General features: G+C 62.4%; 109 protein-coding genes, 4 tRNA genes and 1 riboswitch (2 of these 114 running past the window's edge). Of the genes, 65 read left to right on the top strand and 48 right to left on the bottom strand.

Annotated elements, in window-relative coordinates:
- The 6 genes from CEW87_RS03425 to CEW87_RS03400 form a co-directional block, all read right to left on the bottom strand.
- Positions 1-1,180, bottom strand: partial view of a TolC family protein gene (locus CEW87_RS03425; RefSeq protein ID WP_108971451.1) — the 5' portion only. Its footprint begins 218 nt before the window's first position; only the first 1,180 of its 1,398 coding nucleotides appear in the window; it begins with the start codon at positions 1,178-1,180; its stop codon lies beyond the left edge, outside the window.
- A gap of 45 nt (positions 1,181-1,225) precedes the next feature.
- Positions 1,226-3,022 (bottom strand): HD domain-containing phosphohydrolase, encoded by a 1,797-nt coding sequence (locus CEW87_RS03420; protein ID WP_108971450.1) that lies wholly within the window; start codon positions 3,020-3,022, stop codon positions 1,226-1,228.
- A 378-nt stretch (positions 3,023-3,400) separates the two neighbouring features.
- Positions 3,401-6,004 carry a TRAP transporter fused permease subunit gene (locus CEW87_RS03415; protein WP_159098069.1) on the bottom strand — a complete coding sequence of 868 codons (2,604 nt, stop codon included), beginning with the start codon at positions 6,002-6,004 and terminating at the stop codon, positions 3,401-3,403.
- A 122-nt stretch (positions 6,005-6,126) separates the two neighbouring features.
- Positions 6,127-6,549, bottom strand: coding sequence for a hypothetical protein (locus tag CEW87_RS03410; protein WP_108971448.1), 423 nt, complete (start codon positions 6,547-6,549; stop codon positions 6,127-6,129).
- Positions 6,550-6,738: 189 nt separating this feature from the next.
- On the bottom strand, positions 6,739-7,533 hold the full coding sequence (locus CEW87_RS03405) for an alpha/beta fold hydrolase (protein WP_108971447.1): 795 nt from the start codon (positions 7,531-7,533) through the stop codon (positions 6,739-6,741).
- Positions 7,534-7,571: 38 nt separating this feature from the next.
- Entirely contained in the window at positions 7,572-8,579 is a 1,008-nt protein-coding gene (locus tag CEW87_RS03400) for a M14 family zinc carboxypeptidase (protein WP_234421653.1), read from the bottom strand.
- A gap of 195 nt (positions 8,580-8,774) precedes the next feature.
- Here CEW87_RS03400 and CEW87_RS22870 point away from each other — a divergent pair, with 195 nt between their 5' ends.
- From CEW87_RS22870 to CEW87_RS03390, 3 genes are all read left to right on the top strand, one after another.
- The gene (locus tag CEW87_RS22870) at positions 8,775-8,903 is read left to right on the top strand and encodes a hypothetical protein (RefSeq protein ID WP_267897186.1); all 129 of its coding nucleotides are present in this window, start codon (positions 8,775-8,777) and stop codon (positions 8,901-8,903) included.
- 221 nt (positions 8,904-9,124) lie between these two features.
- Complete coding sequence (locus tag CEW87_RS03395) at positions 9,125-12,022, top strand: EAL domain-containing protein (RefSeq protein ID WP_108971445.1); 2,898 nt, start codon at positions 9,125-9,127, stop codon at positions 12,020-12,022.
- A 169-nt stretch (positions 12,023-12,191) separates the two neighbouring features.
- Positions 12,192-13,448 (top strand): nitronate monooxygenase, encoded by a 1,257-nt coding sequence (locus CEW87_RS03390; protein WP_108971444.1) that lies wholly within the window; start codon positions 12,192-12,194, stop codon positions 13,446-13,448.
- A 135-nt stretch (positions 13,449-13,583) separates the two neighbouring features.
- Here the strand turns inward: CEW87_RS03390 and CEW87_RS03385 are convergent, their stop codons facing one another.
- Positions 13,584-14,846, bottom strand: a complete 1,263-nt coding sequence (locus CEW87_RS03385) for an Hsp70 family protein (protein WP_108971443.1) — start codon at positions 14,844-14,846, stop codon at positions 13,584-13,586.
- A gap of 254 nt (positions 14,847-15,100) precedes the next feature.
- On the opposite strand from CEW87_RS03385, the gene CEW87_RS03380 reads away from it, so the two are divergent.
- The 4 genes from CEW87_RS03380 to CEW87_RS03365 all read left to right on the top strand — a co-directional run bounded on the left by CEW87_RS03380 (position 15,101) and on the right by CEW87_RS03365 (position 19,145).
- Positions 15,101-16,636, top strand: a complete 1,536-nt coding sequence (locus CEW87_RS03380; protein WP_234421652.1) for a thymidine phosphorylase family protein — start codon at positions 15,101-15,103, stop codon at positions 16,634-16,636.
- Positions 16,637-16,638: 2 nt separating this feature from the next.
- Complete coding sequence (locus CEW87_RS03375) at positions 16,639-17,520, top strand: ribose-phosphate diphosphokinase (RefSeq protein ID WP_108971442.1); 882 nt, start codon at positions 16,639-16,641, stop codon at positions 17,518-17,520.
- Positions 17,517-18,083 carry a DNA-3-methyladenine glycosylase I gene (locus CEW87_RS03370; protein ID WP_108971441.1) on the top strand — a complete coding sequence of 189 codons (567 nt, stop codon included), beginning with the start codon at positions 17,517-17,519 and terminating at the stop codon, positions 18,081-18,083. Before CEW87_RS03375 ends, CEW87_RS03370 begins: the two co-directional genes overlap by 4 nt.
- A gap of 171 nt (positions 18,084-18,254) precedes the next feature.
- The gene (locus CEW87_RS03365; RefSeq protein ID WP_234421651.1) at positions 18,255-19,145 is read left to right on the top strand and encodes an adenylate/guanylate cyclase domain-containing protein; all 891 of its coding nucleotides are present in this window, start codon (positions 18,255-18,257) and stop codon (positions 19,143-19,145) included.
- A 32-nt stretch (positions 19,146-19,177) separates the two neighbouring features.
- Here CEW87_RS03365 and CEW87_RS03360 read toward each other — a convergent pair whose 3' ends face one another.
- The 10 genes from CEW87_RS03360 to CEW87_RS03315 form a co-directional block, all read right to left on the bottom strand.
- Positions 19,178-19,885 (bottom strand): EF-hand domain-containing protein, encoded by a 708-nt coding sequence (locus CEW87_RS03360; RefSeq protein ID WP_159098068.1) that lies wholly within the window; start codon positions 19,883-19,885, stop codon positions 19,178-19,180.
- Between the two features lie 127 nt (positions 19,886-20,012).
- Complete coding sequence (locus CEW87_RS03355; protein ID WP_234421650.1) at positions 20,013-21,071, bottom strand: ATP-binding protein; 1,059 nt, start codon at positions 21,069-21,071, stop codon at positions 20,013-20,015.
- Positions 21,068-21,784 carry a response regulator gene (locus CEW87_RS03350; protein WP_108971437.1) on the bottom strand — a complete coding sequence of 239 codons (717 nt, stop codon included), beginning with the start codon at positions 21,782-21,784 and terminating at the stop codon, positions 21,068-21,070. Before CEW87_RS03350 ends, CEW87_RS03355 begins: the two co-directional genes overlap by 4 nt.
- A 147-nt stretch (positions 21,785-21,931) precedes the next feature.
- Positions 21,932-23,236 carry a TolC family outer membrane protein gene (locus CEW87_RS03345; protein ID WP_108971436.1) on the bottom strand — a complete coding sequence of 435 codons (1,305 nt, stop codon included), beginning with the start codon at positions 23,234-23,236 and terminating at the stop codon, positions 21,932-21,934.
- A 17-nt stretch (positions 23,237-23,253) separates the two neighbouring features.
- Complete coding sequence (locus tag CEW87_RS03340; RefSeq protein WP_108949586.1) at positions 23,254-23,577, bottom strand: rhodanese-like domain-containing protein; 324 nt, start codon at positions 23,575-23,577, stop codon at positions 23,254-23,256.
- 9 nt (positions 23,578-23,586) lie between these two features.
- Positions 23,587-24,240, bottom strand: a complete 654-nt coding sequence (locus tag CEW87_RS03335; RefSeq protein WP_108971435.1) for a protein-L-isoaspartate O-methyltransferase family protein — start codon at positions 24,238-24,240, stop codon at positions 23,587-23,589.
- A gap of 164 nt (positions 24,241-24,404) precedes the next feature.
- Positions 24,405-27,578 carry an efflux RND transporter permease subunit gene (locus CEW87_RS03330; protein WP_108971434.1) on the bottom strand — a complete coding sequence of 1,058 codons (3,174 nt, stop codon included), beginning with the start codon at positions 27,576-27,578 and terminating at the stop codon, positions 24,405-24,407.
- Complete coding sequence (locus CEW87_RS03325) at positions 27,575-28,669, bottom strand: efflux RND transporter periplasmic adaptor subunit (RefSeq protein WP_108971433.1); 1,095 nt, start codon at positions 28,667-28,669, stop codon at positions 27,575-27,577. Before CEW87_RS03325 ends, CEW87_RS03330 begins: the two co-directional genes overlap by 4 nt.
- Entirely contained in the window at positions 28,666-29,319 is a 654-nt protein-coding gene (locus tag CEW87_RS03320; RefSeq protein ID WP_108971432.1) for a TetR/AcrR family transcriptional regulator, read from the bottom strand. The genes CEW87_RS03325 and CEW87_RS03320 overlap by 4 nt, the downstream gene beginning before the upstream one ends.
- Before the next feature lie 165 nt (positions 29,320-29,484).
- A complete protein-coding gene (locus CEW87_RS03315) occupies positions 29,485-29,940 on the bottom strand; it encodes a hypothetical protein (protein WP_108971431.1) in 456 nt (151 codons plus the stop codon).
- 153 nt (positions 29,941-30,093) lie between these two features.
- Between CEW87_RS03315 and CEW87_RS03310 the strand changes: the two genes are divergently transcribed.
- Positions 30,094-31,497, top strand: a complete 1,404-nt coding sequence (locus tag CEW87_RS03310; protein WP_108971430.1) for a PLP-dependent aminotransferase family protein — start codon at positions 30,094-30,096, stop codon at positions 31,495-31,497.
- A 4-nt stretch (positions 31,498-31,501) separates the two neighbouring features.
- On the opposite strand, the gene CEW87_RS03305 is transcribed toward CEW87_RS03310, so the two are convergent.
- Positions 31,502-33,208: a carbonic anhydrase gene (locus tag CEW87_RS03305; RefSeq protein ID WP_108971429.1), complete on the bottom strand. Its 1,707-nt coding sequence runs from the start codon at positions 33,206-33,208 to the stop codon at positions 31,502-31,504.
- A gap of 225 nt (positions 33,209-33,433) precedes the next feature.
- Here CEW87_RS03305 and CEW87_RS03300 point away from each other — a divergent pair, with 225 nt between their 5' ends.
- On the top strand, positions 33,434-35,077 hold the full coding sequence (locus CEW87_RS03300) for a tetratricopeptide repeat protein (protein ID WP_108971428.1): 1,644 nt from the start codon (positions 33,434-33,436) through the stop codon (positions 35,075-35,077).
- A 19-nt stretch (positions 35,078-35,096) separates the two neighbouring features.
- Here the strand turns inward: CEW87_RS03300 and CEW87_RS22915 are convergent, their stop codons facing one another.
- From CEW87_RS22915 to CEW87_RS03230, 14 genes are all read right to left on the bottom strand, one after another.
- On the bottom strand, positions 35,097-35,531 hold the full coding sequence (locus tag CEW87_RS22915) for a pilin (RefSeq protein WP_108971427.1): 435 nt from the start codon (positions 35,529-35,531) through the stop codon (positions 35,097-35,099).
- A gap of 359 nt (positions 35,532-35,890) precedes the next feature.
- Positions 35,891-36,610 carry a PEP-CTERM sorting domain-containing protein gene (locus CEW87_RS03290; protein ID WP_108971426.1) on the bottom strand — a complete coding sequence of 240 codons (720 nt, stop codon included), beginning with the start codon at positions 36,608-36,610 and terminating at the stop codon, positions 35,891-35,893.
- 279 nt (positions 36,611-36,889) lie between these two features.
- Complete coding sequence (locus CEW87_RS03285) at positions 36,890-38,179, bottom strand: acetyl-CoA hydrolase/transferase family protein (protein WP_108949575.1); 1,290 nt, start codon at positions 38,177-38,179, stop codon at positions 36,890-36,892.
- A gap of 93 nt (positions 38,180-38,272) precedes the next feature.
- The gene (locus tag CEW87_RS03280; protein ID WP_108971425.1) at positions 38,273-38,653 is read right to left on the bottom strand and encodes a (2Fe-2S) ferredoxin domain-containing protein; all 381 of its coding nucleotides are present in this window, start codon (positions 38,651-38,653) and stop codon (positions 38,273-38,275) included.
- On the bottom strand, positions 38,650-39,633 hold the full coding sequence (gene cobJ, locus CEW87_RS03275) for a precorrin-3B C(17)-methyltransferase (protein WP_108971424.1): 984 nt from the start codon (positions 39,631-39,633) through the stop codon (positions 38,650-38,652). The genes CEW87_RS03280 and cobJ overlap by 4 nt, the downstream gene beginning before the upstream one ends.
- A complete protein-coding gene (locus tag CEW87_RS03270) occupies positions 39,630-40,025 on the bottom strand; it encodes a cobalamin biosynthesis protein (protein WP_108971423.1) in 396 nt (131 codons plus the stop codon). Before CEW87_RS03270 ends, cobJ begins: the two co-directional genes overlap by 4 nt.
- Positions 40,022-40,798 (bottom strand): cobalamin biosynthesis central domain-containing protein, encoded by a 777-nt coding sequence (locus tag CEW87_RS03265; protein ID WP_108971422.1) that lies wholly within the window; start codon positions 40,796-40,798, stop codon positions 40,022-40,024. The genes CEW87_RS03270 and CEW87_RS03265 overlap by 4 nt, the downstream gene beginning before the upstream one ends.
- Before the next feature lie 272 nt (positions 40,799-41,070).
- Positions 41,071-41,910 carry a precorrin-2 C(20)-methyltransferase gene (cobI, locus tag CEW87_RS03260; RefSeq protein ID WP_108971421.1) on the bottom strand — a complete coding sequence of 280 codons (840 nt, stop codon included), beginning with the start codon at positions 41,908-41,910 and terminating at the stop codon, positions 41,071-41,073.
- Positions 41,903-43,312 (bottom strand): precorrin-6y C5,15-methyltransferase (decarboxylating) subunit CbiE, encoded by a 1,410-nt coding sequence (gene cbiE / locus CEW87_RS03255; protein ID WP_108971420.1) that lies wholly within the window; start codon positions 43,310-43,312, stop codon positions 41,903-41,905. The genes cobI and cbiE overlap by 8 nt, the downstream gene beginning before the upstream one ends.
- On the bottom strand, positions 43,305-44,483 hold the full coding sequence (locus tag CEW87_RS03250) for a cobalt-precorrin-5B (C(1))-methyltransferase (protein ID WP_108971419.1): 1,179 nt from the start codon (positions 44,481-44,483) through the stop codon (positions 43,305-43,307). Before CEW87_RS03250 ends, cbiE begins: the two co-directional genes overlap by 8 nt.
- Before the next feature lie 7 nt (positions 44,484-44,490).
- Positions 44,491-45,171, bottom strand: coding sequence for a precorrin-8X methylmutase (locus CEW87_RS03245; protein WP_108971418.1), 681 nt, complete (start codon positions 45,169-45,171; stop codon positions 44,491-44,493).
- A 22-nt stretch (positions 45,172-45,193) separates the two neighbouring features.
- Complete coding sequence (locus CEW87_RS03240; RefSeq protein WP_108971417.1) at positions 45,194-46,087, bottom strand: sirohydrochlorin chelatase; 894 nt, start codon at positions 46,085-46,087, stop codon at positions 45,194-45,196.
- The gene (gene cobM / locus CEW87_RS03235) at positions 46,084-46,905 is read right to left on the bottom strand and encodes a precorrin-4 C(11)-methyltransferase (RefSeq protein WP_108971416.1); all 822 of its coding nucleotides are present in this window, start codon (positions 46,903-46,905) and stop codon (positions 46,084-46,086) included. Before cobM ends, CEW87_RS03240 begins: the two co-directional genes overlap by 4 nt.
- Positions 46,906-46,909: 4 nt before the next feature.
- Positions 46,910-47,536: an energy-coupling factor ABC transporter permease gene (locus CEW87_RS03230; protein ID WP_108971415.1), complete on the bottom strand. Its 627-nt coding sequence runs from the start codon at positions 47,534-47,536 to the stop codon at positions 46,910-46,912.
- Between the two features lie 189 nt (positions 47,537-47,725).
- A riboswitch (cobalamin riboswitch) is annotated at positions 47,726-47,952 on the bottom strand.
- Positions 47,953-48,067: 115 nt separating this feature from the next.
- Between CEW87_RS03230 and bluB the strand changes: the two genes are divergently transcribed.
- Complete coding sequence (bluB, locus tag CEW87_RS03225; RefSeq protein ID WP_108949564.1) at positions 48,068-48,733, top strand: 5,6-dimethylbenzimidazole synthase; 666 nt, start codon at positions 48,068-48,070, stop codon at positions 48,731-48,733.
- Positions 48,734-48,805: 72 nt separating this feature from the next.
- Here bluB and CEW87_RS03220 read toward each other — a convergent pair whose 3' ends face one another.
- Positions 48,806-50,365 (bottom strand): DEAD/DEAH box helicase, encoded by a 1,560-nt coding sequence (locus CEW87_RS03220; RefSeq protein ID WP_108971414.1) that lies wholly within the window; start codon positions 50,363-50,365, stop codon positions 48,806-48,808.
- Between the two features lie 289 nt (positions 50,366-50,654).
- On the opposite strand from CEW87_RS03220, the gene CEW87_RS03215 reads away from it, so the two are divergent.
- Both CEW87_RS03215 and CEW87_RS03210 read left to right on the top strand, forming a co-directional pair.
- Positions 50,655-51,800, top strand: a complete 1,146-nt coding sequence (locus CEW87_RS03215) for a M48 family metallopeptidase (protein WP_108971413.1) — start codon at positions 50,655-50,657, stop codon at positions 51,798-51,800.
- Positions 51,801-52,025: 225 nt separating this feature from the next.
- Positions 52,026-53,321: an N-acyl amino acid synthase FeeM domain-containing protein gene (locus tag CEW87_RS03210; protein ID WP_108971412.1), complete on the top strand. Its 1,296-nt coding sequence runs from the start codon at positions 52,026-52,028 to the stop codon at positions 53,319-53,321.
- Here the strand turns inward: CEW87_RS03210 and CEW87_RS03205 are convergent.
- The 8 genes from CEW87_RS03205 to CEW87_RS03170 all read right to left on the bottom strand — a co-directional run bounded on the left by CEW87_RS03205 (position 53,314) and on the right by CEW87_RS03170 (position 62,129).
- Complete coding sequence (locus CEW87_RS03205; protein WP_108971411.1) at positions 53,314-54,216, bottom strand: cobalamin-binding protein; 903 nt, start codon at positions 54,214-54,216, stop codon at positions 53,314-53,316. The two genes, CEW87_RS03210 and CEW87_RS03205, sit on opposite strands and share 8 nt — an antisense overlap.
- Complete coding sequence (cobD, locus tag CEW87_RS03200; RefSeq protein WP_108971410.1) at positions 54,213-55,211, bottom strand: threonine-phosphate decarboxylase CobD; 999 nt, start codon at positions 55,209-55,211, stop codon at positions 54,213-54,215. The genes CEW87_RS03205 and cobD overlap by 4 nt, the downstream gene beginning before the upstream one ends.
- On the bottom strand, positions 55,204-56,136 hold the full coding sequence (cbiB, locus tag CEW87_RS03195; RefSeq protein ID WP_108971409.1) for an adenosylcobinamide-phosphate synthase CbiB: 933 nt from the start codon (positions 56,134-56,136) through the stop codon (positions 55,204-55,206). Before cbiB ends, cobD begins: the two co-directional genes overlap by 8 nt.
- 264 nt (positions 56,137-56,400) lie before the next feature.
- Positions 56,401-57,681: a sulfate adenylyltransferase subunit CysN gene (gene cysN / locus CEW87_RS03190; protein WP_108976897.1), complete on the bottom strand. Its 1,281-nt coding sequence runs from the start codon at positions 57,679-57,681 to the stop codon at positions 56,401-56,403.
- Positions 57,682-58,106: 425 nt separating this feature from the next.
- Entirely contained in the window at positions 58,107-59,021 is a 915-nt protein-coding gene (cysD, locus tag CEW87_RS03185) for a sulfate adenylyltransferase subunit CysD (RefSeq protein WP_108949557.1), read from the bottom strand.
- A 117-nt stretch (positions 59,022-59,138) separates the two neighbouring features.
- Positions 59,139-59,921 (bottom strand): phosphoadenylyl-sulfate reductase, encoded by a 783-nt coding sequence (locus CEW87_RS03180; protein ID WP_108971408.1) that lies wholly within the window; start codon positions 59,919-59,921, stop codon positions 59,139-59,141.
- On the bottom strand, positions 59,918-60,457 hold the full coding sequence (locus CEW87_RS03175; RefSeq protein ID WP_108971407.1) for a DUF934 domain-containing protein: 540 nt from the start codon (positions 60,455-60,457) through the stop codon (positions 59,918-59,920). The genes CEW87_RS03180 and CEW87_RS03175 overlap by 4 nt, the downstream gene beginning before the upstream one ends.
- Positions 60,450-62,129, bottom strand: a complete 1,680-nt coding sequence (locus CEW87_RS03170; RefSeq protein WP_108971406.1) for a nitrite/sulfite reductase — start codon at positions 62,127-62,129, stop codon at positions 60,450-60,452. Before CEW87_RS03170 ends, CEW87_RS03175 begins: the two co-directional genes overlap by 8 nt.
- Before the next feature lie 183 nt (positions 62,130-62,312).
- On the opposite strand from CEW87_RS03170, the gene cysB reads away from it, so the two are divergent.
- Positions 62,313-63,254, top strand: coding sequence for an HTH-type transcriptional regulator CysB (gene cysB, locus CEW87_RS03165; protein WP_108949554.1), 942 nt, complete (start codon positions 62,313-62,315; stop codon positions 63,252-63,254).
- Here cysB and CEW87_RS03160 read toward each other — a convergent pair.
- From CEW87_RS03160 to CEW87_RS03150, 3 genes are all read right to left on the bottom strand, one after another.
- Positions 63,251-64,225: an asparaginase gene (locus CEW87_RS03160; RefSeq protein WP_108971405.1), complete on the bottom strand. Its 975-nt coding sequence runs from the start codon at positions 64,223-64,225 to the stop codon at positions 63,251-63,253. The two genes, cysB and CEW87_RS03160, sit on opposite strands and share 4 nt — an antisense overlap.
- On the bottom strand, positions 64,222-65,112 hold the full coding sequence (locus tag CEW87_RS03155; protein ID WP_108971404.1) for a transporter substrate-binding domain-containing protein: 891 nt from the start codon (positions 65,110-65,112) through the stop codon (positions 64,222-64,224). Before CEW87_RS03155 ends, CEW87_RS03160 begins: the two co-directional genes overlap by 4 nt.
- A gap of 68 nt (positions 65,113-65,180) precedes the next feature.
- Positions 65,181-66,920 (bottom strand): cation:proton antiporter, encoded by a 1,740-nt coding sequence (locus CEW87_RS03150; protein ID WP_108971403.1) that lies wholly within the window; start codon positions 66,918-66,920, stop codon positions 65,181-65,183.
- Positions 66,921-67,190: 270 nt separating this feature from the next.
- On the opposite strand from CEW87_RS03150, the gene prsT reads away from it, so the two are divergent.
- Together prsT and xdp1 are read left to right on the top strand one after the other, a co-directional pair.
- Positions 67,191-69,998, top strand: coding sequence for an XrtA/PEP-CTERM system TPR-repeat protein PrsT (gene prsT / locus CEW87_RS03145; protein WP_159098067.1), 2,808 nt, complete (start codon positions 67,191-67,193; stop codon positions 69,996-69,998).
- Positions 69,999-70,138: 140 nt separating this feature from the next.
- Positions 70,139-70,906, top strand: a complete 768-nt coding sequence (xdp1, locus tag CEW87_RS03140; protein WP_108971401.1) for an exosortase-dependent surface protein XDP1 — start codon at positions 70,139-70,141, stop codon at positions 70,904-70,906.
- Between the two features lie 54 nt (positions 70,907-70,960).
- Here xdp1 and CEW87_RS03135 read toward each other — a convergent pair whose 3' ends face one another.
- Together CEW87_RS03135 and CEW87_RS03130 are read right to left on the bottom strand one after the other, a co-directional pair.
- Positions 70,961-72,772, bottom strand: coding sequence for an ABCB family ABC transporter ATP-binding protein/permease (locus tag CEW87_RS03135; RefSeq protein ID WP_108971400.1), 1,812 nt, complete (start codon positions 72,770-72,772; stop codon positions 70,961-70,963).
- A 39-nt stretch (positions 72,773-72,811) separates the two neighbouring features.
- Positions 72,812-73,450: a LysE family translocator gene (locus tag CEW87_RS03130; RefSeq protein ID WP_108971399.1), complete on the bottom strand. Its 639-nt coding sequence runs from the start codon at positions 73,448-73,450 to the stop codon at positions 72,812-72,814.
- Positions 73,451-73,624: 174 nt separating this feature from the next.
- Between CEW87_RS03130 and CEW87_RS03125 the strand changes: the two genes are divergently transcribed.
- From CEW87_RS03125 to galE, 46 genes are all read left to right on the top strand, one after another.
- Positions 73,625-73,709, top strand: a tRNA-Tyr gene (locus CEW87_RS03125).
- 74 nt (positions 73,710-73,783) lie between these two features.
- Positions 73,784-73,857 (top strand) — tRNA-Gly (locus CEW87_RS03120).
- Positions 73,858-73,884: 27 nt separating this feature from the next.
- Positions 73,885-73,959, top strand: a tRNA-Thr gene (locus tag CEW87_RS03115).
- Positions 73,960-74,037: 78 nt separating this feature from the next.
- Complete coding sequence (tuf, locus tag CEW87_RS03110; RefSeq protein ID WP_108971395.1) at positions 74,038-75,228, top strand: elongation factor Tu; 1,191 nt, start codon at positions 74,038-74,040, stop codon at positions 75,226-75,228.
- Positions 75,229-75,291: 63 nt separating this feature from the next.
- Positions 75,292-75,367, top strand: a tRNA-Trp gene (locus tag CEW87_RS03105).
- A gap of 26 nt (positions 75,368-75,393) precedes the next feature.
- A complete protein-coding gene (gene secE, locus CEW87_RS03100; protein WP_108949547.1) occupies positions 75,394-75,741 on the top strand; it encodes a preprotein translocase subunit SecE in 348 nt (115 codons plus the stop codon).
- 2 nt (positions 75,742-75,743) lie between these two features.
- On the top strand, positions 75,744-76,277 hold the full coding sequence (nusG, locus tag CEW87_RS03095) for a transcription termination/antitermination protein NusG (protein ID WP_108976895.1): 534 nt from the start codon (positions 75,744-75,746) through the stop codon (positions 76,275-76,277).
- Between the two features lie 107 nt (positions 76,278-76,384).
- Entirely contained in the window at positions 76,385-76,816 is a 432-nt protein-coding gene (gene rplK / locus CEW87_RS03090; RefSeq protein WP_108949545.1) for a 50S ribosomal protein L11, read from the top strand.
- 2 nt (positions 76,817-76,818) lie between these two features.
- Positions 76,819-77,514 carry a 50S ribosomal protein L1 gene (rplA, locus tag CEW87_RS03085; RefSeq protein WP_108949544.1) on the top strand — a complete coding sequence of 232 codons (696 nt, stop codon included), beginning with the start codon at positions 76,819-76,821 and terminating at the stop codon, positions 77,512-77,514.
- Positions 77,515-77,746: 232 nt separating this feature from the next.
- Positions 77,747-78,247, top strand: coding sequence for a 50S ribosomal protein L10 (gene rplJ, locus CEW87_RS03080; RefSeq protein WP_108949543.1), 501 nt, complete (start codon positions 77,747-77,749; stop codon positions 78,245-78,247).
- Between the two features lie 37 nt (positions 78,248-78,284).
- A complete protein-coding gene (gene rplL / locus CEW87_RS03075) occupies positions 78,285-78,659 on the top strand; it encodes a 50S ribosomal protein L7/L12 (protein ID WP_108949542.1) in 375 nt (124 codons plus the stop codon).
- A 180-nt stretch (positions 78,660-78,839) separates the two neighbouring features.
- Complete coding sequence (gene rpoB, locus CEW87_RS03070) at positions 78,840-82,973, top strand: DNA-directed RNA polymerase subunit beta (protein WP_108971398.1); 4,134 nt, start codon at positions 78,840-78,842, stop codon at positions 82,971-82,973.
- A gap of 44 nt (positions 82,974-83,017) precedes the next feature.
- The gene (rpoC, locus tag CEW87_RS03065; protein WP_108971397.1) at positions 83,018-87,232 is read left to right on the top strand and encodes a DNA-directed RNA polymerase subunit beta'; all 4,215 of its coding nucleotides are present in this window, start codon (positions 83,018-83,020) and stop codon (positions 87,230-87,232) included.
- Positions 87,233-87,364: 132 nt separating this feature from the next.
- A complete protein-coding gene (gene rpsL, locus CEW87_RS03060) occupies positions 87,365-87,742 on the top strand; it encodes a 30S ribosomal protein S12 (RefSeq protein WP_108949539.1) in 378 nt (125 codons plus the stop codon).
- A gap of 33 nt (positions 87,743-87,775) precedes the next feature.
- Positions 87,776-88,246 (top strand): 30S ribosomal protein S7, encoded by a 471-nt coding sequence (rpsG, locus tag CEW87_RS03055; RefSeq protein WP_108949538.1) that lies wholly within the window; start codon positions 87,776-87,778, stop codon positions 88,244-88,246.
- 106 nt (positions 88,247-88,352) lie between these two features.
- Positions 88,353-90,449, top strand: a complete 2,097-nt coding sequence (gene fusA / locus CEW87_RS03050; protein ID WP_108971396.1) for an elongation factor G — start codon at positions 88,353-88,355, stop codon at positions 90,447-90,449.
- 27 nt (positions 90,450-90,476) lie between these two features.
- Positions 90,477-91,667, top strand: a complete 1,191-nt coding sequence (tuf, locus tag CEW87_RS03045; RefSeq protein WP_108971395.1) for an elongation factor Tu — start codon at positions 90,477-90,479, stop codon at positions 91,665-91,667.
- 57 nt (positions 91,668-91,724) lie between these two features.
- On the top strand, positions 91,725-92,036 hold the full coding sequence (gene rpsJ / locus CEW87_RS03040) for a 30S ribosomal protein S10 (RefSeq protein WP_108949535.1): 312 nt from the start codon (positions 91,725-91,727) through the stop codon (positions 92,034-92,036).
- Positions 92,037-92,150: 114 nt separating this feature from the next.
- Complete coding sequence (gene rplC / locus CEW87_RS03035; RefSeq protein WP_108949534.1) at positions 92,151-92,789, top strand: 50S ribosomal protein L3; 639 nt, start codon at positions 92,151-92,153, stop codon at positions 92,787-92,789.
- Positions 92,790-92,803: 14 nt separating this feature from the next.
- Positions 92,804-93,424, top strand: coding sequence for a 50S ribosomal protein L4 (rplD, locus tag CEW87_RS03030; RefSeq protein WP_108949533.1), 621 nt, complete (start codon positions 92,804-92,806; stop codon positions 93,422-93,424).
- Between the two features lie 5 nt (positions 93,425-93,429).
- Positions 93,430-93,726: a 50S ribosomal protein L23 gene (gene rplW, locus CEW87_RS03025; RefSeq protein WP_269807787.1), complete on the top strand. Its 297-nt coding sequence runs from the start codon at positions 93,430-93,432 to the stop codon at positions 93,724-93,726.
- A gap of 6 nt (positions 93,727-93,732) precedes the next feature.
- Positions 93,733-94,560 carry a 50S ribosomal protein L2 gene (rplB, locus tag CEW87_RS03020; RefSeq protein WP_108971394.1) on the top strand — a complete coding sequence of 276 codons (828 nt, stop codon included), beginning with the start codon at positions 93,733-93,735 and terminating at the stop codon, positions 94,558-94,560.
- Between the two features lie 10 nt (positions 94,561-94,570).
- Complete coding sequence (rpsS, locus tag CEW87_RS03015) at positions 94,571-94,846, top strand: 30S ribosomal protein S19 (protein ID WP_108949530.1); 276 nt, start codon at positions 94,571-94,573, stop codon at positions 94,844-94,846.
- A gap of 2 nt (positions 94,847-94,848) precedes the next feature.
- Positions 94,849-95,178 (top strand): 50S ribosomal protein L22, encoded by a 330-nt coding sequence (gene rplV / locus CEW87_RS03010; RefSeq protein WP_108949529.1) that lies wholly within the window; start codon positions 94,849-94,851, stop codon positions 95,176-95,178.
- 9 nt (positions 95,179-95,187) lie between these two features.
- On the top strand, positions 95,188-95,943 hold the full coding sequence (gene rpsC / locus CEW87_RS03005) for a 30S ribosomal protein S3 (RefSeq protein WP_108949528.1): 756 nt from the start codon (positions 95,188-95,190) through the stop codon (positions 95,941-95,943).
- The gene (gene rplP, locus CEW87_RS03000; protein WP_108951371.1) at positions 95,943-96,362 is read left to right on the top strand and encodes a 50S ribosomal protein L16; all 420 of its coding nucleotides are present in this window, start codon (positions 95,943-95,945) and stop codon (positions 96,360-96,362) included. Before rpsC ends, rplP begins: the two co-directional genes overlap by 1 nt.
- Entirely contained in the window at positions 96,359-96,550 is a 192-nt protein-coding gene (gene rpmC, locus CEW87_RS02995; protein ID WP_108949527.1) for a 50S ribosomal protein L29, read from the top strand. The genes rplP and rpmC overlap by 4 nt, the downstream gene beginning before the upstream one ends.
- On the top strand, positions 96,550-96,819 hold the full coding sequence (gene rpsQ, locus CEW87_RS02990) for a 30S ribosomal protein S17 (protein ID WP_108949526.1): 270 nt from the start codon (positions 96,550-96,552) through the stop codon (positions 96,817-96,819). The genes rpmC and rpsQ overlap by 1 nt, the downstream gene beginning before the upstream one ends.
- Before the next feature lie 150 nt (positions 96,820-96,969).
- The gene (rplN, locus tag CEW87_RS02985; protein WP_108949525.1) at positions 96,970-97,338 is read left to right on the top strand and encodes a 50S ribosomal protein L14; all 369 of its coding nucleotides are present in this window, start codon (positions 96,970-96,972) and stop codon (positions 97,336-97,338) included.
- Positions 97,339-97,350: 12 nt separating this feature from the next.
- Positions 97,351-97,668: a 50S ribosomal protein L24 gene (rplX, locus tag CEW87_RS02980; protein WP_108949524.1), complete on the top strand. Its 318-nt coding sequence runs from the start codon at positions 97,351-97,353 to the stop codon at positions 97,666-97,668.
- A gap of 9 nt (positions 97,669-97,677) precedes the next feature.
- The gene (gene rplE / locus CEW87_RS02975; RefSeq protein ID WP_108949523.1) at positions 97,678-98,217 is read left to right on the top strand and encodes a 50S ribosomal protein L5; all 540 of its coding nucleotides are present in this window, start codon (positions 97,678-97,680) and stop codon (positions 98,215-98,217) included.
- A gap of 7 nt (positions 98,218-98,224) precedes the next feature.
- Positions 98,225-98,530, top strand: coding sequence for a 30S ribosomal protein S14 (gene rpsN / locus CEW87_RS02970; RefSeq protein ID WP_108971393.1), 306 nt, complete (start codon positions 98,225-98,227; stop codon positions 98,528-98,530).
- A 12-nt stretch (positions 98,531-98,542) separates the two neighbouring features.
- Positions 98,543-98,938 (top strand): 30S ribosomal protein S8, encoded by a 396-nt coding sequence (gene rpsH, locus CEW87_RS02965; protein ID WP_108949521.1) that lies wholly within the window; start codon positions 98,543-98,545, stop codon positions 98,936-98,938.
- Positions 98,939-98,949: 11 nt separating this feature from the next.
- Positions 98,950-99,483: a 50S ribosomal protein L6 gene (rplF, locus tag CEW87_RS02960; protein WP_108949520.1), complete on the top strand. Its 534-nt coding sequence runs from the start codon at positions 98,950-98,952 to the stop codon at positions 99,481-99,483.
- A gap of 11 nt (positions 99,484-99,494) precedes the next feature.
- Complete coding sequence (rplR, locus tag CEW87_RS02955) at positions 99,495-99,848, top strand: 50S ribosomal protein L18 (protein WP_108971392.1); 354 nt, start codon at positions 99,495-99,497, stop codon at positions 99,846-99,848.
- A 12-nt stretch (positions 99,849-99,860) separates the two neighbouring features.
- The gene (gene rpsE / locus CEW87_RS02950) at positions 99,861-100,385 is read left to right on the top strand and encodes a 30S ribosomal protein S5 (protein ID WP_108949518.1); all 525 of its coding nucleotides are present in this window, start codon (positions 99,861-99,863) and stop codon (positions 100,383-100,385) included.
- A gap of 3 nt (positions 100,386-100,388) precedes the next feature.
- Entirely contained in the window at positions 100,389-100,571 is a 183-nt protein-coding gene (gene rpmD, locus CEW87_RS02945) for a 50S ribosomal protein L30 (protein ID WP_108949517.1), read from the top strand.
- Position 100,572: 1 nt separating this feature from the next.
- Entirely contained in the window at positions 100,573-101,010 is a 438-nt protein-coding gene (gene rplO / locus CEW87_RS02940) for a 50S ribosomal protein L15 (protein WP_108971391.1), read from the top strand.
- Positions 101,011-101,024: 14 nt separating this feature from the next.
- On the top strand, positions 101,025-102,350 hold the full coding sequence (gene secY / locus CEW87_RS02935; RefSeq protein WP_108971390.1) for a preprotein translocase subunit SecY: 1,326 nt from the start codon (positions 101,025-101,027) through the stop codon (positions 102,348-102,350).
- Between the two features lie 245 nt (positions 102,351-102,595).
- Positions 102,596-102,709, top strand: coding sequence for a 50S ribosomal protein L36 (gene rpmJ, locus CEW87_RS02930; RefSeq protein ID WP_011767118.1), 114 nt, complete (start codon positions 102,596-102,598; stop codon positions 102,707-102,709).
- Between the two features lie 53 nt (positions 102,710-102,762).
- Positions 102,763-103,125, top strand: coding sequence for a 30S ribosomal protein S13 (rpsM, locus tag CEW87_RS02925; protein ID WP_108949514.1), 363 nt, complete (start codon positions 102,763-102,765; stop codon positions 103,123-103,125).
- A 12-nt stretch (positions 103,126-103,137) separates the two neighbouring features.
- Positions 103,138-103,527 (top strand): 30S ribosomal protein S11, encoded by a 390-nt coding sequence (gene rpsK / locus CEW87_RS02920; protein WP_108949513.1) that lies wholly within the window; start codon positions 103,138-103,140, stop codon positions 103,525-103,527.
- 11 nt (positions 103,528-103,538) lie between these two features.
- Positions 103,539-104,168: a 30S ribosomal protein S4 gene (gene rpsD / locus CEW87_RS02915; protein WP_108949512.1), complete on the top strand. Its 630-nt coding sequence runs from the start codon at positions 103,539-103,541 to the stop codon at positions 104,166-104,168.
- A 29-nt stretch (positions 104,169-104,197) separates the two neighbouring features.
- Complete coding sequence (locus tag CEW87_RS02910) at positions 104,198-105,184, top strand: DNA-directed RNA polymerase subunit alpha (protein WP_234421648.1); 987 nt, start codon at positions 104,198-104,200, stop codon at positions 105,182-105,184.
- Between the two features lie 27 nt (positions 105,185-105,211).
- A complete protein-coding gene (rplQ, locus tag CEW87_RS02905; protein WP_108949511.1) occupies positions 105,212-105,610 on the top strand; it encodes a 50S ribosomal protein L17 in 399 nt (132 codons plus the stop codon).
- A 90-nt stretch (positions 105,611-105,700) separates the two neighbouring features.
- Positions 105,701-106,723: a UDP-glucose 4-epimerase GalE gene (gene galE, locus CEW87_RS02900; protein WP_108971388.1), complete on the top strand. Its 1,023-nt coding sequence runs from the start codon at positions 105,701-105,703 to the stop codon at positions 106,721-106,723.
- A 15-nt stretch (positions 106,724-106,738) separates the two neighbouring features.
- Here the strand turns inward: galE and CEW87_RS02895 are convergent, their stop codons facing one another.
- Positions 106,739-107,038 carry a hypothetical protein gene (locus tag CEW87_RS02895; RefSeq protein ID WP_108971387.1) on the bottom strand — a complete coding sequence of 100 codons (300 nt, stop codon included), beginning with the start codon at positions 107,036-107,038 and terminating at the stop codon, positions 106,739-106,741.
- Between the two features lie 102 nt (positions 107,039-107,140).
- The gene (gene uvrA, locus CEW87_RS02890) at positions 107,141-109,963 is read right to left on the bottom strand and encodes an excinuclease ABC subunit UvrA (RefSeq protein ID WP_108971386.1); all 2,823 of its coding nucleotides are present in this window, start codon (positions 109,961-109,963) and stop codon (positions 107,141-107,143) included.
- Between the two features lie 92 nt (positions 109,964-110,055).
- Here uvrA and CEW87_RS02885 point away from each other — a divergent pair, with 92 nt between their 5' ends.
- The 4 genes from CEW87_RS02885 to CEW87_RS02870 all read left to right on the top strand — a co-directional run.
- The gene (locus CEW87_RS02885; protein ID WP_234421647.1) at positions 110,056-111,264 is read left to right on the top strand and encodes an MFS transporter; all 1,209 of its coding nucleotides are present in this window, start codon (positions 110,056-110,058) and stop codon (positions 111,262-111,264) included.
- 23 nt (positions 111,265-111,287) lie between these two features.
- On the top strand, positions 111,288-111,770 hold the full coding sequence (gene ssb / locus CEW87_RS02880) for a single-stranded DNA-binding protein (RefSeq protein ID WP_108971384.1): 483 nt from the start codon (positions 111,288-111,290) through the stop codon (positions 111,768-111,770).
- A 68-nt stretch (positions 111,771-111,838) separates the two neighbouring features.
- Positions 111,839-112,801: an ABC transporter substrate-binding protein gene (locus tag CEW87_RS02875; protein ID WP_159098066.1), complete on the top strand. Its 963-nt coding sequence runs from the start codon at positions 111,839-111,841 to the stop codon at positions 112,799-112,801.
- A gap of 1 nt (position 112,802) precedes the next feature.
- A protein-coding gene (locus tag CEW87_RS02870) for a sensor histidine kinase (protein WP_108971382.1) crosses the window boundary here: on the top strand, positions 112,803-113,161 show its 5' end (the start). The gene runs 1,876 nt beyond the window's last position; the window shows 359 of its 2,235 coding nt (coding positions 1-359); its start codon is at positions 112,803-112,805; the stop codon falls past the right edge of the window.

The raw sequence follows: 113,161 nt of genomic DNA, 5'->3' as shown, positions 1-113,161 counted from the left end.
CCACCTGAACGCGGGAGCGCTGGATGCGCAGGAAATCGTCCTTGATCTGCAGCGCCAGGCCGTTGTCGAGCAGCACCCGTTGTGCTTCGAGCTTGAGCTTGCCCGCCTGGGCTGCGTTGACCTCTGCACGGGTCAGACCGCTGTCGAACAGATCCCATTTGATGCCGATGCCGATGGTCCATCCGTCGCGGTTGTCGTCGTTGAAAAGGCCACGCTGGTAGTCATTCCACACCTTGTACGTACTGGCCTCCAGCCCGATCGTGGGCAGGTAACCGCTTCTGGCTTCGTCGATCTTGAAGGAGGCAGCCTGCACGGCCAGTTCAAGGCGCTGTTTGTCCGGGTTGAACTGCATCGCATCGGCGATCAGATCCTCCAGCCGGGCATCGAAGGGCGGTAGCGGGGTCTCTGCTGCCAGGGTGAGCGGGGTGTTCAGCGGGAGGCCCATCGCATTGACCAGGGCCTCCTTGCTCAGGCGGCTGGCGTAGCGCGCCTCGTGCAGCATGGAGCGCGTCACCGCGGTGGTCGTCTTGGTGCGCAGATAGTCGGTGCGCTTCACGCGCAAGGAGGCATTCTGGTACAGCCGGTCGGTGAGGTCCTCCAGTGCCTCAAAGCGCGCGAGCGTGTCGCTGGCGAGCGCTTCCATGTGCTGGGTGAAGTGGACGCCGTTGTAATACTTGCGTACGTCGCGCACGACCTCCAGCTCGGTTCTGCGCTTCTCCTCGCGGGCAATCTCTGCACCCTTGCGCGCCATGCCCTGCAGGGCCTCTTCCTTGCCGCCGGTGTAGAGCGGATAGGTGAAGTTCAGGGCAGCCTTGGAGACGTCGCGGTCGAAGAGCTTGACGTCAAGGTTCATTGGCAGTGGTTGGCCCTGCACAGGAACCGGCCCAAACGGAGTGGAGATGGACAGGTCTGGAGTCTGTACCGTGCCACTGAAGGAGAAAGTGCGATCTTGGTCTGCCCGCTGGATGCCGGCCTCGAAGCCGAGCTTCGGCCCGAAGGCCGCCATGGCCTGCTGGTACTGTGCTTCTGCCATGTCCAGCGCCGCCTGCGAGGCTCGCAGCGAACGGTGGTTCTCGCGTGCGATCTCGATTGCCCGCTCAAGCGTAAGCTGATCGAGTGGGTCGGCTGCGCTTGCAGACATGCTGACGAGCACGGCAGCGAGTAGGGCGAATGGCTTCAAGAGGACACTCCGGTTGTCGATGCGCCCTTGGCGGCGCAGTGCGGCTCAGTTGTTGCCGTTGCGCAGGGCCATGATCGCGTCCCAGTGCGTTAGCAGCAGATCGGTCAGTTCGGGCGAGAACTGCTTGCCGCGTTGCTCGCGGAAGTAATCATATGCGCGCTGTTCGTCCCAGGCCGGTTTGTAGATGCGCGAACTCAGCAGGGCGTCGAGTACGTCAGCGATGCCGACGATGCGCGCTTCCATGCTGATCTCGTCGCCCTTGAGCCCGCGTGGGTAACCCATGCCGTCGTGACGCTCGTGATGCTGGTGGGCGATGTTCGCGGCCACGCCGATCAGCGGGCGGTCGACCTTGCCGAGGATGCTGAAGCCGATGCTGGCATGGGCTTTCATCTCCTCGTATTCGTCCTCGGTGAGCTTGCCGGGCTTCTGCAGAATGGCGTCGCGGATGCCGACCTTGCCCACATCGTGCATCGGTGCAGTGGTTTCGATCATCTCGGCGATGTCGGGGTCGAGGCCCGCCTTGAGTGCGAGGAACTTCGAAACCTGGGCAACGCGCCGGATGTGCTCGCCAGTTTCCTGACTCCTGCTTTCGACCACTTCGCCCAGCATGTAGAGCAGCTCGCGCTGGGTGTCCACGATGTCGCGGCTCAGTCGCATCGATTCGGTGATGTCCTGGCAGATCATGATGATCGATTTCACTGCGCCCGAGAGATCGTGCACGCCGACGAAGCCGACGCTGAACTGCATCGCCTTGCCTTCGTGTCCGACGATGGTGACGACGCGGCTGGTGAAGTGCTCCTGGTTGGCTTGCTGAACCTCGTCCAGACAGCGTTCGTCCTTGAGGTCGGGCATGATCCGGCTCACCGGCTCGCCTTCGAGGTCTGCACTGGGCAGGCCGAGCAGGGTTTCGAACTGGCGGTTGATGCTGACGATGCGGTGAGCCTGGTCGGTGACGCAGACACAGGTGCCAAGCTCAAGCGCGCGTTTGTATTCGCCAACGAAGTGACGCTGCTCTTCCAGCGTGAGGTGGGTGCGGCTCAGGACATCGACAAGATTCTTGTAGGTCTCGTAGAACGGCGTTACGTCGACATCGAGCGCAACGATCTCGGTCACCATGCCATGGTCGTTCACGATGGGTACCAGGCTTCTTTCGACGACATACATCTCGCCATTGTTGCGCCTGTTCTTTACGATCCCGGCCCACTTCCGGCCCGAACGGGCATCCACGAAGGTGGCGTGAGCCCGCTGCGGCAGTTCACTGTCGTGCTGGAGCACGCTCATTTCGCGCCCGATCAGCTCATCTGCGGAAAAGCCGCTGATCTCGCACATCTTGGCGTTGACGTAGGTGATCTTTCCGGTGAGGTCGAGCTTGCACACGATCGCGCTTTCATCGACCAGATGCTTGTACTGCTCGAGCAGTACGAGGTTGAGCCGGCGCTCCTTCATCGCCAGATTGGCGGTGGTGATGTGCACCAGTTTGTCGAGCAGGCGATCTACGTTGAGCGGCTTGGTAATGTACTGGTCGATACCCAGTTCGATTGCGCGGAACAGGTATTCGACATCGTTGTAGGCACTGACGACGATGATGGGCTGTTCCGGCACAAGGCGCCGTATCTCGCTGCTCATGGCGAGTCCGCTGACGCGCGGCATCTGGATGTCGGTGACGACGATGTCCGGGCTTTTCTCCTCGAACAGTCTCAAGCCTTCCTCACCGTCACAGGCGACATGCAGCTCGCCCACCCAGGGCTCGAGAATCATCGCCAGCTCTTCGCGTGTCTCCTTGTCATCCTCCACGTAGAGGAGTGTTACCGACTTAAGAACATCCAGCGCCTTCATGTCCATTTGGATCAATTCCCGTTCGTGCTTTCGCCGCGCGGACTGGCGAGCGTGCCATCCATCCGCGAGATCACCTTATGCAATCACTTTCGTCAGCGCTCGACCCGACTCACGTGCTCCGTCCCTCAATGCATGCGGGCCTGCCGGGTTGTGACACCTGAATCGGCGTAACACGTTATTGATTATTCACGATTTCGCGCCCATGCATGATACATGGGCGGGTCAATTCTGAAGCATGCTGAACGGCTTGATTGTGCGCTGGATCACGGCCGGTGCTCTATGCCCGAAAGCATATTTTTCGCGGAAGTGGCAAAACTGAGACAGACCTCACGCTGCGTCCGCAGGCGAGCGGTCGGAGACTGTTTGCGAACGGGCTCTTGGCGGTCAATTGGCGTCCGCTGTGGTGGGTGCAGCCTCGCGTCGCTGGCGCTGGCGACGCGCGACCCATGCGAGCAGGAGCAGTGCAGGTACGAACATCCACTCCCGTGCGATGCGGTCTCCGGGCACTTCCACCGCAATGATGCGAAAGCCGGCTTCGATGCCAAGCTTGCCCGCCTGACTGCCGAAGTCCACGCGACGGATGTCGAAGCCGTCATCGACGATTGTGGCGTCGATGCCACTGTTGGCGAGGCGCCTGGTGGCCGTGGCTGCAGGGGTGCCAAGCGGCAGCAGAACGCCGCGTTCGACCTGGTCGCCCTCGAGCGTCGTGCCGCTCAGCAGCACGCGCATCTGGGTGCGGTCCGGCGCGTCGAGGATGGCCGCTTCTGCCGCAGTGCCGTTGAGCTGGTGGTAGGGCGTGTTCAGCGGGTCCATGAACAGGCCGGGGTGGAAGAGCATGAAGACTACAAGCAGCATCAGCAGGCGTTCGGTGGTGGTGCTGCGAATCAGCAGCCAGCCCTGATTGACCGAGATGAAGGCGAAGCCGGCCAGCGTCGCGCTGGCGAGGGTGATCAGGGTGTGGCCGATCCCGTCGACACCGATCAGCAGCAGCTTGGGGTTAAGCACGAACATGAAGGGCAGCAGCGCCATGCGCATCGAGTAGCGGAAGGCGATGATGCCGGTACGCATGGGGTTTGCCAGCGCAATGCTGGCAGCGGCATAGGAGGCCAGCCCCACCGGTGGCGTGATGTCGGCCATCAGCCCGAAGTAGAAGACGAACAGGTGGGCGGCGATGAGGGGAACGAAGAGTCCGTTCTGGGCGCCGATGTTGACGATGACCGGTGCCATCAGCGAAGACACCACGATGTAGTTCGCTGTCGTCGGCAGCCCCATGCCGAGCACCAGACAGATCATTGCCACGAGGGCGAGCATGACGATGATGTTGCCCCCCGACAGCGCGGTGACGAGTTCGGTCATGACCAGACCGATGCCGGTGAGGGTCACGGTGCCGACGATGATGCCGGCCGTCGCCGTTGCGATCGCCACCGTGATCATGTTGCGGGCACCGGCGGCCAGGCCGTCGACCAGGTCCTGCATGCCTTCCCAGGCGGCATCGGTGACCTTGCGGTCACCGCGGAACCAGGCCATCAGCGGACGTTGCGTCAGCACGATGAACGCCAGGAAAAGCGTCGCCCAGAAGGCGGCGCGGGTGGGTGAAAGCTGCTCGATGACCAGATTCCAGACCAGTGCGCCGACCGGCAGCAGGAAGTGCATGCCTGAACGCAGGGTCGGGGCGAACTCCGGCAGGCTGGTGATCGGGGCGTCGGCCGGCAGCGCTTCGCCCGCGTGTGGCAGGCTCATGCGCAGCAGCACCACGTAGGCCACCAGCAGCAGGCCAGCCATGACCATGAACGACAGATTCGGCAGCACGGCGTGGACGACGGCACCGATGACGGAAACAACCGCCAGCACCAGCGCGATGCCGAGGAAGCCGAGCGCGAAGTTCTTCAGCGAGCGTTGCCAGTGCGGCGAGTGGCGGCGCGGCAGACCACGCAGATCCGCCTTCACCGCTTCGAGGTGCACGATGTAGAGCAGGCCGAGGTAGGACACCATGGCCGAGATCAGTGCGTGCTTGAGCACCTGCACATAAGGCACGCCGACATATTCGACCATCAGGAAGGCCGCTGCCCCCATGACCGGTGGCATCACCTGACCATTGACCGAGGCTGCGACCTCGATCGCAGCGGCTTTTTCCCCCGGATAGCCGACGCGCTTGATCAGCGGAATGGTGAGCGGGCCGGTCGTGACCACGTTGGTGATCGACGAGCCCGAAATCAGGCCGGTCGCGGCTGAAGCGACGACTGCTGCCTTGGCCGGGCCGCCGCGCATGTGTCCCAGCAGCGCCACCGCACTGCGGATGAAGTAGCTGCCCGCCCCCGCGGTTTCGAGCAGGGCGCCGAAGAGCACGAACAGAAAGATGAGCCCGGCCGACACCCCGAGCGCGACGCCGAATACCCCTTCGGTGGTCAGCCACATGTGACTCATGGTTCTGCCAAAGGAGGCGCCCTTGTGCGCAATCAGGTCGGGCATCCATTGGCCGAGGAAGATGTAGCCGAGCAGGGCCAGGGCCATCATCACCATCGGCAGGCCAAGCACGCGCCGCGCGGCCTCGAGCAACAGGCCCAGGCCGACGGCAGCAGCCGCCACTTCGAAATCCGTGGGGTCACCCGTATGCGCGCTCACCGACGCATAGAACAGCGCGAGGTAGCCCGCGCCCAGCGCAGCGAGCACGGCAAGGACGACGTCGTGGACCGGCACCGTGCCGTAATCCGCACTGCGCCGTGCCGGGTAGGCGAGAAAGGCAAGCAGCACCGCAAAGGCGAGGTGCAGCGAGCGGATACGGGCCTCGTTGAACACCAGTACGCCGAGCAGTTCCGGCAGCGGAGAGGCGACCCATAGCTGAAACGCTGACCATGTCAGCCCGGCTGCGACCAGCAGCGTAGCGACCGGCCCTTGCGGATGGCGCAGCCCCATCGCCATGTTGGCGGTATTCAGGCTGCGCTTGCGCGCGGCATCGGGACCGGAATCCGTATTGCTGGCATCGCTCATGCGCACTCCCCAGGTTCCGTGTGGCGATGGCCGGGTGGCAGTGGCCCCGTCTGCGTCAGGCAGCCCGGTGCCGGCTCGGGTTTCAGTATCTTGTCGCAGCCATTGCCTGGTCAAGGCCGTGTTCAGTCCAGCAGTGACATCCCGCCGAGTGCAAGCACCAGCACCGCGTGCGGAAAGGCCACGGTGGGGCGCAGCGCATTGCGCGCGTATTCGACGATGAGCCCGGCCGTGCTGCCTCGTGCCGCCTCCCATTCGCTGTGCAGCTGGCAGGCGGCCGATGTGTCGGCCCCCTCGCGCACCAGCGCTTCGATGCGCAGGATACGCACCGACAGGCGCGCCTGAAATGTCCGCAGGATCGCTTCCTGACCCCATAGCACGGCGACCAGGAAGGCCATCCAGTGTGCTGCGTTGCCACTGATCAGGGCGATGGCCGAAAGCGTCACCGACAGCAGCTTGAGCCACATCAGGCCGCGCTCATAACGTTCATGGTTGTCCTGCAGGGTGGACCATTCGAGGCTGAGGGCGGGGGCGGCATCGGGCAGCATGATGGGCGAGGGCGCAGGCCGGAGCCTGTGTTTGCATGAGGATGGCCACAGGATACCCGATCGGGCCTGCTGCCCGGGTGTCCGTCCCAACGGTAGTGCGCGTCGGGGCGCTTGCTGATAACGACGGTCCTTGCACGCCCTTGCGCCGGATCCCGCGCCGGCGCAGGTCGGCTGTCATGCCGTGCCGGGTCAGCGGCGGGCGTCGCCTGCCGGAGCGCTCGTGCAGTGGCCCGGGCTGCGTTCGACCCATTGTCGCACTTGCTCCGCCACCCACTCGCCGTCGTCCAGCGGCAGGTCATGTCCGGCGCTGGGGTGGAGCCTCCGTTCGCAATGCCAGGCGGCTGCGAGTGCGCGAGAGCACGCAGCGTTGACCAGGGTGTCGCGGGTGCTGGCGAGCAGCAGCATGGCGGCGGCAGGCTTCTGCGCTGGCGCGCGATAGCGTGCAGCAGCGAGTAGCTGGCGCAGGGCATTGGCGCCGGTAACCGGATGTGCTTCGTGAATGCGGGTCCAGGCCGCCGTCACCGTGTCGCTGTCGGCGCGGAGCTGGCTGGTGAGCCCGAGAATGGCACGTTCATGCTCGCGCGCCTTGCCGCCCGCGACCGCCAGCCGCAGCAGGGGCAGATAGTTGCGCGGACGCAGGCGGTGATGGACGGGGCTGAACGGGCGCATGCTGGTATTGATGAGCACGCAGCTGTCGATGTCTTGCGGATGGGCGCCGGCCCATGCGACGGCTACCATCGCTCCGAGCGACATCGCCAGCACCTTGCACGGCCTCGCGACGTCCAGCGCTTGAAGCGCCGCGTGACAGTGTTCCGCCATCTCCTCGACCCGCACGGGGCTGGCGAGCTGGTTCAGGTCGCCGTTACCGGGCAGGTCGAGTGTGATCACCCGGGCGTCCGGCACCGTGTGCTCAAAGGTGTCGGTGAAGCTGCCCCAGTGGCGACTTTCCCGTGTCAGTCCGCGCAGAAAGATCCAGGTCGTCATGGCTTCGGTGTTCAGTGGGCCGGGTGGTGTGATCGGACTCAGGCCGTGGGGGCCGAGGGATACCAGTGCGCCATCGCCCGCGCATGGTGATCGGAGCGTGCCTCGCCCTGCGGCAGCCATTTGAGGTAGCTGCAGCTCGCACGCGACAGGAAGTCGAGCAGCGACAGATGGCGCCGCAGCACACGCTGCTGCCGGTGCGCGATCAAGGGGTTGAACATGCCGTGGCGGCTCAGCAGCTGGCGGGGATTCTTCTTGATCCATCGCCATGAGCCCATTTCCAGTGTCAGCGGCAGGAAGATGCGCTCGGGCGTTTCGAGGGCGCGCAGATGCAGGAAGTCCCACAGGTCGCCATGGGTCAGATACTGGCTGCTCTGGGGCTCAAAGATGTAGGGATGGTGAAGATGCGTGCGGTAGAAGACATCCTTGAGCGCGTGAATCTCTGCCAGATGGCTGAACGGGGTGCGCGTGTGTGCATACGGAAACCAGAGGCGGTCGCTGACGCCGAAGCCGGAGTGGCAGTCCACCGCGAGGGCGAACTTGCGTGTGAGCAGGTCGGTTGCAACCAGATCGCATACGGCCCGGCTCTCGGTCTCCATGTTGCCGTTGCTCGCGCCGCGATACCACGGCAGGCGTGGGCTGATCCGCTGTCCGCCCACCAGCATCGGCACGCGTTCGTTCGAGTCGAGCGGGGCGTTGCGCATCAGGTCTACGCCATTGGGGTTCGCGCGCGTTCCGAGCAGCATGCCACCTGGATTGATCAGTGGCATGAACACGAAGCGCATGGTCTCGAGTTGCTGATGCAGGGTGACGTCCCATTGCAGGCGTGTCACCAGATACTGCAGATAGGCGATTGCGACCGTGGTGCCAATGCGCTCCAGTCCATGCACGCCGCCGAATATGCCGATGGCGGGTACGTCGGGCGCGGGATTGCCGAGCGCGATGGCGTACAGCGGAAGCGGGGTGCCGGACGCGGTCTCAACGGTCTGTATGATCCGGGTCTCGAGGAGGCTCGCACCTGTCTCGATGACCTGTTCAAGTGCGCTCAATTCGGGAAGCTCGGGATGCGTCACGTTCAGCCGTTCGAAGGACCGGGTTGCCGAGCATACCGCAGCTGCTGCAGCCGCAGCGCCGGAAGTTGCGGGAACACGCAGAGTGCCGCCATGGAGCCGCATTGAAGCGAAACTGTCATGTTTCCTTGCTAGGGTGGAAGGCCTTCAATCGTCTCTTTGCGGGGGGATGTCATGAGCGGACTGATACGCAGGTGTGTGCGCTACCCGGCACTCTCCGTCGCCAGTGCCCTGCTGTGGGGTGTGCTTGAGTTCGTCGCGCTGCAGCGTTCGCGGCGCAGAGGCGATCAGTCGCGCGGTTGAGACGCACCCCCCGGCGCCCTGCTTGCTGCAGGTATTCGAAGGGTGGTCTCCGCGGTCGTGGTGCAGCCACAGCATTCGGAAAAGGCTGCCGTGGGCGGCGGCGAGTCCTGTCTACTTTAGTGATAAATTCCGCATTCTCCGGCATTAGGCAAAGCCGAAACGGCGCCTCCGGATACAATGTCACGATACGTAATTAGTGATATTTCCGACGCGGATTCGACTTGCTGTTTTCTCCTTCAAAGCTCTCCGACAACGAGAACACGGTTCCGCGCCTTTACCTTATCGGCACGCTGGCCATTGTTTTCTTTCTGACGCTCGCGCTGGCGAGCTTCTATTCATGGCGGCATGCAAGCGATCACCGTGCGTCGCTGAGCCGGCTGGAGGAGGTCGTCACCCGGCAGCTCGAAGAACGGCTCACTGCGGAGATGAGCTCGGCGCTCAGCTACCTTGAGTTCACCCGCTCGCGTTCCGAGGAAGCATTGCGGCGGACGGTTGTCGAGCAGGTCGATGCGGCGCTGCAGATTGCAGAGGCAATCCATGCGCAGGAAGCCGGGCGGCGACCGGCCGAAGAGGTCAGGAGGCTGATCGTCGAAGCCCTGCGGCCAGTCCGCTTTTTCGAGGGGCGGGGCTACTACTTCATCGACGACATGAGCGGGCGCTTCATTCTGCTGCCGACATCGCCGCAGCTTGAAGGGCGTCTGCTACCCGACAACAAGGACGATCGCGGGCGCTACATCATGCGCGGCCTGGTCGATGCGGCACGCAAACCTCAGGGCGAGGGATTTCTGGACTATCGCTGGTACCGGCCGGACGATTCCGGGCAGATGGCGGACAAGCTTGCCTATGTCCGCTACTTTGCGCCCTACGACTGGCTGATCGGCGCCGGCGACTACACCTACGAATGGGAGTCCCTGCAGCAGCGCAAGGCGATGGCACGCTTTCGTGCGCTCCGGTTCGGGCAGAGTGGTTACATCGGCGTGCTCGACAATGAAGGGCGCCTGCTCTTGTCGCCCTCCGACCCCGAGCTTGAGGGGCGCCACTTGAACTCCATTCCTGTCATCGAGCGTGATGCGCTGGAGCGCATCCACCGCAAGGCAAAGGAAGGTGGCGGGCTGCTGCGCTATCCGTGGTTCGATGCCCGAACCGGGCGAACGGCCAACAAGGTGGCGCTGGTGCGAAGCTATCAACCGTGGGGCTGGACGCTGGCGGCGACGGTGTTCGAGGATGAGTTGCAGGTCGCGCTCGATGCCGAGCGCCGGGTGCACGAAAGCGGGGGCAAGCAGGCGACTTCGCGCATGCTGCTCAACGTCGCGCTGGCGCTGCTGCTTGCGCTAGCGGCTTCGCTGCTTTTTTCGCGCTGGTCGCGCAAGCTCTTTCGCGCCTATCACGCCGAGAACCTGGCGCAGCGCGAAGCCTTGCGACGTCAGGCCATCGAGTTGCGCGAGAGTGAGGACAAGCTGGGGGTGATTCTCGACAGCGTGGAGGCCTTCATCTATATCAAGGATGCGGACTATCGCTACCAGTATGCCAACAGACAGGTTTGCGAGCTGTTTGGCTGCGACCTGAAGAATGTCGTGGGCAGGGACGATGGCGCTTTCTTCGACGTCGAGACGGCAAACCGCTTGCGCGACAACGACGCACGGGTGATCGAGGCGGGAGAGCGGGTCGCGACGGAGGAGGTGAATAGCCGCCGTGGCGAGGACGGCCAGCGGACCTTCCTGTCGGTGAAGATTCCCTTGCGGCGGGAAGATGGCAGCATCTATGCGCTGTGCGGCATCTCGACGGACATCACCCAGCGCAAGGTGATGGAAGACGAGATCCGGGTGCTGGCCTTCTACGACGCCCTCACCGGATTGCCCAACCGGCGTCTGCTGGTCGATCGCCTGCAGCAGCAACTCGCGGCCAGCGGGCGCAGCAAACGCAGCGGTGCCTTGCTGTTCATCGATCTCGATAATTTCAAGACGCTCAACGACACCCTCGGACACGACAAGGGCGACCTCCTGCTGAAGCGCGTTGCCGGTCGTCTGGTGCACTGTGTGCGGGAAGGGGATACGGTTGCCCGTCTTGGCGGGGACGAGTTCGTGGTAATGCTGGGCAATCTGAGCTGCGACCGGGCAGAAGCTGCCGCGCACTCAAAGGCGGTCGGCGAGAAGATCATCGAGAGCCTTGGCGAACCGTACGACATCGACGGACAGTCGCATGTGAGTACGCCTAGCATCGGGGTCGCACTGTTTTCGGGCAAGGACCACAAGGTCGATGACCTGCTCAGGCAAGCCGATCTCGCGATGTATCAGGCCAAGGCCGACGGGCGCAACACCATGAGCTTCTTCGACCCGGAGATGCAGGCGGCGCTCAACGCACGCGCCGCACTCGAGGCCGATCTGAGGCGTGGCCTGCAGCTCGGGCAGTTCGAGCTGCATTATCAGCCCCAGGTGGACTACACCGGCGCGCTGATTGGCGCCGAGGCGCTGATTCGCTGGAATCACCCGACCCGGGGGCTGGTGCAGCCGAATGCGTTCATTCCGGTTGCGGAAGATACCGGTCTGATTGTGCCGCTCGGTGCCTGGGTGCTCAACAGCGCCTGTGCCCAGTTGCGGGCATGGAGCGAAACACTGGAAACCGCAGCCCTGACCCTGTCGGTGAACGTCAGTGCGCGTCAGTTCCGCCAGGCCGATTTCGTCGATCTGGTGCTGTCGGCGCTCGATCGCAGTGGCGCCAATGCGCAATGCCTGAAGCTTGAGCTGACCGAAAGCCTGCTGCTCGCCGACGTCGAGGAAACCATTTCCCGCATGGCCGCGCTCAAGGTGCACGGTGTCGGCTTCTCGCTGGACGATTTCGGGACAGGTTATTCATCCCTGGCCTATCTAAAGCGTCTCCCCCTCGACCAGCTCAAGATCGACCGATCCTTCGTTCGCGACCTGCTCGCAGATCCCAACGACGCGGCGATTGCGCGCGCCATCATCACCCTCGCAGAAAGTCTTGGCCTGAGCGTGATTGCCGAAGGGGTGGAAACGGTCGAGCAGCGCGACGCGCTGGCCAGGCAGGGGTGCCTGTCCTACCAAGGCTATTATTTCGGGCGGCCGGGGCCGGTCGAGGCCCTCTTCAATCGTCGGGCGTGAGGCGGGGCGGCCTGCGCGCCAGGGGCGAAAGCGCGGCCTGGTTGCAACCTTCGTGGTATTCGCGCCTCATTTCTGTGCATCTTTTGCCGTATGAGCGCACGCAGCGCTGCCATCAATCTCTCAGCTGAGGGATAATGACGGACTGCGTCAAAAAACGGACACTGAAGCAATGAAGCGTGTTGATGATTTTCGCCTGCGGCTCGGCTCGCATGAATTGGTACCGATCATGGTGGGAGGCATGGGCGTCGATATCTCGACGGCCGAGCTTTCACTGGAGGCTGCGCGCCTCGGTGGTATCGGGCACATTTCCGACGCGATGGTGCCGACCGTTTCCGACCGGCGCTTCAACACCAAGTTCGTCAAGAACAAGCTCAAGCAGTACAAGTTCAACGTCGCAAATTCCGACAAGTCGGTGGTGCAGTTCGACCTCGGACTGCTCGCCGAAGCGACGGCCATGCATGTGGGCAAGACCATGGAGGCCAAGCGCGGCCCGGGTCTGGTCTTCATCAACTGCATGGAAAAGCTGACCATGAACGGCCCCAAGGAAACCTTGCGGGTGCGTCTGCAGGCGGCCTTGGATCATGGCATCGACGGCATCACGCTGGCGGCGGGTCTGCACCTGGGCTCGTTTGCGCTGATCCAGGATCATCCGCGTTTCAACGACGTCAAGCTGGGCATCATCGTGTCCTCGCTGCGCGCGCTGCAACTCTTCCTCAAGAAGAACGCACGCACTGGCCGCATGCCCGACTACGTCGTGGTTGAAGGTCCGCTCGCCGGCGGTCACCTCGGGTTCGGCATGGACTGGGCGGCATTCGACCTGGCCTCGATCATGGTCGAGATCCGCGACTGGCTGCAGGCAGAGCAGCTCGATATTCCGCTGATTCCGGCCGGCGGCATCTTTACCGGCAGCGATGCGGTGAATTTCCTCGAAATGGGCGCTGCGGCGGTTCAGGTCGCCACGCGCTTCACCGTCACCGACGAGTGCGGGCTGCCCGAAGACGTGCAGCAGGAGTATTTCAAGGCCAGCGAGGACGACATCGAGGTCAACGGCATTTCGCCGACCGGCTATCCGATGCGCATGCTCAAGAACAGCCCCGCGATCGGCAGCGGCATTCGCCCCAACTGCGAGGCCTTCGGCTATCTGCTCGACGCCAAGGGCAACTGTCAGTACATCGACGCCTACAACCGCGAAGTCGCCGCACATCCCGAGGCCGCCAAGGTCAAGGTGATGGACAAGACCTGCCTGTGCACCCACATGCGCAACTTCGACTGCTGGACCTGTGGCCACTACACCTACCGGCTCAAGGACACCACGCGCAAGAATGAGGATGGCAACTACCAGATCCTCTCGGCCGAGCATGTGTTCAACGACTACCGCTACAGTACCGGCAATACGATCGCCCTGCCGCCGGAAGTCACCGCCTGAAACCGTTCTGAGCGCGCCGGCGTCCCTTCACAGGGGACGCCGGCGTTTTTGTTTGTGTGATCGCTTCGGTTGATCCTGCCGTCCTGTGGCCGCCAGTGCTGCGGCAGGCTGCCTTCGTTGCTGCGGGACTCCTGATCAGCCGTAACGGCGCATGGCCTGCACGGCGAGGCCGGCGCCGATGCTGCCGTACAGATCGCCCTCGACGCTGCGCGCCTGCGGCAACTCTGCCGCGATCTGCTTGCGCAGTTGCGGAACCCCGCTGGCGCCGCCGGTGAAATACACCGTATCCACCTGATCCCGCGCCACGCCTGCCTGATTGAGCAGGGTGCTGACGGTTTCTGCCACGCGCCCCACCAGCGTTCGTGTGGCGAGCGTGAAGGCGTCGCGGGTGATGGTGTGGGTGAGGCCGTGCTCCAGCCGGTCGAGCTCCAGCATCGCCTCGGGCGCCGCCGACAGGTCGATCTTGGCCTGTTCCACCTGCAGTGCCAGCCAGTGGCCTTCCCGACGTGCGATCAGCCGGGAAAGCCGGTCCAGTTCGGTACGGGCGGTGGCGTCACGGTAGATGTGCTGGAGGTCGGAGGTGACCTGGCGGGCGTAGGCAAAATTGATCGTGTGCCAGGTCGCGAGCTGAAAAAAGATGCTCGACGGGATCTCTGCGCCGTTCTTCATTTTTCCGCGGTAGCCGAGCAGGGGCATCACGCATTCGAGGCTCAGCGCACGGTCGAAATCGGTGCCGCCGATATGTACGCCGGCGTTGCCGAGCAGGTCCTCGCGGCGGTCTTCGGCGCGCGCGCGCTCGGGCGAGAGGCGAATCAGGGAAAAGTCCGCGGTGCCGCCACCGATGTCGGCGACAAGGACCAGTTCCTCATGATCGAGCGAGGCCTCGTAGTGCAGCGCCGCGCCGATCGGTTCGAACTCGAAGCTGACGTCCCGGAAGCCGACCTGGCGGGCGACCTCCTCGAGGGTGTCCTGTGCCTTGCGGTCGGCTTCCGCATTGTCGTCCACGAAATGCACCGGGCGGCCGAACACCGCCTGCTCGAAGGGGCGTCCCGCCTGTGCTTCTGCACGTTGCTTCAGCTCGCCGATGAAGCTTGCGAGCAGTTGGCGAAAGGGCAGCGCGCGGCCCAGTACTTCGGTGTGGCCGTCGATCAGGCTGCTGCCGAGCAGACTCTTGAGCGCACGCATCAGGCGCCCCTCGTAACCCTCCAGGTACTCGCCAAGCGCGGCGCGACCGAAGCAGGTGGTGTCTTCGTCGGCGTTGAAGAACACGGCCGAGGGCAGGGTTGGCTTGTCGTCTTCGAGGGGGAGCAAGGTCGGTGCGCCCGGGCGCAGCCAGCCGATGGTGGAGTTTGAGGTGCCGAAGTCGACGCCGCAGGCTCGGGCAGGCGCAAGGCTCATGATGTAGATGCAGACCAACGAAAGAGGGCTGCGATGCTACTCGATGAGGCGGGGAAGAGCGAGATTATTTCCCCTCGCGGCAGACCGTGGCGGTGTGGCGGCAACAGGGGCGGGCGGGGCGTGTACCCCGGATGCGCGCGGGTGTAGGCTTGATGATCATGACGCAACTCAAAAAGTCCAGGCGGGCAGCCAGCCCGCAATCCGCGCCTGCCATAACGCCATGTGCCGATGCTGAGCCTGGCGCCGGGGCCGCATTGAAGCTCGTTCTGCGCCGGGTGGCGATCGATACCTATCGCGAGAATGTGGCCTATCTCCACCGCGATTGTGCGGTGTATCGGGCCGAGGGCTTCCAGGCCTTGTCCAAGGTCGAGGTGAGGGCCAACGGCAAGCGCATTCTGGCCACCCTGAATGTGGTCGACGACGAGCGCATCGTCGGTTGCGCCGAGCTGGGCGTGTCCGAGGATGCCTTCGATCTGCTCGGCGTGGCGGATGGGCATCCGGCGTCGATCTCGCAGGCCGAGCCGGCCTCATCGATCCCGGCGCTGCATCGCAAGATCGCAGGCGAGCGCCTCGACCGGGATGATTTTCGCGCCATCGTGCGCGATATCGCCGAGCACCGGTATTCGAAGATCGAGCTCACGGCATTCGTGGTGGCCTGCAATCAGGGCGAGCTCGACCGCGAGGAGGTCTATTACCTCACCGACGCCATGGTGGCCTCGGGGCGGCGGCTCGACTGGCGCGAGCGTCCGGTGGTGGACAAGCACTGCATCGGGGGCATTCCGGGAAACCGCACCTCGATGCTGGTGGTGCCGATTGTCGCCGCGCACGGCATGCTCTGTCCGAAGACCTCGTCGCGGGCGATTACCTCGCCCGCCGGCACCGCCGACACCATGGAGGTGCTTGCCAATGTCGAGTTGCCAATGGAAGCGCTGGCCGAGATCGTGCGCGAACACCGCGGTTGCGTGGCCTGGGGCGGCACCGCACACCTGTCGCCGGCCGACGATGTGCTGATTTCGGTCGAACGCCCGCTGTCCATCGATTCGCCGGGGCAGATGGTGGCTTCCATCCTGTCGAAGAAGATTGCCGCCGGCTCTTCCCACCTGGTACTCGACATTCCGGTCGGCCCGACTGCAAAAGTCAGGTCCATGCCCGAGGCTCAGCGGCTGCGCAAGCTGTTCGAGTTCGTCGCCGGGCGCATCAATCTGACGCTTGACGTGGTGATTACCGATGGCCGCCAGCCGATCGGCAACGGCATCGGGCCAGTGCTTGAGGCGCGCGATGTAATGCAGGTGCTCGAGAACGACCCCGCTGCCCCCAATGACTTGCGACAGAAGGCCTTGCGGCTTGCCGGCAGGATGCTGGAGTTCGGCCCTGACGTGCGTGGTGGTGAGGGTTTCTCGATCGCGCGCGACATCCTGGATTCGGGCCGGGCGCTGGCGAAGATGCAGGCCATCATCGATGCCCAGGGTGCCAAGCCTTTCCGTCAGGAGGATCCTGACTGTGGCAGCCTGAGTTTCGACGTGCTTGCCGAGACGGATGGTGTGATTACCGGCATCGATAACCTGCAGATCGCACGTATTGCGCGTGTGGCCGGCGCGCCGAAGGTGCAGGGCGCGGGCGTGGATCTGTTCCACAAGCTCGGCGAGCGCGTCACCCGGGGCCAGCCATTGTTCCGCGTGTATGCGGACTTTCCGTCCGATCTGGAGTTTGCGCGCCAGGCCTGCGCGCGCAGTTCGGGTTACACGCTGGGTTCGGCCGACGACGTGCCGCATCGCTTCGTGGAGTTCTGAGCATGATTGATCTGTTGCTGTGCTTCGAAGACGAGCAGCCTCTGGCCGCAAGGCTTGCAGAGGCTGCGGGCGTGCCCTGCGAGCAGGTGGCGCGCCACCGCTTCCCGGACGGCGAGCTGAAGCTGCGCCTGCCGCCGGCACTGCCCCCGCGCGTGGGGGTACTGCGCGGTCTCGACCATCCGAACGAGAAACTGGTCGAACTGCTGCTGTGCGCGCGTGCGGCGCGCACGCTTGGTGCTGGCCAACTGGTGCTCATTGCGCCCTATCTCGGCTACATGCGGCAGGACATCGCGTTTGCGCCCGGTGAAGTGGTCAGCCAGCGCGTGGTCGGCGAGTTTCTGGCTTCGCTGTTCGATGCCGTGCTCACCGTCGACCCGCATCTGCACCGCGTCAGTCGCTTGTCCGAGGCGGTGCCGGTCGCACAGGCGCTGGCCTTGTCTGCCGCACCCTTGCTGGCGGAGTTGATCGCAGCCAGGCGCCCCGGGGCTCTGTTGCTTGGTCCCGATGCAGAGGCCGCTCAGTGGGTGGCTGCTGCGGCACAGTCTCATGCCTTCGATCATGGCGTGTGCAGCAAGCAGCGGCACGGTGATCGCGAGGTGCATGTCACCCTGCCGGACATGGCGTTTGCCGGGCGACAGGTGGTTCTGATCGACGATGTGGCCAGTAGCGGACACACCCTGGCAGTGGCGGCCGCTCAGTTGCTGGCGGCCGGTGCTGCATCGGTCGACGTCGCCGTGACCCATGCCCTGTTTGCGGACAACGCACTGCAGACGGTGCATGCCGCCGGGGTGGGGGCGGTATGGAGTACCGACTGTATCGCGCACCCCAGCAATGCGGTCGGTGTAGCGCCCATGCTGGCGCAGGCTCTGCGGAGTCTGAAATGAACTGCCGCTGCGCCTGGGTGTCCGACGACCCGCTGTATATCGATTATCACGATAATGAATGGGGCGTGCCGCGCCACGATGCAGCCGGGCTGTTCGAGTTCCTGTTGCTGGAGGGCGCGCAGGCCGGGTTGTCCTGGATTACGGTCCTGAAAAAGCGGGCGCATTACCGGGACGTGTTCGATGCTTTTGATCCGGTACGGATTGCGCGCTGGGACGATGACAAGAAGGCTGCGCTGATGGCCGACGCCGGCATCATCCGCAATCGTGCCAAGATCGAGGCGGCTGCGATCAATGCACGGGCCTGGCTGGCCATGCAGGACGAGGGGCTCGATCCGGCTTTGTGGCTGTGGCAGTTTGTCGACGGGAAGCCGCAGGTCAACGCCTTTGCGTCGCTGGCGGAGGTGCCGGCCAGCACGGCAGCGAGCGCAGCAATGAGCAAGGCCTTGCGCAAAAGAGGGTTCAAGTTCGTCGGACCGACCATCTGCTATGCGTTCATGCAGGCGGTGGGCATGGTGAACGATCACACCACCGATTGTTTTCGCTATCCTGCCGCACGGCGTTGATCCGGAGCGGAGCTTGCGCTTCAGATTTGCCGGATGCTTCCATTATCGATGACGAGTACGGCCGGTAATGCTAGGATCACTGGCCCGTCAAGTGAATTTGTCACACGGCGGGCTTGCACAATCATTTCTTGGCAAGTGAGGGGGCGTGTGGAGCAAGCGGGAAAAACTGTTGTGTTTGCCGACCTGACCGGTAGCACCGGCCTGTTCGAGTCGGCTGGCAACGTCGTCGCGACGCATGTCGTGACGCGTTGCACGCAAACGCTTGGCGCGCACTTTGCGCGCGCGGGCGGACACATGGTGAAGTACCTCGGCGACGGCGTGCTGGTGACCTTCGATGACACCGTGGCAGCGGTCGAAGCCTGTATCCGCACCAAGGACATCCTTCACGACATCAATGCCGACCAGTTCCGTCATGCGCCGCTTGGCTTCAAGATCGGGATCGAACACGGCCCGATCATTGAGCAGGATGGCGATTGCTACGGCGATGCGGTCAATGTCGCGTCGCGTCTGAGCGACCGGGCCGAAGCTAACGAGATCCTGATCGGCGAGCCGGTGTTTCGTCGCCTGCCCGAGCATTTGCGCCTGTCGTGCAGCAGCCTCGACCGGATCACGGTCAAGGGAAAGTCGGAGCCGATCAGGGTGTGGCGTATCGACTGGGCCCGCACAGCCGAATCCACGATTACGGTCTCAATCGATACCATTGCTGGTGGATCGCGTGCACAAGTGCTGCAGCGGCTCGATCTGGATCTGCTCGATCAGCACCTGAAGCTGCTGCCCTCGGACGGTCCGCTGGTGATTGGACGCGGTGACGAAGTCGGCATGAACATCAACGACCCGAGGGTGTCACGTCGCCATGCGCGAATCGAATGGGTCAACGGTCAATGCGTGTTGACCGACTTCAGCAGCAATGGCACGTGGGTGAGCTTTGCCGGCGCGGTTTCGCCGGTGATGCTCAAGCGCGACGGCTGCATGCTGCATGGGCGGGGAGAGATCGGGCTTGGGGCCGCGCCCGACGACTTTACTGCACCAACCCTGAGCTTTCAGGTCATTGACGAGGTCTGAAAGGTCGCAGGGTTGGCGTCAGGGTGTTTCGGTCAGGCGCTGGCGCTGAGCAGCGAACCGCTGATCGATGCCGAGGCGTTGCTCCCGTAGGATGCGGCCAGGTCCATGATCTGCTTGAGCAGGCGTGCTTCGCTCGACACCGATTGCCCGCCACTCCCGGCTGAGGCCGAAGTACTGCTGGTCTGCTGGGACTGTCCGTAGGCGCGCGCTTCGCTTGCGCTCACCAGCCCGTCACCGTCCGCATCTGCCGTATCGAAGTTCGTCGCGAGTGCGGAGAACATCGAAGCGAGATTGCTGTTGCTTGCTTCGCTGGCCATGGTCGTGAGCTCGTCCTGACTGAGGCCACTGTCCTCGCCTCCTTGTGGCGGCGGCGGAGGAGGCGGCATGCCCCCCATCGCACCCATGCCACTTTCTGCCATGCGCATCTGCTGAAACTGGCTGTCGAGCTGGTCGCCGAGCTGCTGCAGACGCGAAGACAGTTCGTCTTGCGTGACCTTTCCGTCTTCGTTGCTGTCGAGCGCAGTGAACAGCTCTTCTGCGCTGGCGCTGGTGTCCGACAGGCCGCTCAGCGCGGTTTCAAAATCACTTTGCTCAAGGTAGCCCTGGCTTTTCGTGTCGAGTTTCGAGAACAGGTCTTCCGACATCCGGGACGCGTCGGGGCGACGGGGCATCGCCTGACTACCCTGGGCGCTTGCCCAGTTTGCGTACGACATGCCGCTGCTGCTGATTGCGCTGGTCATGATGTGACTCCTTGTCTGATCGAGGTTGCGGCTGCCGATGGGGCCGCACACTTCCATAATCTATGCGCCGGACGTGGCTGCAGTTTGTCTGCCTGGTATCCGTTCTGATACGAAGCGTGGGGCAGCGTCAGTCCCGGGGCAGGGTAACGCGGGCAATGAGGCCGCCACCGGGGGCATTGCGCAGGCTCAGTTCGCCCCGGTTACGATGTGCCGCATCGCGCGCAATCGACAGCCCCAGCCCGACCCCGCCTGAGTTCCGGTTGCGCGAGTCCTCGATGCGGACGAAGGGTTCCATGACCTGAGCGATGCGGTTCTCCGGAATGCCCGGTCCCTTGTCCCTGACTTCGATGACCAGGCTTGAAGGTCCGTCGGTGAGGCTCAAGGTCGCCGCTTCGCCGTAGCGGACCGCGTTGTCGACGAGGTTGTCGAGGCAACGGCGCAGCGCGTGCGGCAGGCCCTCAATCGGTTCTGCCTGTCCGCTGACGCTGACCTGATAGCCATTCTCCTGCGCGTCCTCGGCGACAGAGTCGACCAGGGACTGGATGTCGATGCGTTGCCAGGCCTCGTCCAGCGCTTCTCCGCGCAGGTAGCTGAGGGTGGCGTCCAGCATCGAGGTCATCTCGCCGATATCGTTGCGCAGCCTTTCGCCGACGCCAGTGTCGGCAAGGGACTCGATGCTCAGTTTCATGCGCGTGAGCGGGGTGCGCAGATCATGCGACACGGCGGCAAGAAAGCGTTCGCGCGTTTCAATCTGCGCGCGGATATTGTCCTGCATGCGGTTGAATACGCGACTTGCGCGGCGAGCTTCCCGCGGGCCCTGTTCTTCGATTGGCGGGCTGCTCAGGTTGTCGCCCAGTCTCTCCGCGGCAGTCGCAAGCTGCTGGATCGGTCGGGCAAGCATGCGCGCTCCGTACCATGCCGCCACGGTGACGGCGATGAACTGGATGAGCAGGCCAATCAGCATGCCGTTCAGGGGTGAGGGTGGCGGCGGACGGCGGGGCGCGTCAGGGGGCTGAGCTCGGTCCGGACGCAGTGCGCTGGACTGGGGCGCGGGGCGCTCCGCAGACGGGCCGCCAGGTGCGAGGTTGATGAATACTGCGAAGACCAGGATGTGGCTTGCAAGGACCGCCAGCACCACCAGCCCGAACAATCGCCCGAACACCGTATCCGGCATGAAGCGTTTCACTGGGAGACCTCGGCGTCGAACAGGTAGCCTTCGCCGCGAACGGTCTTCAGCAGACGTGGCAGCCGCGGATCTTCCTGCAGCTTCTGCCGCAGACGGGACACGAGCAGGTCTATGCTGCGGTCAAAGGCTTCAGCAGCGCGACCCCGGGCCGCGTCGAGCAACTGGTCGCGATTGAGTACGCAGCGCGGCCGCTCGATGAATGCCCACAGCAGTCTGAATTCCGCATTCGACAGCGGAATTGCGAGCTGGGCCGGAGAGGTGAGCAGGCGTGTGAGCGGGTTGAGGTGCCAGCCGTCAAAGCGGACCTCGGCCTTCTTCTGCGGCGAGACGTTGCTGGCTGGTGTCGCAGGGCGCGTGCGACGCAGAATGGTATTGATGCGAGCCACCAGTTCGCGTGGCTCAAAAGGCTTCACGACATAGTCGTCGGCGCCGAGCTCAAGGCCGACAATGCGGTCCGACAGTTCGCCGCGCGCGGTCACCATGATGATGGGGATCTCGCTGTTGGCCCGCAATTGCCGGCACAGGGTGAGTCCGTTCTCTCCGGGTAGCATCAGATCGAGGATGATGACGTCGATTTCGCTGTGTGCGAGGACACGGCGCATCTCTTCGCCGTCTGCGGCCAGTTTGCAGCTGAAGCCGTAGCCATCCAGGAATTCGGACAGCAGTCTTCGGATCTGCGGATCGTCGTCGACGATCAGTATTCGGGCTTGCATTGCGGGTGACTCCGGGTGGCCAAAGAGCCGCGTCAGTGACTGCGGCAAGCCAACATTTTCCCGGAGTCGGGCGGGCTGTGCTTATCGGATTTGTAGCGAAGCAGATACATCACGCTGACGGGATATCGGCGTGATGTGATCGGGGTATCAGCGCTCGGCGAGCAGCGCGTTGATGGCGCGGACGTCTTCTTCGCCAAGCGTGCCGGCGGCGGCTTTCAGGCGCAGCTGGGCCAGGAGGGTGTCGTAGCGGGCACGAGACAGCTTCTGCAGCGTGTCCGCGAGCTGGCTCTGGGCGTTGAGCACGTCGATGTTGATTCGCACGCCGACTTCGTATCCCAGCTTGTTGGCTTCCAGCGCCGAGGTGGAGGACAGTCTGGCTGCTTCGAGCGCACGAACCTGGGCCATGCCGCTGGTCACGCCGAGGTAGGATTGCCGTGCGGCGAGCGCAGCGCTGCGGCGTGCGTCCTCGAGATCGGCGTCCGCCTTGAGCTTGAGTGCGGCAGCTTCACGCTCGCGTGAGGACACGCCGCCGCCCTGATACAGGGGGACATTGAGCTGCAGGCCGACGGTTGTGCTCTCGCTGCGGTCATAGGAAACCGACGGACGATTGTTCAGGCTGTGCGTGGCGACGAGATCGAGCGTCGGCATGTGTCCCGCATTGGCTCGTGATATTTCGCGGGTCGCAATCTCGCGTGCCAGTTGCTGCGCCTGTACGCCAAAGCTGCCTTGCTCGGCGGCGGAGACCCATTCACCGATGTTGTCGGGCTGGGGGCGCTGGAGTTCAACGCCTGTGCGCAGGCCCGCGAGCGGTTCCGGCTCTTTGCCGATGATCTGTGCAAGCGATTCACGACGGACGTCGAGGTCGTTGCGCGCAGCGATCTCCTGTGCCGAGGCGAGGTCGAAGCGCGACTGTGCTTCGTGCACATCGGTGATCGTGACGGTGCCGACCTCGAAGCTGGTCTTGGCAATCTCCAGCTGCTCGGCTGCGGCGGTGCGCAACTGGCTCACGGCCGCGAGGGCGTCCTCGGCATTGAGAACGTTGAAATAGGCCTCGGCAGTACGCAGGATCAGATCCTGACGCGCCTGTCCGTACTGGCTGCCGGCGAGCGCCGTCTGCAGTTCGCCCTGCTTGTATTGCACCCAGTTCTGCCAGCGGAACAGCGGCTGGGTCAGCTGAACGGCGTAGCCATTGCTGTTGTAGGTGTAATCGCTGCTGGCACTCGAAACCCGGTAGCTGACATCGTTCCAGGTTGTGGTCGCAGACGCAGCAACGACGGGGAGCAGCCCCGCGCGACCCTGGACCACCTTTTCCTGGCCGGCCTCGAACTGGGCTCTGGCCGCGGAAAACTTGGCGTCGTTTGCCAGCGCATCGCGGTAGACCTGTGTCAGGTCGGCGGCAAAGGCTGTGCTTGCAAACAGACTCGAAAGGCAAATCGCCAGGGCGCGCTTCATTTGATTCTCCGTGGTTCTCAGTACTGCGGCATCTTCGGATCGACCCGGCCTGCCCACTCGGACACCCCGCCGGCAAGGTTGATGACCTTGCCGAAGCCTTGGCGCTCAAGGAACATCGCAACCTGCGCGCTGCGCCCGCCATGATGGCAGATCACGACGATTTCGCGCTCGCGGTCGAGCTCCTGGCTGCGGGCGGGCACCGAGTTCATCGGCATCGCCTGTGAGCCTTCGATATGACAGAGCTCGAACTCCCACGGCTCGCGCACATCGAGGAGCAGCGGCGATGGCTGCTGCGGATCATTGAGCCATTCGGCCAGTTCAAGGGGTGAAATGTGACGCATGGCAGTCGATCAGAAGCGGAAGGTGTCATGACGCTGCGTGTTACGCAGCATCGGCACCATGGTTTCAAAAACGTCTTCGGTACGGAAGCGGCCTTCGGCTTCGCAGGTGACAAGGCGAGCCTTCATGACCGGTGCCTCGCCAACGAAGGCAAACAGCCGGCCACCAACCTTGAGCTGCGCGAGCAGCGATTGCGGCAGGAAGGGCAGGCCGCCGGACACCACGATCACATCGTAGGGTGCGCGCTCGGCCCAGCCCTGCGCTGCGTCGCCTTCTTCTACGATGACGTTCTCCACGCCATTACGTGCGAGGTTGGCATGTGCGAGCTTGACCAGTTCGGGGTCGATGTCGACGGTGCGCACCCATTCGGTCTTGGCTGCAAGCAGGGCGGCGAAAAAGCCCGAACCGGCGCCGATTTCGAGTACCGAGTCAGAGCGGTGCAGCTGGAGCGATTGCAGAATCTTGCCTTCGATCACTGGCTTGAGCATCACCTGACCCGCGCCGATCGGAATTTCCACGTCGGCAAAGGCCAGCGAGCGGGAGGCCGCAGGCACGAATTCTTCGCGCTTCACGGTCATCAGGAGGTCGAGCACACCCTGATCCAGGACCTCCCAGGGACGGATCTGCTGCTCGACCATGTTGAAGCGCGCTTGTTCGAAGTTCATCAGGTACTCCTGGCTAAATATTAGCACACGCTAATGTGTAGCGTGACCGAATGAGAAACCTTCATATTCTAACGCAGTTGGTGCACCGCACGCTGCGCCCCCTGAACGGCAAAGCCACCGTGTTGGCCGATGTGGGGGGCGGCGGTGCGAGTCGCGCCGGCATATCACGTGGCCTGGGCCTTCGCGGCGGGCTTTACCCGATACCACGCAGCGTAGAGCGCGGGGAGAAAGAGCATGGTGAGCAGGGTTGCGACGGTCAGCCCGCCCATGATGGCCACCGCCATCGGCCCGAAGAAGGCCGAGCGCGACAAGGGGATCATGGCCAGAATGGCCGCCGCGGCAGTGAGCATGATGGGGCGGAAACGGCGCACGGTGGACTCCACGATGGCCTCCCATGGCGGATGACCGGCGTGCGTGTCCTGTTCGATCTGGTCGACGAGGATCACCGAGTTGCGCATGATCATGCCCGACAGTGCGATGGTGCCCAGCATGGCGACGAAGCCGAAGGGTTTGTTGAAGGCGAGGAGGAAGGCGGTGACGCCGATCATGCCCAGCGGCGCCGTCAGCACCACGATAAGGGTGCGCGAAAAGCTCTGCAGTTGCAGCATCAGCACGGTGAGTACGACCAGAATGAAGAGGGGGACGCCGGCTGCAACCGAGCTGCCCCCCTTGCTGCTCTCTTCGACCGAACCGCCGACCTCGAGGCGATAGCCCAGCGGCAGCGTCTTTTCGATGCTGGCGATTTGCCCTGCGAGCTGTCCGACCACGACGGCAGGCTGGACCGTCCCGTACAGACTGGCACGTACGGTCACCGTCGGAACCCTGTTGCGGCGCCAGATCACGCCCTCCTCGAAGCCGTACTCCGCCGTGGCGACCTGCGCCAGCGGCACACTGCGCCCGCCACTGACAGGCAGTGCGAGGTCTGGCAGCAGGCCAAGATGCAGGCGTTCGGAGGCCGAGCCGCGGAGGACGACCGCGATGGTTTCCGTGCCTTCGCGGAACTGGGTGACGGTCGTGCCCTGCAATGAGGTGGCGAGCAGGGTGGAGATGTCCGCGCTCGATACGCCCAGCAGGCGTGCCTTGTCCTGGTCGATCTTCAGCCGGATGGCCTTGGACGGCTCCTCCCAGTCGAGATGCACGTTGGACAGGTGGGGGTTGGATCGCATCGCGTCCGCGACCTGATGGGCGAAGCGTCGCATCTCGTCGGCATCCTGCCCGCTGACCCGGTACTGCACCGGAAATCCCACCGGCGGGCCGTTCTCCAGGCGGTTGACGGTGGCCCGCAGTGGCCATGGCTCGGACTCGAAGAGTTCGATCAGCCGGGTGCGCAGGGCTTCGCGCTCGGCGCTGCCCTTGGTGAGCACCACGAACTGCGCAAAGTTGGTCTGTGCCAGTTGCTGATCGAGCGGAAGGTAGAAGCGCGGGCTGCCGCCGCCGAGCCAGGCGACGTAGTTGTCGATTCCGTCCTGTTGCTCAAGGAAATGCTCGACGCGTTTCACCGCAGCTTCGGTCGCCTGGTGCGAGGCGCCTTCGGTCAGGCGCAGGTCAACCAGCAGTTCAGGGCGGGTTGAGTCCGGGAAGAACTGCTGCGGAACCGCCCGTACGAATACCACCAGCGACAGCACGAAGATAAGCAGGGTGGCAGCGATCACGATCCAGCGGTGACGCACACAGGCGCTGACCAGCGCGCGAAAGCGGTTGTAGAACGGGGTGTGATAGATCGCAAATTCGTCGTGCTGTTCATGGGGTTGGTGCGCGCGCGCGGCCATGCGCGCCCCGAGCTGTGGTGAGACCCGCGCGATCATGCTTGCCAGCAGCGAGGGCTTGCCATTCTTCTTGCGGAAATCCGGCAGCAGGTGAAAGCCGAGGTAGGGCACGAACAGGACCGCTGCGACCCAGGACACCAGCAGCGCGATCACCGTGACCTGAAAGATCGAGCGCGTATATTCGCCGGTAGCCGAGGCGGCGGTGGCAATCGGCAGAAAGCCTGCTGCCGTGATCAGGGTGCCCGAGAGCATCGGCATCGCGGTCGAGGTGTAGGCAAAACTGGCGGCTTTTGCACGCTCCCAGCCCTGTTCCATCTTGGTTGCCATCATCTCGACCGCAATGATGGCGTCGTCTACCAGCAGGCCAAGGGCAATGATCAGCGCACCGAGCGAAATCTTGTGCAGTCCGATATCGAACATGGACATGAACAGAAAGGTGATCGCCAGCACCACCGGGATGATGATCAGCACCACCACGCCAGTGCGGAAACCGAGCGACAGCAGGCTGACCGCCATCACGATCACGACCGCTTCGGCCAGGACCTTGACGAACTCGCCGACCGAATTGCGTACCGCGCGCGGCTGGTCGGCGACGCGCTCGAGCCGGATGCCCAGCGGCAATTGCGACTCGATGCGGGTCACTGCATCGTCAAGGTGGTGACCGAGCGCGACAATGTCGCCGCCGTCGCGCATGGAGACCCCTATGCCGAAGGCGTCCTCGCCCATGAAACGCATGCGCTCGCCCGGCGGGTCGATCAGTCCGCGCTTCACTTCTGCCACGTCACCGAGACGGAAGGCGCGACCCTTGGCCCGAAGCAGGGTGTCGCGGATTGCGTCGAGGTCGTCGAAGCTGCCACTTGGGCGCAACCAGATGCGTTCGTCGGCGGTTTCAAAGTAGCCGGCACCTGTCACCGCGTTCTGGGTGGACAGGGCGCTGGCGATATCGGCGATGTTCAGGCCGAAAGTCGCGAGCTTGGTGTTGGACAGTTCGATGTAGATGCGCTGCGACTGCTCGCCGAAGAAGCTGACCTTGGCCACGTCCTTGACGCGCAGGATCTCGTTGCGGATCGCCTCCGCATGGCGCTTGAGTTCTGCATGGGGGACACCCTCGCCGACGACGGCGAAGACGTTGCCGTAGGTGTCGCCGAACTCGTCGTTGAAATAGGGGCCTTTGACACCGGTCGGCAAGGTGTTCTGCATGTCGCCGATCTTCTTGCGAACCTGGTACCACACGTCCGGAATGTCGCGCGAATGGGTGGAGTCCTTGGCGAGGAAGAACACCAGGGTTTCACCCGGCTTGGAATAGCTGCGCACGACATCGATCTGATCGACTTCCTGGAGCTTCTTCTCGATCTTGTCGGTCACCTGTGCTTCCATCTCGCGCGCACTGGCGCCGGGCCATTCGGCCTTGACCACCATGACCTTGAAGGTGAAGGGCGGATCTTCCGACTGCCCCAGCCGGGTATAGGACAGCATCCCGATCAGGGTCAGTGCCACGAGGAAGTAGAGCACCAGCGAGGGGTGCGCCAGTCCCCATTCGGAGACGTTGAAACGCGAGCGCGCGGCCTTCATCGCTTTACGTCCAGTGCGGGTGTGCTGCCCTCTTCAACGGGGCGTACCGCTGCGCCGGCGACGAGTTTATGTACGCCGGCAACGACTACCCGGCTGCCCTCAGGCAGTCGGTCGCGCAGAACCGCACCGTCTTCGCGAAAGGCGAGGACGTCGACTGCAACCGGGGTGAGCCGGCTTTCGCCGTCGACCAGCCAGATCGAAGCCTGCTCGCCGTTGCGGGTTACCGCGCTCAGCGGCAGGACAAGCCGGCTTGCCTGAGCGCGGGAAAAGGACGCGGTTGCCGTCGCCCCGAGCGGCAGGGCGTCGCCATCGGGCAGGCTGATGCGTACGCCATAGGTCCGTGTGGCACTGTCCGCCACGGGCGACACTTCACGCACGATGCCGGGAGATGGCTGATCCTGCGCGATCCACGGGCGTACTTCGACCGCTTCGCCCGTTTCAATCGAGCCGATCCTGCTCTCGGGAACGTAGATCAGGAGTTCGCGCTCGCCGGGTCGGGCAATGCGAAAAACGGCCTGTCCGGCCGAGACCACCTGGCCCGCTTCGGCGAGCACCTGAGTGATGACGCCCGCGCTGTCGGCATGAAGCTCGGTGTAGGCGGTCTGGTTGCTGGCTGTCGCCGCCTGCGTGCGCGCCTGCTTCAACCTGGCCTCTGCGGCGTCGAGTGTTGCACGCTGTGTGTCGAGCGCGGATGCACTGACAAAGCCTTTTGCGAGCAAGGCCTCGGTGCGCTTGAGCTCGGCGCGCGCCAGTGCGGCGTCCGCTTCGGCCGCGGTAATCTGGCTTCGGGCCGCAGTGGCGGCGAGTTGGGCGTCCTGCGGGTCAAGTCTCGCAAGCAGTTGCCCGCGGGTGACGAGGGCGCCGACATCGACACTGCGTTCGGTCATTTTGCCGCCGACCCGAAACGCGAGTTCGCTTTCAAAGCGCGCGCGGATTTCGCCCGTATAGGTCTGGACCGACGCTGCGTTGGCGGCGCCGTCGAAGCTGCGCACCAGTACGGCCGGGGTGACGGGGGTTTCCGGTGCAGGCGGTGAGCAGGCAGCGAGCGCACCAAGCAGTGGGAGAGCCGACATCAGGCGTAACGGTTTCATGAGTGTTTTTCCTGTTCGTCGTTGCGGACGGTGAGCCCGTGGAGGACGAGGTCGATATGGGCGTCCACATAGGCGAGGGCGTCGACCTTGCCGCCGCAGCAACTGGCAAAGGAGTGCTTCCAGTTCGCGAGATGGATCAGGGGCGCAACCAGCAGGGTGCTGGTCAGTACGGGATCGACGGGGCGGAAAAGGCCCTGGTCGATTCCGCGCTGAACTGCGGTACGCAGCAGTGCAAGACCACGCTGGATCACGACCTCGTCATAATAGCGGGCGAGTTCGGGAAAGTTGCCGGCTTCGGACATCATGAGCTTGGGAATGCCGCCCAGCGGTGTGCTGCCGATCAGCTCCCACCATGACAGAAGGAAGGTGCGCAACAAGGCGACAGGGTCGTCGGGAGACTCCGTGAGCATCGCTTCGCCGGCCTCGATCGTCGGGACGACGCCTTCGGTGATCACGGCCTTGAACAAGGCTTCCTTGCTGTCGAAATACAGGTAAAGCGTGCCTTTCGATACGCCCGCTCGCGCTGCAATCTCGTCAAGTCGGGTGGCCGAGAAGCCCTTTTCGACGAACAGGGCCAGCGCGGCAGCGGTCAACTCCTGTGGGCGCGCTTCCTTGCGCCGGCGGCGCGGCGCAGGCTTCTTAGCAGGCATTTGTCGGCGCCCCGAGACGGTGGGCCGAACTGCCGGTAAGGGGGCGTCCCTGCGCTGGAGGAGTGCTTCGATCCCGGGCTGGGGTGGGCTGCGACGACATGCGGTACTCCGCGTTTAATAACTGACTGGTTAGTCATTAAACGCGGTTTTCAGGCAGGCGGCAAGTCAATTCTCGAGGTCTTTTCCTGCCATGGCCTGAAGGCTTGCAGGCAGCGTTCTGCACGCGGTGCCGGTGCGAAAGATCATGCTGCGCAAGGCGACCCCGGGTGGAACAGGCGAGGGGGTGTCAACGCTGGTATTCCACCTTTGGATCTGCCTGAGCGAGCGCGCGTCGAAGGCTGCGCCTCCCCGATCGCTCCACAGCCACAGGCGGTTGCCCTGTTCATCCAGAGTCATGGCGACCGGGCACAGACCTGAAGGCAAACGGATGCTGCCCAAAGGGGTGACGCCGTTGCGGAATGAATACACATCGACCTGCGTTCGCTCGGGATTCAGGCGATAGACCGACTGCCGTTCCGGCCAGGCAATATCCACTGCTGCGGCTGTCTGTGGCTGACCGCAGGCGGCAAGCATGGTGCAGGCTGCAAACAGTGCGAGGGAAGTGAATGATCTCTGGTTCATGGCTGGCTCCTTGACAGTCGTGCTTCGTGGACCAGACACTACCTGACACTTTGACGTCTGAAACGGACACCTTGCCCGATCAATGCTGGAATCGTACCGGTCGAATGAGCGGTACAGGCTTGTTCGACACCCTTTGCACCCTGGAGTACTGCAATGCTGATGGTCAGTCTCGATAGTTCTCAAGCCACGCCGCTGGTGGAGCAGATCGTCGATGCCGTTCGCACCCAGATCGACGACCGCATCCTGCGCCCCGGCATGAAGCTGCCGCCAATCCGCAAGCTCGCGGAGAGTCAGCTGGTCAGCCGGTTTACCGTGGTGGAGGCCTACGACCGGCTGGTTGCGCTCGGCTACCTGCGCTCGCGCCGCGGTTCGGGCTTCTATGTCGCGCCGCGTCGCGAGCGTGGAGAGGGGCGACAGCAGGCAAGCACCGATCGCGCCGTCGATGTGGCGTGGATGATGCGGCAGGGGCTGGATGACCGCCCCGGTCTGATCAAGGCCAGTGCGGGCTGGTTGCCCTCGGACTGGCTGGACGGAGAAGGCTTGCGACGACATCTGAGGACGCTCTCACGGCGCCCCGACGTTCGCCTGACGAGTTATGGAACGGCGCAGGGCTATCTGCCGCTGCGCCAGCAGTTGCAGGTCAAGCTCGCCGAATTCGGAATCGGGGCTGCACCACATCAGATCGTGCTGACCGAGGGCGCCACCCGTGCGCTCGACATCCTTGCCCGGCACCTGGTCAAACCGGGGGACACCGTGCTCGTGGACGATCCCGGCTACTTCAACTTCTTCGGCAATCTGCGTCTGCAGGGCGCGACGCTGGTGGGGGTGCCGCGAAACATCGATGGTCCGGATGTGGCGCAACTGGAGGCGCTGCTCGCCCATCACAAGCCCAAGGTGTTCTTCACCCACTCGGTGCTGCACAACCCGACCGGGGCGAACCTGTCGCCTGGGGTCGCGTTCCGCATCCTGCAACTGGCCGAGAAACACGACTTTCTGGTGATTGAGGACGATACCTACGCCGACTTTCATCCCCACTCGACCACCCGGCTGGCAAACCTCGATCAGCTCAACCGGGTGATCTTCGTCGGCAGCTTCTCCAAGACCCTGTCGGGGAGTCTGAGGGTGGGCTATCTGGCCGCGCGCCCCGATCTCGCGGCCGAGCTGAATGACGTGAAGACGCTTACCGCCTTGTGTTCGAGCGAGTTCAATGAGCAGCTGGTGTACCAGATGCTGACCGATGGACACTACCGGAAGTATCTCGACCGGCTGCAGGGGCGGCTCGCACAGGCGAGCGATGCGTGTCTGCGCATGCTCGAACGCGTCGGGCTGGAAGTGTATCTGGAGCCCAAAGGCGGCTTGTTCATCTGGGCGAGGCCACCGGGGTTCGAGGATGTGGCGGAAATTGCCTCGCGGGCTGCGGAGCAGGACATCATGCTCGCGCCCGGCAAGGTCTTTCGTCCCCAGATGCAGCCCAGCCCGTGGATGCGTTTCAATGTGGCGTTTGCAACCCAGCCCCGGGTTGAGCGCTTCCTGAGCGACGCGCTCGATACAGCGTGAGCGCTTAGCGCGACTCCAGCACCAGCCTGCCGTTGGTAGGCTGAATCGGTCGCGAGTTGCGCGGGTAGAGCCGGTTGAAAATTGCGAGCTGATCGTCCGACAGTGAAACCGTCTGCTTCATTACCACCCACAGGACCTCTTCGGTGCAGGGCGGCGTGGTCTGCGATCCCATGTAGAGGAAATGCGCTGGCTGCGTTGGCAGAAAGGCCGCAAGGTCTATGGTGACATCGGGCATGTAGGTGTTGCCTTTCTCCAGCGGCAGATTGTTGAGCACGGCCTGCAGCATCGCGTTCGGCTGCTCGCCGCGCTCAAGCAACACGGCCACGATGGCCTGCCTGCCTTCCGCGCTGCGGTGATGGAAGTGCACCGCCATGTCGGAGGCACCACCGCCCACCCGCTCTTCGGACGGACGGTGCAGGGTCAGGTGTTCAAGTTCGTAACGCCTGCCACGCACCTCGATGCTCATGCCTTCGCCGACCGACACTCGCAGCAGGTTGCCGGTGTCGGTGGTACGAAAGCGTGTCGCACGGTAGTCGAACTTCACCGGGTCGAGATCCACCGCAACCCCGTTCTGCAGGTTGATCGGTGACTGGCGCTTGCCTTCGCTGCAGATCTTCCAGTCCGGCCGCAGGCTGCCCCAGCGCTCCGGGCCGGTGTCGCCACCGTAGCTCCAGCCTTCGCCTTTTACCTGCTCGATGGTGAGCGATGGGCTTGGCTTCACTTGCGTCTTACCTTCCGGCGCTGCCTTCGGTTCTTTCTTCACCACAGGTGCCTTCGGCTTTGCGGCCGGCCTCGGCGGGCGGGTGGGTGGTGCAGCTTCCTTCTTCACGGTTTCTGCGACCTTGTCGCGCGGCGGAGGCGGTTCTACCTTGGCTGGCGCGGGCGCAGAGATCCGCATCGCCGGCTTCGGCTCGACGGCCTCGGGCTTTGCCGGCGCATCCTTGACCGCGTCCTTTGCAAGCAGGGGGGCGAGATTCGGACGAATGGACGGGATCGGCATTGCCGCAGGCGTCGGCTCAGGGGCGACCTCCGCGGCCGCCCTCTCCTTGATCAAGGCCTCTGCGGGTGTGTCCTTGACCGGCGGGGCCGCAACTGCAGGCGCTGCCGCCTTTGCAGGTAGCTTCTCGGATGGCTTTGCCACCGGCGGCTGCGGCCGGGGCTCGGCCTTCGCAGTTGCGGCGACGGGCGGTTTGGCCGGCGGCTGGACCAGCGGTGGCACGGCAGCGACGGGCCGGGTTTCAGCACTGGCAGCGGCAGCCGACTGGCTCGCGGCGTCAGCGATCTTTTCCAGGTCTGCGAGTCCGGGCGGTTTGCACACCTCCCGCCACATCCGCTCATCCACGGAGTTCCTTGCCACCACGACGGGCGTCTGATCGGCGACCGACTCTTCCCGCAGCACCCGCTCTGCGGCATCCAGATACACCCGCTTGATGGTGAAGAAGCTGTTGTTGCGACAGTCGTAGCGATTGAGCGCCTTCACCGTGCGATAACCCGCTTGCGCGGCTTCCTCGTTCCCGAGCACCACGCGCCCCCATGACACCTTGGTGCCACGGTCGGAGTCGAAGATGCTCGCGCGGTCGATCTCGATGGTCCGCCCCTTGTCGCTGAGGACCTTCTGCCAGTCGGCGGCATCAACCGGCGCGCTGACGAGCAGAGCCGCCGCGAGCAAGAGATACCGTAGAGAGGAGTGGGGTGGAAAAGGGGTGGTCATCGAAATTCCTTTGCGCTGTAGACAGTTTCGGCAGCGCGCCGAATATCTTTAGACTGTCAGCGCTTTTCTCCGGTAAGGAAGCCGGGAACTCGAAGTCGTATTCTCCCCTGTTTGGGCTGCTTGCCCACGTGAGTGCGTCTTGCGTCCGCAGTGCCTGCCTGGTGCTGTGCTCCATGTCTTGAAGACTTTTGCCGCAGGGATGTCAGGTAATCGGATGATGAAACAATGAACAAGACCCGCTCACTGGTGCTTGGACTCGTCGCAGTCTTCACGGTCGTGCTCTATGCCCCGTTCTTTTCCAACCCACTCGTGTTTGATGACCATAACCTGTTCGCGGGGGGGCGGGTGTTTGATCACGCCCAGAATGTCTTCGATTTCTATGCCAGGACATTTCCGTACTTCACCATCGGGTTCATACAGCTGATCTTCGACAGCATAGAGGTTCAGCGCGCTTTCAACCTCATGCTGCATCTCGCGAATGTCTTCGTGCTGATTGCACTGTGCTCAAGGGTCTCCAGAGTTGATCTTTCAGCGCCACCCAGCGCTGCCGTGTGGGGGGCGATTGCAGCCTGTGCCGTGTTCGCCGTTCATCCGGTCGCGGTCTACGGCGTTGCCTACCTTGTCCAACGAACGGTCTTGTTTGCCTCGCTGTTCTCCTTGCTGTCCTTGCTCTTTTACTGGCGCGCCATTGAAGACGGGCGCTATCGGGATGTTGTCGTTTCGGCCTTGTTCTATGCGATGGCGGTGTTCTCAAAAGAGCATGCGATCCTGCTGCCTGCGGTTGCATGCGCGCTCGGCATCGCTGCCCGCAGACCGGGGGCGTTTCCCCGCACCGTGCTCTATCTGGCCTTGTGCGCATTGCCTGCGCTTCGTGTTTTTCTGTCCTTGAAAGGGCTGGTTGGCGCGGTTGCTGAGCCCGGCGCCCAAGAAGTTGCAATCGACCTGCTTGCTGACGCCAGCGCCGGGAAGGCGGCATCAAGCTGGTCGATCAGTGCGCTGGCGCAGGCGGGGTTCTTCTTCCGCTACTGGTATCTGTGGATCGTTCCCGATACGGGAGCCATGTCCATTGATCTGAGGGCGTATATATCTGGCGGCTCCCCGGGCCTGACCGATGTATTCAAGCTGGTGGCGTTCGTGGCCTGTGGGCTCCTCGGCGCTGCACTCGTCTTTGTGTCAAGACGCTGGAAGCTCGCTGGCGTCGGCATTCTGTATTTCTGGATTTCGTTTCTCGTGGAGTTCTCGTCAGTTCGATTTCAGGAGCCATTTGTCCTCTATCGCAGCTATCTCTGGGCGCCTGGCTTTGTCATGGTGCTTGCCTCATTCCTGAGACTGTTGCCGGTGAAGGGGCTTGTGGTGCTGACAGTGCTGGCCTGCGGCGTGCTGTTTTACCTGTCGGAGGATCGCCTGCAAAGCATGGAAAGTGAATGGTCTGCATGGGACGACGCAGCCAGAAAGCTGCCGGCTGCCGATGTCCGGGGTGCGGACCGGATCTTTTTCAACAGGGGCTTGCAGAGCATCAAGGCGGGGAGGATAGCGGAGGGGGTTGCCGATCTGGACCGGGTCATCGCGCTGAGCCCGGGCGTGCGTCAGGCCTACGAGCAGCGGGCAGAGGCGTACGTGAGGCTGGGGCGCTATCCGGAAGCCGTTGCCGACTTCAGCCACGCAATTGACTTGCACGAGGTGGGGGCTTCGTTCTTCGGCAGAGGTCTTTCTTTCGAGCGCATGGGCTGCCTTCGTGAAGCTGAGCGCGATTATGAGCGGGCCCGGACGCTGGGGGTCTTGTTCGCGGCAATGAAACTGGACGAATTGGCAGAAAAGCGAATGGAAAAAGGGCAGGCTTCAGAGTCTGAAGCCTGCCCTTTGAGGTAGGACGCCTAGCTGGTGAAGCTTAGCAACCGAAGGTCTTGCTCATGTTGGCATGGGTGTAGCCGCAGGTCACAGTCCAGGTCACGGCAGAGTTGCCAACCGCCGGCGTGTAGGTCACGGTCGTGCCATTGTAGTTGGTACCGATATTGCTAAGCGTGGCCACGATAGCGCCACCTGCATTTACGGCGATGGCGGAAACTTCCGTTGTCGCCGTCGGTGCGCCCGCGAGGCCAAGCGACGTCCAAGCGTTAGCGGGGAGCGTGCCGAGGCCGGCGTTTTCCTGAGCGAACATCGCGACAGCGGTCTTGACCGGATCGACGGCGACGTTGACCTTCGAAAGCTTGGCGCGGGTGACGTAGTCCTGGTACTGGGGAATTGCCACAGCAGCCAGAATGCCGATAATCGCGACAACGATCATCAGTTCGATAAGGGTGAAACCTTGTTGGACTTTTTTCATGACTTCTCTCCTTGATGGATCAACGCGGAAGACCCGCTTGACTTAGCTATCGCAAGCGCTGTGCCAGTTCTTCGGTCTGGAGTGGGAAGTTCAGGATATATTTAAGATTGTTATTCAATAACAGTGGTTTGAGTGTTTTCTGCGAATGTCAGGGGCGATCGTGTCGCCAATCGATTTCAATGTCTGGGTTGGAATTGTCACGCGCGGCTGTCAAGCACTGACGTTTTCCGATTATGAATGTCAAATGTTGACGCGGGCTGCAAGAGATTTGCCAATCAGATCTTGCGACAACTCGTCTGATCCCGCTTATCAATGAGAAACGCCCCTCGCGGGGCGTCGGCGTGATGGCGTTTCGGATCCTAGACGGTGGCGCTGCGTCGGCGCGCCAGCGCTGCAACGGCACCAATCCCCAGCAGTGCCAGCACTCCCGGTTCCGGCACGTCCTGAGCACGGCGCGTTACCGTGAGCTGATCCTGCGAGTTTCCTGCGCTCAGCGCGACGAAGTCGTACATCGTGGAGCTGTAGGGCTGGCTCCCGAGTTGGGTGTTCCATGTTGCGAGCTCGGTCAGCCAGGTCGTGGCCATGGTCAAAGCGCCGCCGAAGCTCGATGTCGTGAGGAAGTTGCCGCTGCTCAGGCTCAGGCTGGCACCGTCAGTCACAATCTCCCATAGCGCGAGCTGAAATGCCGGTGCGGCGCCGGCGACGCTGCTTACGGTGTCGTAGTGCAGGTCGTAGAGGCGCGAGATGAGGTTTTGTTGCGGCTGACCGAAGCGGTCTGCGAGGGAGCTGGTGGAGAACAGGGTGTCGCCACGCAGCAGGCTGGTCTTGGGTTCGATGCAGAAGCTGTTGAGCAGATCGTTGTCGTAAGCGCTTGCGCCCGGCGCCTTCTGCTTGAAACTGATCATGCCGGCGCTGACCGTCGAGGTCTTGACGGTGCCGTTGGAGAGGACGCTGATGGAGCCGTTCGATGAGCCGGCGACGACGTTCTGGAAGTTCAGGATAAGGTCTGCATGCGCGAGATTGGCCCCGAGCGCACCGGCGCCAAGTGCGAGTGCGGTAATGAGGGGGCGAATGCGCATGTTGAGGGCTCCTGTTCGATCGGGTTGGGGATATCCCCGGCAATGGATAAATTATCCATTATTGGTTAAAACGCCGAAATCGAATAAAAGTGCTCTATGTGCGTTGCGTCACATCGCTGACGTCTTTAAGGCGTCTTCCCGTTCCATGCAGATGTCTGTTCAGGTGTTGGTGCCCCTGGGTGAGGCGGAAAGCAGATCGGAGACGGGAACGGGGTGTTCCGTTCGCGTCTCCGATCAGATGTTGCGAGTGGGCAGCTGTCACTGCCCACGGTTCAAGCGTCAAGCCAGATTCATCTTGCGCGCCGCCTCACGCAGCTCTTCGCGAAAGTTCGGATGCGCGATGCCGATGAGCGCTTCCGCGCGCTGTCTGGCGGTCTTGCCTCGCAGTTGTGCAACACCGTACTCGGTCACCACGTAGTTGATGTCGTTCTTGCTGGTGGTCACATGGGTGCCCGGGCACAGCACCGGCGCGATGCGCGAGATGGTGTCGTTCTTTGCGGTCGAAGGCAGCACGATGAAGGCCTTGCCGTTTTTCGAGCGATTGGCTGCGCGCACGAAGTCCACCTGCCCGCCGGTGCCCGAGTAGGGCGTGTGGCCGAGGCTTTCCGAACCGCACTGTCCGAGCAGGTCGATCTGCAGCGTGGCGTTGATGCAGCACAGATTGTCGTTGCGGGCTGCGATGTAGGGGTCGTTGGTGAAGTCGACCGGATGCATCTCCAGCATCGGGTTGCGATGCAGGAAGCGATACAGCTTGCGCGAACCGAGCGCGAAGGTGGCCACCATCTTGCCGGGCATGAAGGTCTTGCGGCGGTTGGTCACGGCACCACTTTCGATCAGCGACAGGATGCCGTCGCCGATCATTTCGGTGTGAATGCCGAGGTCGCGCTTGTGCTGCAACTGCATCACGACCGCGTCGGGAATGCCACCATAGCCAATCTGCAATGTGGCGCCATCGTCGATCAGCTCGGCCACGTGCTTGCCGATGGCTTCCTGGATCGGGCCGATGGTCGGCAGGCCGACTTCAAACAGTTCATCGTCGCTTTCGACCAGGCCGGACACCTGCGAGATGTGCACATGGCAGTCGCCATTGGCGTAGGGCACGTTCGGATTGACCTCGAGCAGGATGACGCGCGCCTTGCGCACGGCAGCCATGGTGTAGTCAGGCGCAAGCGAGAGCGAGAAGTAGCCGTACTCGTCCATGGGCGAAGCCATGGTCATGACCACGTCGGCCGGGGTCAGCCCGCGGTCGATCAGCATGGGCAGTTCGGAAAAGTAGGCGGGGACGAAATCGACCCAGCCCGACTGCCCACCTGCGCGGGTGGCGCCGCCGAAGAAATAGGCGTCATGCCGGATGTTGGCATGGGTCTCAGGGTCGAGGTAGGCGAACTTGCGCAGTGGCAAGATCTGGCTGACGGCGACATCGCGCAGCGTGTGGCGACGGTCGGACAGCGCCTGCAGCAGCGCAGGCGGTTCGCCAACGCCGGTCGGGACCACGACGGTGTTGCCGTTGCTGATCATGCCCACGGCGTCGGCCGGGCTCATCCTTTTCTGATCGTAAAGCGTCTGCATGCTCACCCTCTCTCTCCTATCAAATGCTTTTATATGCGTCTGTATAGGGGATTATACGTATATTCCATACCCGTGCGTATGGACTGAGTGGCGTCAGGCGGTAAGGGTGGGGCCCTGGTGAAAGACGAGATCGGTAACCACCTTGCCGCCAACCAGGTGCTGGTCGACGATTCGCTGCATGTTTTCCGGGGTGACGTTGTAGTACCACACGCCATCAGGCTGCACGCACAGGATGGGACCACCCTTGCACGCGGCAAAGCAGGCCACCCGGGTGCGTTTCACGCGCAGCTCGCCCTGGTCCAGCCCGGCGAGCTTGAAGCGCTCGCCCAGGCTGTCGAACACGGCTTGCGCCTCGCTGTTGGCGCTGCAGCGCGGACCGGTGCATACCAGCAGATGGCGCCGGTAGCTGCCGAGTTTCGGCTTTTCGACCAAGGCGCTTGTACCGGGTTTTTCAGTTGAATCGTGATGGTTCATGCGCTGTCTTCCTCGGTGACGGGCTCGGCCTCAGTGTGGGGCAGGTCGGCAAGTGTGGCGACGATGTAATCGAGCGGAAGTTTGTAATGTGCCGCCAGTTGTGCGGGCGTGTCATCGCTTGCACGAAGGGATTCCAGCCAGCCATTGAGGCCGGTGCTGAGCGAGCGCCCGGCCTGTTCGCCACTGCGGGTGGCGCGCTCGCCATCGGCGACGTCGTACTTGTTGCTGTACCCGCGTGGGGTCACCATCAGGCCGTCGCGCACGAAGGTGTTCGAGTTGCCGATGAGGACGGTGGTGAGCATGCCGATGTCGCACTCGCTCATTCTCTCCAGTGTGGTGAACTCGATGCGTTGTTTTGGGCGATAGGCCGACTTGACGATCGCCACCGGGGTATCCGGCCGGCGGTGGCGCAGGAACAGGCGCTGGGCTTCGACGATCTGGCGTGTGCGGCGCCCGCTCTTGGGGTTGTAGAGCGCGACCACGAAATCGGCGTAGGCGACGGCGTCGAGGCGGCGCGCAATGGTGGGCCAGGGCGTGAGCAGATCGGACAGCGAAATGGCGCAGAAGTCGTGCGTGAGCGGGGCGCCGACCAACGCTGCGCAGGTGTTGAGCGCGGATGCGCCGGGGATGATCTCGACCTCGATCTCTGAGTCGGGTGTCCATCCCGCCTGGAACAGCACTTCGAAGGTCGGGCCTGCCATGCCGTACACACCGGCGTCGCCCGACGAGATCAGCGCTACCTTCTTGCCCTGTCGGGCGCGGGCGAGCGATTCGATGGCGCGGTCAAGCTCCTCTGTCATCGACTTCCTGATCACTTCCTTGCCTTCGAGCAGGTCCGCGACGAGCTTGATATAGGTGACGTAGCCGATGATGGTGTCGGCCTCCGCGATGGCGGCGCGCGCACGCGCGGTGAGGTGGTCGTGACTGCCGGGGCCGAGGCCCACGAGCATGATCTTGCCCTTGCCAGTTGTCGTGTTCATTCGGTAATCCTTGCGATGGAGATGGTGGCGTTCCTGCCGTCAGTGCCGCGCACCTTGTGCTTTTCGACCAGCAGCGCGTCCTGGCCTGAATTGGCCGCGAGCAGCGCGGCGGCTTCCGAGACCGAGGGCGTGCCGGTGTAGCGACGCACGGTTTCGGACGGGTTGGGGACTGCGATCGCGGCGAGGCGGGGGGCCGGGTGATAGTCGATACGCCAGCCGTGAACGGCTGCGAGCAGTGCCAGGCCGGGTTCGTCTGCCTTGAGGTCGATGCTGGCTACGGCGCTGACTGCGTCAAGGCCGACGCCGGCGGCCGCCAGCGCTTCATTGACCGCACGGGCGAGGGTTTCGAACGGAGTGCCGCGGTCGCAGCCGAGTCCAAGTGCGACTCTCACTGCACGCTCGCGGCAGTGGGGCGGTAGATGACTTTCTTTCCACTTAAACGCTCGGCAAGCGTGTCAGGCAGGCTGCGGTTGCTGACCCACAGCACGGCGCCGAAGGCATCCGGGTCGATGTCTTCAAGGCGGTCGAAGCGGTGCAGGTTGGCGGGCAGGCTACCGCTGCGACCGTTGGCGTGACGCGACCACCAGTCGGTGCTGCCGGTTTCCTGCACCAGCGCAACCGGTTCGTCGTTCACTACGGCGGCGCTGGCTCGCACGATTTCGTCGTGGCTGGCTTCGAAGGTCCAGCCCAGTTCGCGACCGAGCAGATCGACCGCGAGGGTTTCGCGGGCGTCGGAGGCCGTCGTGAGCACCTGTTGTGCGCCAAGGGTGTGGGCAAGCACGCCGGCCAGTGCGTTGGCGCCGCCCAGGTGCCCGGAGAGTACGGGGACGGCGTAACGCCCGGCTTCGTCGAGCACCACGATGCCGGGATCGCTTTCCTTGTTCTTCAGATGCGGAGCGATGAGTCGAACGACCGCACCGAGCGAAACGATGCAGATGATGCCGTCGAAAGCCGCGAACAGTGCCGGGAACTGGTCACCGGTCTTGCCGGAGAAGCAGGCAAAGGCACCCGGTGCGGCCGCCTCGGCTTCGCGGTGAAATTTCTCCGGCGCGAACAGCGTGGCACCGGGCAGGGCGGCCACCACCTTGCTGGCGAGCGCAATGCCGTGCCGGGTGATCGAGACGACGGCGACTTTGTTATTGGGGAAGGGGAGGTGTTGGGTCATGGCGAATTCTTTCTTCTATATGGATTCTGTTAAGTCGTTGCGTCCAGGTGGGGGTGGCCCGCAGAGGCCGCCACGCGAAGCGCTCGTACCGCTGCGGTCGTCGGTCGGGCAGACGTTCGCGGCCTTCGGCTTCCCGGCTCGTCGAACGTCTGCGGGGCGACGGTGCAAACTCGCTCGCTACGCTCACTCAGACATGCACCGTCTTGTTTCCCCGCGGACGCCCGACGAGCCGGCGCTCTCGACAGCCCGACCGCCAACCACAGCGGCGCGCTTCACGTGGCGGCCTCTGCTGCTGCAGTGATATCCGATCCCTCTGATCTCTTGCGACAGCCGCGGCGCAGTTCTCCGCGCACGCGCTTCGGGTTCTGCACGAGCAGCAGCGACAGGTAATTCACCTTCTCTCCGCGCAGGCTGGCGACGTCGCGCACCACCCGCTCCTCAGGTGAGCCAACCTTCTCGATGAAGCAACTGGTGGCGATCAGCCCGCGTCGTTCGAGCAGGTCCAGTACCTCGTCGAGGAGCGGCTTGACCTTCATCAGCACCAGGGTGTCGAACTCGTCGAGCAGATGGTCGATCACCGGCACGCCGTAGGCGGCGGGGATGACAGCCAGGGTTTCGTCCTCTTCGGCCAGCGCCACATCCGCTCGGGCGGCGGCCGCGGCAAATGAACTGACGCCGGGGATGGTCTCCACGGTGACAGCGGGCGCCAGTTCGCGCACTGCGCGCGCTAGGTGGCGGAAGGTGGAGTAAGTGGAGGCATCGCCCTCGACCAGAAAAGCGACATCGCGTCCGCTCGCCAGCAGCTCGACCGTGCGGCTCGCGGCACGCGCCCACGCCTTGGCCAGCGCGGTGCCGTCGCGCGTCATCGGGAAGACCAGCTCTGCAGCGTCGTCCGGAATCGCCAGTCCGCCGCGGCGGGCGATTCCCAGTGCGTATGAAGTCTCCTCGGCGCGTTTGACCGGATAGGCCCAGCGCGCGCCTGACTGCAGCGCCGCCCACCCGCGGCGGGTGATGAGATCGGGGTCGCCGGGGCCGAGGGAGACGCCGATCAGGCGGCCGAAGCTGCAAAAAGGGGGCGATGCTTGAAGGGCGGTGGTGCGTATGTCATTCATGGGTGTTGCCTCCTGCGGGGTCTGATGGACGGTCTGCAGCCTGCGCGCTGACGATCCAAACCGGGTTCTGGGCAGCGAGGCGGTGCATGTCGAGAATCGGCTGACTGCGCGCGGCTGAGAGCATGGTGACGTCCCAGGTGGCGCCCAACTGCTGAAGCGTCTGGGTGGCGAGGGCAAGGTTTTCCAGGGTGACGAAGTTCATCACCAGGCGCCCGCCGGGCTTGAGCCGGGCAAGCACCAGTCCAATCAGCTCGCCCAGTTCGCCGCCGGAGCCGCCGATGAAGGCCGCGTCGGGAGCAGGCCAGGCATCGAGGCCGGCAGGCGCCTTGCCTTCGAACAGGCTGTAATTGCTCGCGCGCATGCGTCGCGCATTGGCGCGGGCGTTGGCGGCGTCGCCGCTGTTCTTCTCGATAGCCCACACGTGGCCGAGGTGAGCGATGCGGCTGGCCTCAAGTCCGACCGAGCCCGAGCCAGCGCCGATATCCCACACGATGCTGTCGGCGCGCAGGCCAAGGCGGGCGAGCGAAACCGCACGTGCTTCGAGCTTTGTGATCAGCCCCTTCTCGGGCGTGCGTTGTACGTAATCGAGATCGTCGAAGCCGAATACCGGTGCCGTATGTGGAACGCTCGAGACGAGGTCTGGCGGGTAGCGTGTGGGTGCGTGCTCATCGCCGGTCCGCCCGACACGTTCGATGATGACCACGTTGGGGTCAGGAAAGCGGCGGCTGGCTGCGTCGGCAAGGGTGAGGTTGGCAAAGACGGCTTCGTCCGCGTGGCACAGGCATGCGACGACAGACAGTGTGACGCTTTCGTGCGCATCGTCGCCATAGCCGGCGGCGAGCAGTGCGCGGGCGATGCGGTCCGGGCTGTTGTGCGGGCTGGTGAAGGTGGCGACCAGTGGATGGCTGGCGACCGCACGCACCAGTTTGTACAGGCCATGCGCCGGTGTCGGGGCGGGAGTCGATTCGTCAGCGCGCCACTCGCCGGCATCCGGCCCATGACATGAGCTGATGCGTACGTCCTGCCACGGTTTCTTGAGGCGGGCGAAGGCAAGCTGGATGGTGGAGGGCGCGGGCATGACCTCGATCACATCGGTGCCGAGCTTGCCGGTCAGAAAGCGGGCAATGCCGTGACACAGGGGGTCGCCAGTGGCGAGAACGGCCACCGGCGTGCCGGCATCGAGCGCGCTTGCGATCCAGTCCGGTGTGCGCGACAGCGCGCCATCCATGTCGAGACATTCGGTGCCTTCGGGCAGAAAAGGCGCGACGAGGTCGAGGGTGCGTCTGGCCCCGATCACCCGAGCTGCGGCGCGAAGTCGGGTCTGTGCGGCAGCGGGCAGACTGGGCCAGCCGTCATCGATCATGCCGATCACGCTACACAGCGGGACGTGGTTTTCAGGCATGTGCGGATTCCATCAGTTCTTCTTCATTCAGGGTCACGATCGGTATGCCTTCGAAATTGCAGGCAAGCACGGTGAGGCGGTGGGGGCCGGGGTAGCGCTCGCGAAGGCTGCGGATGGCGCGGGCAGCGAGTGCGCGGTGAAAGGCCACGGCAAGGCCGAGTTCGGCCAGACGTTCGGCAGCGAAGCGGGCGGTTTCGGCGGCGCGGATCGCCTCGATCAGGTCGGCTGGCGCGCCGATTTCGGCGGCGGCGCCGGCGATCAGGTCGCGGTCGACCTCCTCGCGCCAGGCGTGGGTGACCGACAGCCCTTGGGCAATCTTGGTCAGCTTGCCCACCATCGCGCCGATGATGATGTGCTGCATGTCGTGTTTGAGCGCGGTGGTGAACGCGGCCTTGACGAAGTCGCCCATCTGCACGAAACAGGCTTCGTCGAGTTGCGGAAACTCGCGCATCGCGCACTTTTCGGTGCGGCCGCCCGTCGTGAACACCACCGAGGTCTGGCCCTGGTTCGCCGCCACATCCACGGCCTGGATGACGCTGGCGCGGAAGGCCGCGGTGGAATACGGACGGACGATGCCGGTGGTGCCGAGAATGCTGATGCCGCCCAGAATGCCGAGCCGGGCATTCAGCGTTTTCTTCGCCATCTCTTCGCCACCCGGCACCGAGATGGTGACTTCAAGACCGTCGCCCGCGGACAGAATGGCTGCGCCTGCGGTGGCGACGTTTTCGGTGATGCTGCGTCGTGGCGCAGGGTTGATCGCGGGGCCGCCGACATCGAGCCCGAGGCCGGGCTTGGTGACGACGCCGACACCGGGCCCGCCCTTGAGGATGACGGCACCGCCCCCGCCAATGATGCGGCGCACGTCGGCGGTGAGGTGGGCGCCATGCGTGGCGTCGGGGTCGTCGCCTGCGTCCTTGATCGAGACTGCATGTGCGCAGTCGCCGTCCGGGCGATGTGTCACGCGGCCGTCGCAGATGTTGAAGCGCACGCGCAGGGTGTTCGGCAGCACGCATTCGACCGCCTCGGGCACCACGCCCTGCGCCAGTCCGAGCGTGGCCGCAGTAGCCGCTGCCGCGGCATTGGCACCGGTCGAGAAGCCGGTGCGATTGCCGCGGTCGCGCTTGGGATCACCCTTGCGGACCTTCTCGGGGAGCGTGTGACCGGCTGCCATGGCGTGTTCAGGCTTGCGCGGGCTGCTGCTGGCGTGCTTCGGCCAGTCCGAGCAGTGCGTGCAGGGCGGCAACAACCAGCGTCGAGCCCCCCTTGCGCCCGCGGATCACGATCCACGGCACCTCGGTGAGCCCGGCCATCAGGTCCTTCGATTCGGCGGCGGAGACAAACCCCACCGGCATGCCGACGACCAGCGCCGGGCGTGCGCCTTCCTCGCGGATCAGGCGCACGATCTCGATCAACGCGGTGGGCGCGTTGCCGATGCCGACCAGCGCACCGTCGAGCAAGCCCTGCCGGTGCGCCTTGCGCATGGCCTGCACCGCACGCGTGGTGTTCTCCGCCTTGGCGAGCTCGATGACATCGGCGTCGGAGATGAACTGGTGGGCGTGCATGCCGAAGTGCGCCAGTCGTGACGCCGACAGGCCGACACAGATCATCTCGACATCGGCCACGAACGCCGCTCCGCCCCGCAGGATGGCGGCCAGCCCGGCCTCGACCGCCGCGGGATGAAAGTCGGTGAGGCCGTTGAAGTCGAAGTCGGCATTGGCGTGAATCATGCGGCGCACGATGGGCCATTGCTCGGGGCGATAGTCGTGCCGGGCGACTTCGGCGTCGATGACGGCAAAGGAGTCATGCTCGATGGCACGACCGGCAGCGGTAAGCTGCTCGGTAACAGTGTTTGCGGTCATGTCCGGGTTCCGTGTGCTGAGCTCATGCAGGTGCATGTTCGTGTTCGTGCGCGTCACCCTGCGAATGCGCGGCATGCACGTGGGTGTGGCTGTGGTCGTGCAGATGTTCGGCTTCAGCGGCGAGGCGGTACTTGCAGCCGTCGCATTCGAGCAGGCCGCCTTCTGCGGCGCCCGACTCGCCGATGCGGCTGTCGAGCAGGTCGAAGATGCCCTTGTCGAAGCCGAAATGGGTGCCGAGGGCAAAGGCAATGTGCGGAAACTGGGCTTGCAGGCGTTCGGTCTGGGCCTTGATGCGGTCCATCAGCACGCCGCTGAAGAGATACACCGGCACGATGCAGATCTGCATCATGCCAAGGCGGATCTGGCGCTGAACAACGGTTTCGAGCCGCGGCCAGGTGATGCTGGTGAAGGCAAGGTCGACCAGGTCGTGGTCGTAGTCTTCGAACACCCAGCGCGTCATGCGGGCGAGCTCGCCATTGGCACCGGCATCGGACGAGCCGCGTCCGAGCAGGATGACGCCGGTGGTGCGCGGGTCCGGGGTGGCGAGCTGGTGCAGCAGGCGGTCGAGCTGGCCCTTGAGTACGGCAAGCATCTCGCGGCCCATGCCCAGATGGCGGGTGCACGCGAAGTCCACTGCAGGATGGCGGGCGCGGGCACGCGACACCGCCGCCGGCAGTTCCATCTTCACATGGCCCGCTGCGTTGAGAATGAAGGGTACGACGGTGACCCGGCGTGCGTTCCGGGCGGCGCGGTCCAGGCCCTCGTCGAGCAGGACTTCCGCATGTTCGATGAAGCAGGCTTCGATGCGCCAGCCCGGGTGACGCGCCTGCCACTGGGTGGCGAACTGCAGGATCTCGCGGTTGCCTTCGCGATTGCGCGAACCATGGCCGATGAGGAGGATGGTGTGATCGTTCATGACGGAATCTCGGTGGTTGCGCTTTCCGTGCCGTCGTCCTGCATCAGGGTGGCCTTGCGGAAACGGTGTGAAAAACCGGGGTCGTAGAGTTTGGAGCGGGCGATATCGGCCCAGTCGCGCGCGCCCAGCGCGGGGCTGGCGATGATCATGGCCTGCGAGGCGATCTTCTCGTCCTGGCAGCGACGCTTGATGTCGGCGAGCGTGCCGCGCACGATCTTTTCCGCACCGGGCCAGCTGGCCTTCTGTACCACGACGATGGGTGCGTCCTCGGACCATCCGGCGCTGCGCAACGCACGCTGGACTTCATGCAGCAGCGTGATCGACAGAAAGATGCACAAGGTGCTGCGATGTGCAGCCAGCGCTTCGAGCTCTTCGCCTGCAGGCATCGGCGTGCGCCCGGCAACGCGGGTGAGAATCACGGTTTGCGTGACTTCAGGCAGGGTCAGGGTTTCGCCTGCCGCAGCCGCGGCGGCCATCGCCGAAGACACGCCCGGCACGACCTTCCACTGCACGCCGGCGGCGTCGAGCGGGCGGGTCATCTCCACCAGCGCCCCATACAGCCCGGGGTCGCCGGTCTGCAGGCGCACCACCGTTGCATGACGGGCGCAGGCGTTGAGCAGCCATGCGCTCATCTCCTCCAGCGTCATGTCCTTGGAGTCGCGAATCTCGCAACCCGGTGGGGCAAAGCGCGTGGCAGCCTGGTCGACCAGCGACCCGGCAAAAAGGATTGCGCCCGCCTCTTCGAGCAGCCCGCGACCCTTGACCGTGATCAGGTCGGGGTCGCCAGGGCCGGCGCCGACGAACCAGATGACGCCCATGTGCTCAACCTGCCCGCAGGGTGGTGCACAGCTTCATCGCCGGGCTGGCGGCATAGGGCTGCAGCAGGCGGATCAGGCTGAAGGTGATCAGCGGTTCGAGAACGACTAGCGGAGCATAGGCAATCGCGAAGGCAGCCCAGTCGGCAAGCGGCGTGGCCACTTCGCCAATGGCGAGCCAGAAGCCGACCATCGACGTCACGCCGGCGTAGAACACGGCGTCGAGCTTCATGATGTTGCGCAGCCTGAGGCTGTCGAAGCGCTTGCCGACGGTGTGGTGCACCAGCATCAGTGGCACCGCGAGCGACAGGGTGTTGATGCCGAGATGGACAAGATCGGCGGGTTCGAAGAACAGCCCCTGCAAGGCCAGACCGATGCCGAAACCAAGCAGCGTGGGCACGAATCCGAGGATCAGGTACATCGGCATCGCGCCGAGGAAATGCAGTTCGGACGGACCGACGGCAAGGTGGAAGCTCTGCATGAACACCGAAAAGAACAGCGCGGCGAGCAGCGAGCGCAGGATCAGTTGCGGTTGCCGCAGCAGCGGCAGGGCGTGACTGGCAAGCAGTCCGGTGGCTGCGATGTTGGCGGCAGCGATTTTGGCGGTGGAAACGTAACCCGGTTCGATATGCATGAAGAACTCCCCTCGTGTGCTTGGCTGGCGACCTGAAGCCGGGGAGGCAGGCGAAAGCGCGCATGGGCAGTCCATGTACGTGCGAACGGCTACGCAAAACGAATATCGAATGCGGCTGGCATGGAGGCGCACGAAGAAAATACGGCCGCGACCAAGCAGTCGGATCGAACCCTCACCCCGGGATTCACATCTCTTTCATCTCGATCGGGCCGGTCTTCTGGCTCACCATCTTCCTCATCCGCCGACCTTCCCGGGGAGAAACCCAGTGGTCATCTGTGTTGCAGCGGATTCGTCAGGCTTACAGCAGCGGGGGCTGCGCCGGAGTGGCTGAGCGCATGTGCGATCAGCGTCACCGGACTTCCCGTTTCACCCGTCATAAGACTTTATGACAAGGCACCCGGATCGAATGTGGGGCGGAGCTTAGTCGAGGTTCATGGGTATTTGCAAGCTGTCCTTACGGCAAGCGGGTGGAAGGAATGTGTGGCCACCGGTGCGCTACACTGCAGCCCTGCTTGCCGGAGTCCTGATTTCATGCCTTCAAACACTGCTTCGCTCGCCTTCTCCAGCGCGGAGATCGCTGCCGTTTATCGCGTGATCGCCGAACGTCGTGACATGCGCCACTTCCTGCCGGATGCAGTCGATCCCGAAGTCCTGCGGCGACTGCTGTGGGCTGCCCACCATGCACCGAGTGTGGGTTACATGCAGCCCTGGCGCTTTATCCGCATCACCGACCCCGCCTTGCGCGAGCGCATGCACGCGCTGGTGGAGGAAGAGCGGATTGCCACTGCCGAGGCGCTTGGCGAGCGTGCGGAAGACTTCATGAAGCTCAAGGTCGAAGGCGTGCTCGACGCCGGCGAGGTACTGGTGGTCGCACTTGCCGAAGGGCGCGAGAAGCATGTGTTCGGGCGCCGGACCTTGCCCGAAATGGACCTGGCCTCGGTGGCCTGTGCGATTCAGAACATGTGGCTGGCGGCGCGCGCAGAAGGGCTTGGCATGGGCTGGGTGTCGATCTTCGATCCGGACAAGTTGGCCACGCTGCTGTCCATGCCCGAAGGGGCCTGCCCGGTTGCGGTGCTGTGTATCGGCCACGTCGAGGCCTTTTACCCGAAGCCGATGCTGGAGATCGAAAAATGGGCCGAGCGCATGCCGATCGAGGACGTATTGTCCGAGAACGTGTGGCCATCTTCGGCTGATTGAGTACTCTTGTGCCAAAAAAGAAGGCCACCTTGCGGTGGCCTTCTTCACGTGTTGTGCAGCGCGGATCAGTGATCAGCGATTGCCGTTCCCCGTTCTGGCGGAGAACAGCGCTGCGCGCGGTGCGGTATTGCGGCGGTCGGACGGCTGCGGCGCGCGATTGCCATTCACTTCACTGCGGCCACGGTTGCCCGCATGGTTGCCGTTGGGTTCGGCGCGACTGGGGGCGGCGCGATTGCCGTCCACTTCACCGGCCTGGCGCGGCGCGGGACGGGCACGATTGCCGTCCGCCTCGGGGCGGGCGCGCTGCGGACCACGGTTACCGGGCTGGCCACCGTTTGCGGGACCACGGCCGCCGGGACGATCGCTGCGTCCGGCGGGCGCGCCGCTTCTACGCGGTTCGTTGTTGTTACGACCGCCACCGCCTCCGCGGCGCTGCATCGGTTCGCGGCGCTGATCTTCGTCATGCGACTGCTCTGCGGTGGCGCTGGGCACGAAGCCTTCGGCTGTTGCGTGCTCGATCTTGCGGTGCATCAGCCGTTCAATGGCGCTCAACAGCTTGAGCTCTTCGCGGTCGACCAGCGAAATTGCGTGGCCGGCAGCGCCGGCACGACCGGTGCGGCCGATGCGGTGCACGTAGTCTTCAGGCACGTTCGGCAGTTCGAAGTTCACCACCTGGGGCAGCTGGTCGATGTCGAGGCCGCGTGCGGCGATATCGGTGGCAACCAATACCGGCAGCGATCCGTCCTTGAACTGTGCCAGCGCACGGGTACGTGCAGCCTGGCTCTTGTTGCCGTGAATCGCCGATGACTCGATGCCGTGCTTGGTCAGGTATTCGGCCAGCTTGTTGGCGCCGTGTTTGGTGCGGGTGAACACGAGCGCCTGGAACCACTGGCGCTCCTTGATCAGCCACGCCAGCAGTTCGCGCTTCTGCTTCTGCCCGATCATGTAGGCAGCCTGCTCGACGCGCTCGGCGGTGGTGTTGCGCGCAGCAACTTCGACGCAGCCGGGCTTGTGCAGCAGGCCGTTGGCCAGCTCACGAATCTCGTCGGAGAAGGTGGCCGAGAACAGCAGGTTCTGGCGCTTCTTCGGCAGCAGTGCGAGCACCTTGCGGATGTCGCGGATGAAGCCCATGTCGAGCATGCGGTCGGCTTCATCCAGGATCAGGATCTCGACGCCGGACAGATCCAGCGTGCGCTGATTGACGTGATCGAGCAGGCGGCCGGGTGTGGCCACCAGGATGTCGACCCGCTTCTTGAGGGCCGAGATCTGCGGATTGATGTTGACACCGCCGAACATCACCATCGAGGTCAGCGGCATGTGCTTGCCGTAAGTCTTGACCGATTCCTCGACCTGGGCAGCCAGTTCGCGGGTGGGGGTGAGGATGAGGCAGCGCGGACGGCCGTTGGGGTGCGGATGTACATGCGTCTGCGACAGCAGGTGCAGCACCGGAAGCGTGAAGCCGGCAGTCTTGCCAGTGCCGGTCTGCGCTGCGGCGAGCAGGTCGCCACCGGCGAGTACCTGCGGAATGGCCTGGGCCTGGATCGGCGTCGGCGTGGTGTAGCCGGCTTCCGAAATGGCGCGCAGCAAGGGTTCTGCCAGTCCGAGACTGGCGAAGTTTGATTCTGTGTTCATGCGAGAAAATGCTCCAGCGACGGCCTGTCGTGCGCAGGGCGTACGACACCAATCGAGGCGGGCGGGATTCGTGACCGGAAAAGGTCGTTGGAAAGTGCTGCGGCCGATTGGTCGGGCACGCAACAGCCGCTCACTATAGATTGTTCAGGCGCGGAAAGCGAGAAATCACTGAAAACAGAGGGTTTCCTCCCTTTGCATGGGGCTTCCTAAGCCTTTCGTTGAATATCTCCCCCTGCTGACAACGTGTATATTCGAGCCCGCCTAACGGCTTTCGCCGGAGTGTGCTCCCATGTACGTGCCTCGTTCCCGCTTGTTCGATTTACGGCCACGCCTTGCGCGTCGGCTCGGGCTGATCGCGTTTGCGGGGCTGTCGGCAGTGGGGGCCGTGATGGTGCTTGCCTTTTGCGCCGTGGTGCTTGCGTTGATGCACAGCTGGCAGACCCTTAACGAGGGTGAGCCACTGGCTACGGTGGCGTCGAGCCTGGCGGCGGTGTGTGCAGCGTACCTGTGCGCCCGCCTGACAACGATCTTCTACGTGCCAGCCCCCGAGCCCGAGGGCATTCTCCTGCCGCCCGATGCGGCCCCCGAGTTTTACTGCCTGATGGACGACATCGGCAGCCATCTTGGTGCTGATCCAATCGATCGTGTGTGGATCACCCGCGACCCGAACGCGACAGTGCTGCAGCGTGCGCGCTGGGGCTGCGTGGGCCGGATCGAGTCCCACCTGCTGTTGGGGCTGCCGCTGGTGCATAGTGTTTCACGCTCGCAGCTTGCGGCGGTCATGGCGCATGAGTTCGCCCACCTCGCCCTGCAGCGCAAAGGGCTCGGAAAGCTCGGCGCGCACGTGCGGGCATGGTGGTTTCGTGTGCTCGACGCAATGTGCGAGAGCATGCCCATCGTAGAAACCCTGGCTGATCGCGTCTTGCGCCGCTTCTACCGCGACATGCTGCGGCTCTCGCGCATCGAAGAGTTCGAGGCTGACGCCATTGCGGCGAAGCTGGTCGGGGCGGGGCTCCTCGGAGAGACCCTGGTCGAAGTGACGCTCAAGGAGCGCTTCCTGCGTCAGGATTACTGGCCCAAGGTCATGGCACAAAGCGAGAGCCGTGCCCGACCGAGCATCCGGCCCTACCGCGAGATGGGGCTGGGTGTGGAGACCGGGTTCCTGCGGCCGGCGTCGGTGCGCGCAGTCACCGCGGTGCTGCTCGAGGACGAGGAAGACATCTCCCTGCCATTTCATCCGTCGCTGCATCAGCGGCTGAGCGCGTTGCGAGTTCCGCTGCGTGCAGCCCAGGTCGACCGCCCGTCGGCCGCGAGACACTACTTTGCGCCCCTACTGCCAACGCTGGCATGGGTGTTCGATCACGCATGGTGGCAGGATGTCCGTTCGGGCTGGCGCAGCCAGTACGCGCGCGCCCGCCAGAGCATCCGCGATTAGGCGTTCGCGTGCTTGTTCAGGCTGTTGAGACCGCCAAGCGGCAGCTAAGGCGGGACGATCTGCGCCGTAGTTGCTCTCCCTCATCGTTCTCCGAATCCACAAGGCTCTGCCAATAACGGTTTTTTTGACCGGGGTCGTCTTTGGGCGCGCGCCGGCGCGTTATGCTTTCAGCCGGAGATAACAGTAGGCCGAAGCCAAGTCCTTCGCCACAGGCGTGCAGCGTCGATGAAAAAACACATGATCGAACTGGGGAAACGGCTGTTTCGGCGGTGCGCTCCCCTGCTGCCGGAGAAGTGGCGTTTCTCGGCATACAGCAAGCTCATTCGCTGCGACGCCGAACTCTCCGACAAGATGGTGTTCAAGCTTGCCGAAACGCGTGAGGAGCTTGAAGCCTGTTTCCATCTGCTGCACGACGCCTATGTCGACGCCGGCTTCATGACGCCTGACCCCTCCGCCATGCGGGTCACGGTGTATCACGCCTTGCCCACGACTTCGACGCTTCTGTGTCGCTATGGCGACCGCGTGGTGGGCACGCTGTCGCTGATTCGCGAGAGCGCATTGGGTTTTCCGATGCAGCGCATCTTCGATCTTGGCGCGGTCAGGCAGGCGGGCGGGAATGTTGCGGAGGTGTCGGCGCTCGCCATCGACCGCCGTTTTCGGTCGGCAAGCGGCAAGATCCTGCTGCCGCTGATGAAGTTCATGTACGAGTATGCGACGCGACAGTTCGATACCCGTCACCTCGTCATTGCAGTGAACCCGCGGCATGTCGGCTTCTACGAGGCGGTGCTGTGTTTTCGCCGCCTGGCTCAGCACACTGTGGCGCATTACGACTTCGTCAATGGCGCGCCGGCGGTGGGTGCGCACCTGGATCTCGCTGCGGCCCCGGCGGTGTATCAACGTCGCTATGGGCGCATGCCGGCGTCCAAAAACCTGTTCCGGTATTTCACCGAAACGACGGTACCCAATATTCATTTTCCCGAGAAGCGTTTCTATACGACGACTGACCCGGTGATGACACCGGAGTTGATCGAACATTTCTTCAACGTCCGCACGCGGGTGTTTGCCGGATTGCGCATGGGGGAACTGCTGCTGCTGCACTCGATTTACGACTTGCCCGAGTACAAGCGCTGTCTGCCGCTGGTGCCCGACGACACCCCGCGCTCGGAAATGCGCAGGCGCACGCACAGGCGGTTTCCGGTCATGTGTCCGGGTGAGTTCAGTGCCGGCCTGCCTGGCCTGCGTCGCCGTTATCCGCTGAAGGTGTTCGAGTGCTCGGTATCCGGTTTTCGGGTGCGATCGGAGCGCAAGCTGCCGGTCGGCGTCAGTGGCGAAGTCTCGATCGAGCTGGGTGCGTCGGACCGCAGCAGGATGAAGGTCACCATTCTTCGTATTGGTTCGCATGACGAGCGCATTGCGCTGATTCGCATCGACCATGCCGACCTGGCCTGGCGCAAGTTTGTCAGCGCCTTGAGCCGCGCGCGAACGCACGACGAGCTCGAAGAGGCGACGCGCTTTATTTGAGCCTGTTCTGGGGGCGGCGCCGGCGCGCCTCGTCGAGCTGCTCGCACAGACGACTGGCGCCGTCCAGGATACGTGGCGTGTGGCGCTGGATGATCGTCGGCGGGATGAAGAACAGATTGTCGCCCGCGACTGCGGAAATGCTCGGCCAGCGGCGCCACTGATCCAGCCACTCGGGACGGGCGTCTCCCATTCCGCTGGCGACGATCGCTTCCGGATTGGCCGCCAGCACCGACTCCGCGTTGACCGTCGGTGCCAGCTGGGGAAGATCGGCAAAGACGTTCTCGCCACCACACAGGCGGATGACGTCGCCAATCAGATGCTCGCCGTTGATCGTCATCAACGGGCGGTCCCAGACCTGATAGAAGGTGCGCACCGGCGGCAGCGTCGAGTAGCGGCTGCGCAGCGATGTCAGGCGCGCACGGAAGCGCGCTGCTGCAGTGCGCGCTTCGGCGGATGTCCCTGCGAGTTCGCCGAAGGTCTCCAGTGCGCGCGCCACGTCGTCAAGGTTGCGCGGTTCGTTGATGAAGAGCGGGATGCCAAGCGCGGACAGACGGTCGAGGTGGGCATTGCGGTTGCCGCTCTTCCATGCCACCACCAGGTCGGGTTTTAGCGCTGCAAGCGCCTCCATGTCGACGTTGGTGTAGCTGCCGACTTGGGGGAGTGCCTTGGCGGCCTCCGGGAAATCGCTGTACGACACCACGCCGACGACCTTGCTTCCGGCGCCTGCGGCAAAAAGCAGTTCGGTGAGATGTGGCGCGAGACTGACGATGCGCTGGGCCGGCTGTTTCAGGTGCAGCGCTGCACCCGTGTCATCGGTGATGCGGAGATCGGCGGCGACGGCAGCAAGACTCGATGTGGCACAGGCAACTGCGATGAGGCGTAGGGCGGTTTTCATCTTGAGAGATCCTTGATGCCCGGCGTGTCCAGGGCGTCGGCGAGTCGCAGCCAGTCGGCTTCGAGCGCAGGGAGTCCGAAGCGCAGGCTCGCCGGCGAATCGAAGTGCCGCACAAGAATGCCATGCGTGGCGAGTCGATGGCGGAGGGTGTCTGCATCGGGGTGTTCGAACCACTGAAACAGGGCTGGGCCGCGGGCGTTGCCGAAACCGGCGGCGTGCAGCAGCGCGCCAAGCCGTCGTCCCTGCGCGAGCAATCGGGTGCGGGCGCTTTCCTGCCATGCGTGGTCGCGCAGTGCAGCCTGTGTGACGATTCGGGCAGGGCCGCTGACGGCCCATGGCCCCAGGCGCTCTGCGAGTGCTGCGCGCAGTTCCCGCGGGCCGAGTACAAAGCCGGTTCTGGCGCCGGCCAGCCCAAAGAACTTTCCGATCGAGCGCAGCACCACGAGGCCCGGGCGCCCTGCCTCGGCGGCGAGACTGTTCGACGGCGCCGTATCGATGAAGGCTTCGTCGATCACCAGCCAGCCGCCACGAGACGCAAGGCGGCGGTGCCACGCCAGCAGTTGCGCACGGTCGTAGTGTTCGCCCGAGGGGTTGTTCGGATTCACCAGCACGAGCACGTCGGTCGCATCGATGGCGGCGTCGATGCTGCCAACGCTCGCGTCGATCCGTTGCAGTGTGGTGCCTCGCCACGCGTGCGGGTGTTCCGCATAGGTCGGGCCGGGGATCGTGACGCGGGCCCCCGGAATCAGGGCCGGGAGCGACTGGATTGCGGCTTGCGAGCCGGCGACGGCAAGGAGTTGGTCCGTGCCGTAATAGTCTGCTGCAGCCGCTTCCAGGCCATCATCGTCTTCCGGCAGCCTGTGCCAGGCGGACAGCGGAATCTCGGGCACAGGCCAGGGCGTGGGGTTGATGCCGGTCGAGAGGTCGAGCCAGTCCTGCAGCGGGATCCCGTAGTCGCTGGCTGCGCGGCGCAGCCGTCCGCCGTGCTCAAGCATGGAGGCGTTCCAGCGTGAGTGCGATCAGGCCGGCGACGGCGAGCCACAGCAGGATGCCGCGACGGACCAGGCTGACGGCCGCGCGGATGGCGCGCGCATCGGGCGCACTGCCTTCGCCGAGTTGAGGGCGAAGCTCTTCCTGTCCGTGGTAAATCGCTGCACCACCGAGCTTGAGATCGAGCGCTCCCGCGCCGGCGGCCATCACCGGTCCTGCGTTGGGGCTATCCCAGGAAGGCGCCTGTCTGCGCCAGCACTCAAGCGCCTGGCGGGTACGGCCAAGCACCGCGTAGGTGAGCGCGGTGAGGCGGGCGGGAAATGCGTTGAGGAGGTCGTCGATGCGGGCGGCGGCCCAGCCGAAACGAAGGTATTGCTGCGTGCGGTAGCCCCACATCGCGTCCAGCGTGTTGGCGAGGCGAAACAGCAGCACGCCGGGCCCGCCGGCGAGCAGAAACCAGAACAGGGCGCCGAAGACGGCGTCGTTACCGTTTTCCAGCACGGATTCGGTGCCCGCACGGGCCACGCCCTCGGCATCGAGTACGCTGGTGTCGCGACTCACGATCCAGCTTGTACGCTGGCGTGCTTCATCCAGGTTGCCTGCCTCAAGCGGCAGGGCGATGGCCTCGGCGTGTTCGGTGAGGCTGCGCCCGCCGAGCGCAAAGTACAGCAAGGCGATGTCGACCGGCCAGTGCGCCAGCGGATGCACGTCGCGCACGAGCAGTACCAGTCCGACCCACGGGCCGACAGCAAGCAGCCACGCCAGCATGCCCGCCAGGCGGGACGCAGACCAGGCTCTGACCCTGGCTTCGACAGCATTCGACCAGCGCCCGAAGCCGACCAGCGGATGGTAGCGGGGCACTTCTCCAAACAACCGGTCCAGAAGCAGGCCGGCGGCGAGTTTGAATACGATCAGCGTGAATACGGACATGGCGGGAGCGCGCCGGATTGCGGGCGCAGCGTATGCGGAAGCGGGGCTGGAGGGTACGACAAGCGGTGGCAGTATGGCAAAGGCTTGTCGTCAGCGCAGCGACTTCGGGGGGCTACGGAGGCTTTCGAGGCGGGGCTTGAGGTGGTCTGACCGCGCAGGCCGTGCTTGGTCCGTGTCCTCAGCGCCAGTGGGGCGGGCGGGAAAGGCGAGTGTGAAATCGTTTCCGGACGGGCATGCATCTGCCCGTCCGGAAAGCAGCGGTGTTCAGCCGATCATACCGGCGCCGACGGTGTTGTTGGTGCTTTCATCGATGATGATGAAGGCGCCGGTTGCACGGTTGGCGGCGTAACGGTCGGCAACGATGGGTTGTGCGAGCTTGAGCGTGAGGCGCGCGATGTCGTTCATGGCCAGGCTGGTGACAGGCTGCTGTTCGAGCGTGTTCACATCAAGGCGGTAGTCGATCTTGGCGATCTTGGCCTTGGCTTCGCGCGTGGTATGACGCACGAGGTAGGTGCGGGCCGGTGACATCGGCGTCTCCGACAGCCAGCACACGGTGGCGTCGATCTGCTTGACCGCCGCCGGTGCTTCGGCCGATTTCACGATCATGTCTCCGCGCGAGATGTCGATTTCGTCCTCGAGCAGCAGGGTGATGGACTGTTCGTGGATGGCGCGCTCAAGCTGTTCGGTGCCAATGCTGATGGCCTTGACCTTGCTGGAGGCGCCCGACGGCAGCACCGTCACCGCATCGCCGACGCGGATCTCGCCGGATTCGACACGGCCCATGAAGCCGCGGTAGTCGTGCAGTTCGGGGTTGGCCGAGTCGTGCGGACGGCAGACGAACTGCACCGGAAGGCGGAAGTCTTCGGCTTTCTCGGTGTGGGCGGCGGGGGCGGCTTCGAGAATCTCGAGCAGGGTGGGGCCCTTGTACCAGTCGAGACGCGCGCCGCGATCGACGATCATGTCGCCGGCGAGTGCCGAGATCGGGATGAAGCGCACGTCCTTGATGCCGAGCTGGGCGGCGAAGGCGAGGTAGTCGGCCTTGATGCGCTCGAAGGTGGCTTCGTCGTAGTCGACGAGGTCCATCTTGTTCACCGCGACCAGCAGGTGGGGGATGCCGACCAGGCTGGCGAGGTATGAATGGCGACGGGTCTGCGTGAGTACGCCCTTGCGTGCATCGATGAGGATGATTGCAAGGTTGGCGGTCGACGCGGCGGTGACCATGTTGCGGGTGTACTGCTCGTGCCCGGGCGCGTCGGCGATGATGTACTTGCGTGTGCCGGTGGTGAAGTAGCGATAGGCGACATCGATGGTGATGCCTTGTTCGCGTTCTGCCTGCAGGCCGTCGGTGAGCAGCGAGAGGTCGACCGCGGTCATGCCGCGCTTGGCCGAGGTCTTCTCGATCGCATTCATGGTGTCGGCGAGGATGGTCTTGGTGTCGAACAGCAGGCGGCCGATCAGGGTGCTCTTGCCGTCGTCGACGCTGCCGCAGGTCAGAAAGCGCAGCAGGCCGTTGTCGATCTCGGGCAGTTGTTCAAGTGCGGACATGGTCATTTTTCCTTCAAGCTTTCCAGAATTCGGTTGGTGCTTTGTTTTGTGCTGGTTTGTGTGTGCTGCTAAGTCGCCGGGGCTGCATGAGGCATTCGTTCTGAAGGCTGCGGAACTCGCCCTGCGGGCTCGGACAGTCCTCGCCTTCGCCACGAATGCCTCACACATCCCCGGCTCTTGTCCGGATGGCTCCGCAGTCAGAAGCGTCCTTTGCAGGGAGGCTGCGGTACGTCGAACCAAGCTTTGCTCTCGCCTCGCTCCCCGCTGCCTTTAACCCGGTTCAGGCACACACGTTCAGGTGGTGTGCTGGGTGTTTGTGCAGAGGGCGAGGACTGTCTGAGCGCAGCGAGTTCCGCAGCCCTCGGAACAAACACCCAGTGCGCCACCCCGGCACAACACGCAACTCACAAAGAACATGCAACAGATCAGAAATACCCTTCCTTCTTGCGCTGCTCCATCGACGCCTCGGAGGTCTGATCGTCCATTCGCGTCGCGCCACGTTCGGTAATCGTCGTGGTTGCGGTCTCGGCAAGAATCTTCTCCACCGTGTCCGCGTCGGACTCAACCGGCGCCGTGCAGGTGATGTCACCCACGGTGCGGAAACGCACGAGCACTTGTTCGATCTTGTCGCCAGGCTTGGCCGGGGTCACGTCGGTCACCGGCTGCATCAGCCCGTTCTTGCGCACGACCGGGCGGGTGTGGGCGAAATAGATCGACGGCAGCTCAAGCTGCTCTCGGGCGATGTATTGCCACACGTCGAGTTCGGTCCAGTTGCTGATCGGGAAGGCGCGGATGTTCTCGCCCTTGTGCGATCGCGCGTTGTACAGGTTCCACAGCTCAGGGCGCTGGTTCTTCGGGTCCCACTGACCGAACTCGTCGCGGAAGCTCATGATCCGCTCCTTCGCCCGGGCCTTCTCCTCGTCGCGGCGGGCGCCACCGATACACGCATCGAAACCGAATTCCTCGATGGCTTCGAGCAGCGTGACCGACTGATGCTTGTTGCGCGACTCATCGGCCGACTTCAGCACCACGGTGCCGCGCGCCATCGAATCCTCGACCGAGCGCACGATCAGGCGCTCGCCCAGTTCGGCGGCGCGCTTGTCACGGAAATCGGTCACTTCCTTGTAGTTGTGGCCGGTGTCGATGTGCATCAGCGGGAAGGGGAAGCGACCCGGGCGGAAGGCCTTCTCGGCGAGGCGCAGCAGGCAGATCGAATCCTTGCCGCCGGAAAACAGCAGCACCGGGTTCGCGCACTGGCCAGCCACTTCGCGCAGGATGTGGATCGCCTCGGCTTCAAGCCAGTCGAGGTGGGAGAGCGTCTGTTTGGTGAGAGTCGACATCGTTGCCTTACCGTTTCGAGAGTTGAGCGCCGTCCGTCATGCGCAGGGCCCGCAGGGCGGCGCGCAGACCTGCACGGACGGCGAGGAAGCGTTGCTTCAGGGTGACGGTGAACATGTTCAGTCCTTTTTCACGTGAAGGCCGCATTCCTTGGAGGTTGGGTCTTCCCACCACCAGCGTCCGGCCCGGACGTCCTCGCCGACGGCAACGCCACGGGTGCAGGGGGCGCAACCGATGCTCGGGAAGAACTGATCGTGCAGGGCGTTATAGGGCACCTCGTTCAGGCGCAGATAGGCCCAGACCTCGGCCTCGGTCCAGTCGGAGAGCGGATTGAGCTTCTCCAGACCATTGCCCGCGTCGAACTCGCGCAGCGGCAGGCCGCTACGGGTTGTGGACTGGGCTGCGCGCTGACCGGTCACCCATGCCTTCTTGCCCGCCAGCGCGCGGCGCAGGGGCTCGACCTTACGCACCTGGCAGCAGGCCTTGCGCAAGTCGACGGAGTCGTAGAATGCGTTGATGCCCTCGGTGCGAACGTAGTGTTCAACCGCGGTAGCATCGGGAAAGAACACCTTGAGGCGAGTGCGATAGCGCTGCTCGACCTCGCCCATCAGCTTGTAGGTTTCGGCGGGCAGGCGTCCGGTGTCGAGCGAGAAGATTTCGACCTGCAGCTTGCGGCTGAGGATGATGTCGGTGAGCACCATGTCTTCGGCGCCAAAACTGTTGGCGAAGGTCACTTCGCCTTCGCTGCCGAGTTCGGCCACCACCGCCTGCAGCAGGTCAACGACCGCAGCGGTCTTGGCTACGACGCTTTCGCGCAGTTCCGGGGTGAGTTCGGGGTGGGTGGCCGGGTTGCGCGGTGCGCCACCGGTGCCGGGGCGCAACATGGAGACGCTTGCGTTCATGCTGCCACCTTGCGCGCTAGCCGGCGGAACAGGGGCTCCGCACGATCCACCGCACCCTGGTAGGGTTCGGCGAAATCCCTGAAGCTCTCCAGTGCGATCTTGAGCTGCTCGGGGGTGTAACGACCGGCGGCCGGCTGCAGCGCGTCGAAACCGCAGCGTGTCAGGAAGAAGAACTGGTCGCGCAACACTTCGCCGACTGCACGCAGCTCGCCGCCATAACCGTGGCGGGCGCGTAGCAGGGTGGCGATGGAGTAGCCGCGACCGTCTGCGAACTTGGGGAAGTCGACCGCGATCAACTGCAGGCGCAGCAGATCGTCGGCAAGAGCCGCCGGGTCTTCGGTGCCGGCGAGCCACACGCCCAGCACGCCGGCTTCAGCCTGCGCGCCAAGCGCTTCGCGGCGGGCGAGCCAGACTGCGAGCGGCACGATCACGCGGCCGGCGGGCAGTTCTGCAGTGGCTGCATCCTCGCCGTCGGCGAGACGGACCACGGTCCAGTCATCCTCATGGATGACGCCGTTCTTGATGATCTCAGACATGGGCTTGTTTCCTTTCTTCGCGGTCTGCATAGACCTGCGTCTTGAACGGTTCTGCGCCGACACGGCGGACGGTATCGATGAAGCGCTCGTCGTCGTGACGGTTGGTGGTATAGGTCTGGACCAGCGAGCTGACGACGTCCGGCATTTCGTCTGCGGCGAAGGACGGGCCGATGACCTTGCCGAGCGAGGTGTCGTTGCCCTGGTCGCCACCGATGCTTACCTGGTACCACTCCTGGCCGTTCTTATCCACGCCGAGCACGCCGATGTGACCGACGTGGTGGTGACCACAGGCATTCATGCAGCCGGAGATGTTGATCTCGATCTCGCCGATGTCGTGCAGGTAGTCGAGGTCGTCGAAGCGGGCCTGGATGGCGTTGGCGATCGGGATCGACTTGGCATTGGCCAAGGCACAGAAATCGCCGCCGGGGCAGGCAATGATGTCGGTCAGCAGGCCGATGTTCGGGGTGGCGAGACCGGCCTTGCGCGCGCCTTCCCAGGCTGCGAACAGGTCTGACTGTCTGACATCGGCCAGCACCAGGTTCTGCTCGTGGGTGACACGGACTTCGCCGAAGCTGAAGGCGTCGGCAAGGGCGGCCACGCTGTCGAGCTGATCGGCGGTGATGTCGCCCGGCGCAATGCCGGGTTTCTTCAGCGACAGCACCACACTGGCGTAGCCAGGCTGCTTGTGGGCGCGCACGTTGCGTCTGGCCCAGGCTGCGAATGCCTTGTTTGCCGCCAGTTGGGCGGTGTAGCCCGCGTCGGATGCCGGCAGCGTCTCGTAGGACGGATCGACGAAGTGGTCGGCGACGCGGTGCACTTCTTCAGCGGTCAGTGTGGCCGGGCCGTCCTTGAGGTGGGCGAACTCCGCCTCGACCTGGCTGCGGAAGGCGTCGATGCCGAGCGCTTTCACCAGGATCTTGATGCGGGCCTTGTAGGCATTGTCGCGGCGACCGTTGAGGTTATAGACACGCAGGATGGCCTCGCAGTAGCTGAGGATGTCCTGCCACGGCACGAAGGACGAGATCTCTTCACCGATGATCGGCGTACGGCCGAGGCCGCCACCCACCAGCACGCGAAAACCGATCTTGCCTTCGGCGTTGCGCTTGAGATCGAGGCCGATGTCGTGCACCTGGATGACCGCGCGGTCTTCCTTCGCTCCGTTGACGGCGATCTTGAACTTGCGCGGCAGAAAGGCGAACTCGGGGTGAAAGGTACTCCATTGACGCACGATCTCGCACCACGGGCGCGGATCGATCTCCTCGTCGGCGGCGACGCCGGCAAAGGGGTCGGAGGTGACGTTGCGGATGCAGTTGCCCGAGGTCTGAATGGCGTGCATCTGCACGGTGGCCAGCTGGGCGAGGATCTCCGGCACATCTTCCAGCTTCGGCCAGTTGAACTGCATGTTCTGGCGCGTAGTGAAGTGGCCGTAACCGCGGTCGTAGGTGCGTGCGATATGGCCGAGCATGCGCACCTGTTCGGCGCGCAGATTGCCGTAAGGCACGGCGATACGCAGCATCGGTGCGTAGCGCTGGATGTAGAGGCCGTTCTGCAGGCGCAGCGGACGGTATTCGTCCTCGCCGAGCTCGCCTGCCAGATAGCGTTGCGTCTGATCGCGGAACTGGGCAACCCGTTCATCCACAATGCGCTGATCGTATTCGTCGTATTGGTACATCACGTCTCTCTGGTTGCGGTCGGCGCCGCCCTAGCGGGGCCAGCCTTGCATCTGCTTTACGAGCGCCTGGCGGATGCAGCCGCAGGGCGATCTCATGTTGCGTTGCATCGTAGTCGGGATGTTTAGGTTCATAAAGAGGGTTTGCGTTAGACTTTAAGAAGAATTGGTTATTTAGAGATTGCCATGAACCTGCAGCAACTGCGTTACATCCATGAAGTGGCCCGGCGTGGTCTCAACGTTTCCGATGCCGCTGATGCCCTGTTTACCTCGCAACCCGGCGTCTCCAAGCAGATCCGCCTGCTCGAGGCCGAACTCGGTATCGAGATCTTTGCGCGTCATGGCAAACGTCTGGTGGCGGTGACCGAGCCTGGTCGGGCCGTGCTGGGCATTGCCGAGCGCATGCTCGCCGACATGGACAACCTGCAGCAGGTCGGCCAGGAGTTCGCCAACGAGCATGCGGGCAGCCTCTCGATTGCGACCACGCACACTCAGGCGCGCTATGCCTTGCCGCGGGTGATCCGTGACTTCATGCGCCGCTACCCGCAGGTCAAGCTCTCGCTGCACCAGGGCAACCCCCGTCAGGTGTGCGAGATGGTGCTCGACGGCACGGCCGACATCGCGCTCGCGACCGAGGCGATCTCGGAGTACGACGAACTGGTGATGCTGCCCTGCCACCAGTGGAACCGCTGTGTGGTCGCCGCGCCCCGGCACCCGATCCTGAAGGAGCAGCCGCTGACGCTGGAGGCGATTGCCCGTTACCCGCTGATCACCTACGACGACGCCTTCACCGGACGTGGCCAGATCAACAAGGCATTTCTCGGGCGTGGTCTCAAGCCCAACCTGGTGCTGACCGCAATCGACTCAGATGTGATCAAGACGTATGTGGCGATGGACCTCGGGATCGGCATTCTCGCGCGCATGGCCTACGACCCCGCAGTGGACCGCGATCTCGGCATGATCGACGCCGCCCACCTGTTCGAATCCAGCACCACCCGCATCGGACTGCGCCGCCGTGCGTGGCTGCGCGGTTATGTGTACGCCTTCATCGAGGGCTTCGCGCCCCACCTCACGCGACGCATGGTCGAAACGGCCTTGAGTGGCACGGCGGACAACTACCAGCTCTAGGAGGCGATCTCCCCGAAGCGCTCCGCTGCCGCGCTCGCCAGACAGAGCATCAGCGCGACACGTGCTTTCGAGGGCGACAGGGTGCCCGCGTGGAGCAGGCCCGCAGGGCCATGCCCCGCGCCGACGCTCCCCTGTGCAACCCGGCTGGCGCGAACCACTGCGCAGCCGCTCGCGATCGCGCGTTCGACGGCCGGCAGCCAGCTGTCGGGCAGGCTGCCGTGGCCTGCACAGGCCAGCACGGCACCGCGCAGCCCGGCGTCGACCGCGGCGTCGAGGAGCATGGGCGAGGCGCCGGCCGTGAGGTAGAAGACTTCCACCGCGAGCGGCCAACGCGCAGCATCGACGGCTGCCAGGGGCAGCACGCCGCGGTCGAAGTCAGCGGATGGGCGGCTCAGACGCGGCGGGTTGGCCCAGCCCAGCGCACCGGTTTCGGGACAGCCGACGCCTTCCACGGCCCGCGTGTGCCACTTGCTCACCTCGCGCGCGGCGAAGACGCGGTCGTTGACGGCGACCAGGGTGCCGAGGCCGCGAAAGCCGGCAGATCCGGCCACGCTGACCGCAGAGAAGAGATTCATCGGTCCGTCCGCAGAGAGTGCGGTGGCCGGACGCATGGCGGCGGTCAGAACCACCGGCTTGTCCGTGCTGAGCGTCAGATGGAGGAAGAAGGCAGTTTCCTCCAGCGTGTCGGTGCCGTGGGTGATGACGATGCCGTCGATGTCGCTCTGCTCGGCGAGACTTTGCACCCGCCGCGCCAGGGCGAGCCAGTGCGCGGGGGTCATGTCCTTGCTGTCGAGCGCGAACAGCGTTTCAGGCTGGATGTCTGCGATCGCTTCGAGGCCGGGAACGGCTTCGAGCAGCGCCGCGACCTTGATCGCGCCGGCCGCATAACCCGTGGTATCGCTTGCTGACGCCGCTGCGCCTGCGATCGTGCCACCGGTGGCGATCAGTGCAATGCTGGGCTTGCGATTCATTCGAGTGGTTCGTCGTTGGGGTTTCTGAACAGCGCCCGCATGGCATCGGACAGCGGAAATTCAAGGTTCAGGCCGTGCGCGGGGATGGGTTGTGTAAACCATTGCGCATAGAGTCTTTCAGCTTCGCCACTGCGCATGCTCGCGATGATTGCCTCATCGACGACACGCTTGAAGGCGAGATCGCCCTTTTTGAGCATGCAGGCGTAGGCCTCGAAGGATTTCGGTTTGCCGGTGACGTGCCAGTCTGCGGGCCTTGCCGCCTTGGCACGGGCACCGTACAGGAGCGCATCGTCCATCATGTAGGCGCTCGCGCGTCCTGCCTCCAGGGTGGCGAAAGCGTCATCGTGGTCGCGTGCCGACAGTATCGTCATTGCGGTCTCGCGTTCGGCATTGAGCCGATACAGCAACTGGTCCGACGTTGTGCCGGCGGTGGTCACCACACGCTGGCCGCCCAGGTCATCGAAATCGTTAATCTTGCTGTTGCTGCGGGTCAGGAGCCGGGTGCCAGCGATGAACAGGGTGTTGGAAAACGTCGCAAGGCGCTCGCGGTCTCGATTGTGCGTCGTCGAGCCGCACTCTAGGTCAATGCGCCCGCTGTCGACCAGCAGGAAGCGATTCTGCGAGGTGATCGGCACCAGCCTTATTTCGATCTTCTTCAGTCCGAGATGGCGCCGCACCGCTTCCACGATTCGAAGCGCAAATTCGTGCGAGTAGCCCTGCACCTTGCCGTTTGCGTCGAGGTAGGAGAATGGCGCGGAGGATGCACGGTAGCCAAGGTGAATGACGCCTTCGGCCTGAATGCGGTCGAGCGTGCCGGGCGCCGCAAGGGATGCCGTAGCGACGAGAAGCGGGCCCAGCAGGAGGGCAAGCCGGAAGAAGCGGTTCATGCGATCGGGTCGGTTCGGGTAGGTCTGCAGTGTAGCCGCTCGCGGACGAAGCTCGAAGTGCGCCCTGCTCAGTCCCGGAACGCGATGATGCGACGTTCGCGTTCCTGCTCAAGCAGGCGGGCGGCGGCATCGGAGGGCACGCCAAGCGTTTCGAGTACCGACCCTGCGAGCTTGAGGCTCGACTCCAGCGTTTCCGGCACCACCGAGCTGGCGCCTGCCTCGCGCAGGGCCAGTGCATGTTTTTCGTCGCGCGCACGGGCGATGATGCGGATGTGCGGCATGGTCTGGCGTACGCCCTTGACCGCATGGATGGCGGCGGCGACATGGTCCATCGTCAGCACCACCGCCTGCGCCCGGTCCAGGCGCAGGCGGCGCAGCAGTTCGGGCCGGCTGGCGTCGCCGTAGATGACAGGCACGCCATCCTTGCGTTGCCGTGCGACGAGTTTGGCATCGCTCTCGATGGCCAGGTGCGGCACGCCCTGTTCAGCCAGCAGTTGCCCGACCATCTGCCCGACGCGACCATAGCCGGCGATGATGACGTGGCCGCGCATCTCACCGAATTCGTCGGTATCGAGCGTTTCGCGCTGAACCTGACGGCGCTCGAAATGGGCGCCGATCATGCTCCCGAGGCGAGCCACGAGCGGGGCTGCAAGCATGCTCAGGCCGACCACGAGAAGCATGAACTGCCCTGTGTCGCGCGGCAGGACGTTGAAGGACAGCGCCAGTCCGATCACGATGAAGGCGAACTCGCTGCCCTGACCGAGCAGCAGTCCGCCCTCGGCCGCACGTCCCCAGGTGAGACCGAACGCGCGCAGCAGAAAGAAGATGATGGCGCCCTTGATCAGGATCAGTCCGACCACGGACAGTGGCGTCCACAGCGGCTCCGCGACCAGCGCGCGGAGGTCGATGCCCATGCCGACCGAGAGGAAGAAGAGGCCCATCAGCAGGCCCTTGAAGGGCTCGATGGTGACCTCGACCTCGTGCCTGAACTCGGTTTCTGCAATGATCAGGCCCGCCAGCAGCGCGCCCAGTGCCATCGACAGTCCTGCGGCCCAGGTGAGCGCTGCAACGCCCAGGGTGGACAGCAGGGTGAGCGCCATGAAGGTGTCAGGCTGGCGGTTTGCCGCAATCTGATGGAATACCGGGCGCACGACCCGGCGTCCGACAAGATAGATCACCCCGACCGTTACCAGCCCCTTGACCGCAGCGGTCCCGAGCAGCACGCCGAAACTGCCGCCGCCGTCGTTGGCGCCAAGGATGCTGATCAGGACAAGCAGCGGCACCACGGCCAGATCCTGCAGCAGCAGGATGGCAAAGGCCGCCTGTCCGAGTGGCGTGCCCAGTTCGCGGCGCTGGATCAGCAACTGCATCACGATGGCGGTTGACGAGAAGGCCAGCGCGAGACCGAGCACGACCGAGGCTTCGGTGCCATGTTCGAACCAGGCTGCCACAACGACGATCACGAGCGCAGTGAGCCCGACCTGAAGGCTGCCAAGACCGAACACCAGCTTGCGCATCGACCACAGGCGATCGATCGACATCTCGAGTCCGATCATGAACATGAGGAAGATCACCCCGAGTTCGGCAAGGGTCTCGACGTCGTCCTGGCGCGAAAAGGTGACGTAACTCAGCCAGGGCGCACTTTCGCTGAAACTCGCCAGTCCGTAAGGGCCAAGGAGTGTCCCTACGGCCAGAAAGCCGAGTACCGGATTGATGCGCAGCCGCGCCAGGAGCGGAATCAGGATTCCCGACAAGGCGAGAAAGAGGATGGTCTCCTTCAGGAACGGGAAGGCGGCGTGTGCTTCCATGAATGTGCTGCGACTTTGTCGTTGGTGTGCCTTGCAGTGTAATGCAAGCCCGCTGTGTGTCGGGGGGCTGCGCTGTGCGGAAACGCATCTCAGGGGGGGCGCGCATCAAAGCTGGCAGCATTGCGGAGTATGACGTTGGTGTCGTTTCTTGTGCCGCGGCACTTGGCTGAATGCGGAATTGCTGCGCCAGAGGGAGGATTTAACGGCTTTTTTAGCGCTTTCTGCATACATTACGTATCTGATCACCTTACTCCGGATGCCCTGCGAGTCATGAACAGCCGATTTTCCCGTTCCATTCGAATTGCGGCTTTGCCGCTGCTTCTGGCGTTGGCGCTTCCGGTTCAGGCGGACACGGTCGAGGCGAGCCGGTACTACGAGGACGGTCTGTCCCGTTTCAGCAAACAGGATCTGCCGGGCGCGATCATTCAGCTCAAGAACGCGTTGCAGCAGGATCGAAACATGCTCGCTGCGCATCTGCTGCTGGCCAAAGCCTATCTCGCAGATGGCGACGTGGGGCCGGCCGAGGTGGCGTTTCGCGAAGCGCTGAAACTGGGAGTGAATCGTGCGGAAGTGGCGGTGCCGCTGGGACGGATCTATCTGATGCAGGGCAGGCCTCAGGCGCTGATCGACGCCATTCCCGCAGACGGCCTGCCTGCTGCGACGCGACTCGAAGTGCTGGTGCTGCGAGGCAAGGCCTACGCTGCGCTGGGCAAGCCTGCCGAGGCCACGAGCGCCTTCGCCGATGCACGTGCGATCGACCCCGCTTCGGTCATGCCGCTGGTGGCCGAAGTGCCGGTTCTGCTCGCTGCGGGAAAGGAGGCGGCTGCCCGGGACATGGCAAGTCGCGCAGTCGAGCTGGCGCCGGGCAGCGCTGAAGTGCTGAATGCGCGTGCCTCGGTTGCACATGCGGCAGGAAAGCTGGCGGATGCACTCAGCGACTACGAACGGGCGATCGCGGTGCAGCCCGACTACCTGGATGCGCGCGTGGCGCGCGCCGGCATCCTGATCGATCTTGGTCGTGATCCGGAGGCCGACAAGGATCTCACCGCGCTCGCGGCGCTCGCGCCGGCGGAGCCCCGTGTAGCGTATCTGCGTGCGCTGCTTGCTGGCCGGCGAGGTGATACGCAGGCCGCGGCTTCGCATCTCGAAAACGTCGCACGGCTGGTCGATGCGCTGCCAGCGGAATGGGTTGCCGGCCAGGAGCAGCTGCTGATGACCGGTGCGCTGGCACATCACGCCGGGCGGCAGTATGAAAAGGCACGCAAGTACCTTGATGTGCTGACGTCGCGCTATCCGCGCAATGTGGGGGCGCGCAAGCTGCTTGCTGCCGTTTATGTCGATACTGCTGATTATCCACGCGCGATAAGCCTGCTGGAGCATGTGCTGCGGGCGCAGCCGGACGATCCCCAGGCGCTGCACCTGCTTGGCCGGGCCTATCTCGGCCAGCAGCGGTATTCCAAGGCTTCCGGCCCGCTCGAACGCGCGCTTGCACTCGGTGGCAGCGATGCGGGTTTGCAGGCATCCCTGGGTTTCAGCCAGTTGGGTGAGGGCAAGTCGGACGCTGCGGCCGGCAATCTGCAGGCCGCGTTCGACAAGGCGCCCGGTGACCTTACGCTCGCAATGCCGCTTGCGAACCTGTACATGCGCCAAGGCGACATCAAGATGGCGCTCACCGTTGCGCAGCGTCTGAATGACGCCCTTCCGCGCAACCCGGCGGCGCTCAACCTGCTGGGGGTCGTGAAAGGAGCGAGCGCAGACCTTGCCGGCGCGCGTCTCGCCTATACGGCGGCCCTGCAGCACGATGCGGGTTTCATGTCCGCACGCCTGAATCTTGCGCGCCTCGATGTTGAGGAGGGGCGTTTCGCCGAAGCCAGGAAAGTGTACGCCGAGATCCTGCGTGCCAACAGGCGCGATGCGACTGCGATGTACGAATCAGCCTTGCTCGAGCGGCGTGCGGGCCGACTCGATGAGGCGCTGCGCTGGAGCGAAAAGGCCGCAGCAGAGCAGCCCAGTGACGCGAAAATCGGCTTGGGTTTAGTCGAACTGCGCTCGGCCACGGGTGACAAGCTGGGCGCCCGGGATGCCGCTCGTGCGCTCTCGGTTCGGCAGCGAGACGATCTGGCCGTGCTTGACGCGCTTGCGCGCACCGAGATCGATGTCGGTGCGCTCAAGGCTGCGCAGCAGGTGCTCAAGGACATGACGCGCCTGGCCGAATACGATCCGGCTGCGCTGGTCAGGGTTGGCTATCTGCAGCTGGCAGCGTCTGACCTCGGCGGCGCAGCCTACAGCGCACAAAAGGCCCTTCAGGGGCGGGCGAAGGATGCTGGCGCGATGATCCTCGCGACCGAGGCGGCCCTGGCGACGAAGGACTTCGACGGAGCCGAAAAGCGGGTCGCCGCGCTGCGCGCCGCACACCCTTCGAACGCAAAGGGACTCCTGCTGGCGGGCGACATCGCCCTCGCGCGCAAGGACTTCAAGGCGGCGGCAGACGCGTATCGGCAGGCATTTGCATTGACACCTTCGACCGAGTCCGTGCTGCGGCAGGTCAATGTCTTCATCGCACAGCGTGATCCGAAAGGCGGGGCCCCCCTGCTCAAGCAGTGGCTCAAGACGCACCCGGACGACGACCTGGCCAGACGGGCGCTGGCCGACCTCCACGCGCAGGCGCGAGACTGGCCCGCAGCGAAGAGCGAGTACATGAAGCTCGTGGCGAAGGACGGTGCCGATGCCAGCGTTTATAACAATCTTGCCAATGTCTTGATCGAGTTGCGCGACCCGGCTGCAATCTCGATGGCCGAGCAGTCGGTCGCCCGTGCGCCGGAAAGCGGAAATGCACGCGATACGCTGGGTTGGGCGCTCGCGCGGGAAAGGCGCTTCGACGAGGCATTGCCTCATTTGCGTGAGGCCCGCTTGCGCATGCCCGACAGCGCAGATATCAAATGGCATCTCGGCTACGTGCTGGCACAAATAGGCAAGCAGGCAGAGGCACGGCGGGAACTCGAATCCGCCCTCGCAAATGGGCGGGTCTTTGACGGTGAGCCGGAGGCGCGCGAACTGCTGCGCAAGGTCAGTCGCTAAGGAAACGCAATAAATGTCGAAAAATTTTACATCGGCACTTTTGTTGTGTTTTGTTGCGAATTTAAGTTGTTGAAAAATATAAGAACCTGAGTTCTGGCGCGAATTTTGCTCGAAATTGCCTAAACGTAGAGGACCCCAAAATGAAAAATTACACTGCAGTTGCGCTTCTTGTGTCGGGGCTTTCGGGCTTCAGTGGGGCTGCGTCGGCCGCCTGGAACTGGGATTTGAGCTGCGGGAGTTTTGCCTGTAGCCAGACGAGCTCCGCTTCGCAAACGAGTAATCCCGTGGGGGGGCCGTCTGTCACCGTCACAGGCTGGAGCGGCACCAATTCGGGCAGTGCGCTTGCTCAGGGCTACATCGAGAGCTGGAATGGGGTCGGCGTTCAGTACAGTGGCGAGTCGTCTGCGAGTCCGAATCATGCGATGGACAATAAGGACAAGTTCGAATCCGTGCTGCTGGATTTCGGCGCGGATGTCCAGCTTGATTCCGTTGGCTTGGGTTGGGTATACAACAACGATAGCAGGCGCTCTGACTTCTTCGTTCTTGCATACACCGGATCAACTGCGTTCAGCGGCGACCTGACGGGCAAGAGTTACTCCGATCTGCTGTCGCTCGGCAGCGGATGGACGCTGGTCGGAAACTATGGCGGTAGCGGTCAGGGAGGCTATACGCTGAGTCCCGGCGCGACCTATTCCAGTTTCTGGCTAATCGGTGCGGGCGCGGTGAGCGGCACCTCGGTCGGGTATGGCAGCAACAACTATTACGACTACATGAAGGTCGCCAGTGTTGGGGGGAGCGCGAAGCCGCCGTCGCATGACAACAAGGTTCCCGAGCCGGGCTCACTCGCGCTGGCAGGGCTCGGTGTGCTGGGCTTGATCGGCATGCGCCGTCGCAAGTCCGAGCGCTGAGCCGAGCAATGCATCATCCAGAACGGCGCCGTTGGGGCGCCGTTTTTCGTTGACTCAGTCTGCGGCCTGCTCGCCTTCCTCCTGCTGTTGCAGCATCCACATCTGCGCGTAGGCACCCGCACGTGCGAGCAGTGCGCCATGCCTGCCGCGCTCCACGATGCAGCCCTGATCAAGCACGATGATCTCGTCGGCGTTCATGACGGTCGAGAGCCGGTGTGCAATGACCAGTGCGGTGCGGCCGCTCGCGGCCAGTTCGATCTGCGCCTGAATGGCTTTTTCCGTTTTCGAGTCGAGGGCTGATGTGGCTTCGTCGAAAATCAGGATCGCGGGATTCTTGAGCAGGGCGCGGGCGATGGCGACGCGCTGCTTCTCGCCGCCCGAGAGCTTCAGTCCGCGCTCGCCCACGCGTGTTTCGTAACCGTCGGGCAGGCGCTGGATGAATTCGGTCAGCTGGGCGGCGCGCGCGGCGGCGTCGACCTCTTCGCGGCTGGCGCTCGGACGGCCATACTGGATGTTGTAGAACAGGGTGTCGTTGAACAGCACGGTGTCCTGCGGAACGATCCCGATCGCCGCGTGAAGGCTGTCCTGGGTGAGCTGCCGCAGGTCATGACCGTTGACCCGGATGGCGCCCGACTGCACGTCGTAGAAGCGGTACAGCAGGCGCGCAAGCGTCGATTTGCCTGACCCCGAGTGTCCGACGATGGCGACCGTGCGCCCGGCGGGTACTTCGAAATCGAGGTCGTGCAGGATGGGGCGCTTGGCATCGTAGGCAAAGCCGACGTGCTCAAAGCGCACGCTCGCCGGCCCGGGCGGCAGGGTGAGTGCATCGGGCGCGTCGGCGATCTCCTGGTGCTCGTGCATGAGCCCGAACATGCGCTCGATGTCGGTGAGTGCCTGACGCAGCTCGCGATACATCATTCCAAGGAAATTGAGCGGGATATAGAGCTGGATCATGAAGGCATTGACCAGCACGATGTCGCCGATGGTCATTGCGCCGCTTGCGACCCGGGTCGCCGCCTGCCACATCATCGCCGTTACCCCGACCGCAATGATCGCGGCCTGCCCGACATTGAGTCCCGAAAGTGAATACTGGTTGGTGATCTGCGCCGACGTCCATTTGGCGAGCTCCTGATCATACCGGGCGGCCTCGTAGGCTTCGTTGTTGAAGTACTTCACCGTTTCGTAGTTGATCAGGCTGTCGATGGCCCGCGCATTGGCGGCCGAGTCGAGCTCATTGGCCTGTCGCCGCAGCGCTGTCCGCCAGTTGGTGACCTTGACCGTGAAGATGATGTAAGCCGTCAGGGTCGCCAGCGTGATGAGCGCAAACACGGCGTCGTACTCCACCAGCAGGATGCCCATGACGAGGCCGATTTCGACTAGCGTGGGCAGAATCGAGTACAGGGTGTAGCTGATCAGGGAGTTGATGGAGCGGGTGCCGCGTTCGATGTCGCGGGTGAGGCCGCCGGTCTGGCGCTCGAGATGGAAGCGCAGGCTGAGGGCGTGCAGATGACGGAACAGTTGCAGGGTGATCTCGCGTACAGCCTGCTGCGTGACCCGTGCAAACACGATCTGCCGCAACTCGGTGAACAGCGACGTGGAAAAGCGCAGCACGCCGTAAGCCAGCAGCACTGCTGCAGGAACCACGATGAGGGCCTGCCCATCGGTCAGTGTCAGTGCGTCGATCAGATGCTTGAAGGTGATCGGAACTGTGACGTTGGCGCCCTTGGCTGCCAGCAGGCACGAAAGGGCAAAGATCACCCGGTACTTGTACGCCCAGATGAAGGGCATGAGATTTTTGATCGTTTGCCAGTCCCTGCGTTCGCCGGTTTCGGGGGCGGGGAGTGCGGTCGCGGAGGCGCGTCTCATTGAATGGGGTGGTCCTGTTGTGTGATCGGGAGGGCGCGACTACAGCGTGTGATCGTCCAGCGCGAGCCTTGCGGCCAGCCCGATGAAGAGCACGCCCGCCATGCGCTCGAGCCAGATGCTCGCCCGTCCATGGCGCGCCAGCGCCCTGCCGAGTGTCCCTGCTGCGTATGCAATCGCACCGAACACGAAGATGGTCTGTAACGCGAAGACCGCGCCGAGCGCGATCATCTGTGCGGTTGCTCCGCCGTCCTCCGCGCGCACGAATTGTGGCAGGAAAGCGAGGAAGAAGAGCGCGACTTTCGGATTGATGGCGTTTGCAATGAAGCCCCTGCGCACCTGGCTCGCCCATGGGGCGGGCGTGCCGTCGCCATTGCGCACGACCTGCGCAACACGTGCGTTGATCAGGGTCTGGATGCCGATCCAGCACAGATAGCCGGCACCCGCCAGTTTGAGGGCGGCAAACACGGTCGGAGACGACGCCAGTGCCGCACTCACGCCAAGCGCTGCCCACAGCGTATGTGTGAAGCACCCCAGCGCGCATCCCACCGCGATGCCGAACCCGGCGGCGCGGCCGCGCGCAAGGCTCTGCCCCAGGACCATGAGGTTGTCTGGCCCGGGAGCGAGCGTAATGAGGACAGAGACGGCGAGAAAGGCGGCAAGGGTGTCAAAGGCGGGCATGGGCTGTTCCTGTTCGATCGGGCCATTCTGTTGGTCGCCGGAGTCCTGCGTCAATCCGGTACGAAGAACGCGTCGGCGAACGGCAGATGTCCGCAGAGCGTCTATTTCAAACTTTTTTTGCAGAATGGTTTGACAAGCCGGGAAACCGCCACTATAGTGCGTGGCTTCGCGCTTGGAGGGGTTCCCGAGCGGTCAAAGGGATCAGACTGTAAATCTGACGGCTCTGCCTTCGAAGGTTCGAATCCTTCCCCCTCCACCAAGCACATTTCGTTGTGCTGTTGTAGATTGCGGCACGCGAAGCGGTTGTAGAGAGTCAGCTGGCGTTTGGCATGTGCGGGTGTAGCTCAATGGTAGAGCAGAAGCCTTCCAAGCTTATGACGAGGGTTCGATTCCCTTCACCCGCTCCAGCAGTTTGTTGTAGTACAGGTTTCGGCGCCCTTGTAGCTCAGTGGTAGAGCACTCCCTTGGTAAGGGAGAGGCCACGTGTTCAATCCACGTCAAGGGCACCACATCTATCTGCCTCGTCAAGCGTGACGGTGTCGGAGTCATCGCTTCGAAATTTCTGATTCTGATTAAAAGGTATCGATATGGCTAAGGGTAAGTTTGAGCGTACGAAGCCGCACGTAAACGTTGGCACCATTGGTCACGTTGACCATGGCAAGACCACGCTGACGGCGGCAATCACGACGATTCTGTCGAAGAAGTTCGGTGGCGAGGCCAAGGACTATGCGTCGATCGACAGCGCGCCTGAAGAAAAGGCACGCGGTATTACGATCAACACCGCACACGTCGAGTACGAAACCGAAAATCGTCACTACGCTCACGTTGACTGCCCGGGTCACGCTGACTATGTGAAGAACATGATTACCGGTGCTGCGCAGATGGACGGCGCGATCCTGGTGTGTTCGGCCGCTGACGGTCCGATGCCCCAGACCCGCGAGCACATCCTGCTGGCGCGTCAGGTTGGTGTTCCGTACATCATCGTGTTCCTGAACAAGTGCGACATGGTCGACGACGAAGAGCTGCTTGAGCTCGTCGAGATGGAAGTGCGCGAACTGTTGTCCAAGTACGACTTCCCGGGCGACGACGTGCCCATCATCAAGGGTTCGGCGCTGAAGGCGCTCGAGGGTGACCAGTCGCCGATCGGCGAGCCGGCCATTTTCGAACTGGCTGCTGCGCTTGACAGCTACATCCCGACGCCTGAGCGTGCAATCGACAAGCCCTTCCTGCTGCCGATCGAAGACGTGTTCTCGATCTCAGGCCGCGGTACCGTGGTGACCGGTCGTGTTGAGCGCGGTGTCGTCAAGGTTGGTGAAGAAATCGAAATCGTGGGTATCAAGGCCACGGTCAAGACCACCTGCACCGGTGTTGAGATGTTCCGCAAGCTGCTCGATCAGGGTCAGGCTGGCGACAATGTTGGCGTGCTGCTGCGCGGCACCAAGCGTGAAGACGTCGAGCGTGGCCAGGTGCTGTGCAAGCCGGGTTCGATCAAGCCGCACACCCACTTCACGGGTGAAGTGTATGTTCTGTCGAAGGAAGAGGGCGGTCGTCACACCCCGTTCTTCGCGAACTACCGTCCGCAGTTCTACTTCCGTACCACGGACGTGACCGGTTCGATCACGCTGCCGGAAGGTACCGAGATGGTCATGCCGGGCGATAACGTGTCGATCACCGTCAAGCTGATCGCCCCGATCGCCATGGAAGAAGGTCTGCGCTTCGCAATCCGCGAAGGTGGCCGTACTGTTGGCGCCGGTGTCGTCGCCAAGATCATCGAGTAATCGCCTCGGCGATTGATCGATCAGGAGCGCGTCCGAAAGGATGCGCTTTGTAGTCTCTGCTGCAGGGGTATAGCTCAACTGGCAGAGCGTCGGTCTCCAAAACCGAAGGTTGGGGGTTCGATTCCCTCTGCCCCTGCCATAATTTTTCCGGAAGTCATTACCTCGATGGCCGATAAGTTGAAGTTCGCGCTGGCTCTGGCATTGGTTGCGGCCGGCGTGGTCGGCTTTTACCTCCTGTCAGAGCAGGCTCTGGTACTCCGTGTCCTGAGTGTTCTTGCAGGTCTGGGCGCTGGTCTGGTCGTTGCCTGGTACTCCGAAGCGGGTCGCCGCTTTGTTGAGTTCGCACGTGAGGCGGTTACCGAAACGAAAAAGGTGGTCTGGCCGAGCCGCAAGGAAACGGTACAGACGACCGGCTTGGTTTTCGCCTTCGTTGTGGTAATGGCACTTTTCCTCTGGCTGACCGACAAGAGTCTGGAGTGGGTTCTGTACGACCTGATTCTGGGCTGGAAATGATCATGACAAAGCGCTGGTATGTTGTGCACGCTTATTCGGGCTTCGAAAAGTCCGTTCAGCGTGCGCTGGTTGACCGCATCACCCGCGCCGGAATGCAGGATGCTTTCGGGCAGATTCTGGTGCCGGTCGAAGAAGTGGTGGAGATGAAGGGCGGTCAGAAGAGCATTACTGAGCGCAAGTTCTTCCCGGGCTACGTGCTCGTGGAAATGGAAATGAACGACGAATCCTGGCATCTGGTCAAGTCGACGCCCAAGGTCACCGGCTTTGTCGGTGGTACGGCGAACAAGCCTTCTCCGATCACCGAGAAGGAAGTCGACAAGATCATGCAGCAGATGCAGGAAGGCGTCGAGAAGCCGCGTCCGAAGGTGTTGTTCGAGGCCGGTGAAGTCGTTCGGGTCAAGGAAGGTCCATTTACGGATTTCCATGGCGCCGTCGAAGACGTGAACTACGAAAAGAGCAAGCTGCGGGTGGCGGTGACCATTTTTGGTCGTTCGACGCCGGTAGAACTGGATTTCGCCCAGGTCGAGAAGACCTGAGCGTTCAAAGGCGGGCGCCATGCGCCCGCCATTGCCCGTTCACGCGGGCAATGCGAGGAGCGTCGGCATCGTCGGCGCGCTAGCACTCATCACAGGAGCAAGCCGCAATGGCAAAGAAGATTATTGGTTACATCAAGCTGCAGGTTCCGGCCGGTAAGGCCAACCCCAGTCCCCCGATCGGTCCGGCGCTGGGTCAGCGCGGTCTGAACATCATGGAATTCTGCAAGGCCTTCAATGCCAAGACTCAAGGCATGGAACCCGGTCTGCCGATTCCGGTGGTGATCACCGCCTTCGCTGACAAGAGCTTCACCTTCATCATGAAGACGCCGCCGGCCACGGTTCTGATCAAGAAGGCCGCCGGTATCCAGAAGGGTTCGCCGAAGCCGCATACCGACAAGGTCGGTTCGGTCACCCGTGCGCAGATCGAGGAAATCGCCACCACCAAGATGGCCGATCTCACCGCTGCAAACATGGAAGCCGCCGTGCGTACGATCGCCGGTTCCGCGCGCAGCATGGGCATCACCGTGGAGGGCCTCTAATCATGGCTAAGATTTCCAAGCGAGTTCAGGCGCTCCGCGCCAAAGTCGACCGCAACAAGGTCTACCCCGTTGCCGAAGCGCTGACGCTGATCAAGGAATGCGCAACCGCGAAGTTCGACGAGTCGATCGACGTGGCTGTTAACCTCGGTGTCGATGCACGCAAGTCGGACCAGGTCGTTCGTGGATCCGTGGTGCTGCCCGCCGGTACCGGCAAGTCGGTTCGCGTGGCTGTGTTCGCCCAGGGCGACAAGGCCGAAGCCGCCCGCGCTGCCGGTGCTGACGTCGTCGGTTTCGACGACCTCGCCGAGCAGGTCAAGGCTGGCAACATCGACTTCGATCTGTGTATCGCGACCCCCGATGCAATGCGCGTCGTCGGTCAGCTGGGTCAGATTCTCGGCCCCCGTGGTCTGATGCCGAACCCGAAGGTTGGCACCGTGACCATGGACGTCACCACTGCAGTCAAGAACGCCAAGGCCGGTCAGGTTCAGTACCGTACCGACAAGGGTGGTCTGGTGCACGCCACCATCGGTCGTGCATCCTTCGGTGTTGAAGCGCTGCAGCAGAACCTCAACGCTTTTGTCGATGCGCTGGTCAAGGCTCGTCCCGCAGCTGCCAAGGGCGTGTATCTGCGCCGTATGGCCCTGTCGAGCACGATGGGCGCCGGTGTGCGCATCGAAACGAATACCTCCGCAAGCTAAGCTGCGGAGTCACTAACTTTGGGCCGTTCCGGTGCTTCGGTGCCGGACGGATCGTCAAAGACCGCAGGTGCGCTTGCCTCGGCAAGCGTCTAATCAGCCCTCGGGCGGCCTGCGCAGACGGTGAACCCAGAACAGGATTTTGGCTGATGCTTCAGTCGTACTCCTGATCCAGGTCGCCGTGGGTGTGAATCGCAGTGCGATTCACGTGTTGACTTGAAAGGAGGAAAGGCCTGTGAGTCTCAATCTCGATGATAAGAAAGCCGTAGTGGCAGAGGTGTCGGCACAAGTAGCCAACGCCCAGACTATCGCGGTGGCCGAGTATCGCGGCATGGAAGTGGGTGACCTCACTGTGCTGCGTTCCAAGGCCCGTGAAGCTGGCGTTTATCTGCGTGTGCTGAAGAATACCCTGGTGCGTCGTGCGATCGCCGAAACCCCGTTTGCCGGGTTGTCGGACCAGCTGGTCGGTCCGTTGATCTATGGCATCTCGGAAGATCCCGTCGCCGCAGCCAAGGTGCTCAACGACTTCGCCAAGACGAATGACAAGCTGGTTCTGAAAGCCGGTTCCTATGCGGGCAACACGCTCGACAAGGCCGCCCTTCAGTCCCTGGCTTCGATTCCGAGCCGCGAAGAGTTGCTCGCCAAGCTGTTGGGCATCATGCAGGCGCCGGTTACCGGCTTTGCATGCACGCTCGCCGCCCTCGCCAAGAAGCGCGAGGAAGAAGCGGCCGCCTGACCGTTTTCTGAAAAGTTTCGATTTTGGAGTGATTTAAATGGCAATCAGCAAAGAAGACATCCTCGAAGCCGTTGGCTCGATGACCGTGATGGACCTGAACGACCTGGTTAAGGCGTTCGAAGAGAAGTTTGGCGTTTCCGCTGCCTCCATGGCCGTGGCTGCACCGGGCGCTGGCGCTGCCGCCGCTGCTGTTGAAGAGCAGACCGAATTTGACGTGATCCTCGTTGCCACCGGCGACAAGAAGGTTGAGGTCATCAAGGTCGTGCGTGCTGCTACCGGCCTCGGCCTGAAGGAAGCCAAGGACGTCGTCGACGGCGCTCCGAAGGCTGTGAAGGAAGGCGTGTCGAAGGCTGACGCCGACGCGCTGAAGAAGCAACTGGAAGATGCAGGCGCGAAGGTCGAGATCAAGTAAGTCTCGCTTTCGCTGCAGGGCTGGCGCTCGTGATGAGCACCAGCCCTTTCGTGCTTTGTACTAAGCACGAAGACAGAACAAAGCGTCCCCGAATTTTCTGCGCGTAAAAGTGTCTATCAAGTCCAGAACGTGGGCGTTGTGTTCTGTCTTCCCGACGTTCGACCTCTAGCCGGAGCATCCATGGCGTATTCCTACACTGAGAAAAAGCGTATCCGCAAGAGCTTCGCCAAGCGCGCGGCCGTGCTCGATGCGCCTTTCCTGCTCGCCACCCAGATCGAGTCGTTTGCTGCATTCCTGCAGGCGGATACCCCGCCCGAGACGCGGCTTAACGATGGCCTGCAGGCGGCCTTCACCTCGATTTTCCCGATTTCAAGCCACAGCGGCAACGCCCGTCTTGAGTTCGTCCAGTACATGCTGGGCGAGCCCGCATTCGACGTGAAGGAATGTCAGCAGCGTGGCCTGACCTTCGCCTCGCCCTTGCGCGCCCGAGTGCGTCTCGTGATCATGGATCGCGAAGCGCCCAAGGAAACCATCAAGGAAGTGAAGGAACAGGAAGTCTACATGGGCGAGATTCCGCTCATGACCGACACCGGTTCTTTTGTGATCAATGGCACCGAGCGTGTCATCGTGTCGCAGCTGCACCGTTCCCCCGGCGTGTTCTTCGAGCACGACCGCGGCAAGACGCATTCGTCCGGCAAGCTGCTGTTCTCGGCACGTATCATCCCCTACCGCGGTTCGTGGCTCGACTTCGAGTACGATCCCAAGGACTACCTGTACTTCCGCGTTGACCGTCGCCGGAAGATGCCGGTAACGATCCTGCTGCGCGCCATTGGACTGACGCCGGAAGAGATCCTTGAGACCTTCCACGATTTCGACGCCTTCCATCTGTCGGCCGACGCGATCCATTTCGATCTCGTGCCCGATCGCCTGCGTGGCGAAGTGGCACGTTTCGACATCGTTTCGCCCGATGGCAAGCTGATCGTTGCGCGTGACAAGCGCATTACCGCCAAGCACATTCGTGAGCTCGACCAGGCTGGCATCAAGACCATCACGGTGCCTGACGACTTCATTCTTGGTCGCATCATCGCCAAGAACGTTGCCGATGCCGAGACCGGCGAACTGGTGGCGCGTGCCAACGACGAGATCACCGAAGAGCTGCTCGAGAAGCTGCGTGACGCTGGCGTGCGTGATCTCCTGACGCTGTATGTGAACGACCTCGATCGTGGCGCCTACATCTCCTCGACCCTGCGCATCGACGAAACCGCCGATCAGTGGGCTGCGAAGGTTGCCATTTACCGCATGATGCGTCCGGGCGAGCCGCCCACCGAGGACGCCGTGCTGGCACTGTTCAACGGCCTGTTCTACGCGCCTGAGCGCTACGACCTGTCGACCGTCGGCCGCATGAAGTTCAACCGTCGTGCCTATCCCGAAAAGATCGACGAGCGCACCCCCGCGTGGCTCAAGCGGTTCTACGACGCAGTCGGCCCGCGTGGTGAAGACGGCAGCGGCGTGCTGGTGAACGAGGACATCCTCGCCGTCATCGGCATCCTGGTCGAGCTTCGCAACGGCCGCGGCGAGATCGACGATATCGATCACCTTGGCAACCGCCGCGTGCGTTCGGTTGGCGAACTGGCCGAGAACCAGTTCCGCGCTGGCCTGGTCCGCGTCGAGCGCGCGGTCAAGGAGCGTCTGTCCCAGGCTGAGTCCGACAACCTGATGCCGCACGATCTGATCAATGCCAAGCCGATTTCGGCCGCGATCAAGGAGTTCTTCGGTTCCAGCCAGTTGTCGCAGTTCATGGACCAGACCAACCCGCTGTCCGAGATCACGCACAAGCGTCGTGTCTCGGCGCTCGGACCTGGCGGTCTGACGCGCGAGCGTGCCGGTTTTGAAGTCCGCGACGTGCACCCGACCCACTATGGTCGTGTGTGCCCGATCGAGACCCCGGAAGGCCCGAACATCGGTCTGATCAACTCGCTGGCCGTGTATGCACGGACCAACCGTCACGGCTTCCTCGAGACCCCGTACCGCAAGGTCGAGAACAGCACCGTCACCGATCAGATCGACTACCTGTCAGCGATCGAGGAAGGTCAGTACGTGATCGCCCAAGCGAACGCCGAGATCAACGAAAGCGGCCTGCTGGTCGGCGATCTCGTATCCTGCCGGCACAAGGGCGAATTCGCTCTGGCCACTGCGGATCAGGTCCAGTACATGGACGTGGCCCCGGGTCAGATCGTATCGGTGGCTGCTTCGCTGATTCCGTTCCTCGAGCACGACGACGCGAACCGCGCACTGATGGGCGCGAACATGCAGCGTCAGGCTGTGCCTTGCCTGCGCCCTGAAAAGCCGCTGGTGGGTACCGGCATCGAGCGTACCGTTGCGGTCGACTCGGGTACCGCAGTCCAGGCCAAGCGTGGCGGTCTCGTCGATTATGTCGATGCCCAGCGTATCGTCGTCCGTGTTAACGACGACGAGGCGCAGGCGGGTGATGTCGGTGTCGACATCTACAACATGATCAAGTACACCCGCTCCAACCAGAACACCAACATCAACCAGCGTCCGGTGGTGAAGGTTGGCGATCGCATCTCGCGCGGCGACGTGATCGCCGACGGCGCATCGACCGACCTGGGCGAGCTTGCGCTCGGCCAGAACATGCTGGTGGCGTTCATGCCGTGGAACGGCTACAACTTCGAAGACTCGATCCTGATCTCGGAGCGTGTGGTTGCCGACGACCGCTTTACCTCGATCCACGTTGAGGAACTGACGGTTGTTGCCCGTGACACCAAGCTCGGACCTGAAGAAATCACCCGTGACATCGCGTCGCTGGGTGAGGCTCAGCTGGGCCGACTCGACGAATCCGGCATCGTGTATATCGGTGCGGAAGTCGAAGCTGGCGACGTACTGGTGGGCAAGGTCACGCCGAAGGGCGAGACCCAGCTCACGCCTGAAGAGAAGCTGCTGCGTGCGATCTTCGGCGAGAAGGCTTCGGACGTTAAGGACACTTCGCTGCGCGTGCCCTCGGGCATGGTCGGTACGGTCATCGACGTTCAGGTGTTCACCCGTGAAGGAATCGAGCGTGACAAGCGCGCCCAGTCGATCATTGATGATCAGCTGCGCGGCTTCAAGACCGACCTTGCCGACCAGATGCGGATTGTGGAGCGCGATGCGTTCGCCCGTATCCAGCGCATGATCGTTGGCCAGAAGGCCAATGGCGGCCCGAAGAAGCTGGCCAAGGGCAGCGAGATCACCGTCGAATACCTCGAATCACTCGAGTTCTATCACTGGTTCGACATCCGCCTCGCGGATGAGGGCCTGGCGACCCAGCTCGAAGCCATTCGCGAAGGTCTCGAGACCACCCGCAAGGACTTCGACTCGGCCTTCGAGATCAAGAAGCGCAAGCTGACCCAGGGCGACGAACTGCCGCCGGGTGTGCAGAAGATGGTCAAGGTCTATCTGGCCGTGAAGCGTCGCCTGCAGCCGGGTGACAAGATGGCCGGTCGTCACGGTAACAAGGGTGTGGTGTCGAAGATCGTTCCGGTCGAAGACATGCCCTACATGGCTGACGGTACGTCAGCCGACATCGTGCTGAACCCGCTGGGCGTGCCTTCGCGGATGAACATCGGTCAGATTCTCGAAACCCACCTCGGCTGGGCCGCGAAGGGTCTTGGTCAGAAGATCGACAAGATGCTGCGTGCCAATGCTGCGGTCAAGGAAGTGCGCGGTTTCCTCGAAGAGATCTATAACGGTAGTGGCAAGCCGGAACAGCTTGACCAGTTCGACGACAAGGAGATCACCGATCTCGCATCGAACCTGGTGAAGGGTGTGCCGTTTGCGACCCCGGTGTTCGACGGTGCCCACGAAGACGAGATCGAGAAGATGCTGGTGCTGGCTGACCTGCCGATCAGCGGTCAGGTCACGCTGTATGACGGTCGTACCGGCGAAGCTTTCGAGCGCAAGGTGACGGTCGGCTACAAGCATGTTCTGAAGCTGCACCACCTGGTCGACGACAAGATGCATGCCCGTTCGACCGGTCCGTACTCGCTCGTGACCCAGCAACCGCTGGGTGGTAAGGCGCAGTTCGGCGGTCAGCGTTTCGGTGAAATGGAAGTGTGGGCACTGGAAGCTTACGGTGCCGCTTACACCCTGCAGGAAATGCTGACGGTCAAGTCGGATGACGTTACCGGCCGGACCAAGGTGTACGAGAGCATCGTCAAGGGCGAGCACAAGATTGATTCCGGCATGCCGGAGTCCTTCAACGTGCTGGTGAAGGAAATTCGTTCCCTGGCGATCGACATCGATCTGGACCGCGGTTGAACCGGAGACATTGCGTACCCCGCATGTCCTGGATGGAGTGATATATGAAGAGCCTGCTCGCTGACCTGTTCAAGCAAACCTTGCCGCATGAGGAAGAGTTCGAAGCCATTACCATTGGTCTCGCCTCGCCCGACAAGATCCGGTCGTGGTCCTACGGTGAAGTCAAGAAGCCCGAGACCATCAACTACCGTACGTTCAAACCCGAACGCGACGGCCTGTTCTGCGCCAAGATTTTCGGACCGGTCAAGGACTACGAGTGTCTGTGCGGCAAATACAAGCGCCTCAAGCATCGTGGCGTGATCTGCGAAAAGTGTGGCGTTGAAGTCACGCTGTCGAAAGTGCGCCGCGAGCGCATGGGCCATATCGAACTGGCCAGCGTCGTTGCACACATCTGGTTCCTGAAGAGCCTGCCGAGCCGTCTCGGCATGGTGCTCGACATGACCCTGCGCGACATCGAGCGCGTGCTTTACTTCGAAGCCTTCGTGGTGGTCGAGCCGGGTATGACCCCGCTGAACCGCGGTCAGCTGCTGACCGAGGACGACTACCTGGCGAAGGTTGAAGAGTACGGCGACGACTTCGATGCCGTGATGGGCGCCGAAGGTATTCGCGAACTGCTGCGGACCCTCGACGTCAGCCTCGAAATCGAGAAGCTGCGTTCAGACCTTGAGACCACCGGCTCCGAAGCCAAGGTGAAGAAGTACTCCAAGCGCCTCAAGGTGCTGGAGGCCTTCCAGCACTCGGGCATCAAGCCTGAGTGGATGATTCTCGAAGTGCTGCCGGTGCTGCCGCCTGACCTGCGCCCGCTGGTGCCGCTGGACGGTGGCCGTTTCGCCACCTCCGACCTGAACGATCTGTATCGTCGCGTCATCAACCGTAACAACCGCCTGAAGCGTCTGCTCGAGCTGAAGGCACCGGACATCATCGTCCGTAACGAAAAGCGCATGCTGCAGGAGTCGGTCGACTCCCTGCTCGACAACGGTCGTCGCGGCAAGGCCATGACGGGCGCCAACAAGCGTCCGCTGAAGTCGCTCGCCGACATGATCAAGGGCAAGGGCGGTCGTTTCCGTCAGAACCTGCTGGGCAAGCGCGTTGACTATTCGGGTCGTTCGGTCATTACCGTTGGTCCGCAGCTCAAGCTGCACCAGTGCGGTCTGCCCAAGCTGATGGCGCTTGAGCTGTTCAAGCCCTTCATCTTCAACAAGCTCGAACTGCTCGGGCTGGCGACCACGATCAAGCAGGCCAAGAAAATGGTCGAGCTGCAGGAGCCGGTGGTGTGGGACATCCTCGAAGATGTCATCCGCGAACATCCGGTGATGCTGAACCGTGCGCCGACCCTGCACCGCCTTGGCATCCAGGCATTCGAGCCGGTGCTGATCGAAGGCAAGGCCATCCAGCTGCATCCGCTGGTCTGCGTGGCGTTCAACGCCGACTTCGACGGCGACCAGATGGCCGTCCACGTTCCGCTGTCGCTGGAAGCGCAGATGGAAGCCCGCACGCTGATGCTGGCTTCGAACAACGTGCTTTCGCCCGCCAACGGCGAGCCGATCATCGTGCCGTCGCAGGATATCGTTCTCGGTCTGTACTACGCCACCCGCGAAGGTGTGAACGTGCCTGGCGAAGGCATGTTCATGGCCGACGTGAGCGAAGTGAAGCGTGCGTACGAGTCGGGTCAGATCTCGCTGCATGCACGTATCACGGTGCGTCTGAAGGAAGCGGACCTGGGGCCTGACGGCGAGCGCATCGAGCGTATCGGCCGTTATGAAACCACGGCCGGGCGTGCGATTCTGTCCGAGATCCTGCCGGCAGGCCTGCCGTTCAGCGTCATTGACAAGCCGCTCAAGAAGAAGGAAATCTCGAAGCTCATCAACGCATCGTTCCGTCGTTGCGGTCTGCGTGCGACGGTGATCTTCGCCGACCAGCTGATGCAGTTCGGTTACCGCCTTGCAACCCGCGCCGGTATCTCGATCGCGGTCAAGGACATGCTGGTACCGAAGCTGAAGGAAGACCTGATTCGCGCAGCCGAAAGCGAAGTCAAGGAAATCGCCCAGCAGTACACATCTGGTCTGGTGACCGACGGCGAGCGCTACAACAAGGTCGTGGATATCTGGGGTCGCTGTGGCGACCAGGTTGCCAAGGCCATGATGGAGCAGCTTGGCTCGGAAGAAGTGGTCGACCGCGAAGGCAAGACGGTCAGGCAGGAAGCGTTCAACTCGATTTACATGATGGCCGACTCGGGCGCGCGGGGTTCCGCGGCTCAGATCCGTCAGCTTGCCGGCATGCGTGGCCTGATGGCCAAGCCGGATGGCTCGATTATCGAGACGCCTATCACGACCAACTTCCGTGAAGGTCTGAACGTTCTGCAGTACTTCATCTCCACGCACGGTGCTCGTAAGGGTCTGGCCGACACGGCGCTGAAGACGGCAAACTCGGGTTATCTGACACGCCGTCTGGTCGACGTGACCCAGGATCTGGTGGTTATCGAGGACGATTGCGGCACGCGTGAAGGCTTCTCGATGAAGGCCCTGATCGAGGGTGGTGAAGTCATCGAGCCGTTGCGCGACCGGATTCTCGGCCGTGTCTGCGTCGATGACGTCGTCAGTCCCGATACGCAGGAGACCGTTATCGAGGCAGGGTCGCTGCTCGACGAAGATGCTGTCGACCTGGTCGAGAGCCTCGGTGTCGATGAGGTCAAGGTGCGTACTCCGCTGACCTGCGAAACGCGCTACGGTCTGTGTGCGCAGTGCTACGGTCGTGACCTTGGACGCGGCATGCGCGTCAACTCGGGTGAGGCTGTCGGTGTGATCGCCGCACAGTCGATCGGTGAGCCGGGTACCCAGCTGACCATGCGTACCTTCCACGTCGGTGGTGCAGCATCGCGGGCAGCATCCGCGAGCGGTGTCGAGGCAAAATCGACCGGTACTATCCGCTTTGCCGGCAACATGCGCTACGTGTCGAGCGCCAAGGGCGAGAAGGTTGTCATCGCGCGTTCGGCAGAGGTTGTGGTTGCCGACGAGATGGGTCGCGAGCGCGAGCGTCACAAGCTCCCGTATGGTGCAATGCTGCTGGTCGACGACGGTGGCGCCGTCAAGGCTGGCGCGCAGCTTGCGACCTGGGACCCGCACACCCGTCCGATCGTTACCGAGTACTCCGGTACGGTGAAGTTCGAGAACGTCGAGGAAGGTGCAACGGTCGCCAAGCAGATCGACGAAGTGACCGGTCTGTCGACCCTGGTGGTCATTGACTCCAAGCGTCGCTCCCCCACGGGTGCGGCGAAGGGCGTCCGGCCGCAGGTCAAGCTGCTTGACGAAAACGGTGAAGAAGTCCGTATCGCCGGTACCGATCACGCAGTGACCATCACCTTCCAGGTCGGTTCGCTGATCACGGTGAAGGATGGCCAGCAGGTCTTCGTGGGCGACGTGCTTGCGCGTATCCCGCAGGAATCGGCCAAGACGCGTGACATTACCGGTGGTCTGCCGCGCGTAGCCGAACTGTTTGAAGCCCGTTCGCCGAAGGACGCTGGCCTGCTTGCCGAGTACACCGGTACGGTGTCCTTTGGTAAGGACACCAAGGGCAAGCAGCGTCTGGTCATCACCGAGCCCGATGGCACGGTGCATGAATTCCTGATCCCGAAGGACAAGCATCTGATGGTCCACGACGGTCAGGTGGTGAACAAGGGTGAGCACATTGTCGACGGTCCGGCAGACCCGCATGACATCCTGCGTCTGCAGGGTATCAATGCGCTGGCTCGCTACATCATCGACGAAGTTCAGGACGTTTATCGTCTCCAGGGCGTGAAGATCAACGACAAACACATTGAAGTGATCGTGCGTCAGATGCTTCGTCGTGTCGTGATCAGTGATTCAGGCGACAGCCGTTTCATCCGCGAGGAACAGGTCGAGCGTTCCGAAGTCCTGGACGAAAACGACCGCCTGGAAGCAGAAGGAAAGCTTCCGGCTCAATACGAGAACGTGCTGCTCGGTATTACCAAGGCTTCGTTGTCGACCGATTCGTTCATCTCCGCTGCTTCCTTCCAGGAAACCACGCGGGTGCTGACCGAAGCGGCGATCATGGGCAAGCGTGACGAGCTGCGCGGCCTGAAGGAAAACGTCATTGTCGGTCGACTGATTCCTGCTGGTACCGGTCTCGCCTACCATCGCAGCCGCAAGGCGCAGGTGGCGGGAGAGGATCTTGGCTCGGGGCATGCCTGGGCACCGGAAGAAGTTGTTGCGGAAGTGCACCAGGATAGTCACACGAGTTGACTTTTATTTAAGTCTCGGACTAAACTCCGGCCTCTTTTTGTGGACCGACCAATCGTAGTCGGTCGCAGCCGGAATAAACCGCCCGAGGCGGCCCTTGGCGGGCTGCCTCGGTTTTTTGGGAATTCTCAAGCTATGCCAACAATCAATCAGCTTGTCCGCAAGCCGCGTCAGCTGGAAGTAATCAAGAGCAAGGTTCCTGCGCTCGAAGCCTGCCCGCAGAAGCGTGGCGTGTGTACGCGCGTCTACACGACAACTCCGAAAAAGCCGAACTCGGCGCTGCGTAAAGTGGCCAAGGTTCGTCTGACCAACGGTTTTGAAGTCATTTCGTACATCGGTGGTGAAGGTCACAACCTCCAGGAGCACTCCGTGGTCCTGATTCGTGGTGGCCGGGTAAAGGATTTGCCGGGTGTGCGTTACCACATCGTTCGCGGCTCCCTCGATCTTCAGGGTGTCAAGGATCGGAAGCAGTCGCGCTCCAAGTACGGCGCGAAGCGTCCGAAGAAAGCCTGATCGGCTTTACCAAAACATTTTTGAGGGTTAGATATGCCGCGTCGTCGCGAAGTACCAAAACGTGAAATTCTGCCGGATCCGAAATTCGCATCCCAGGACGTTTCCAAGTTCATCAACGTGATCATGCAGTCCGGCAAGAAAGCCGTTGCTGAGCGCATCGTCTATGGCGCCTTTGATCACATCTCGACCAAGTCGGGCAAGGATCCGCTTGAGGTTTTCGCCTCCGCGGTTGCCAACGTCAAGCCGGTGGTCGAAGTCAAGAGCCGTCGCGTCGGTGGTGCAAACTACCAGGTGCCGGTCGAGGTTCGTCCTTCCCGCCGTATGGCGCTCTCGATGCGCTGGCTGCGTGAGTCGGCCCGTAAGCGTGCCGAGAAGTCGATGGCCCAGCGTCTTGCTGGCGAGCTGCTCGAGGCTGCTGATGGCCGTGGCGCTGCCATGAAGAAGCGCGAGGAAGTCCACAGGATGGCCGAGGCTAACAAGGCATTCTCACACTACCGCTTCTGATTCTTATTGGTGGCGGTGTTTCGAGCCCTGTATAGGGCTCGATTGTTTTTAACGAAACGAACGGTTCATCGCGCATGCTGCGCGAATAACGTAAGGCAGGTAAAACGTGGCTCGCAAGACTCCTATTGAGCGCTACCGCAACATCGGTATCTCAGCGCACATCGACGCCGGCAAGACGACAACGACCGAGCGCATCCTTTTCTACACCGGTGTCAATCACAAGATTGGTGAGGTGCATGATGGCGCCGCCACCATGGACTGGATGGCGCAAGAGCAGGAGCGCGGGATCACGATTACCTCCGCTGCGACGACCTGCTTCTGGAAGGGCATGGAAATGTCCTATCCCGAGCACCGCTTCAACATCATCGACACCCCGGGACACGTTGACTTCACGATCGAAGTCGAGCGTTCCATGCGTGTGCTCGACGGCGCGTGCATGGTCTACTGCGCTGTGGGTGGTGTTCAGCCGCAGTCGGAAACCGTGTGGCGTCAGGCTACCAAGTACAAGGTTCCTCGTCTGGCCTTCGTGAACAAGATGGACCGCTCCGGCGCCAACTTCTTCAAGGTCGTCGAGCAGATGAAGCAGCGCCTGAAGGCAAATCCCGTGCCGATCGTGATTCCTATCGGTGCCGAAGATACCTTTACCGGTGTTGTCGATCTGGTTCGCATGAAAGCGATCATCTGGGACGAAGCGTCCCAGGGTATGAAGTTCGAGTACAGAGAGATTCCTGCAGAGCTCGTCGAGCTTGCAAACGAGTGGCGCGAACAGATGGTTGAGGCGGCTGCAGAAGCCAACGAAGACCTGATGAATGAGTACCTCGAGAACGGTGATCTGTCGCCTGAGAAGATCAATGCCGGTCTGCGTCAGCGCACGCTGGCTTGCGAAATTCAGCCGATGCTGTGCGGTACCGCATTCAAGAACAAGGGTGTCCAGCGCATGCTCGACGCCGTCATCGAACTGCTGCCTTCGCCGGTGGATATTCCCCCGGTCGTTGGTATTGATGACGACGAGAAGGAAACTTCGCGTAAGGCTGACGACAAGGAAAAGTTCTCGGCGCTGGCATTCAAGCTCATGACCGACCCGTTCGTCGGTCAGCTGACCTTCGTGCGTGTTTACTCCGGCGTGCTGAACTCCGGTGAGACCGTGCTGAACTCGGTGAAGGGCAAGAAAGAGCGTATCGGTCGGATCCTGCAGATGCACGCCAACGAGCGTGAAGAAATCAAGGAAGTGCTGGCTGGCGACATCGCAGCCTGCGTGGGCCTGAAGGAAGTGACCACGGGTGAAACCCTGTGTGATCCGAGCGCACCCATCATTCTTGAGCGCATGATCTTCCCGGATCCGGTGATTCACGTTGCCGTTGAGCCGAAGACCAAGAGCGACCAGGAGCGCATGGGTATTGCGCTGGGTCGTCTGGCTGCAGAAGATCCGTCGTTCCGCGTGCGTACTGACGAAGAATCTGGTCAGACCATCATCTCGGGTATGGGCGAACTGCACCTCGAGATCATCGTCGACCGCATGAAGCGTGAGTTCAACGTCGAAGCAAACGTCGGTGCGCCTCAGGTTGCATACCGCGAGGCAATCCGCAAGGCTGTCGAGCAGGAAGGCAAGTTCGTCAAGCAGTCTGGTGGTCGCGGACAGTACGGTCACGTGTGGATCAAGCTCGAGCCGAACGAAACCGGCAAGGGTTACGAATTCGTCGATGCGATCAAGGGTGGTGTGGTTCCGCGCGAATACATCCCGGCGGTCGACAAGGGTCTGCAGGATACGCTGCCGAACGGCGTGCTCGCCGGCTTCCCGGTCGTGGATGTGAAGGTCACGCTGTTTGACGGTTCCTACCACGATGTCGACTCGAACGAAAACGCGTTCAAGATGGCTGCTTCGATGGCCTTCAAGGATGCAATGCGCAAGGCCAACCCCGTGCTGCTCGAGCCGATGATGGCTGTCGTGGTCGAGACGCCTGAGGACTACATGGGTAACGTGATGGGCGATCTGTCGGGTCGTCGCGGTATCGTTCAGGGCATGGAAGACCTCATCGGTGGTGTGAAAGAGATCAAGGCTGAAGTGCCGCTTGCCGAGATGTTCGGTTATGCGACCCAGCTGCGCTCGCTGTCACAGGGTCGTGCGACCTATTCGATGGAATTCAAGCACTACTCGGAAGCGCCCAAGAGCGTTGCCGAGGCAGTGATCAACAATCGCAAGTAATCAACGATCTAAAGCGAGGATTTAGTAATGGCTAAGGGTAAGTTTGAGCGTACGAAGCCGCACGTAAACGTTGGCACGATTGGCCACGTTGACCATGGCAAGACCACGCTGACGGCGGCAATCACGACGATTCTGTCGAAGAAGTTCGGTGGCGAGGCCAAGGACTATGCGTCGATCGACAGCGCGCCTGAAGAAAAGGCACGCGGTATCACGATCAACACCGCACACGTCGAGTACGAAACCGAAAATCGTCACTACGCTCACGTTGACTGCCCGGGTCACGCTGACTACGTGAAGAACATGATTACCGGTGCTGCGCAGATGGACGGCGCGATCTTGGTGTGTTCGGCCGCTGACGGCCCGATGCCTCAGACTCGCGAGCACATTCTGCTGGCGCGTCAGGTTGGTGTTCCGTACATCATCGTGTTCCTGAACAAGTGCGACATGGTCGACGACGAAGAGCTGCTTGAGCTCGTCGAGATGGAAGTGCGCGAACTGTTGTCCAAGTACGACTTCCCGGGCGACGACGTGCCCATCATCAAGGGTTCGGCGCTGAAGGCGCTCGAGGGTGACCAGTCGCCGATCGGCGAGCCGGCCATTTTCGAACTGGCTGCTGCGCTTGACAGCTACATCCCGACGCCTGAGCGTGCAATCGACAAGCCCTTCCTGCTGCCGATCGAAGACGTGTTCTCGATCTCCGGCCGCGGTACCGTGGTGACCGGTCGTGTTGAGCGCGGTGTCGTCAAGGTCGGTGAAGAAATCGAAATCGTGGGCATCAAGGCCACGGTCAAGACCACCTGCACCGGTGTTGAAATGTTCCGCAAGCTGCTCGATCAGGGTCAGGCTGGCGACAACGTTGGCGTGCTGCTGCGCGGCACCAAGCGTGAAGATGTCGAGCGTGGCCAGGTGCTGTGCAAGCCGGGTTCGATCAAGCCGCACACCCACTTCACGGGTGAAGTGTATGTTCTGTCGAAGGAAGAGGGTGGTCGTCACACCCCGTTCTTCGCGAACTACCGTCCGCAGTTCTACTTCCGTACCACGGACGTGACCGGTTCGATCACGCTGCCGGAAGGCACCGAGATGGTCATGCCGGGCGACAACGTGTCGATCACCGTCAAGCTGATCGCCCCGATCGCCATGGAAGAAGGTCTGCGCTTCGCAATTCGCGAAGGTGGCCGTACTGTTGGCGCCGGTGTCGTCGCCAAGATCATCGAGTAACATAAAAACTGCGCGGGGCCACAGGGCTCCGCGCATTCGCTCTTTGGGAACAAAATCATGCAAAGCCAGAAAATCCGCATCCGCCTGAAAGCTTTCGACTACCGCCTGATCGATCAGTCGGCACTCGAAATCGTTGACACTGCCAAGCGCACCGGTGCTGTCGTCCGTGGTCCCGTGCCGCTGCCGACGCGTATCGAGCGTTTTGACCTGCTGCGCTCGCCGCACGTCAACAAGGCTTCGCGCGACCAGATGGAAATTCGCACTCACCAGCGCCTGATGGATATCGTGGATCCGACCGACAAGACGGTTGATGCACTGATGAAGCTGGATCTGCCGGCTGGTGTGGATGTAGAGATCAAGCTGCAGTAATAATCGCGCTTGCGTTTATTTCGATAGGGCCGGTATAATCCGGCCCTTGTGCCTTTTGGTGCAATTTATTTGTTCGACCCCCGGTCAATCGAAACCGGGAATCAGGAGAAAAAAATGAGTCTAGGCCTTGTAGGGCGCAAGGTCGGCATGACTCGCATCTTTGCTGAGGATGGCAGGACCATCCCGGTGACGGTGCTTGACGTGTCCGACAACCGTGTGTCCCAGATCAAGACGCCTGAAACCGACGGCTATGCCGCGGTCCAGGTCGCTGTAGGTAAGCGTCGCGCCAGTCGCGTCGTCAAATCGCTCGCCGGGCATCTCGCCAAGGCGGGTGTCGAGCCCTGCCGCATTCTGCGCGAGTTCCGCGTTGATGCCGAGCAAGTCTCCGGCTTCAAGGCTGGTGACGCCGTCGGTGCTGATCTGTTCGCTGTTGGCCAGAAGGTCGACGTGACGGGTGTCACCATCGGTAAGGGTTTCTCCGGTGTTCAGAAGCGTCACAACTTCGCATCGAACCGCGCGTCGCACGGTAACTCCGTGTCGCACAATTCGCCGGGCTCGATCGGTATGGCGCAGGACCCGGGTCGTGTGTTTCCTGGTAAGCGCATGGCTGGTCAATACGGCAACGTTCAGCGCACCACGCAAGGTCTCGAGATCGTGCGTGTTGACGTCGAGCGTCAACTGCTCCTGATCAAGGGCGCGGTGCCGGGCTCCAAGGGTGGCGACGTAGTCGTTCGTCCCGCGGTCAAGGCTTGAGGGGCGATTACGCAATGGAACTGAAACTATTGAATGATCAGGGTCAGGCTGCGTCGACGCTGCAGGCGTCTGACGTGCTGTTTGGCCGTGAATACAACGAAGCGCTGATTCACCAGCTCGTGACCGCCTATCAGGCGAATGCACGTTCGGGTAATCGTGCCCAGAAGGGTCGTGCCGAGGTTAACAAATCGACGCGCAAGCCTTTCCGTCAGAAAGGTACGGGTAACGCTCGTGCCGGTATGGCGTCCAGCCCGCTCTGGCGTGGCGGCGGCAAGATCTTCCCGAACTCGCCCGACGAGAACTTCTCGCAGAAGGTCAACCGCAAGATGTATCGCGCCGGTGTTGCCGCGATTCTCTCGCAGCTGGCTCGCGAAGACCGTCTTGCTGTGGTCGAGGATTTCAGCGTTGAGGCGCCGAAGACCCGCATGCTGGTTCAGAAGCTCAAGGGTATGGGTCTGGACTCCGTGCTGGTGATCACCGATGGCCTGGACGAGAACCTGTTCTTGTCCTCGCGCAACCTGAATCAGGTTCTGGTGCTCGACGTTCACGAGGCCGATCCGGTTTCGCTGGTGCGTTTCCCGAAGGTGCTGGTCACCAAGGGTGCGCTGGCAAAGATGGAGGAATCGTGGCAATGAGCGCTATTACTCAGGAACGTCTGCTGCAGGTGTTGCTTGCCCCTCAGATTTCCGAAAAGGCGACCTATGTCGCCGACAAGAACGAGCAGGTGGTGTTCAAGGTCGCGTCCGACGCAACCAAGCCCGAGGTGAAGGCGGCTGTTGAGCTGCTGTTCAAGGTGCAGGTTGAGTCGGTTCAGGTCCTGAACGTCAAGGGCAAGGTCAAGCGTTCGGGCCGCACCGTCGGTCGTCGCAAAGACTGGAAGAAGGCCTTCGTTTGCCTCAAGCCCGGCCAGGAAATCAACTTTGCGGCTGGGGAGTAATCAATTATGGCACTGGTAAAACTCAAGCCTACCTCCGCCGGCCGTCGTTCGATGGTCAAGGTGGTCAACGCCGACCTCTACAAGGGCCGTCCTTTCGACGGTCTGCTCGAGAAGAAGAGCAGCAAGGCCGGTCGTAACAACACGGGTCGCATCACGGTGCGTCACCAGGGTGGTGGTCACAAGCAGCACTACCGCGTCATCGACTTCCGCCGCAACAAGGACGGCGTCGTTGCCAAGGTTGAGCGCATCGAGTACGACCCGAACCGTTCGGCAAACATCGCACTGCTGTGCTATGCCGATGGCGAGCGTCGTTACATCATCGCTCCGCGCGGTGTGGTCGTCGGCCAGCAGGTCGTGAGTGGCGTCGAGGCCCCGATCAAGGCCGGTAACGCGCTGCCGATCCGGAACATTCCGGTCGGTTCCACCATTCACTGTGTGGAAATGATGCCTGGCAAGGGTGCGCAGATGGCGCGCGCTGCCGGTACGTCGGTTCAGCTGCTGGCGCGTGAGGGCGTTTACGCTCAGCTGCGTCTGCGCTCGGGCGAGATTCGTCGTGTTCACGTCGAATGTCGTGCCACGATCGGCGAAGTCGGTAACGAAGAGCACAGCCTGCGCAAGATCGGCAAGGCTGGTGCAAACCGCTGGCGTGGTATCCGCCCGACGGTTCGTGGTGTTGCCATGAACCCGGTGGATCACCCGCATGGTGGTGGTGAAGGTCGTACCGGCGAAGGTCGCGTTTCGGTCAGCCCGTGGGGCACGCCTGCTAAGGGTTACCGTACCCGCAGCAACAAGCGTACCGACACGATGATCGTGCAGCGTCGTCACAAGCGTTAAGGGGTAACAGATGGCACGTTCTATTAAGAAAGGCCCGTTCATCGACGCGCACCTTCTGAAGAAGGTCGACGCCGCACGGGCGAGCAACGACAAGCGTCCGGTCAAGACCTGGTCGCGTCGTTCCACCGTCCTGCCCGACTTTGTCGGCCTGACGATTGCAGTCCATAACGGTCGTCAGCACATCCCGGTCTACGTGTCCGAGAACATGGTCGGCCACAAGCTGGGCGAGTTTGCTCTGACGCGTACCTTCAAGGGCCACGCTGCGAGCAAGAAGGCTAAGAGGTAATCATGGAAACCAAAGCAATTCTCCGTGGTGTGCGCCTCTCAGCGCAGAAAGGCCGCCTCGTGGCCGATCTGGTTCGCGGTCGTTCCGTTGATCAGGCTCTGAATGTCCTGGCTTTTTCGCCGAAAAAGGGCGCAAAGATCATTCGCAAGGTTGTCGAGTCGGCAATCGCGAACGCCGAGCACAATGACGGCGCCGATATCGATGCGCTGAAGGTCAAAACGATTCATGTGGAAGAGGGCACCACCCTCAAGCGCTTCACGGCGCGTGCGAAAGGGCGCGGAAATCGTATTTCCAAGCCTACCTGCCACATTTACGTGACCGTCGGCGAGTAAGGAGGATATATGGGTCAGAAAATACATCCCACCGGATTCCGCCTCGCCGTTACGCGTGACTGGACTTCCCGCTGGTACGCATCGAGCCAGGACTTCTCGAAGATGCTTCAGGAAGATCTGAAGGTTCGTGATTACCTGAAGAAGCGCCTTTCGCACGCGTCGGTTGCGCGTGTGGTCATCGAGCGTCCCGCCAAGAATGCACGCATCACGCTGTACAGCGCGCGTCCGGGTGTGGTCATCGGCAAGAAGGGCGAAGACATCGAAGCGCTCAAGCGCGATCTGCAGCAAATCGTCGGCGTGCCCGTGCATGTGAACATCGAAGAAGTTCGCAAGCCCGAGATCGACGCCAAGCTGATCGCCGATTCGATCGCACAGCAGCTCGAGAAGCGCATCATGTTCCGTCGCGCCATGAAGCGTGCGATGCAGAATGCAATGCGCCTTGGCGCCCAGGGCATCAAGATCATGAGTGCCGGTCGTCTGAACGGCGCCGAGATCGCTCGTACCGAGTGGTACCGTGAAGGTCGTGTGCCGCTGCACACGCTTCGTGCAAACATCGATTACGGTGTTTCCGAAGCCAAGACCACGTACGGCATCATCGGTATCAAGGTCTGGGTTTACAAGGGCGAGATGCTTGGTCGCAACGAGCAGCCGGTGGTCGCCGAGCCCGAAGCCGATAACCGCCGTGGCCGCCGTGGCGCGCCCCGTGATGGTGAAGGCCGTCCGGGTCGTCGTCCCGCTCGCCGCGAAGATAGCAGGAGTGAATGATGCTGCAGCCGTCGAGAAGAAAGTATCGTAAGGAGCAGAAAGGCCGCAACACGGGTGTTGCCACCCGTGGTGCCAAGGTCAGCTTCGGTGACTTCGGTCTGAAGGCAGTCGGGCGCGGACGCCTGACCGCTCGTCAGATTGAAGCGGCACGTCGTGCAATGACGCGTCACATCAAGCGTGGTGGCCGGATCTGGATCCGGATTTTCCCGGACAAGCCGATTTCGCGTAAGCCGGCTGAAGTTCGAATGGGTAACGGTAAGGGCAATCCCGAGTACTGGGTCGCAGAGATCCAGCCGGGCAAGGTGCTCTACGAAATGGATGGTGTTGACGAAGCGCTCGCGCGTGAAGCTTTCCGGCTTGCCGCCGCCAAGCTTCCGCTTGAGACCGTATTTGTGACCCGTCAGTTGGGGCAAGCATGAAAGCGAGTGAACTCCGCGCCAAGAGCGCAGATGAATTGAACCAGGAGTTGCTCGAGCTGTTGAAAGCGCAGTTTTCCCTGCGCATGCAACTTGCAACACAGCAGCTTGGCAACACGAGCCAAATGGGTAAGGTGCGTCGCGACATCGCGCGTGTCCGTACGCTCCTTCGCGAAAAGGCGGGTGCATAATGAGCGAGCAAGCAGAAAAGGTTCGCCGCGCCCTCGTTGGGCGTGTCGTGAGCGACAAGATGGACAAGACGGTAACCGTTCTGGTCGAGCGCCGGGTCAAGCACCCGCTGTACGGCAAGATCATTACCCGTTCTGCCAAGTACCACGCGCATGTTGAAAATGGCGCTGCAACGCAGGGCGACCTCGTCGAAATCGAAGAGTGTCGTCCGATGTCGCGGACCAAAACCTGGCGTGTAACGCAAGTGCTCGAAAAGGCACGTGTGATCTGATCAGGTTGGTTTGCAATTTTTGCAAGAACAGCTTGGCGCTCCGGTGCCAAGCTGTTATACTTTCAAATCTTGCTCCGGGATTCGTCGGGGCATCCTACCCTGACGGGTTCCAATACTGACCGCGCTGCGGGATAAGTTGGAGATAAATTCATGATTCAAATGCAGTCCAGGCTCGATGTAGCCGACAACACTGGCGCGCGCTCGGTGATGTGCATCAAGGTACTCGGCGGTTCAAGACGTCGTTATGCCGGCATCGGTGACATTATCAAGGTCACCGTCAAGGATGCTGCACCCCGTGGGCGTGTCAAGAAGGGTGATGTATACAACGCGGTCGTTGTGCGTACCGCCAAGGGTGTCCGTCGTCCGGATGGCTCTCTGGTTAAGTTCGACAACAATGCTGCTGTGCTTTTGAATAACAAGCTCGAGCCCATCGGCACCCGTATCTTTGGGCCCGTGACGCGTGAGCTGCGCTCCGAGCGGTTCATGAAGATCGTCTCGCTGGCGCCCGAAGTGCTCTGAGGAGTCGATGAGATGAACAAGATCCGCAAGGGTGATGAAGTTGTGGTGCTGACGGGTAAAGACCGTGGGCGCCGTGGCTCGGTGCTCCGTCGTGTAGATGACGAGCGTCTGGTGGTTGAGGGTGTGAATCGGGTGAAGAAGCATGTTCGCCCGAATCCCCTCAAGGGTGAGGTCGGTGGCATTGTCGAGAAAGAGATGCCGATCCATGTTTCGAACATCGCGCTGTTCAATCCCGCGTCGCAGAAAGCTGACCGCGTCGGGATCAAGGTGCTTGAGGACGGCCGCAAGGCACGCTTCTTCAAGTCGAATGGCGAGCTGGTGGATGCGTAAGGAGTGACAATGGCTCGCTTGCAACAAGTTTATAAGGACGCTGTAGTGCCCGAGCTGCTCAAGCAGTTTGGCTACAAGTCCGTCATGGAAGTGCCGCGCATCACCAAGATCACCCTGAACATGGGTGTGGGTGAAGCTGTTGGTGACAAGAAAGTGCTCGAGCACGCAATCGGCGACATGACCAAGATTGCTGGTCAGAAGCCGGTGGCGACGAAAGCTCGCAAATCGATTGCCGGCTTCAAGATTCGTGACGGCTATCCGATTGGCTGCATGGTCACCCTGCGCGGTCCGAAGATGTACGAATTCCTCGATCGACTGGTGACCATCGCGTTGCCGCGCGTTCGTGACTTCCGTGGTATCGCTGCCAAGGGCTTTGATGGCCGTGGCAACTACAACCTCGGTGTCAAAGAGCAGATCATCTTCCCGGAAATCGAGTACGACAAGATCGACGCGCTGCGCGGGATGAACATCAGCATCACGACGACGGCTAAGAATGACCAGGAAGCGCGTGCGCTGCTGGGTGCATTCAAGTTCCCGTTCAAGAATTGAGGGTGATATGGCGAAACTGGCTCTGATCAATCGTGAAGAAAAGCGCCGCAAGACGGTGGAAAAGTACGCCGCCAAGCGTGCTGCGCTCAACGCACAGATCAACGATATGAAGCTGTCGGAAGAAGAGCGCATGTCCGCTCGTCTCGCGCTGCAGCAGCTGCCGCGTAATTCGAGTCCTTCGCGTGGTCGTAACCGCTGCGCTCTGACGGGTCGTCCGCGTGGCGTTTTCCGTAAGTTTGGTCTGTGTCGTAACAAGCTGCGTGAAATTGCTTTCCGCGGTGAAGTGCCCGGCATGACCAAGGCGAGCTGGTAAGGAGAATAGAAGATGAGTATGTCCGATCCGATCGCCGACATGCTGACGCGTATTCGCAATGGGCAGCAAGCCCAGAAAGCGAACGTGAGCATGCCCTCGTCGAAGCTTAAGGTCGCAATCGCCAAGGTTCTTCAGGACGAAGGCTACATCGACGGTTACGTCGTGCATGATGCAGACGGCAAGGCGCAGCTCGAAGTTGCGCTGAAGTATTACGCCGGCCGCCCGGTAATCGAGCGCATTGACCGCGTCAGCCGTCCCGGCCTCCGCGTGTACAAGGGCAGCGAAGATCTGCCGCGCGTGATGAATGGTCTGGGTGTCGCCATCGTGTCGACGCCCCGTGGTGTGATGACTGATCGTGCAGCCCGCTCCAGCAGGGTTGGCGGTGAAGTTATCTGCCTCGTGGCCTAAAGGGGGATTTCATGTCTCGTGTAGCTAAGAATCCGGTCGCAATTCCGAGTGGTGTCGAGGTTACGATCTCGGCAGCCGAAATTGCGGTCAAGGGGCCGCTCGGTGTCATTCGCCAGGCGCTCAGCTCGGCCGTGACGGTCGAGCGCGATGGCGACAACCTCGTGTGCAAGGCGCGCGAAGGTGTTGTCAATGCTGGCGCCATGTCCGGAACCGTGCGTTCGTTGGTGAACAACATGGTGACTGGCGTGACGAAGGGCTTCGAGCGCAAGCTCAACCTGGTCGGCGTTGGTTATCGCGCTCAGGCCCAGGGCGACAAGTTGAATCTCTCGCTGGGTTTCTCCCACCCCGTCGTGCACCAGTTGCCCGCCGGCGTGAAGGCTGAAACTCCCACTCAAACCGAGATCGTGATCAAGGGTATCGACAAGCAGCAAGTCGGTCAGGTCGCGGCCGAGGTGCGGGCATACCGCGCTCCCGAACCCTACAAGGGCAAGGGCGTCCGTTATTCGGACGAAGTGGTTGTGCTCAAGGAAACCAAGAAGAAGTAAGGCGGTTCGTCATGAACAGAAAAGAAACTCGTCTTCGCCGTGCGCGTAAAACTCGCGCCAAGCTTGCGGAGCTCAAGGCGGTGCGCCTCACCGTGTTCCGTTCCAATGCGCACATGTATGCCCAGGTGATTTCCGGCTGCGGCTCCCGCGTTCTCGCGGCTGCTTCCACCGTCGAACCTGCGGTTCGTGCCGAGCTTGCCAATGGCGGCAACAAACAAGCAGCTGCAGTGGTCGGCAAGTTGATTGCCGAGCGCGCCAAGGCTGCCGGGGTCGAGACGGTTGCGTTTGACCGCTCGGGCTTCCTCTATCACGGCCGCGTCAAGACGTTGGCTGAGGCTGCCCGTGAAGGCGGCCTTAAGTTCTAAGCGAGGATTCGAATGGCTAAGCAGCAAACCAAGCGCCCGCAAGCCTCCGAGGAGCGCGACGACGGCATGCGTGAAAAGATGGTCGCGATCAATCGCGTTACCAAGGTTGTGAAGGGTGGCCGTATTCTCGGCTTCGCTGCACTGACCGTGGTGGGCGATGGCGATGGCGGCATCGGTATGGGTAAGGGCAAGTCCCGCGAAGTGCCGGTAGCAGTTCAGAAGGCGATGGACGAAGCCCGTCGCAAGCTGGCTAAGGTGTCGCTCAAGAACGGTACGCTTCAGCATACCGTTATCGGTAAGCACGGCGCCGCCTCGGTGCTCATGCAGCCGGCTCCCGGCGGTACCGGCATCATTGCCGGTGGTCCGATGCGCGCTGTGTTTGAGGTGATGGGCGTTACCGACATCATCTGCAAGTGCATCGGTTCGACCAACCCGTACAACGTGGTCCGTGCCACGATCAACGGGCTGATGGCGATCAACACCCCGTCGGAGATTGCGGCCAAGCGCGGCAAGACCGTCGAAGAGATTCTGGGGTAAGCGATGACCGACAAGAAAATCAAGGTCACGCTTGTGAAAAGCGTGATCGGAACCAAGCAATCACACCGTGCGACGGTTCGTGGTCTGGGCCTTCGTCGCCTGAACCACTGCGTCGAGTTGATCGATACGCCGGAAGTTCGCGGCATGATCAACAAGGTGTCCTATCTGGTTAAGTACGAGGCTTGATATGCGCCTGAATACGATTAAACCGGGCGCTGGCTCGAAGTCTGCCGCCAAGCGCGTAGGTCGTGGTATCGGTAGCGGCCTGGGCAAGACCTGCGGCCGCGGACACAAGGGACAGAAGTCCCGTGCCGGCGGTTTCCACAAGGTTGGCTTCGAGGGCGGTCAGATGCCCCTGCAGCGCCGCCTGCCGAAGCGTGGCTTTGTCTCGCTGACGCGTGCTCGCAACGCAGAAGTCCGCCTGTCCGAACTGGCAGCACTGCCGGTCGACGAAGTGGATCTGTTGGTATTGATGCAGGCTGGTATCGTTCCTGCTGACTCGCTTTCGGCAAAGGTTGTTCTGTCGGGTGAAATCAGCAAGAAAGTGATCCTTCGGGGCGTTGGTGCAACTCGTGGCGCTCGCGCTGCCATCGAGGCTGCCGGCGGTTCCGTCTCGGCTGAGTAAGCAAAGGTACGATTGTGGCCAAACCAGCTGCCGCGGTAGGGAATCCCGGGCGTTTTGGCGATCTCAAGAACCGACTGCTGTTTTTGCTCGGTGCCTTGATTGTTTATCGCCTTGGCGCTCACATTCCCGTTCCCGGAATCGATCCCGAACGGCTTGCGGAGTTGTTCCAGTCGCAAGCCGGCGGAATCCTTGGGGTCTTCAACCTTTTTTCTGGCGGGGCGCTGTCGCGCTTCACGATCTTCGCGCTGGGGATCATGCCTTACATTTCCGCATCCATCATCATGCAGTTGATGACGGTTGCAGTGCCTCAGTTCGAGGCGCTGAAGAAGGAAGGTGAGGCAGGCCGGCGCAAGATCACCCAGTACACGCGTTACGGTACCCTGGTGCTGGCTTTAGCGCAGTCCCTCGGGATTGCAATGGCGCTCGAAGGGCAAGCCGGGCTGGTGCTCGATCCGGGAATGACATTCCGGCTGGTGAGCGTAGCGACTCTGGTCACGGGAACGATGTTCCTGATGTGGCTGGGTGAGCAGATCACTGAGCGTGGCATTGGCAACGGCATTTCCATCATCATCTTTGCCGGTATTGCTGCAGGTTTGCCAAGCGCGATTGGCGGGTTGTTCGAGCTGGTTCGCACCGGCGCGATGCATCCCTTCACTGCGTTGCTGATTTGTGTGCTGGTAGTGGTGGTGACAGGGTTTGTAGTCTTTGTCGAACGAGGACAACGAAAGATCCTGGTGAATTACGCAAAGCGTCAGGTTGGCAACAAGGTGTACGGTGGGCAGAGCTCCCATCTTCCCCTGAAGCTGAACATGTCGGGTGTGATTCCACCGATTTTCGCCTCGAGTATCATCCTGTTCCCGGCTACGCTGGGGCAGTGGTTCGGTGCGTCAGAGGGCATGACGTGGTTGCGTGACATTTCATCTACGCTCGCTCCCGGGCAGCCGATCTATGTCATGTTGTACGCAGTTGCGATCGTGTTTTTCTGCTTTTTCTATACGGCTCTGGTGTTCAACGCCCGCGAAACTGCAGATAACCTGAAGAAGAGCGGTGCTTTTGTCCCTGGAATTCGTCCGGGCGATCAGACGGCGCGCTATATCGACAAGATTCTGATGCGTCTTACGTTGGCCGGTGCGGTGTATATCACGCTGGTCTGCCTGTTGCCGGAGTTTCTGATCCTGAAGTGGAACGTACCGTTCTATTTCGGCGGGACCTCGCTGCTGATCATCGTGGTTGTAACGATGGACTTCATGGCTCAGGTTCAGGCGTACGTCATGTCGCACCAGTACGAAAGCCTGTTGAAAAAGGCGAACTTCAAGGGAGCAGGTCTTCCGATGAGGTGATCGCCGGTGACGGCGATTGGTGTGACCAAGATTCCGGTTGGGCCGCAGTGCCCTCCGGTATGGCGGCCAGAGTCAAGCTCGAATGCGACCCCAGGTTGCGCGAGCGCATCTTCGGAAGCAGCAGGCTCGATTGCCTGCTGTCTTTCGCAAGAACAGGTAGCGGTCCAGCTGACGCCGAATGACCCGGCCAAAGGGTCGGATCGTGTTCCGGACCATGTAGAAGATATTAGAAACAGGAGCAAAGCATGAGAGTTCAGGCTTCAGTAAAGAGGATCTGCCGCAATTGCAAGATCATCCGTCGCAAGGGTGTGGTGCGCGTTATCTGCACCGATCCGCGACACAAGCAGCGCCAGGGTTGATCTTGTCAGTCCTAGGTATTAAAATTTAATGTTTAGCGTTTTGGGGTAAACGAATGGCCCGTATTGCTGGGGTAAACATTCCCAACCACAAGCATGCCGAGATCGCGCTGACCGCTGTCTATGGGATCGGCCGTTCGCGTGCTCAGAAGATTTGCGATGCTGCTGCTATTGCCCGCAACGTTAAGGTCAAAGACCTTACCGAGTCGGACATGGAGAAGCTGCGCGATGAAGTGGCTCGGTTTGTGGTAGAAGGCGACCTGCGTCGCGAAGTCACCATGAACATCAAGCGTCTGATGGACCTGGGTTGCTACCGTGGTGTCCGTCACCGTCGTGGTTTGCCGTGTCGCGGTCAGCGCACCAAGACCAATGCTCGTACCCGCAAGGGCCCGCGCAAGTCGATCGCTGGCAAGAAGTGATAGGATTTAATTATGGCTAAGACTGCAACAAAGGTCCGTAAGAAGATCAAGAAGAACGTCGCTGAAGGTATCGTGCACGTTCACGCGAGCTTCAACAACACGATCATTACGATCACCGACCGTCAAGGCAATGCTCTTTCGTGGGCAACCTCCGGCGGCGCTGGCTTCAAGGGTTCGCGCAAGAGCACGCCGTTTGCTGCTCAGGTCGCAGGCGAAGCGGCCGGCAAAGTGGCGCTGGAATGCGGCATCAAGAATCTTGAAGTGCGCATCAAGGGCCCTGGCCCGGGGCGTGAGTCAGCGGTTCGTGCGTTGAATGCACTGGGGATCAAGATCTCCAGCATTACCGACATCACGCCGATCCCGCATAACGGCTGCCGTCCGCCCAAAAAGCGCCGTATCTAAGGAGTTGAAACGTGGCTCGTAATCTCGACCCGAAGTGCCGTCAGTGCCGTCGCGAGGGTGAAAAACTGTTCCTGAAGGCTGAGAAGTGCTTCACCGATAAATGCGCCATCGAGCGCCGTGCCTATGCGCCCGGCCAGCATGGTCAGCGTTCCGGTCAGCGTCTTTCCGGCTATGGCGTGCAACTTCGCGAAAAGCAGAAGATCCGTCGTCTCTACGGCGTGCTTGAAGCGCAGTTCCGCCGTGTTTATTCCGAAGCCGATCGTCGTCGCGGTCAGACGGGTGAAAACCTGCTGCAACTGCTCGAAGGTCGTCTCGACTCCGTCGCCTATCGCATGGGCTTCGGTGGTTCGCGTGCCGAATCGCGCCAGGTTGTTCGTCACAACGGCGTCCTCGTGAATGGCAAGCGTGTGAACATCCCGTCGTACCTGGTCAAGCCGGGCGACGTGGTCGAACTCGTTGAGCGCGTTCGTGGTCATCTGCGTGTCAAGGCTGCGCTTGAAGCAGCTGAGTCGCGTGGCTTTCCCGAGTGGATCGAGATGGATGCCAAGGCTGGTAAGGGTGTCTTCAAGGCCTACCCGCAGCGTAGCGAACTGCCGCCCACAATCAACGAAGGTCTGGTTGTGGAACTGTACTCCCGTTAATTGGGAGTCGAGCTTCTAGTTCCGAGGAAATGTTGATGCAAAGCAATGCACTGCTGAAACCGCGCATCATCGACGTCCAGAGCATCTCGCCTGTACAGGCGCGGGTGACGATGGAACCGTTCGAGCGCGGGTTTGGCCATACCCTGGGGAATGCGCTGCGGCGCATCCTCCTTTCCTCGCTGCCGGGGCATGCAGCGACGGAAGTGACGATCGAAGGCGTCCTGCACGAATATTCGACGCTGGATGGCATGCGTGAAGATATCGTCGATCTCCTGCTTAACCTGAAAGGTGTGGTGTTCAAGCTCCACAACCGCAGCGAGACGACGCTTCGTCTCGTGAAATCGGGTGAAGGCCTGGTGACTGCCGCCGATATCGAAACCGGACATGACGTCGATATCATCAACCCGGGGCATGTGATTGCGCATCTGGCACCCGGTGGCAACCTCGATATGCAGATCAAGATCGAGGAAGGTCGCGGTTATGTTCCGGGCAACAGCCGGCCGGCAAATGGCGAGAGCAAGACCATCGGACGCATCGTTCTCGATGCATCCTTCAGTCCTGTTCGTCGCGTGAGCTACCTGGTTGAAAGTGCTCGTGTGGAACAGCGTACCGATCTGGACAGACTGGTTATCGATATCGAGACCAACGGTGCTGTTGATCCGGAAGAGGCGATTCGCTATGCGGCTCGCGTGCTGATGGATCAACTGTCGGTGTTTGCCGACCTCGAAGGCACGCCGGTTACCGATGTCGTGAAGCCTGAAGTGACGATTGACCCGGTGTTGTTGCGCCCGGTTGATGATCTCGAGTTGACGGTGCGTTCGGCCAATTGTCTCAAGGCTGAGAACATCTACTACATCGGTGATCTGATCCAGCGTACCGAAACTGAGTTGCTCAAGACGCCGAACCTCGGCCGTAAGTCGCTGAATGAGATCAAGGAAGTGTTGGCCACTCGTGGGCTGACCCTGGGGATGAAACTGGAAAACTGGCCGCCGGCTGGGCTCGAGAAGCTCGGTTAATCGGTATCAGTGAAGTGAGGAATTAATATGCGTCACCGTAATGGTCTTCGCAAGCTGAACCGGACCAGCAGCCATCGTCAGGCGATGTTCCGTAACATGGCTAACGCTCTGCTGCGCCATGAAGTAATCAAGACGACGCTCCCGAAGGCAAAGGAACTGCGTCGGGTCGTCGAGCCGATGATCACGCTGGGCAAGAAGCCGAGCCTGGCAAATCGTCGTCTGGCATTCGATCGTCTGCGCGACCGCGAAATGGTCGTCAAGCTGTTCGACGCGCTGGGTCCGCGTTACGCATCGCGTAACGGCGGTTACCTTCGCATCCTGAAGTGCGGTTTCCGTGATGGCGACAACGCACCGATGGCTTTCGTTGAACTGCTCGATCGTCCGGAAACGGATGTCGTGGTCGAAGAAGAAGCTGTTGCTGCCTAAGCTGGATCTTTGTAAGATTCGCTTGGTATAAAAAGGTCGGGGATACCCGGCCTTTTTTTTCGTCTCTTACTTGCGGTGTGGAGGATGCGGATGAGCGTGATTCTTGTGACGGGCGGAGCGGGCTATATCGGTTCGCACACCTGCGTGGCCTTGCTCAAGGGTGGGCATGAGGTGGTGGTGGTCGACGACTTCTCGAACTCGTCACCGCTGGCCTTGACGCGTGTCGAAGCGCTTGCCGGCAGGACGTTTCGGGCGATTGTCGAGGCGGACGTTCGCGATCGTGATGCGCTCAGGGCGGTATTCACGGCACACTCCGTCACGGCGGTCATTCATTTCGCGGCCAAGAAGGCTGTAGGTGAGTCGGTGCGGATCCCGCTCGCCTATTACGACAACAACCTGGGCGGTCTGTTTTCGCTGCTCGAAGTGATGGGTGAGTTCGGCGTCAAGCGCATCGTCTTCAGTTCTTCTGCGACGGTATATGGTGATCCGGTCACGGTACCGATCACTGAGTCCTTCCCCACGGCTGCGACGAACCCTTATGGCCGTACCAAGCTGATGAGCGAACAGATCCTGAGCGACCTTGCAGCGGCCGATCCGAACTGGAAGGTGGTGCTGCTGCGCTACTTCAATCCCGTTGGCGCCGATGAGAGCGGGCAGATTGGTGAGGACCCGAGTGGTATCCCGAATAATCTGATGCCGTATGTCAGCCAGGTCGCGGTTGGAAAGCTCGGTGAGTTGCAGGTGTTTGGTAACGACTATCCCACGCGCGACGGTACGGGCGTTCGGGACTATATCCACGTGGTGGATCTCGCGCGCGGACATGTCAGTGCTGTCGAACGATTCGATTCCTTGCCCTCGTTGTCAGCGATCAATCTCGGCACCGGTCGAGGCTACAGTGTGCTCGAGGTCGTTCTTGCGTTCGAGAAGGCATCTGGCTGCCCTGTACCGTTCCGTATCGTTCCGCGCCGGGATGGCGACGTGGCGGAGTGCTGGGCCGACCCTGCTCTTGCCGAGCAGGTTCTCGGTTGGCGGGCGGAGCGGGACCTCGATACGATGTGCGAGGACGCCTGGCGCTGGCAGCAGGGTAACCCTGACGGTTACCGCGAAACCTGATCGCGTTTTGAAAGCTTACCAGTTGCGTCGGATGCGGTTCTTGTATTGGACGTCGTGAGGCAGTACGCCCTGCATGGCGTCGATGTGGGTGCGAAAGGCCTCCGCAGCCTTCGAGAGGTCGTCCGCGCTGAGTTGCGGCAGTTCGCGCTGCCGTGCGGTCATGCGCGCGAGTTGATCGAAACTGTGCTGTCGTGCCTGTTCGTCTGCCGGCAGGTAGAGGCCAAGTCCGGCGTCCTTCAAAGTCTGGAGAAAGCGGATACGCCGCTCAACACGCTGCGCGTATTGTGTTCTGGCGGTGCTGTCCGGTTCGGTCATGGTGTGTCCCGGTCATGTTGATAACAGCGCTATCCTTATACGACTAAGGTGGCATCGCAAGCGCCGGAAGGCGCGTGAATGTAAGCGCAGGTGTCGAACGTCCTATGCCGACAGGGCCTTCGCCAGGTAACGGCCGGTGTAGCTGGCGACGCAGGAGGCGATCTCTTCGGGTGGACCTGCACACACGATGGTGCCGCCGCCGTTGCCGCCCTCGGGGCCCATGTCGATAACCCAGTCAGCGGTCTTGATGACGTCGAGGTTGTGCTCGATGACGACGATGGTGTTGCCGTGGTCGCGCAGTCGGTGCAGCACCTTCAGCAGGAGCTCGATGTCCTGGAAATGAAGCCCGGTCGTGGGTTCGTCGAGAATGTAGAGGGTGCGGCCGGTGTCGCGCTTCGATAGTTCGAGTGCGAGCTTGACGCGCTGGGCCTCGCCGCCGGAGAGCGTGGTCGCGCTCTGGCCCAGACGGATATATCCCAGGCCGACCTCGGTTAGGGTCTCGAGTTTGCGTGCGACCGCGGGCACCGCACGGAAGAAGTCGAAGCCCTGCTCGACTGTCATATCAAGGACTTCGTAAATCGTCTTGCCCTTGTAGCGGATCTCGAGCGTTTCACGGTTGTAGCGTTTGCCGTGGCAGGTGTCGCAGGGGACGTACATGTCGGGCAGAAAGTGCATTTCAACCTTGATCATGCCGTCCCCCTGGCATGCCTCGCAGCGTCCGCCTTTTACGTTGAACGAGAATCTTCCCGGGCCGTAGCCGCGGGCACGTGCCTCCGGGACGCCTGCGAAGAGCTCGCGGATCGGCGTCATCAGTCCGGTGTAGGTTGCCGGGTTCGAGCGCGGTGTGCGTCCGATCGGCGACTGATCGACGGTGATGACCTTGTCGAATGCATCCAGTCCCTCAAGGGCAACGTACGGTGCCGGTTCGGCGTGCGAACGGTACAGGTGCTGTGCTGCGACGGCGGCAAGCGTATCGTTGATCAGGGTCGACTTGCCCGATCCGGACACGCCGGTGACGCAGATGAACAAGCCTACGGGCAGGGCGAGGTCAACATCCTTGAGATTGTTGCCGCTTGCGCCGCGCAGGTGGACCATGCGGGATGCGTCTGCTGGCGTGCGCCTGGGCGGGATGGCAATGCGTCGCCGGCCCGACAGATAGGCGCCGGTCACAGACGCTTCGCAGGCGATGACCTCTTCAGGCTTGCCGCTGGCGATGATGTGGCCACCGTGCTCGCCCGCGCCCGGCCCCATGTCGACAAGGTGGTCCGCGCTGCGAATGGCGTCCTCGTCATGTTCGACCACGATGACGGTATTGCCGAGATCCCGGAGCCGGCGGAGGGTTTCCAGCAGTCGGTCGTTGTCTCTCTGGTGCAGCCCGATCGAGGGTTCGTCGAGCACGTACATCACCCCGGTCAGACCGGAGCCGATCTGGCTCGCCAGACGGATGCGCTGCGCCTCTCCGCCCGACAGCGTGTCGGCCGCGCGATCCAGGGAAAGGTAGTCGAGACCGACATTGGTCAGAAAGCTGAGGCGATCGGCTATCTCCTTGACGATCTTGTCAGCGATTCGGGCGCGATGGCCTTCGAGCTGCAAGTGTTCGAAAAAGGTCTTGCACTCGGCGAGCGGCAGGCGGCTCACCGCAGGCAAGGCGCTGCCGCCGATCAGCACATGGCGTGCGTCGGCGCGCAGACGGGTGCCTTCGCAGCTTGGGCAGGGGCGCGTACTGCGAAACTTGAGCAGTTCCTCGCGCACGGCAGCCGAGTCGGTTTCACGAAGGCGGCGCTCAAGGTTGGGGACGATGCCCTCAAAGGGGTGTTCCTTCACCACCATGCGGCCATTGTCCGCGAGATACACAAAGGCGATTTTCTCGCGGCCCGATCCGCTCAAAATGATCTCGCGAATTTCGGCAGGCAGGGTCTCAAAGGGCGCCTCGATGTCGAACTCGTAATGGTTCGACAGGCTGGAGAGCATCTGGAAGTAGAACTGGTTGCGGCGGTCCCAGCCCCGGATGGCGCCGGATGCGAGCGAGAGTTCAGGGTGGGCAACGACGCGCTGGGGGTCGAAGAAGTCCACCTGGCCCAGGCCGTCGCACTTCGGGCAGGCACCTGCGGGGTTGTTGAAGGAAAACAGTCTGGGTTCCAGTTCGCCAAGTGCGTAGCTGCAGACGGGGCAGGCGAAGCGGGCCGAGAACAGATGTTCTGCCTGTGAGTCCATCTCAACCGCAATCGCACGGCCGTCGGCGTGGGTGAGGGCGGTTTCGAAGGACTCGGCAATGCGTCCGCGAAGATCGGGGCGCACCTTGAAGCGATCGATGACGACTTCCACCGTGTGGCGTTTGCCCTTTTCCAGCGGCGGCATGCTGTCGAGTTCGTGCACCTCGCCGTCCACTCGCACGCGTACGAAACCCTGGGCGCGGAGCTCGGAAAACAGGTCGTGCTGCTCGCCCTTTCGCCCTTCAACGACGGGGGCGAGAATCATCAGCCGGGTTTCCGCTGGCAAGGCGAGCACATGGTCGACCATTTGCGCCACGCTCTGTGCCTCAAGGGCGTGCTCGGGGTGGTCGGGGCAGTGAGGCGTGCCCGCCCGTGCATACAGGAGACGCAGATAGTCATGAATCTCGGTGACGGTGCCGACTGTCGAGCGCGGATTGTGGCTGGTGGCCTTCTGCTCGATCGAAATGGCAGGTGAGAGGCCTTCTATCAGGTCCACATCGGGCTTTTCCATCAGCTGCAGAAACTGACGGGCGTAGGCCGACAGCGACTCTACATAGCGACGCTGGCCTTCGGCGTACAGGGTGTCAAAGGCGAGAGAGGACTTGCCCGAGCCCGACAGACCGGTGATGACCGTAAGCCGGTTGCGTGGCAGATCAAGGCTGATGTTCTTGAGATTGTGGGTGCGGGCACCGCGGATGCGGATTTCGTCCATGAGCGTGGCTGCGCGAGGGGGAACACAAAACTATAAGAGAGAAGCCGCTCCGGGCCAATGTTAGAATCACCTTCTTTTTCGCCGCGTCCAGCATGTCTCAACCCCTACGTGATCCGATGACGCCCGCCGAGCGTCGAGCCGGGATCAGCCTCGCGTCCATCTTTGCGCTGCGCATGCTGGGGCTATTCCTGATTCTGCCCGTGTTCGCGGTACACGCACGCACGATCCCCGGCGGCGACAACCTCACCCTGGTGGGGCTGGCGATTGGTGCCTACGGCGCGACGCAGGCGCTGCTGCAGATTGCCTTTGGCGCGGCTTCGGACCGGTTTGGTCGCAAGCCGGTGATCCTGTTCGGCTTGGTGTTGTTCGTGCTCGGCAGCGCGATCGCAGCCATGGCGGGCGATATCTACATGGTCATCGTCGGGCGGGTGCTGCAGGGGGCTGGCGCGATTTCGGCGGCAGTCACCGCCCTTGCTGCCGACCTTACCCGGGATCAGCACCGCACCAAGGTGATGGCAATGATCGGGTCGAGCATCGGGCTGGTTTTTGCGGCCTCGATGGTTGCCGCACCGCTGCTGTATTCGGTGATCGGCATGAGCGGTATCTTCTGGCTGACGGCCGTGCTTGCGTTCGTCGCCATGGGCGTCGTGGTCTGGGTGGTGCCGGCGGCGCCACCGGTACCGCGCGCCAATGCAGGCAGCTTCATGGACATCCTGCGCGACGGGCAGTTGATGCGACTGAATTTCGGCGTATTCGCGCTGCACCTTATTCAGACCACGATGTGGGTCATGGTCCCGGCGGCGTTGGTGGCACACGGTGGCCTGGCGCTTGCAGAGCACTGGAAGGTCTATCTGCCGGCCGTGCTGCTCTCCTTCGTCGTGATGGTGCCGGCGATCATCATTGCCGAGCGTCACAACAGGCTCAAGCCGGTCTTCAACGGCGCCGTGCTTTTGCTTGCAATCGTTCAGTTCGGACTGTATTTCTGGAGCGATGGCCTGCTCTCGATTGCGTTCTGGCTGACGCTGTTCTTTGTGGCTTTCAACGTCCTCGAGGCGACCCAGCCGTCGTGGATTTCACGTATCGCGCCGCCTGCCGCGAAAGGCACTGCGCTTGGCGTCTACAACACCTTGCAGTCCATCGGGCTGTTTGCCGGCGGTCTGTTCGGCGGATGGCTGGGGCAGCGCCTGGGTGCGGGCGGCGTCAGCCTCGCGTGTGGCGTGCTCGCCCTGATCTGGCTGGCGGTTTCGCTAAGCATGACCCCCCCTCCGGTCCGCGCGGTTCCCTCGCCGGCCCGGGGTTGACACACTACTCATAGGAGAACGGGATGGCATCCCTGAATAAAGTCATTCTGATCGGAAACCTGGGCAAGGACCCGGAGACCCGTTATGCACCCAGCGGCGACGCGATCACCAACCTGACCGTGGCGACCACCGAGACCTGGAAGGACAAGGCGTCGGGTGAGCGTCGTGAAGCCACCGAGTGGCATCGCGTCGTGTTCTTTGGGCGCGTGGCCGAAGTGGCTGCGCAGTACCTGCGCAAGGGCAGTCAGATCTATGTGGAAGGTCGGCTGCAGACGCGCAAGTGGCAGGACAAGGAAGGTCAGGATCGTTACACCACCGAAATCCGTGGTGACGAGATGAAGATGCTCGGTCGCCGTGAAGGCGCTGGCGAGGCGCCGGTGCGTGGCGGCGACAGCGGCGGATACGATGCGCCTGCAGCCGCACCCAGCCGTCAGCCCGCACCGGCACCCGCTGCCAAGCCGGCAAAAGGCGGGTTCGGGGACTTTGACGACGACATTCCCTTCTGAAACGGGTCTGAGCGTTCAGGGACGGGGCGCCAGGGCGCGCCCCCGGCGCAATGCAGTATGGGGTGGGGATGATCCGACGTCGGTTCCTTCAGTCGCTGCTGGTGTGTGCGGGCGCGGGCAAGGTCTTGACGGCCTGCTCCCCCCCGACTGAGCCGCTGCGCTTCGGTGCCAATGCGTGGCCTGGTTATGCGCCCCTGAGACTGGCCGAAGCAAGCGGTCTGATCAGCCCGGAGCGCCTGCGCGTACTTGATTTTCCGAACTCTTCGATGGTGCTCTCGGCTTTCCGCAACGGAACGATCGATGCAGCAGGACTCACGCTGGACGAGGCGCTTGCGCTGGCTGCAAGCCGGCAGCCCTTGCGCATCGTGCTGGTTTTCGACGTTTCCGATGGCGCTGACGTCATCGTGGGGCGTCCCGGGATTTCGGCGCTTGATCAACTCGAGGGGCGTCGGGTCGGGGTCGAAACCGAGGCGCTGGGCGCCTATCTGATTGGTCGGGCGCTGGAGCGCGTCAGTTTGCCGCTGCACAGTGTCGAGATCGTTTCGATGCCGCTTGACCGGCACGAGTCGGCTTTTGCGTCAGGGCAGGTCGATGCCCTGGTGACCTTCGAACCGGTCCGTTCCCGCCTGTTGGAAGCAGGCGCTAGCGAGCTGTTCTCATCGCGTGAAATTCCCGGCGAAATCGTCGATGTTCTGGTTGTGCGCGAAGACGTGCTGCGAACGCGCCGCGCCGATCTGCAGGCAGCCGTGTCTGCGCATTTCGAGGCACGACTGGCGCTCCTTGCCGACCCGGCTGCTGCTGCCGAGCGACTCGGCGCAAGACTGTCTCTGGACGAGGTGGCGCTGCGGGCGGCGCTCGGGCTGATCCAGCTCCCTGGTCCCGAGGAGAATCGCCGCTTGCTTGGCGGTGCCGACGCGGGGCTGGCGCAGGTGCTCGTGACAATGAGCAGCAGAATGAAGTCCCTCGGCCTGCTCGAGGGGGAGCTCGTGCTCAAGGGCATGCTGGTCGCAGACCTGGTCGAGGCCGTCTGACATGGCATCGCAACGGCCGTTGCGTCACCTGCTGCTGTTCATCCTGCTCTTCTTCGGTCTGTTGGTGGCGCTCGCCCAGTTCTCCTTCATCGTCCAGACGCATTCGGATGAGGCGCGCTCGCAGCTTGAGGCGCTCGTACGCCATACCGGGGTGACGCTGGCAGCGAACCTTGAAGCGGCGATGCGCGAGGGGGACGATGGCTTTGTCGATCACCTTCTGGCGCAGCAGATCACGCTTCCAAACCTCACCTATGCGGCGCTGGTCGGCGGCACGGGGCGCGTGCTGTCCGGAAGCCATCCGGGCATGCGCGATCAGGATCTTGCCCGGTTCGGCTTCAAGGCAGCGCCGGACGGACTTGT

Origin of the sequence: Parazoarcus communis (genome assembly GCF_003111665.1) — a bacterium.
In the GTDB taxonomy this organism is placed as follows: Bacteria; Pseudomonadota; Gammaproteobacteria; order Burkholderiales; family Rhodocyclaceae; genus Parazoarcus; species Parazoarcus communis_B.
This window is presented reverse-complemented; position numbering and strand designations above follow the sequence as displayed.

Bases quoted from the DNA above. Each gene is read 5' to 3' on its own strand.
- nusG (WP_108976895.1), top strand. From the start codon at position 75,744: ATGACAAAGCGCTGGTATGTTGTGCACGCTTATTCGGGCTTCGAAAAG.
- CEW87_RS03345 (WP_108971436.1), bottom strand. From the start codon at position 23,236: ATGAAGCGCGCCCTGGCGATTTGCCTTTCGAGTCTGTTTGCAAGCACA.
- CEW87_RS03410 (WP_108971448.1), bottom strand. From the start codon at position 6,549: ATGCTGCCCGATGCCGCCCCCGCCCTCAGCCTCGAATGGTCCACCCTG.
- rpsG (WP_108949538.1), top strand. From the start codon at position 87,776: ATGCCGCGTCGTCGCGAAGTACCAAAACGTGAAATTCTGCCGGATCCG.
- prsT (WP_159098067.1), top strand. From the start codon at position 67,191: ATGAACAGCCGATTTTCCCGTTCCATTCGAATTGCGGCTTTGCCGCTG.
- CEW87_RS03305 (WP_108971429.1), bottom strand. From the start codon at position 33,208: ATGACCACCCCTTTTCCACCCCACTCCTCTCTACGGTATCTCTTGCTC.
- CEW87_RS03150 (WP_108971403.1), bottom strand. From the start codon at position 66,920: ATGGAAGCACACGCCGCCTTCCCGTTCCTGAAGGAGACCATCCTCTTT.
- rplF (WP_108949520.1), top strand. From the start codon at position 98,950: ATGTCTCGTGTAGCTAAGAATCCGGTCGCAATTCCGAGTGGTGTCGAG.
- xdp1 (WP_108971401.1), top strand. From the start codon at position 70,139: ATGAAAAATTACACTGCAGTTGCGCTTCTTGTGTCGGGGCTTTCGGGC.
- rpoC (WP_108971397.1), top strand. From the start codon at position 83,018: ATGAAGAGCCTGCTCGCTGACCTGTTCAAGCAAACCTTGCCGCATGAG.
- CEW87_RS03155 (WP_108971404.1), bottom strand. From the start codon at position 65,112: ATGAACCGCTTCTTCCGGCTTGCCCTCCTGCTGGGCCCGCTTCTCGTC.
- CEW87_RS03280 (WP_108971425.1), bottom strand. From the start codon at position 38,653: ATGAACCATCACGATTCAACTGAAAAACCCGGTACAAGCGCCTTGGTC.
- galE (WP_108971388.1), top strand. From the start codon at position 105,701: ATGAGCGTGATTCTTGTGACGGGCGGAGCGGGCTATATCGGTTCGCAC.
- CEW87_RS03375 (WP_108971442.1), top strand. From the start codon at position 16,639: ATGATTGATCTGTTGCTGTGCTTCGAAGACGAGCAGCCTCTGGCCGCA.
- rplC (WP_108949534.1), top strand. From the start codon at position 92,151: ATGAGTCTAGGCCTTGTAGGGCGCAAGGTCGGCATGACTCGCATCTTT.
- secE (WP_108949547.1), top strand. From the start codon at position 75,394: ATGGCCGATAAGTTGAAGTTCGCGCTGGCTCTGGCATTGGTTGCGGCC.
- rplE (WP_108949523.1), top strand. From the start codon at position 97,678: ATGGCTCGCTTGCAACAAGTTTATAAGGACGCTGTAGTGCCCGAGCTG.
- CEW87_RS03320 (WP_108971432.1), bottom strand. From the start codon at position 29,319: ATGCCTGCTAAGAAGCCTGCGCCGCGCCGCCGGCGCAAGGAAGCGCGC.
- CEW87_RS22870 (WP_267897186.1), top strand. From the start codon at position 8,775: ATGAGCGGACTGATACGCAGGTGTGTGCGCTACCCGGCACTCTCCGTC.
- rpsL (WP_108949539.1), top strand. From the start codon at position 87,365: ATGCCAACAATCAATCAGCTTGTCCGCAAGCCGCGTCAGCTGGAAGTA.
- rpsJ (WP_108949535.1), top strand. From the start codon at position 91,725: ATGCAAAGCCAGAAAATCCGCATCCGCCTGAAAGCTTTCGACTACCGC.
- rpsS (WP_108949530.1), top strand. From the start codon at position 94,571: ATGGCACGTTCTATTAAGAAAGGCCCGTTCATCGACGCGCACCTTCTG.
- cysD (WP_108949557.1), bottom strand. From the start codon at position 59,021: ATGTCGACTCTCACCAAACAGACGCTCTCCCACCTCGACTGGCTTGAA.
- rplX (WP_108949524.1), top strand. From the start codon at position 97,351: ATGAACAAGATCCGCAAGGGTGATGAAGTTGTGGTGCTGACGGGTAAA.
- rplD (WP_108949533.1), top strand. From the start codon at position 92,804: ATGGAACTGAAACTATTGAATGATCAGGGTCAGGCTGCGTCGACGCTG.
- CEW87_RS03160 (WP_108971405.1), bottom strand. From the start codon at position 64,225: ATGAATCGCAAGCCCAGCATTGCACTGATCGCCACCGGTGGCACGATC.
- CEW87_RS03330 (WP_108971434.1), bottom strand. From the start codon at position 27,578: ATGAAGGCCGCGCGCTCGCGTTTCAACGTCTCCGAATGGGGACTGGCG.
- CEW87_RS03415 (WP_159098069.1), bottom strand. From the start codon at position 6,004: ATGAGCGATGCCAGCAATACGGATTCCGGTCCCGATGCCGCGCGCAAG.
- bluB (WP_108949564.1), top strand. From the start codon at position 48,068: ATGCCTTCAAACACTGCTTCGCTCGCCTTCTCCAGCGCGGAGATCGCT.
- rpoB (WP_108971398.1), top strand. From the start codon at position 78,840: ATGGCGTATTCCTACACTGAGAAAAAGCGTATCCGCAAGAGCTTCGCC.
- tuf (WP_108971395.1), top strand. From the start codon at position 74,038: ATGGCTAAGGGTAAGTTTGAGCGTACGAAGCCGCACGTAAACGTTGGC.
- CEW87_RS03350 (WP_108971437.1), bottom strand. From the start codon at position 21,784: ATGCAAGCCCGAATACTGATCGTCGACGACGATCCGCAGATCCGAAGA.
- CEW87_RS02895 (WP_108971387.1), bottom strand. From the start codon at position 107,038: ATGACCGAACCGGACAGCACCGCCAGAACACAATACGCGCAGCGTGTT.
- CEW87_RS03210 (WP_108971412.1), top strand. From the start codon at position 52,026: ATGAAAAAACACATGATCGAACTGGGGAAACGGCTGTTTCGGCGGTGC.
- rplO (WP_108971391.1), top strand. From the start codon at position 100,573: ATGCGCCTGAATACGATTAAACCGGGCGCTGGCTCGAAGTCTGCCGCC.
- rpmJ (WP_011767118.1), top strand. From the start codon at position 102,596: ATGAGAGTTCAGGCTTCAGTAAAGAGGATCTGCCGCAATTGCAAGATC.
- CEW87_RS03250 (WP_108971419.1), bottom strand. From the start codon at position 44,483: ATGGCAGCCGGTCACACGCTCCCCGAGAAGGTCCGCAAGGGTGATCCC.
- rpsN (WP_108971393.1), top strand. From the start codon at position 98,225: ATGGCGAAACTGGCTCTGATCAATCGTGAAGAAAAGCGCCGCAAGACG.
- CEW87_RS03170 (WP_108971406.1), bottom strand. From the start codon at position 62,129: ATGTACCAATACGACGAATACGATCAGCGCATTGTGGATGAACGGGTT.
- cysN (WP_108976897.1), bottom strand. From the start codon at position 57,681: ATGTCCGCACTTGAACAACTGCCCGAGATCGACAACGGCCTGCTGCGC.
- CEW87_RS03265 (WP_108971422.1), bottom strand. From the start codon at position 40,798: ATGACCCAACACCTCCCCTTCCCCAATAACAAAGTCGCCGTCGTCTCG.
- cobD (WP_108971410.1), bottom strand. From the start codon at position 55,211: ATGCTTGAGCACGGCGGACGGCTGCGCCGCGCAGCCAGCGACTACGGG.
- CEW87_RS22915 (WP_108971427.1), bottom strand. From the start codon at position 35,531: ATGAAAAAAGTCCAACAAGGTTTCACCCTTATCGAACTGATGATCGTT.
- rplR (WP_108971392.1), top strand. From the start codon at position 99,495: ATGAACAGAAAAGAAACTCGTCTTCGCCGTGCGCGTAAAACTCGCGCC.
- CEW87_RS03285 (WP_108949575.1), bottom strand. From the start codon at position 38,179: ATGCAGACGCTTTACGATCAGAAAAGGATGAGCCCGGCCGACGCCGTG.
- rplN (WP_108949525.1), top strand. From the start codon at position 96,970: ATGATTCAAATGCAGTCCAGGCTCGATGTAGCCGACAACACTGGCGCG.
- rpsM (WP_108949514.1), top strand. From the start codon at position 102,763: ATGGCCCGTATTGCTGGGGTAAACATTCCCAACCACAAGCATGCCGAG.
- CEW87_RS03405 (WP_108971447.1), bottom strand. From the start codon at position 7,533: ATGACGACCTGGATCTTTCTGCGCGGACTGACACGGGAAAGTCGCCAC.
- cobI (WP_108971421.1), bottom strand. From the start codon at position 41,910: ATGAATGACATACGCACCACCGCCCTTCAAGCATCGCCCCCTTTTTGC.
- CEW87_RS03315 (WP_108971431.1), bottom strand. From the start codon at position 29,940: ATGAACCAGAGATCATTCACTTCCCTCGCACTGTTTGCAGCCTGCACC.
- CEW87_RS03130 (WP_108971399.1), bottom strand. From the start codon at position 73,450: ATGCCCGCCTTTGACACCCTTGCCGCCTTTCTCGCCGTCTCTGTCCTC.
- CEW87_RS03420 (WP_108971450.1), bottom strand. From the start codon at position 3,022: ATGGACATGAAGGCGCTGGATGTTCTTAAGTCGGTAACACTCCTCTAC.
- CEW87_RS02875 (WP_159098066.1), top strand. From the start codon at position 111,839: ATGATCCGACGTCGGTTCCTTCAGTCGCTGCTGGTGTGTGCGGGCGCG.
- rpmC (WP_108949527.1), top strand. From the start codon at position 96,359: ATGAAAGCGAGTGAACTCCGCGCCAAGAGCGCAGATGAATTGAACCAG.
- rplK (WP_108949545.1), top strand. From the start codon at position 76,385: ATGGCAAAGAAGATTATTGGTTACATCAAGCTGCAGGTTCCGGCCGGT.
- rpsQ (WP_108949526.1), top strand. From the start codon at position 96,550: ATGAGCGAGCAAGCAGAAAAGGTTCGCCGCGCCCTCGTTGGGCGTGTC.
- CEW87_RS03325 (WP_108971433.1), bottom strand. From the start codon at position 28,669: ATGAAACCGTTACGCCTGATGTCGGCTCTCCCACTGCTTGGTGCGCTC.
- cbiB (WP_108971409.1), bottom strand. From the start codon at position 56,136: ATGTCCGTATTCACGCTGATCGTATTCAAACTCGCCGCCGGCCTGCTT.
- rplA (WP_108949544.1), top strand. From the start codon at position 76,819: ATGGCTAAGATTTCCAAGCGAGTTCAGGCGCTCCGCGCCAAAGTCGAC.
- rplV (WP_108949529.1), top strand. From the start codon at position 94,849: ATGGAAACCAAAGCAATTCTCCGTGGTGTGCGCCTCTCAGCGCAGAAA.
- cobJ (WP_108971424.1), bottom strand. From the start codon at position 39,633: ATGAACACGACAACTGGCAAGGGCAAGATCATGCTCGTGGGCCTCGGC.
- tuf (WP_108971395.1), top strand. From the start codon at position 90,477: ATGGCTAAGGGTAAGTTTGAGCGTACGAAGCCGCACGTAAACGTTGGC.
- CEW87_RS03220 (WP_108971414.1), bottom strand. From the start codon at position 50,365: ATGAACACAGAATCAAACTTCGCCAGTCTCGGACTGGCAGAACCCTTG.
- CEW87_RS03240 (WP_108971417.1), bottom strand. From the start codon at position 46,087: ATGAACGATCACACCATCCTCCTCATCGGCCATGGTTCGCGCAATCGC.
- CEW87_RS03205 (WP_108971411.1), bottom strand. From the start codon at position 54,216: ATGAAAACCGCCCTACGCCTCATCGCAGTTGCCTGTGCCACATCGAGT.
- rplL (WP_108949542.1), top strand. From the start codon at position 78,285: ATGGCAATCAGCAAAGAAGACATCCTCGAAGCCGTTGGCTCGATGACC.
- CEW87_RS03360 (WP_159098068.1), bottom strand. From the start codon at position 19,885: ATGACCAGCGCAATCAGCAGCAGCGGCATGTCGTACGCAAACTGGGCA.
- rpsK (WP_108949513.1), top strand. From the start codon at position 103,138: ATGGCTAAGACTGCAACAAAGGTCCGTAAGAAGATCAAGAAGAACGTC.
- CEW87_RS03300 (WP_108971428.1), top strand. From the start codon at position 33,434: ATGAACAAGACCCGCTCACTGGTGCTTGGACTCGTCGCAGTCTTCACG.
- cbiE (WP_108971420.1), bottom strand. From the start codon at position 43,312: ATGCCTGAAAACCACGTCCCGCTGTGTAGCGTGATCGGCATGATCGAT.
- CEW87_RS03370 (WP_108971441.1), top strand. From the start codon at position 17,517: ATGAACTGCCGCTGCGCCTGGGTGTCCGACGACCCGCTGTATATCGAT.
- CEW87_RS03310 (WP_108971430.1), top strand. From the start codon at position 30,094: ATGCTGATGGTCAGTCTCGATAGTTCTCAAGCCACGCCGCTGGTGGAG.
- rplP (WP_108951371.1), top strand. From the start codon at position 95,943: ATGCTGCAGCCGTCGAGAAGAAAGTATCGTAAGGAGCAGAAAGGCCGC.
- cysB (WP_108949554.1), top strand. From the start codon at position 62,313: ATGAACCTGCAGCAACTGCGTTACATCCATGAAGTGGCCCGGCGTGGT.
- CEW87_RS03135 (WP_108971400.1), bottom strand. From the start codon at position 72,772: ATGAGACGCGCCTCCGCGACCGCACTCCCCGCCCCCGAAACCGGCGAA.
- rpmD (WP_108949517.1), top strand. From the start codon at position 100,389: ATGACCGACAAGAAAATCAAGGTCACGCTTGTGAAAAGCGTGATCGGA.
- CEW87_RS03290 (WP_108971426.1), bottom strand. From the start codon at position 36,610: ATGCGCATTCGCCCCCTCATTACCGCACTCGCACTTGGCGCCGGTGCG.
- CEW87_RS03335 (WP_108971435.1), bottom strand. From the start codon at position 24,240: ATGAACTTCGAACAAGCGCGCTTCAACATGGTCGAGCAGCAGATCCGT.
- CEW87_RS03215 (WP_108971413.1), top strand. From the start codon at position 50,655: ATGTACGTGCCTCGTTCCCGCTTGTTCGATTTACGGCCACGCCTTGCG.
- cobM (WP_108971416.1), bottom strand. From the start codon at position 46,905: ATGGGCGTCATCTGGTTCGTCGGCGCCGGCCCTGGCGACCCCGACCTG.
- CEW87_RS03180 (WP_108971408.1), bottom strand. From the start codon at position 59,921: ATGAACGCAAGCGTCTCCATGTTGCGCCCCGGCACCGGTGGCGCACCG.
- CEW87_RS03385 (WP_108971443.1), bottom strand. From the start codon at position 14,846: ATGAGCCTTGCGCCTGCCCGAGCCTGCGGCGTCGACTTCGGCACCTCA.
- rpsE (WP_108949518.1), top strand. From the start codon at position 99,861: ATGGCTAAGCAGCAAACCAAGCGCCCGCAAGCCTCCGAGGAGCGCGAC.
- CEW87_RS02910 (WP_234421648.1), top strand. From the start codon at position 104,198: ATGTTGATGCAAAGCAATGCACTGCTGAAACCGCGCATCATCGACGTC.
- CEW87_RS03175 (WP_108971407.1), bottom strand. From the start codon at position 60,457: ATGTCTGAGATCATCAAGAACGGCGTCATCCATGAGGATGACTGGACC.
- ssb (WP_108971384.1), top strand. From the start codon at position 111,288: ATGGCATCCCTGAATAAAGTCATTCTGATCGGAAACCTGGGCAAGGAC.
- CEW87_RS03340 (WP_108949586.1), bottom strand. From the start codon at position 23,577: ATGCGTCACATTTCACCCCTTGAACTGGCCGAATGGCTCAATGATCCG.
- rplQ (WP_108949511.1), top strand. From the start codon at position 105,212: ATGCGTCACCGTAATGGTCTTCGCAAGCTGAACCGGACCAGCAGCCAT.
- CEW87_RS03390 (WP_108971444.1), top strand. From the start codon at position 12,192: ATGAAGCGTGTTGATGATTTTCGCCTGCGGCTCGGCTCGCATGAATTG.
- rpsH (WP_108949521.1), top strand. From the start codon at position 98,543: ATGAGTATGTCCGATCCGATCGCCGACATGCTGACGCGTATTCGCAAT.
- uvrA (WP_108971386.1), bottom strand. From the start codon at position 109,963: ATGGACGAAATCCGCATCCGCGGTGCCCGCACCCACAATCTCAAGAAC.
- rplB (WP_108971394.1), top strand. From the start codon at position 93,733: ATGGCACTGGTAAAACTCAAGCCTACCTCCGCCGGCCGTCGTTCGATG.
- CEW87_RS03245 (WP_108971418.1), bottom strand. From the start codon at position 45,171: ATGACCGCAAACACTGTTACCGAGCAGCTTACCGCTGCCGGTCGTGCC.
- rpsC (WP_108949528.1), top strand. From the start codon at position 95,188: ATGGGTCAGAAAATACATCCCACCGGATTCCGCCTCGCCGTTACGCGT.
- CEW87_RS02885 (WP_234421647.1), top strand. From the start codon at position 110,056: ATGTCTCAACCCCTACGTGATCCGATGACGCCCGCCGAGCGTCGAGCC.
- CEW87_RS03230 (WP_108971415.1), bottom strand. From the start codon at position 47,536: ATGCATATCGAACCGGGTTACGTTTCCACCGCCAAAATCGCTGCCGCC.